Annotated in this window: 90 protein-coding genes, 3 tRNA genes, 1 pseudogene and 1 riboswitch (2 of these 95 running past the window's edge); of the genes and pseudogenes, 43 read left to right on the top strand and 51 right to left on the bottom strand. The window is 71.5% G+C overall.

Annotated elements, in window-relative coordinates; genetic code table 11:
* Positions 1-1751: the 3' portion of a cation-translocating P-type ATPase gene (locus ASG53_RS03640; protein WP_056128619.1), read on the top strand. Its footprint begins 1015 nt before the window's first position; the window shows 1751 of its 2766 coding nt (coding positions 1016-2766); its start codon lies beyond the left edge, outside the window; the stop codon is at positions 1749-1751.
* Between the two features lie 3 nt (positions 1752-1754).
* Here ASG53_RS03640 and ASG53_RS03635 read toward each other — a convergent pair whose 3' ends face one another.
* The gene (locus ASG53_RS03635; protein WP_156382651.1) at positions 1755-2813 is read right to left on the bottom strand and encodes a threonine aldolase family protein; all 1059 of its coding nucleotides are present in this window, start codon (positions 2811-2813) and stop codon (positions 1755-1757) included.
* 90 nt (positions 2814-2903) lie between these two features.
* Here ASG53_RS03635 and ASG53_RS03630 point away from each other — a divergent pair, with 90 nt between their 5' ends.
* Both ASG53_RS03630 and ASG53_RS03625 read left to right on the top strand, forming a co-directional pair.
* On the top strand, positions 2904-3140 hold the full coding sequence (locus ASG53_RS03630) for a hypothetical protein (RefSeq protein ID WP_056128616.1): 237 nt from the start codon (positions 2904-2906) through the stop codon (positions 3138-3140).
* A gap of 49 nt (positions 3141-3189) precedes the next feature.
* On the top strand, positions 3190-4110 hold the full coding sequence (locus ASG53_RS03625; RefSeq protein ID WP_056128613.1) for an AEC family transporter: 921 nt from the start codon (positions 3190-3192) through the stop codon (positions 4108-4110).
* A gap of 142 nt (positions 4111-4252) precedes the next feature.
* Here the strand turns inward: ASG53_RS03625 and mgtE are convergent, their stop codons facing one another.
* The 6 genes from mgtE to recQ form a co-directional block, all read right to left on the bottom strand.
* Positions 4253-5626 carry a magnesium transporter gene (gene mgtE / locus ASG53_RS03620; protein ID WP_056128610.1) on the bottom strand — a complete coding sequence of 458 codons (1374 nt, stop codon included), beginning with the start codon at positions 5624-5626 and terminating at the stop codon, positions 4253-4255.
* 502 nt (positions 5627-6128) lie between these two features.
* Positions 6129-7955, bottom strand: a complete 1827-nt coding sequence (locus ASG53_RS03615; RefSeq protein ID WP_056130596.1) for a carbohydrate-binding domain-containing protein — start codon at positions 7953-7955, stop codon at positions 6129-6131.
* 97 nt (positions 7956-8052) lie between these two features.
* Complete coding sequence (locus tag ASG53_RS03610; protein WP_056130592.1) at positions 8053-9462, bottom strand: amino acid permease; 1410 nt, start codon at positions 9460-9462, stop codon at positions 8053-8055.
* A 196-nt stretch (positions 9463-9658) separates the two neighbouring features.
* Positions 9659-13498 carry a DEAD/DEAH box helicase gene (locus tag ASG53_RS03605; RefSeq protein ID WP_156382650.1) on the bottom strand — a complete coding sequence of 1280 codons (3840 nt, stop codon included), beginning with the start codon at positions 13496-13498 and terminating at the stop codon, positions 9659-9661.
* 101 nt (positions 13499-13599) lie between these two features.
* Positions 13600-14337 carry a sensor domain-containing protein gene (locus ASG53_RS03600; protein ID WP_056128604.1) on the bottom strand — a complete coding sequence of 246 codons (738 nt, stop codon included), beginning with the start codon at positions 14335-14337 and terminating at the stop codon, positions 13600-13602.
* Between the two features lie 97 nt (positions 14338-14434).
* Positions 14435-16390, bottom strand: a complete 1956-nt coding sequence (gene recQ / locus ASG53_RS03595; protein ID WP_442983364.1) for a DNA helicase RecQ — start codon at positions 16388-16390, stop codon at positions 14435-14437.
* Positions 16391-16559: 169 nt separating this feature from the next.
* Between recQ and ASG53_RS03590 the strand changes: the two genes are divergently transcribed.
* Both ASG53_RS03590 and ASG53_RS03585 read left to right on the top strand, forming a co-directional pair.
* Positions 16560-17264 (top strand): GntR family transcriptional regulator, encoded by a 705-nt coding sequence (locus ASG53_RS03590; protein ID WP_082543754.1) that lies wholly within the window; start codon positions 16560-16562, stop codon positions 17262-17264.
* Positions 17265-17443: 179 nt separating this feature from the next.
* Positions 17444-18820 (top strand): MFS transporter, encoded by a 1377-nt coding sequence (locus tag ASG53_RS03585; protein ID WP_082543869.1) that lies wholly within the window; start codon positions 17444-17446, stop codon positions 18818-18820.
* On the opposite strand, the gene ASG53_RS03580 is transcribed toward ASG53_RS03585, so the two are convergent.
* The 4 genes from ASG53_RS03580 to ASG53_RS03565 form a co-directional block, all read right to left on the bottom strand.
* The gene (locus ASG53_RS03580) at positions 18794-19765 is read right to left on the bottom strand and encodes a glycoside hydrolase family 43 protein (protein ID WP_162246130.1); all 972 of its coding nucleotides are present in this window, start codon (positions 19763-19765) and stop codon (positions 18794-18796) included. The genes ASG53_RS03585 and ASG53_RS03580 overlap by 27 nt on opposite strands.
* Positions 19766-19854: 89 nt before the next feature.
* Positions 19855-20703 (bottom strand): carbohydrate ABC transporter permease, encoded by an 849-nt coding sequence (locus ASG53_RS03575; RefSeq protein ID WP_056128599.1) that lies wholly within the window; start codon positions 20701-20703, stop codon positions 19855-19857.
* Positions 20700-21662, bottom strand: a complete 963-nt coding sequence (locus tag ASG53_RS03570) for a carbohydrate ABC transporter permease (RefSeq protein ID WP_056128595.1) — start codon at positions 21660-21662, stop codon at positions 20700-20702. The genes ASG53_RS03575 and ASG53_RS03570 overlap by 4 nt, the downstream gene beginning before the upstream one ends.
* 3 nt (positions 21663-21665) lie before the next feature.
* Positions 21666-22979 (bottom strand): ABC transporter substrate-binding protein, encoded by a 1314-nt coding sequence (locus tag ASG53_RS03565; protein WP_056128593.1) that lies wholly within the window; start codon positions 22977-22979, stop codon positions 21666-21668.
* Between the two features lie 371 nt (positions 22980-23350).
* Between ASG53_RS03565 and ASG53_RS03560 the strand changes: the two genes are divergently transcribed.
* Positions 23351-24361: a LacI family DNA-binding transcriptional regulator gene (locus ASG53_RS03560; protein ID WP_082543753.1), complete on the top strand. Its 1011-nt coding sequence runs from the start codon at positions 23351-23353 to the stop codon at positions 24359-24361.
* Positions 24362-24526: 165 nt separating this feature from the next.
* Positions 24527-26356 (top strand): glycoside hydrolase family 2 protein, encoded by a 1830-nt coding sequence (locus tag ASG53_RS03555; protein WP_056128588.1) that lies wholly within the window; start codon positions 24527-24529, stop codon positions 26354-26356.
* Positions 26357-26492: 136 nt separating this feature from the next.
* On the opposite strand, the gene ASG53_RS03550 is transcribed toward ASG53_RS03555, so the two are convergent.
* The 4 genes from ASG53_RS03550 to ASG53_RS03535 are packed head-to-tail and all read right to left on the bottom strand — an operon-like array spanning position 26493 to position 33529.
* Complete coding sequence (locus ASG53_RS03550; protein ID WP_056128585.1) at positions 26493-29390, bottom strand: FAD-binding and (Fe-S)-binding domain-containing protein; 2898 nt, start codon at positions 29388-29390, stop codon at positions 26493-26495.
* Between the two features lie 32 nt (positions 29391-29422).
* Positions 29423-30343: a MurR/RpiR family transcriptional regulator gene (locus ASG53_RS03545; protein ID WP_056128583.1), complete on the bottom strand. Its 921-nt coding sequence runs from the start codon at positions 30341-30343 to the stop codon at positions 29423-29425.
* 19 nt (positions 30344-30362) lie between these two features.
* Entirely contained in the window at positions 30363-31631 is a 1269-nt protein-coding gene (locus tag ASG53_RS03540) for an exo-beta-N-acetylmuramidase NamZ family protein (RefSeq protein ID WP_056128580.1), read from the bottom strand.
* A complete protein-coding gene (locus tag ASG53_RS03535) occupies positions 31628-33529 on the bottom strand; it encodes a glycoside hydrolase family 3 protein (protein WP_156382649.1) in 1902 nt (633 codons plus the stop codon). Before ASG53_RS03535 ends, ASG53_RS03540 begins: the two co-directional genes overlap by 4 nt.
* A gap of 182 nt (positions 33530-33711) precedes the next feature.
* On the opposite strand from ASG53_RS03535, the gene murQ reads away from it, so the two are divergent.
* The 3 genes from murQ to cycA are packed head-to-tail and all read left to right on the top strand — an operon-like array spanning position 33712 to position 37199.
* Positions 33712-34644, top strand: coding sequence for an N-acetylmuramic acid 6-phosphate etherase (gene murQ, locus ASG53_RS03530; RefSeq protein ID WP_056128575.1), 933 nt, complete (start codon positions 33712-33714; stop codon positions 34642-34644).
* Between the two features lie 4 nt (positions 34645-34648).
* On the top strand, positions 34649-35683 hold the full coding sequence (locus ASG53_RS03525; RefSeq protein WP_056128572.1) for an N-acetylglucosamine kinase: 1035 nt from the start codon (positions 34649-34651) through the stop codon (positions 35681-35683).
* A gap of 58 nt (positions 35684-35741) precedes the next feature.
* Positions 35742-37199, top strand: a complete 1458-nt coding sequence (cycA, locus tag ASG53_RS03520; RefSeq protein ID WP_056128569.1) for a D-serine/D-alanine/glycine transporter — start codon at positions 35742-35744, stop codon at positions 37197-37199.
* Positions 37200-37360: 161 nt separating this feature from the next.
* On the opposite strand, the gene pth is transcribed toward cycA, so the two are convergent.
* The 6 genes from pth to ASG53_RS03490 form a co-directional block, all read right to left on the bottom strand.
* On the bottom strand, positions 37361-37960 hold the full coding sequence (gene pth, locus ASG53_RS03515) for an aminoacyl-tRNA hydrolase (protein WP_056130583.1): 600 nt from the start codon (positions 37958-37960) through the stop codon (positions 37361-37363).
* 310 nt (positions 37961-38270) lie between these two features.
* Positions 38271-38891 (bottom strand): 50S ribosomal protein L25/general stress protein Ctc, encoded by a 621-nt coding sequence (locus ASG53_RS03510; RefSeq protein ID WP_056128566.1) that lies wholly within the window; start codon positions 38889-38891, stop codon positions 38271-38273.
* Positions 38892-39116: 225 nt separating this feature from the next.
* Positions 39117-39767, bottom strand: coding sequence for an SIMPL domain-containing protein (locus tag ASG53_RS03505; RefSeq protein WP_056128563.1), 651 nt, complete (start codon positions 39765-39767; stop codon positions 39117-39119).
* A 117-nt stretch (positions 39768-39884) separates the two neighbouring features.
* The gene (locus ASG53_RS03500; RefSeq protein WP_056128560.1) at positions 39885-40868 is read right to left on the bottom strand and encodes a ribose-phosphate diphosphokinase; all 984 of its coding nucleotides are present in this window, start codon (positions 40866-40868) and stop codon (positions 39885-39887) included.
* The gene (gene glmU / locus ASG53_RS03495; protein WP_056128557.1) at positions 40868-42520 is read right to left on the bottom strand and encodes a bifunctional UDP-N-acetylglucosamine diphosphorylase/glucosamine-1-phosphate N-acetyltransferase GlmU; all 1653 of its coding nucleotides are present in this window, start codon (positions 42518-42520) and stop codon (positions 40868-40870) included. Before glmU ends, ASG53_RS03500 begins: the two co-directional genes overlap by 1 nt.
* A 59-nt stretch (positions 42521-42579) precedes the next feature.
* A tRNA-Gln gene (locus ASG53_RS03490) sits at positions 42580-42651 on the bottom strand.
* Positions 42652-42812: 161 nt separating this feature from the next.
* On the opposite strand from ASG53_RS03490, the gene ASG53_RS03485 reads away from it, so the two are divergent.
* The 8 genes from ASG53_RS03485 (at position 42813) to ASG53_RS03450 (ending at position 51379) form a co-directional block, all read left to right on the top strand.
* Entirely contained in the window at positions 42813-43526 is a 714-nt protein-coding gene (locus tag ASG53_RS03485) for a TetR/AcrR family transcriptional regulator (protein WP_442983371.1), read from the top strand.
* A gap of 331 nt (positions 43527-43857) precedes the next feature.
* Complete coding sequence (locus ASG53_RS03480) at positions 43858-44835, top strand: ABC transporter ATP-binding protein (RefSeq protein ID WP_056128554.1); 978 nt, start codon at positions 43858-43860, stop codon at positions 44833-44835.
* Positions 44832-46040: an ABC transporter permease gene (locus tag ASG53_RS03475; RefSeq protein WP_056128551.1), complete on the top strand. Its 1209-nt coding sequence runs from the start codon at positions 44832-44834 to the stop codon at positions 46038-46040. The genes ASG53_RS03480 and ASG53_RS03475 overlap by 4 nt, the downstream gene beginning before the upstream one ends.
* Positions 46041-46087: 47 nt before the next feature.
* A complete protein-coding gene (locus tag ASG53_RS03470) occupies positions 46088-46600 on the top strand; it encodes a MarR family winged helix-turn-helix transcriptional regulator (RefSeq protein ID WP_056128548.1) in 513 nt (170 codons plus the stop codon).
* A 25-nt stretch (positions 46601-46625) separates the two neighbouring features.
* The gene (locus tag ASG53_RS03465) at positions 46626-47312 is read left to right on the top strand and encodes a DedA family protein (protein ID WP_056128544.1); all 687 of its coding nucleotides are present in this window, start codon (positions 46626-46628) and stop codon (positions 47310-47312) included.
* 37 nt (positions 47313-47349) lie between these two features.
* Positions 47350-49134: an ABC-F family ATP-binding cassette domain-containing protein gene (locus ASG53_RS03460; protein ID WP_056128542.1), complete on the top strand. Its 1785-nt coding sequence runs from the start codon at positions 47350-47352 to the stop codon at positions 49132-49134.
* A 115-nt stretch (positions 49135-49249) separates the two neighbouring features.
* Entirely contained in the window at positions 49250-49726 is a 477-nt protein-coding gene (locus ASG53_RS03455; protein WP_056128539.1) for a type II toxin-antitoxin system RatA family toxin, read from the top strand.
* Positions 49727-49975: 249 nt separating this feature from the next.
* A complete protein-coding gene (locus ASG53_RS03450) occupies positions 49976-51379 on the top strand; it encodes an MATE family efflux transporter (protein ID WP_056128537.1) in 1404 nt (467 codons plus the stop codon).
* On the opposite strand, the gene ASG53_RS03445 is transcribed toward ASG53_RS03450, so the two are convergent.
* The 9 genes from ASG53_RS03445 to ASG53_RS03405 form a co-directional block, all read right to left on the bottom strand.
* The gene (locus ASG53_RS03445; RefSeq protein WP_235533814.1) at positions 51332-52279 is read right to left on the bottom strand and encodes a 4-(cytidine 5'-diphospho)-2-C-methyl-D-erythritol kinase; all 948 of its coding nucleotides are present in this window, start codon (positions 52277-52279) and stop codon (positions 51332-51334) included. The genes ASG53_RS03450 and ASG53_RS03445 overlap by 48 nt on opposite strands.
* Positions 52276-53304, bottom strand: a complete 1029-nt coding sequence (gene rsmA, locus ASG53_RS03440; RefSeq protein ID WP_235533813.1) for a 16S rRNA (adenine(1518)-N(6)/adenine(1519)-N(6))-dimethyltransferase RsmA — start codon at positions 53302-53304, stop codon at positions 52276-52278. The genes ASG53_RS03445 and rsmA overlap by 4 nt, the downstream gene beginning before the upstream one ends.
* 47 nt (positions 53305-53351) lie before the next feature.
* Positions 53352-54863, bottom strand: coding sequence for a resuscitation-promoting factor (locus ASG53_RS03435; protein ID WP_162246129.1), 1512 nt, complete (start codon positions 54861-54863; stop codon positions 53352-53354).
* A 505-nt stretch (positions 54864-55368) separates the two neighbouring features.
* Positions 55369-56622, bottom strand: coding sequence for a G5 domain-containing protein (locus ASG53_RS03430; RefSeq protein WP_056128533.1), 1254 nt, complete (start codon positions 56620-56622; stop codon positions 55369-55371).
* Between the two features lie 171 nt (positions 56623-56793).
* Complete coding sequence (locus tag ASG53_RS03425; RefSeq protein WP_056128522.1) at positions 56794-57705, bottom strand: TatD family hydrolase; 912 nt, start codon at positions 57703-57705, stop codon at positions 56794-56796.
* Positions 57706-57709: 4 nt separating this feature from the next.
* On the bottom strand, positions 57710-59350 hold the full coding sequence (metG, locus tag ASG53_RS03420) for a methionine--tRNA ligase (RefSeq protein WP_056128520.1): 1641 nt from the start codon (positions 59348-59350) through the stop codon (positions 57710-57712).
* A gap of 10 nt (positions 59351-59360) precedes the next feature.
* Entirely contained in the window at positions 59361-61850 is a 2490-nt protein-coding gene (locus ASG53_RS03415; RefSeq protein ID WP_056128517.1) for a DEAD/DEAH box helicase, read from the bottom strand.
* A gap of 1 nt (position 61851) precedes the next feature.
* Positions 61852-63081: a PQQ-dependent sugar dehydrogenase gene (locus ASG53_RS03410; RefSeq protein WP_056128514.1), complete on the bottom strand. Its 1230-nt coding sequence runs from the start codon at positions 63079-63081 to the stop codon at positions 61852-61854.
* Positions 63078-64271, bottom strand: coding sequence for an aminotransferase class I/II-fold pyridoxal phosphate-dependent enzyme (locus tag ASG53_RS03405; RefSeq protein ID WP_056128504.1), 1194 nt, complete (start codon positions 64269-64271; stop codon positions 63078-63080). Before ASG53_RS03405 ends, ASG53_RS03410 begins: the two co-directional genes overlap by 4 nt.
* 247 nt (positions 64272-64518) lie before the next feature.
* On the opposite strand from ASG53_RS03405, the gene ASG53_RS03400 reads away from it, so the two are divergent.
* Complete coding sequence (locus ASG53_RS03400) at positions 64519-65133, top strand: isochorismatase family protein (protein WP_056128502.1); 615 nt, start codon at positions 64519-64521, stop codon at positions 65131-65133.
* A gap of 12 nt (positions 65134-65145) precedes the next feature.
* On the opposite strand, the gene rsmI is transcribed toward ASG53_RS03400, so the two are convergent.
* Positions 65146-65979, bottom strand: coding sequence for a 16S rRNA (cytidine(1402)-2'-O)-methyltransferase (gene rsmI, locus ASG53_RS03395; protein ID WP_056128500.1), 834 nt, complete (start codon positions 65977-65979; stop codon positions 65146-65148).
* Between the two features lie 37 nt (positions 65980-66016).
* Here rsmI and ASG53_RS03390 point away from each other — a divergent pair, with 37 nt between their 5' ends.
* The 3 genes from ASG53_RS03390 to ASG53_RS03380 all read left to right on the top strand — a co-directional run bounded on the left by ASG53_RS03390 (position 66017) and on the right by ASG53_RS03380 (position 69768).
* Entirely contained in the window at positions 66017-67708 is a 1692-nt protein-coding gene (locus tag ASG53_RS03390) for a dolichyl-phosphate-mannose--protein mannosyltransferase (protein WP_235533812.1), read from the top strand.
* A 165-nt stretch (positions 67709-67873) separates the two neighbouring features.
* Positions 67874-68371, top strand: coding sequence for a MarR family winged helix-turn-helix transcriptional regulator (locus ASG53_RS03385; protein ID WP_056128495.1), 498 nt, complete (start codon positions 67874-67876; stop codon positions 68369-68371).
* Positions 68371-69768 carry an MFS transporter gene (locus ASG53_RS03380; protein WP_082543750.1) on the top strand — a complete coding sequence of 466 codons (1398 nt, stop codon included), beginning with the start codon at positions 68371-68373 and terminating at the stop codon, positions 69766-69768. Before ASG53_RS03385 ends, ASG53_RS03380 begins: the two co-directional genes overlap by 1 nt.
* 159 nt (positions 69769-69927) lie before the next feature.
* Here the strand turns inward: ASG53_RS03380 and ASG53_RS03375 are convergent, their stop codons facing one another.
* On the bottom strand, positions 69928-71001 hold the full coding sequence (locus tag ASG53_RS03375; RefSeq protein ID WP_056128492.1) for a fatty acid desaturase family protein: 1074 nt from the start codon (positions 70999-71001) through the stop codon (positions 69928-69930).
* Positions 71002-71342: 341 nt separating this feature from the next.
* Here ASG53_RS03375 and ASG53_RS03370 point away from each other — a divergent pair, with 341 nt between their 5' ends.
* Positions 71343-72407, top strand: coding sequence for a LacI family DNA-binding transcriptional regulator (locus ASG53_RS03370; protein ID WP_056128490.1), 1065 nt, complete (start codon positions 71343-71345; stop codon positions 72405-72407).
* 69 nt (positions 72408-72476) lie between these two features.
* Positions 72477-72893, top strand: a complete 417-nt coding sequence (locus tag ASG53_RS03365; protein WP_056128488.1) for an SMI1/KNR4 family protein — start codon at positions 72477-72479, stop codon at positions 72891-72893.
* A gap of 133 nt (positions 72894-73026) precedes the next feature.
* Here ASG53_RS03365 and ASG53_RS03360 read toward each other — a convergent pair whose 3' ends face one another.
* Entirely contained in the window at positions 73027-75276 is a 2250-nt protein-coding gene (locus ASG53_RS03360) for a glucoamylase family protein (protein ID WP_082543749.1), read from the bottom strand.
* Positions 75277-75482: 206 nt separating this feature from the next.
* On the opposite strand from ASG53_RS03360, the gene ASG53_RS03355 reads away from it, so the two are divergent.
* From ASG53_RS03355 to ASG53_RS03340, 4 genes are all read left to right on the top strand, one after another.
* Complete coding sequence (locus tag ASG53_RS03355) at positions 75483-76331, top strand: ABC transporter ATP-binding protein (protein WP_056128485.1); 849 nt, start codon at positions 75483-75485, stop codon at positions 76329-76331.
* A 106-nt stretch (positions 76332-76437) separates the two neighbouring features.
* Positions 76438-77439 carry an iron-siderophore ABC transporter substrate-binding protein gene (locus tag ASG53_RS03350; RefSeq protein ID WP_056128483.1) on the top strand — a complete coding sequence of 334 codons (1002 nt, stop codon included), beginning with the start codon at positions 76438-76440 and terminating at the stop codon, positions 77437-77439.
* Positions 77436-79562 carry an iron ABC transporter permease gene (locus tag ASG53_RS03345; protein ID WP_056128480.1) on the top strand — a complete coding sequence of 709 codons (2127 nt, stop codon included), beginning with the start codon at positions 77436-77438 and terminating at the stop codon, positions 79560-79562. The genes ASG53_RS03350 and ASG53_RS03345 overlap by 4 nt, the downstream gene beginning before the upstream one ends.
* Positions 79563-79681: 119 nt before the next feature.
* On the top strand, positions 79682-80653 hold the full coding sequence (locus ASG53_RS03340) for an ABC transporter substrate-binding protein (protein ID WP_056128476.1): 972 nt from the start codon (positions 79682-79684) through the stop codon (positions 80651-80653).
* A gap of 139 nt (positions 80654-80792) precedes the next feature.
* Here the strand turns inward: ASG53_RS03340 and ASG53_RS03335 are convergent.
* The 4 genes from ASG53_RS03335 to ASG53_RS03320 form a co-directional block, all read right to left on the bottom strand.
* Positions 80793-80868: transfer RNA gene (locus tag ASG53_RS03335), tRNA-Ala, on the bottom strand.
* Positions 80869-80949: 81 nt separating this feature from the next.
* On the bottom strand, positions 80950-82173 hold the full coding sequence (locus ASG53_RS03330; protein WP_056128474.1) for a hypothetical protein: 1224 nt from the start codon (positions 82171-82173) through the stop codon (positions 80950-80952).
* A 98-nt stretch (positions 82174-82271) separates the two neighbouring features.
* Positions 82272-82952: a GNAT family N-acetyltransferase gene (locus ASG53_RS03325; protein ID WP_082543748.1), complete on the bottom strand. Its 681-nt coding sequence runs from the start codon at positions 82950-82952 to the stop codon at positions 82272-82274.
* A gap of 2 nt (positions 82953-82954) precedes the next feature.
* On the bottom strand, positions 82955-84205 hold the full coding sequence (locus ASG53_RS03320; RefSeq protein WP_056130571.1) for a molybdopterin molybdotransferase MoeA: 1251 nt from the start codon (positions 84203-84205) through the stop codon (positions 82955-82957).
* Positions 84206-84356: 151 nt separating this feature from the next.
* On the opposite strand from ASG53_RS03320, the gene ASG53_RS03315 reads away from it, so the two are divergent.
* Positions 84357-84992, top strand: coding sequence for a 5-formyltetrahydrofolate cyclo-ligase (locus tag ASG53_RS03315; protein ID WP_056128472.1), 636 nt, complete (start codon positions 84357-84359; stop codon positions 84990-84992).
* On the opposite strand, the gene ASG53_RS03310 is transcribed toward ASG53_RS03315, so the two are convergent.
* The gene (locus ASG53_RS03310; RefSeq protein ID WP_056128469.1) at positions 84982-87582 is read right to left on the bottom strand and encodes a penicillin acylase family protein; all 2601 of its coding nucleotides are present in this window, start codon (positions 87580-87582) and stop codon (positions 84982-84984) included. The genes ASG53_RS03315 and ASG53_RS03310 overlap by 11 nt on opposite strands.
* Before the next feature lie 103 nt (positions 87583-87685).
* Here ASG53_RS03310 and ASG53_RS20550 point away from each other — a divergent pair.
* A pseudogene (locus ASG53_RS20550) lies at positions 87686-87982 on the top strand (FmdB family zinc ribbon protein); the annotation flags it as partial.
* 14 nt (positions 87983-87996) lie between these two features.
* On the opposite strand, the gene ASG53_RS20545 reads toward ASG53_RS20550, so the two are convergent.
* Positions 87997-88227, bottom strand: coding sequence for a hypothetical protein (locus ASG53_RS20545; protein WP_056128467.1), 231 nt, complete (start codon positions 88225-88227; stop codon positions 87997-87999).
* Positions 88228-88332: 105 nt separating this feature from the next.
* Here ASG53_RS20545 and ASG53_RS03300 point away from each other — a divergent pair, with 105 nt between their 5' ends.
* Together ASG53_RS03300 and mscL are read left to right on the top strand one after the other, a co-directional pair.
* Positions 88333-89196: an SAF domain-containing protein gene (locus tag ASG53_RS03300; RefSeq protein ID WP_082543746.1), complete on the top strand. Its 864-nt coding sequence runs from the start codon at positions 88333-88335 to the stop codon at positions 89194-89196.
* Between the two features lie 37 nt (positions 89197-89233).
* Positions 89234-89710, top strand: coding sequence for a large conductance mechanosensitive channel protein MscL (gene mscL, locus ASG53_RS03295; RefSeq protein WP_056128461.1), 477 nt, complete (start codon positions 89234-89236; stop codon positions 89708-89710).
* A 204-nt stretch (positions 89711-89914) separates the two neighbouring features.
* On the opposite strand, the gene ASG53_RS20065 is transcribed toward mscL, so the two are convergent.
* Both ASG53_RS20065 and ASG53_RS03290 read right to left on the bottom strand, forming a co-directional pair.
* A complete protein-coding gene (locus ASG53_RS20065; protein ID WP_179913558.1) occupies positions 89915-90064 on the bottom strand; it encodes a hypothetical protein in 150 nt (49 codons plus the stop codon).
* Between the two features lie 143 nt (positions 90065-90207).
* Positions 90208-94449, bottom strand: coding sequence for a hypothetical protein (locus ASG53_RS03290; RefSeq protein WP_056128458.1), 4242 nt, complete (start codon positions 94447-94449; stop codon positions 90208-90210).
* A gap of 823 nt (positions 94450-95272) precedes the next feature.
* On the opposite strand from ASG53_RS03290, the gene ASG53_RS03285 reads away from it, so the two are divergent.
* Positions 95273-95348: transfer RNA gene (locus tag ASG53_RS03285), tRNA-Arg, on the top strand.
* 53 nt (positions 95349-95401) lie between these two features.
* Here ASG53_RS03285 and ASG53_RS03280 read toward each other — a convergent pair.
* On the bottom strand, positions 95402-95758 hold the full coding sequence (locus ASG53_RS03280; protein WP_056128455.1) for a zinc ribbon domain-containing protein YjdM: 357 nt from the start codon (positions 95756-95758) through the stop codon (positions 95402-95404).
* A 222-nt stretch (positions 95759-95980) separates the two neighbouring features.
* The gene (locus ASG53_RS03275; RefSeq protein WP_056128451.1) at positions 95981-97390 is read right to left on the bottom strand and encodes an MFS transporter; all 1410 of its coding nucleotides are present in this window, start codon (positions 97388-97390) and stop codon (positions 95981-95983) included.
* Between the two features lie 296 nt (positions 97391-97686).
* Between ASG53_RS03275 and ASG53_RS03270 the strand changes: the two genes are divergently transcribed.
* From ASG53_RS03270 to ASG53_RS03240, 7 genes are all read left to right on the top strand, one after another.
* Entirely contained in the window at positions 97687-98166 is a 480-nt protein-coding gene (locus ASG53_RS03270) for an OsmC family protein (RefSeq protein WP_056128448.1), read from the top strand.
* A gap of 94 nt (positions 98167-98260) precedes the next feature.
* Positions 98261-99094 (top strand): hypothetical protein, encoded by an 834-nt coding sequence (locus tag ASG53_RS03265; protein WP_056128445.1) that lies wholly within the window; start codon positions 98261-98263, stop codon positions 99092-99094.
* 53 nt (positions 99095-99147) lie between these two features.
* The gene (locus tag ASG53_RS03260; RefSeq protein ID WP_162246128.1) at positions 99148-99624 is read left to right on the top strand and encodes an SRPBCC family protein; all 477 of its coding nucleotides are present in this window, start codon (positions 99148-99150) and stop codon (positions 99622-99624) included.
* Between the two features lie 330 nt (positions 99625-99954).
* Positions 99955-100785: a dimethylargininase gene (ddaH, locus tag ASG53_RS03255; protein ID WP_056128431.1), complete on the top strand. Its 831-nt coding sequence runs from the start codon at positions 99955-99957 to the stop codon at positions 100783-100785.
* Between the two features lie 12 nt (positions 100786-100797).
* On the top strand, positions 100798-102012 hold the full coding sequence (gene rocD / locus ASG53_RS03250) for an ornithine--oxo-acid transaminase (RefSeq protein WP_056128428.1): 1215 nt from the start codon (positions 100798-100800) through the stop codon (positions 102010-102012).
* Positions 102013-102080: 68 nt separating this feature from the next.
* Complete coding sequence (locus ASG53_RS03245; RefSeq protein ID WP_156382648.1) at positions 102081-103088, top strand: ATP-binding cassette domain-containing protein; 1008 nt, start codon at positions 102081-102083, stop codon at positions 103086-103088.
* Positions 103085-103918: an ABC transporter permease gene (locus ASG53_RS03240; RefSeq protein WP_056128423.1), complete on the top strand. Its 834-nt coding sequence runs from the start codon at positions 103085-103087 to the stop codon at positions 103916-103918. The genes ASG53_RS03245 and ASG53_RS03240 overlap by 4 nt, the downstream gene beginning before the upstream one ends.
* 76 nt (positions 103919-103994) lie before the next feature.
* Here the strand turns inward: ASG53_RS03240 and ASG53_RS03235 are convergent, their stop codons facing one another.
* The 3 genes from ASG53_RS03235 to ASG53_RS03225 form a co-directional block, all read right to left on the bottom strand.
* On the bottom strand, positions 103995-104912 hold the full coding sequence (locus ASG53_RS03235) for a universal stress protein (RefSeq protein WP_056128420.1): 918 nt from the start codon (positions 104910-104912) through the stop codon (positions 103995-103997).
* Positions 104913-105094: 182 nt separating this feature from the next.
* Positions 105095-105772 (bottom strand): C40 family peptidase, encoded by a 678-nt coding sequence (locus tag ASG53_RS03230; RefSeq protein ID WP_442983363.1) that lies wholly within the window; start codon positions 105770-105772, stop codon positions 105095-105097.
* 153 nt (positions 105773-105925) lie between these two features.
* A riboswitch (cyclic di-AMP (ydaO/yuaA leader) is annotated at positions 105926-106092 on the bottom strand.
* Positions 106093-106216: 124 nt separating this feature from the next.
* Positions 106217-106921, bottom strand: coding sequence for a metal-dependent transcriptional regulator (locus tag ASG53_RS03225; protein WP_056128415.1), 705 nt, complete (start codon positions 106919-106921; stop codon positions 106217-106219).
* Between the two features lie 200 nt (positions 106922-107121).
* Here ASG53_RS03225 and serC point away from each other — a divergent pair, with 200 nt between their 5' ends.
* Positions 107122-108237 (top strand): phosphoserine transaminase, encoded by a 1116-nt coding sequence (serC, locus tag ASG53_RS03220; protein ID WP_056130567.1) that lies wholly within the window; start codon positions 107122-107124, stop codon positions 108235-108237.
* A 25-nt stretch (positions 108238-108262) separates the two neighbouring features.
* Here the strand turns inward: serC and ASG53_RS03215 are convergent, their stop codons facing one another.
* The 4 genes from ASG53_RS03215 to ASG53_RS03200 all read right to left on the bottom strand — a co-directional run bounded on the left by ASG53_RS03215 (position 108263) and on the right by ASG53_RS03200 (position 113070).
* Positions 108263-109624: an MFS transporter gene (locus tag ASG53_RS03215; protein ID WP_056128412.1), complete on the bottom strand. Its 1362-nt coding sequence runs from the start codon at positions 109622-109624 to the stop codon at positions 108263-108265.
* Positions 109621-110058 carry a MarR family winged helix-turn-helix transcriptional regulator gene (locus ASG53_RS03210; protein WP_056128409.1) on the bottom strand — a complete coding sequence of 146 codons (438 nt, stop codon included), beginning with the start codon at positions 110056-110058 and terminating at the stop codon, positions 109621-109623. Before ASG53_RS03210 ends, ASG53_RS03215 begins: the two co-directional genes overlap by 4 nt.
* A 124-nt stretch (positions 110059-110182) precedes the next feature.
* Positions 110183-111412 (bottom strand): mannose-6-phosphate isomerase, class I, encoded by a 1230-nt coding sequence (gene manA / locus ASG53_RS03205; RefSeq protein ID WP_056128405.1) that lies wholly within the window; start codon positions 111410-111412, stop codon positions 110183-110185.
* 173 nt (positions 111413-111585) lie between these two features.
* Positions 111586-113070, bottom strand: a complete 1485-nt coding sequence (locus tag ASG53_RS03200; RefSeq protein ID WP_056128402.1) for an NCS2 family permease — start codon at positions 113068-113070, stop codon at positions 111586-111588.
* Between the two features lie 86 nt (positions 113071-113156).
* Between ASG53_RS03200 and ASG53_RS03195 the strand changes: the two genes are divergently transcribed.
* On the top strand, positions 113157-113468 hold the full coding sequence (locus tag ASG53_RS03195; protein WP_056128398.1) for a DUF2530 domain-containing protein: 312 nt from the start codon (positions 113157-113159) through the stop codon (positions 113466-113468).
* A gap of 45 nt (positions 113469-113513) precedes the next feature.
* Here ASG53_RS03195 and ASG53_RS03190 read toward each other — a convergent pair whose 3' ends face one another.
* Positions 113514-114194: a hypothetical protein gene (locus tag ASG53_RS03190; protein WP_156382647.1), complete on the bottom strand. Its 681-nt coding sequence runs from the start codon at positions 114192-114194 to the stop codon at positions 113514-113516.
* Positions 114195-114378: 184 nt separating this feature from the next.
* Between ASG53_RS03190 and wecB the strand changes: the two genes are divergently transcribed.
* A protein-coding gene (gene wecB, locus ASG53_RS03185) for a non-hydrolyzing UDP-N-acetylglucosamine 2-epimerase (RefSeq protein ID WP_056128394.1) crosses the window boundary here: on the top strand, positions 114379-115343 show its 5' portion. The gene runs 181 nt beyond the window's last position; 965 of the gene's 1146 nt are visible here — the first part of the coding sequence; the start codon lies at positions 114379-114381; its stop codon lies off the right edge, out of view.

The following is a 115343-nucleotide window of genomic DNA, read 5'->3' as shown; positions in this document are numbered from 1 at the left end:
CGATCTGCTCGGACAAGACCGGCACACTCACCAAGAACGAGATGACGGCCCGCACCGTCGTCACCGCCGAGGCCACCTACACCGTCGAGGGCCTCGGCTACGCCCCTGACGGCCGTGTCACGACAGCCGACGGCGGCGACGCGAGCCTCGCCGAGCACGCGGACCTGCGCGCCTTCGTCGAGGCCGCCGTCGCCTGCAACGACGCCAGGGTCGTCGAGGTCGACGGGCACTGGCAGGTCGTCGGCCAGCCGACCGAGGGGGCTGTCACGACCCTCGGCCGCAAGGCCGGCGTCGACCCGTCAGCGGTCGAACGTCTCGCCGTCCTGCCCTTCGAGTCGTCGACCAAGTACATGGCGACCCTCGACAGGGTCGCCGACGGCCGCACTCTCGTCCACGTGGTCGGCGCCCCCGACCGCCTCCTCGACCGCAGCACCCACGAGCGCGGCAGCGACGGGACCCCGGTGCCGATCGACAGGGCACGCTGGGAGGCGACCATCGACGAGCTCGGTGGTCAGGGGCTGCGCGTGCTCGCCGCCGCAGAGAGGGTCGCGGTCTCCGGTGCGACGACGCTGAGCGCAGACGACGCAGAGTCCGACCTCGTGCTGCTCGGTCTCGTCGGGATCGTCGACCCGCCGCGACCCGAGGCCATCCAGGCGATCGCCGACTGCCACCGCGCGGGGATCCGCGTGAAGATGATCACCGGCGACCACATCGGGACTGCCGTCGCGATCGCCCGTGAGCTGGGGATCGTCCAGGGACCGGACGCCGCCCGCGCCCTGACCGGCGCAGAGCTCGAGGCCATGACCCAGGAAGAGCTGCGCACCCGGGTCCGCGAGGTCGACGTGTTCGCCCGCACCAGCCCCGAGCACAAGATCAGGATCGTCAGGGCCCTCCAGTCCCACGGCGAGGTGGTCGCGATGACCGGTGACGGCGTCAACGACGCCCCGGCGCTCACCCGGGCGGACATCGGCATCGCGATGGGCATCAAGGGGACCGAGGCGACCAAGGAGGCTGCTGAGATCGTCCTGGCCGACGACAACTTCGCGACCATCGAGCGTGCCGTCGAAGAAGGTCGGCGGATCTACGACAACATCCGCAAGTCTGTCGTGTTCCTGCTCCCCACGAACGGCGCGCAGTCCCTCGTGATCCTCGTCGCGGTGCTGTTCGGCCTGACGCTGCCGCTCGCCCCCGTGCAGATCTTGTGGGTCAACCTCGTCACCGCCGTCACGCTCTCCCTCGCGCTCGCCTACGAGCCCGCCGAGGACGGCATCATGTCCAGGCCCCCGCGCGGGCCCGGCGGGTCCGTGATCTCGGCCTCGTCGCTGCGGTACGTCGTCGTGGTGTCTGTGCTCATCGGCGCGGCGACCCTCGCGGTGTTCTTCATCCAGCGGGAGTCCGGGGCGTCGACCGCCGTCGCCCAGACCACGGCAGTGACGATGCTCGCCCTCGGCCAGCTCGCCTACCTGTTCAGCTGCAGGTTCATCGGGCAGTCGAGCCTCACGCCCCGCGTGCTGCGCGGCAACCCTGTCGTGTGGATCGCCACCGGCGCCCTCATCGCCCTGCAGCTCGTGTTCACCTACGTGCCGTTCATGAACTCGTGGTTCGACTCCGCGCCGATCGGTCTGCGCGAGTGGGGCATGACGCTCGGCTTCGCGGTCGTCGTGTTCTTGCTCGTCGAGGCCCTCAAGGCCGTGACCCGGCGCGGCGAGCGCCGGACCGACGCAGCACGGCTGCGGGAGCGCGGGGTGTGAAGCTCAGGCGTCGCGCTCGGCCCTGAGCTCGCGGCCGATCGTCTCGGCGAAGGTGTCGACGTCCTCCTCCGTGGTGTCGAAGGCGCACATCCAGCGGACCTCGCCGCGGGCGGCATCCCAGTCGTAGAAGGCGAACTGCTCGCGGACCCTGTCTGCCGCGGCCCGCGGGAGGACGGCAAAGAGCCCGTTCGACTCGGTCGGCTGCGAGAAGGACAGCCCCGGCGCCTGCCCCTCCTCGATCATGAGGTCGAGCCTGGACCGCAGCCGGCGTGCCATCGCGTTGGCGCGGGCCGCAGACCGGAGCCAGAGGTCACCGTCGAGGATCGCGAGCAGCTGGGCGGAGACGAAGCGCATCTTCGAGGACAGCTGCATGGTCATCTTGCGGATGTAGTCGACCCCGTCGACAGCGTCAGGGTCGAGCACCACGACGGCCTCGCCGAGCACGAGGCCGTTCTTGGTGCCGCCGAAGGAGAGCACGTCGACGCCGACGTCTGTGGTGATCCCACGCAGGCTGGTGCCGAGGGCCGCCGCCGCGTTCGCGATGCGTGCGCCGTCCATGTGCACCCGCATCCCGCGCTCGTGGCAGTGCGTGGTGATCGCCCGGATCTCGTCGGGGGTGTAGACGGTGCCCAGCTCGGTCGACTGGGTCAGCGACACGGCGAGCGGCTGGGCGCGGTGCTGGTCGCCCCAGCCCCACGCCTGCTCGTCGATCCGCTCCGGCGTGAGCTTGCCGTCGGGGGTGTCGACGGTGAGCAGCTTGAGCCCGCCGACGCGCTCCGGCGCCGCGTTCTCGTCGTTCTCGATGTGCGCGTAGCGCGAGGTGATGACAGCGCCCCACCGCGGGAGCATCGACATGAGGCTCACGACGTTGGCACCTGTCCCGTTGAAGACGGGGTAGGCGAGCGCCTGCTGGCCGAAGTGACGCTGGACGACCTCTCCCAGGCGCGTGGTCCACGGGTCGGCGCCGTAGGCCCGGGCGTGACCCGCCCCGACGTCGGCGAGGGCCGCGAGGACCTCGGGGTGGGCACCGGCGTAGTTGTCAGAGGCGAAGGTTGGCTGCACGTCGACCACCTTACGTCGCAGGTCCGACGCGTCGCGGGGACCCTGTGGACAGCCGCGGAGGGTGTCGGAGGGCTGGGGTTGAATGGCCTCATGGCCACGTATCTCGCCCGCATCACGGTCCACGACGAGCTCGACCTGGAGTCGATCCTCGGCATGGCCGACGCCCTCGGTGCCGTCGGCACACCTGGCGTCACCGAGACCGCGACGGTCTTCGAGGTCCCCGGGGAGGCGCCCGACGCTGGCGTCGCGACGGTGGCGGCCGCCCAGCACGCCGCCGACGTGCTCGACGGCTTCGAGTACGAGGTGCTAGTCCTCGAGATCTACTGACGGCCGGACCGGCGCACGGGGAGGCGTCTGGAGCAGGCAGGATAGACGGGTGCTCGGAGTCCTCACAGGTTTTGCCATCATCGCCGCGATCATCGCCGTGGGGTACGTCGTGGGACGGATCGGGCTGCTCGGCCCTGACGCCCGGCCCATCCTCGCGCGGCTCGTCTTCTTCGTGCTGGCGCCGAGCCTGCTGTTCACGATCTTGGCCGACGCCGAGGTGGGTCAGCTCTTCTCGCCCCTCCTGGTCGTCTCGCTGCTGGCGGCCGCGACGAGCTTCGCCGTCTACGGGCTGGTGGCCCGGCTGCTCTGGCACCGTGGTGTGGCGGAGACCGTCATCGGCGCCCTCTCGGCCGGGTACGTCAACGGCAACAACATCGGGATCCCCGTCGCGGTCTACGTGCTCGGAGACCCCGCCTACGTGGCCCCGGTGATCCTGGTCCAGCTGCTCCTCTTCGCACCCCTCGGCCTCGCCGTGCTCGACGCCGCCCAGCAGGGGCGGGTGAGCGTCGGACGGCTCGCGACGGGTCCGCTGCGCAACCCGATCATCATCGGCTCGGCCCTCGGGCTGCTCGTCGCCCTGCTCGACGTGACGCCGCCCGAGGCCTTCATGGAGCCGTTCCGGATCATCGGGGGCGCCGCTGTGCCGCTCATGCTGCTGTCCTACGGGATCTCGCTGCACGGCCAGAAGGTCCTCGAGCAGGGGTCGGACCGCCGGGACGCCGTGCTCGCCTCGGCGATCAAGCTCCTCCTCATGCCTGCCGTCGCCTGGACCGCCGGGGTGCTGCTCTTCGACCTCGACCACCAGGAGCTCTTCGTGGTCGTGGCCCTCGCCGCGCTCCCCACAGCGCAGAACGTGTTCAACTACGCCCAGCGGTACAGGCGCGGCGAGACCCTCGCACGCGACGCGATCTTCGTGACGACCATCGGCTCCCTGCCGGTCCTGCTCGGGGTCGCGGCCGTCCTGCGCTGAGCAGGCGCCCTGGGCTGACCGTGCGGTCCGCTCTGACCAGGGGGGCCGCACCGACCAGAAGGATCAGTCCAGCTGGCTCGGACCAGACGGCCCAGCCAGCTGGTCTGAGCAGACAGCTCAGCCAACCGGCTCAGCCGACGGCTCAGCCCAGCTGGTCGATGACCACGCGGGCGATCGAGAAGTAGATGATGAGCCCCGTGCCGTCGATCACCGTGGTGATGAGCGGCCCGGACACGACCGCGGGGTCGATCCCGACCTTCTTGATGACCAGCGGCAGGACCGACGCGACGAGCGAGGTCCACAGGACGATCGCGACCACGGAGAGCGAGACCGTCAGCGCGACGTCGGTCCCCACGCCCTGCACGAGCGCCCGGACCCACGCGACCGAGGCGACAGTCGCCGCGATGAGGACCCCCGTCGCCATCTCCTTGCGGACCACCCGGAACATGTCGCGCATGCGGACCTGCCCCATGGCCATCGCGCGGATCAGCGTCGTGGTGATCTGCGTGCCGGTGTTGCCCCCGGTGCCGATGAGCAGCGGCACGAAGAACATCAGTGCGACGACGCCCTCGAGCTCGCTCTCGAAGTGCTCCATGACCGTGCCGGTGTACATGGCGGCGAGGAAGAGCATGAGCAGCCAGGTGATGCGCTTGCGGAACAGCCGCAGCGGCGAGGCCCGCAGGTACGGCACCGCGAGGGGGGACGAGCCTCCCTGACGCTCGGCGTCCTCGGTCATCTCCTGGTCGAGGATGTCGACGACGTCCTCGACGGAGATCACCCCGACGAGCTCGCCCTCGTGGACGACGGGGATGCCCGAGAGGTCGTGCTCGGTGAGCAGCCGCGCCGCGACCTCCTGGTCGGCGAGCGCACCGACGGACACGACATCGGTGTCCATGAGGTCGCCGATGACCACCCCCGGCTCGGCGAGCACGAGGTCGAGGTAGGAGACGACCCCGACGAGCCTGTGGTCGGGCAGGGCGGTGACGAGCACCTCGTCGTTGTCCAGGGTCGCGGTCCGGGCCTGGTCACGGATGGTCTCGACGGCCTCGGCAACGGTCATCGTCTGGGTGACCGAGACGACCGTGGGGTCCATCCGCGAGCCTGCGCTGTCGTCGGGCCAGGCCAGCAGCCCGCGCAGCGTCGCCGACCGGACGGCTCCGGTGCGGTCGAGGACGTCGCGGCGCTCGTCGGCAGGGAGCCTGCGCAGGATCTCGGCCGACCTGTCGTGGTCGAGGGAGTCGAGGAGCCCGGCGCCGACGGCCGGGGACAAGACGCTCAGGACTGTGACGACTGAGCTGGTGTCGATCGAGTCGAAGAGCTCTCGGGACGTCTCCGGGGTGAGGAGGGCCACGAGGCGGCGGACCTCGGCGTCGGTGAGGTCGTCGACCTGCTCGGTCCGGTCCCACGACCCGGCGACGTCACGCAGCCACACGTGGACGGCGGCGTCGGTCGAGGCGACGAGGACGTCGCGCAGGTCGGTCGTGGTGCGGGGGGTGGGGGTGGTGTTCTGGCGCACTGGGGCACTCCACTTCGGGTGGGGCCACCGGCGGGTCGTCTGGGCACGTCAGCCGCTGTGCCGCCAGCGCCCGGGGAGGGCGTAGACGTCAGGGCAGCTCACGCGCGGCAGAGGAAGGTCGCTCGGCGGCGCGGGTGGTGTGGACGACGGGCTCCGCGACGAAGACTCAGGAGACTCGGTGGTCTCAGAGGTCTCTCGCGCGGTGCTCACGTGTCAGGCGCCAGTGCTGGGCTGCCCGCGCCTCGCGGCGGGGAGGTCAGAAGCTGTCAGGGCCGCAGAGTGCCTGGGAGCACCGACGCCATGGATAGGTCGCTCGGACTGCAACTCGCTGGCTCCATGGTCGTCACCTCCTCAGGTCGGTCCCCGGGTGCGGTGGTGCGTGCACGTGCTGGCAGGCACCTGTCGGCGCGGTTGTGCGCGCTGCGGGGATGCCTCCACCCTATGCCAGGTCCGTCGGGGCCGGGGGTGACGGTCCTCACCGCCGGCCCCGGCACCGCGGGCCTCAGGCGGTGACGCTCCCCGCGTCGGTGCTGCCCGAGAGGGTCCCGCCCAGCACCAGCCCGTCGACCTCGTCGCCCGAGACCGTCCCTCCGGAGGTGATCGTGTACGTGGCTCCGGCGACCAGGTCGGGTGTCGAGAAGACGACGGTCTGGAAGCTCTTCGTCGGGGTGTAGGAGGCGACGACGGTCCCGTCCTCGGCGACGAGGCTCACCGTCGTCCCGGCGGGCTGGGCTGCGTCGAAGACCACCATGGTCGACGCCTGCGGTGACGACGCCGCCGGGGACACCGCCATGCCGGCGCTGCCCGCCGCGACGAGGACTCCCCCGCTCACCTCGACGCCGCTGTTCGCGTCGATCGCCCCGTTGCCGCCGTCCGTGGGACCGTCGACCGTCGTGGTGCCCCCGGTGATGCTGATCGACCCGTTCGAGTCCAGACCGTCACCGCCCGCGTCGACCGTCAGGGTGCCGCCCGAGACGAGCAAGAAGGTCTCTGCGTCGGCTGTGAAGGTCTCCTCGCCGCCCATCCCTCCTCCGCCGCCCATCCCTCCGGGGCCGCCGGTGCCCGACGAGTCCGTCCCGCCGGAGACGTTGATGCCGTCGTCGGTGGCGGTGACGTCGAGGTCTCCGCCGCTCAGCGTGATGCTCGCGGCCTCGAGACCCTCGTAGGAGGCACGGACCACGACGGTCCCCGCGGAGACTGTCAGCGCGCCGTCGGCGTGGACGCCGTCGTCACCGCTCGCGAGGGTGAGCGCCCCGCCCGAGACGGTGACCTGACCGTCGGAGTGCAGGGCGTCGTCGGCGGAGTCGACGTCCACGGTCCCGCCCGAGACGCGGACGCTCGCCGTGCCCTTGATCCCCTTGGACGACACGTCGGCGAGAACGGTCCCGGTGCTCCCTCCGGCAGCGACGATGCTGAGGGTCCCGCCGGAGACGATCGCGTGGGTCTCGGCCTGGATGCCGTCACCGTCGGTCGTGAGGTCGAGGGTGCCGCCGCTGACCGACACGTAGCCGAGCGTCGTGTCGTCGACGTTCGTGGACTTCAGCCCGTCGCCGCCCGCCGTGGCGGTGATCGTGGGGCTCGAGAGCTCGCTGTCCTTGACCACGACGTAGTCCTTGCCGCGGACGGCGTCGTCGGTCGCGGTGACGGTGAGGTCGCCGCCGGAGATCACGAGACCGTCTTTGCTGACGATGCCGTCGCCGGCGTTCGCGTCGACCGTCAACGCACCGGTCCCGGTGATCGTCAGGTCGGCGGTCGAGAAGATCGCACCGTCGGGCTCGTCGGTCGCGCTGTCGGGGTACACGTAGGTGTCGGCGTCGGAGACGCTGTTGGTCGAGCCCTCCGCGAGGACGATCATCGCCTTGCCCGCGTCGGTGATCACGACAGGTGCGGACGTCGAGCTCGCGATGTCGACGCCGTCGAAGACCAGCCGGACCACGCCGTCGTCCGCGGAGTCCACGACCACCTGCCCGTCGGTGAGCTCGCCCGAGAGCCTGTAGGCGCCCGAGGCCGTGATCGTCACGGTGCTGCCGTCGACCACGACGGCGGCGCTGTCAGAGCTCGCGGTGTCACCGTCGAGCGAGACGGCGACCTCGGCGCTGGTGTCCCACTCGTAGTCCGAGGCCTCGTCGTGGTCGGCGGCGACGTCACCCGTCGCGTCGGCGACGGTCGTCGCGACGGTCTCCGTCTCGGCGCTGCTGGTGCTGCTGGTGCTGCTGGTCGGGCCTGGCGACTCTGTCGACGTCCCGGCTGTGCTCGTGGGTGAGCACCCGGCGACCAGGGCGAGGGCGAGCAGGGGGGCGAGGGCGGTGAGGCGGGCGGGACGTCGCACGGTGGGCTCCAGGTGTCTGTCGGTCGGTGTCGACACCTGTTCTACGGAGCGGGTCTATGGCACCTGTGGGCCGTGGCTGTGCGGCGGCTGTGGAGCGTCAGGCGGAGACGCGTGCGCGTGCCGTCCGGCGTCGGGCGACCGCGTAGGCGACACCCAGCAGCGCGATCCACCCGACACCCACGACGAGCGAGACCCGCGTCGCCTCGGTCACGCCGAGCATGACGACGACCCCGACCATGAAGACGATCGCGAGGACCGGGGCGACGGGCCAGAACGGCACGGGGAACTCCGACGGTCCCAGCTCGCCGCGGGCGATCTTGCGGCGCATCGAGACGTGGGACGCGAGGATCATGAGCCACACCCAGACCGTCGCGAAGGTGGCGAGGGAGGCGATGACGAGGAACACGTCGTCGGGCACGAGGGCGTTGAGGACCACCCCGACGGTGAGCGTCGCGGCCATGAGCACCACGGTCATCCACGGGACGCCGTTCTTGGAGACCTTGCCGAAGGACGCTGGCGCGTTGCCCGTCCTGGACAGCCCGAAGAGCATCCTGCCGGCGCTGTAGACGTCGCTGTTGATCGCGGACAGCGCGGCGGTGATGACCACGGCGTTGAGGATGTGCGCGGCCGCGGGGATGCCGAGCCCGTCGAAGATCTGCACGAAGGGGCTGCCGTCGTCGCCGATCTTGTCCCACGGGGAGAGCATCATGAGGATCGCGAGCGTGAAGACGTAGAACACGAGGATGCGCACGGGCACGGTGTTGATCGCCCGGGGCACCACCTGCGCCGGGCGGTCGGCCTCGCCGGCCGAGATGCCGATCGTCTCGATGCCGCCGAAGGCGAACATCACCACCGTGAAACAGGCGAGGAACCCGCCGAGGCCGTTCGGGAAGAACCCGCCGTGGTCGACGAGGTTCGAGGCGCCGACCTGCGCGTCGTCGGCGAGCGAGAAGCCGAAGACGACGATCAGCGCACCACCGACGATCATCGCGACGATCGCCACCACCTTGACGAGGGACAACCAGAACTCGACCTCGCCGAAGACCGAGACCTTGAGCAGGTTGATCGCGGCGATGACGCAGATGATCGCCGCGACCCACGTCCACCGCGGCACGTCGGGGAACCAGAAGCCCATGTAGATGCCGAAGGCCGTCACGTCGGCGATCGCGACGATCGCCATCTCGAAGGCGAAGGTCCACCCCGTGACGTAGCCGGCGAAGCGCCCGAGATAGGTGTGCGCATACTCGCCGAAGGAGCCGGAGACGGGGTTGCGGACGGTCATCTCGCCGAGGGCGCGCATGACGACGAAGACCGCCATACCTCCGAGGAGGTATGCCAGCAGCACGCTCGGTCCGGCCTGCTGGACAGCGCTCGCGGAACCGTAGAAGAGCCCGGTGCCGATGGCCGAGCCCAGCGCGATGAACCGGATGTGCCGGGCCTTGAGCCCGCGCCGCAGGGTGGGGGCTGCTGCTCGCTCCGCCGACGGGTCGACGGGGTCCGGGTCCACCGCGTGGTCGAGAGCGTCTGCCGGACGAGCAGCACCCGCGGCGTGCGACGGGCCAGGCTCGGGTGCGAAGGGGGTGGACGGAGCATCGGGGAGGTCGTTCGGCACGTCGAGAAGGCCTTGTCTGCGCAGGGGGGGGCGGCCGTCCGATCGGGTGGCGCCGGCCGATTCTACGTCCGTACCGGGCAGAGGTGACAGATCAGCCCAAGAGCTCGCGGACGTCCGTCGCGGTCAGACCCGCCCCACCTGCGGCTCCACCGTCGAGCACGCTCGCGAAGAGCTTCGACTTCGAGGCCTTGAGCGCCATGACCTTCTCCTCGATCGTGTCGGTCGAGACCATGCGGTACACGTTGACGTTGCGCGTCTGACCGATGCGGTGCGCCCTGTCGACGGCCTGGGCCTCGGCCGCAGGGTTCCACCACGGGTCGAGCAGGATGCAGTAGTCCGCGGCGGTGAGGTTGAGGCCAAAACCACCGGCCTTGAGCGAGATGAGGAACACGGAGGTCTCCCCCGAGGTGAAGCGCTCGATGGTCTCGGTCCGCCGGCGGGTGCGGCCGTCGAGGTAGGAGTAGTCGACGTCCTTGCGGTCGAGGTGGTCCCGCACCCGGCCGAGGAACTGCGTGAACTGGCTGAAGATCAGCACGCTGTGGCCCTCGGCGAGGATGTCGTCGAGCATCTCGTAGAGCACCTCGAGCTTGGACGAGGGCACCTTCTCGTGCTCGCTGTCGACCAGGCTCACGTCGAGGCTCGCCTGGCGCAGCACCGTGAGGGACCTGAACACCTCGAAGCGGTGCTCGCCGAACTCGTCGACGAGCCCGAGCACCTTGGTGCGCTCGCGCTGCAGGTACGCGTCGTAGAGCGCACGGTGGCGGGAGTTGAGCACGACGTCGACCACCTGCTCCTGCTTCTCGGGGAGGTCTTTGGCGACGTCTTCCTTGGTGCGGCGCAGCATGAAGGGCGCGATGCGTCGGCGCAGCTGGTCCAGGCGCGAGACGTAGCCCTCCTTCTCGATCGGCTTGGCGTAGTAGTCCTGGAACTTGCCGGGCGTGGGGAACAGCCCCGGGCTGACGACCGACACGATCGACCACAGCTCCATGAGGTTGTTCTCGAGAGGCGTCCCGGTCAGCGCGAGCTTGAAGGGCGCGTCGAGCCGCCGCGCGCACTGGTAGGCCACCGATTGGTGGTTCTTGACGAACTGCGCCTCGTCGAGGATCAGCCCGGCCCAGGCCTGTGTGCGGTACTCCTCGAAACCGAGACGGAACAGCGCGTACGAGGTGACCACCACGTCAGCCCCGGCGACGACCTCGGACAACGAGGTGCGACGACGCGCCAGGGTCTCGGTGACAGTCACGGCCTTCAGACCGGGGGTGAACCTGCGGACCTCGGCAGCCCAGTTCCCCACGACGCTCGTCGGGGCGACCACGAGGAACGGAGCCGAGCTCCGCGACCGGTCTGCGCTCCCTGTCCCCGTGGCGTCGTCGGCACCGACGACCTCCGGGCGGTCGGGGGCGTCTGGTCCCGGCGAGGTCGCCACGGTCTCCGATGTCGTCGCGGTCTCGCGGACGTGCTGGACGAGGGCGAGCGCCTGGAGCGTCTTGCCCAGCCCCATGTCGTCGGCGAGGACCCCGCCGAGCCCGTGCTCGTGCAGGAAGGCGAGCCACTCGAACCCCTCCTGCTGGTACTCGCGCATGGTCGCGTCGAGACCCGCCGGCGCGGGGACGGGCCCGGGCCGCGCTCCCCCGGCGAGCGCACCGACGGCCTCGCGCCACGCCTGCGCCTGACCGCCGACGACCCCGAGCCTCTCGAGCTCGTCGAAGAGCCCCGCCTGGAACCTGTTGACGCGCAGCGTGCCGCCCATCGTGTCCTGCATGGCGCGGGCTTCTTCGATGAGCTCGCGCAGCGCGTGGAAGCGCTCGTCGTCGAGGGAGAAGTGCAGACCGTCGACGAGCAGCAGGTACGACTTGCCCTTGGCCAAGGCTGTGAAGACGTCCGCGAAGGGGATGAACTGCTGACCCGCGGTGACGATCACCGCGAGGTCGAACCAGTCGCGGGTCTCCGGCAGCGTCGAGGTCGACACCGAGATCTCGACGTCGTCGGCCCGCCTGTAGTCCACAGCCTCGCCGCGGACCTCGACCACGAGGTCGGTCTCCTCCTGCGCGAGGTCCAGCAAGAGCGGGAGCTCGTCGGTGACGAAGAGCGCCGTGGCGACGTCGGCGAGCTCGGTCCGTCCCACGCGGGCGACGGCGGCTGCGGCCACGTCGGCCAGCCGTGCGGTGTCGTCGGCAGCGCGCCGTGGCTCGGCGGCCGCGCCGGGCAGGCGTGGGGCACGCCCGGCGAGCCTGTCGAGCAGCTGCGTCTCGGCCCGCGGGTCGCGGACGCCCGCGTCGGTCTGCCGGGTGCTCGGCCCGAGGTCGAACCGCAGGGTGTGGGTGGTGCCGTCGTCGTCCTCGACCGCGTAGCGCCACTGCCAGGTCAGACGCAGACCGTGCTCGGGCAGGTGCAGCACGTCGAGGTGCAGCGTGGGCCGTGGGCGCTCGGGCAGCGTGATCGACGGGTCGAGGTCGACAGCGTCGAAGCGGTCTTCGAGGGCGGGCAGGACGCGGAGCAAGAAGCGCCGCTGGTCGGTCTCGGGGACCGTGAGCGGCTCGGGGCGCTCGAGCAGCGCGAGGACCGGGGGGTCGACGGGCGAGGCGAGCGGGGCGAGCACCACCCTGGTCTCCTTGGTGGGAGCCCGGCGGCCCCGCCACGTCACGAGCCCCGTCGGGGGCTCGCCGAGCAACGACGTCGTCGCACGGTCGAGGGGGGTCAGGCCGTGGGGCATGCCTGCAGCCTCGGCCGCCGACGAGGCTGTGCCGGCGGTCTGCTGGGTCGCGTCTGCGAGGTCGAGAGTGTCCTGCCCGGCGGCGTCGGTCTGCCCGAGCTCGCCCGCGCCCGCCAGGTCCACCGACGCACCCGCCGGGCCGTCAGCCCTGCTGGCGGGGTCGAGCGACGTGGTGTCGGCTTCGATCGCCGCGCCGAGGACCAGTCCCGCCGTCCCGCGGGAGACGGTGAGCCGGGTGCGGGCGGGACCTGCGAGGACGACGGGGCTCTGCGCCTTGTCCGAGTGGACCATCGGCAGGCCAGAGCGTCGGGCCTCGGTGAGCAGCGCCCACAGCGCGGCGCTCGGCAGCTCGTCCGCGTAGACCCACGTCGGCGCCGAGAAGTAGGCAGAGTCGGAGACGCTGATCGCGAGACCGAAGAGGGAGCGCAAGATGTCGACGTGGCCGTCCGGGTAGGCCCCGTGACGGTAGTTGAGGAACCTCAGCTCGCTCCACGAGATGCCTGTCCGCACCCAGCGCCCCGTCGCGCTCCGGGTCACCGGACGCATCCCCAGGCGCGGCGAGTCGACCGAGGCAAGCGCTCGCCGTGAAGAACGACCTGTCGGCTCGGTGAGGAGCTCGACCTGGAGGCCGACGTCGTGGGAGCTGCGCACGTCCCACGGCTTGGGCTTGCGGCCGGGGCGGCCGGGGACGGGCGGGGTGTCGTCGGGCTCGGTGAGGAGGGTCGCGAAGGTCCGCTCCCACTCGGCGCTGCGGCGCGGGGTGGTGCGACCCGTGGCAGGGGCCGCGGTGAGCGCGGCCTGACCCGGTGAGCCGGCAGCCCCGCGGGCACCGTCCGTCCCGGGGAGGTCTCCGGCGTCCGCGCCGCTGTCGGCGCGCTCCCCCGCCGTGTCGGTTGCGACCCCGGCCGCGGCGTCGGCCAGGATCGCCTGCGCGGTGAGTCGGTCGAGGTACGCGAGGAGCGTGGCAGCCGTGTGCTTGCAGTTGAGGCGCACCGGGCAGGAGCACCGCCCGTAGCGCGGAGTCGCATGCTCTCCGGCGCTCGACATCTCGACGACAGTCACATACTGCTTGCGGGCCGATCCGCGGACCTGCCCGACGATCGTCGTGCCGTCACCGTTCCGCGCGACCGAGACGACCTGCCCAGCACTGACGTACTCCTCGCCGCGGGCGAAGGTCTCCGAGCCCACGAGCTGGGATACGTCGGCTGCTGAGAACACCCCCGAAGTCTCTCACCGACCGGTGACAGCCGGAGCATCCCCAGAGCCGAGGCACCACGCAGCCGACAGCCACCGCGCCGGGCTGGCCTCCTCAGGACGAGTCAGCAACCAGCGGAGTCGTACGAGCAGAGCTTGTCGAAGGCCGTCGTCAGACCCGAGGTGACTGCGTCGCGAGCGTTGCCCACCGACTCCTCGCCGCTGAGCATCGCCACGATGGTCACGGCGTTGCCCCGGCGGGTCACCGCCGCGTAGCTGCCAGCCCCCTGGTCGCCGAGCTCGGCGTAGTTGTTGGCCAGACCACGACCCTGGGTCCCGACCGCGACGTCTTCCACGCTGTACGACCCGCTGTCGCCCGGAGGCGTCTCGACGCACGCGTCCATCGCGGCGCGGACCCGGTCCGCGACGGCCGAGGCTGTCTCGGCGTCCGGGAAGACGGCGACGGTCTGGAGACCGACCGGGTCCGTGCTCTCGTAGAGCCCCTGGGACACGGTCTGCACGGCGACAGCCTCCGGTGCTGCGGGGACCGAGCAGGCTGACGACAAGAACCAGGTCTCGGCCTGGTCCGTCGACCCGCGGCTCTCGCCGACGGGCTCGAGCTCGTCGGGGCCGAGCATCACGTCGTCGGTGAGATCGAGACGGACGGACGCCGGGGGCTCGGTCGGAGCAGGTTCCTCGGTCGCCGTGGTCTCCTCCGACGACGGGGCCGGCTCGCCGGTGGCCGTCGACTCCGCCGCTGTCGTCGACGCCGTGGCCGATGGCGAATCTTCGACCGAGCCGTCACCGCCCGAGCACCCTGCGACGAGGAAGACGGACAGGACGACGGCGACGTGGGCTCTCATCCGTCGATGATCCCCGCTGGTCGCCGCTAGCGCTACCGCAGGTCAGCGCACCAGAGACCAGGGACCCGGTACAGGGCCAGAAGCCTGGGCCAAGGGATCAGCCGACGGGCGTGACTGCCTCGAGCACGCCGTCGCCGAACTTCTCGAGCTTCGCGGCGCCGACCCCGCTGACTGTGCCGAGCTCGTCGGTCGTCGTCGGACGGAGCACAGCGATGTCGCGGAGCGTCGCGTCGTGGAACACGACGTAGGCCGGCACGCCGGCCTCTTTGGCCGTCGCAGCGCGCCACGCGCGGAGCCGTTCGAAGACGGCTGCCGCGGTGTCGTCGAGGTCGACGGCAGCCTTCGCCTGTCCCTTGCCGGCCGATCGTGTCCGGGTCCGGGCAGCCTTCGGCGCCTCCCGCCGGAACCGGACCTCCCGTGCGCCGGAGAGCACCTCGGCCGAGTCGGCCGTCAGCTGGAGCGTGCCGTAGCCCTCGCCGTCGACCCCGAGCAGGCCACGGGCGAGCAGCTGGCGGACGACCCCGCGCCACTCCCCGTCGGAGAGGTCGCTGCCGATGCCGAAGGTCGACAGGCTGGTGTGACCGAGCTGGGTGACGCGCGGCGTCTCCTTGCCGAGCAAGATGTCCACGAGGTGGCCCGCGCCGTAGCGCTGCCCGCGGTCGCGCTCGAGACGGACGACCGTGGAGAGCAGCTTCTGCGCGGCGACGGTGCCGTCCCACGTCTCCGGGGGCGCGAGGCAGGTGTCGCAGTTGCCGCAGGCCGAGCTCTGCTCACCGAAGTACGAGAGAAGCTGGACGCGTCGGCACTCGACGGTCTCGCACAGGGCGAGCATCGCGTCGAGGTGCGCCGACAGTGCGCGCTTGTGCGTGGCGTCGCCCTCGGACTGGTCGATCATGCGGCGCTGCTGGACCACGTCCTGGAGGCCGTAGGCCAGCCAGGCCGTCGACGGCTGGCCGTCTCGGCCCGCTCGCCCGGTCTCCTGGTAGTAGCCCTCGACGGACTTGGGCAGGTCGAGGTGGGCGACGAACCGTACGTCGGGCTTGTCGATCCCCATGCCGAAGGCGATGGTCGCGACCATGACGATCCCGTCCTCACGCAAGAACTTCGACTGGTTGGCCGCGCGCACGTGGGCGGGCAGCCCTGCGTGGTACGGCAGGGCCGGGATCCCCTGGGCGACGAGGTGCTCGGCGGTCTGCTCGACCGAGTTCCGCGACAGGCAGTAGACGATGCCGGCATCACCGGGGTGCTCGGTCCGCAGGAGCTCGAGCAGCTGGGCGCGCGGGTTGTTCTTCGACGCGATCCTGTACTGGATGTTGGGACGGTCGAAGCTCGCGACGAAGTGCCGTGCGTCCTCGAGCTGGAGCCGGCTCGCGATCTCGCGGTGGGTCGTCTCGGTCGCTGTCGCGGTGAGGGCGATGCGCGGGACCGTGGGCCACCGCTCGTGCAGGATCGACAGGCCTAGGTAGTCGGGGCGGAAGTCGTGGCCCCACTGCGACACGCAGTGCGCCTCGTCGATCGCGAAGAGCGCGACGTCTCCGCGGTCGAGCAGCGCGAGGGTCTCGGGGACCCGCAACCGCTCGGGGGCGAGGTAGAGCAGGTCGAGCGTGCCGTCGACGAAGGCCGCCTCGACCTCTCTGCGCTGCTCCCAGCTCTGCGTGGAGTTGAGGAACCCGGCCTTGACCCCGAGGGCTGACAGGGCGTCGACCTGGTCCTGCATGAGGGCGATGAGCGGTGACACGACCACGCCGACACCCTCGCGGACGAGCGAGGGCACCTGGTAGCAGAGGGACTTGCCGCCACCTGTCGGCATGAGGACGAGGGCGTCCCCTCCCCCGACGACGGTCGAGACGATCTCCGCCTGGTCGCCGCGGAAGGCCGGGTACCCGAAGACCGTGTGCAGCACGTCGAGGGCGCGCGGGTCCGCCGGGGCTGACGACGCGGGGAGGACGGCGGACGGTGTCGGGGCGACCGCCGTCGCGGTCCCGGCGCCTGGGGCGTCGCTGCCCGGGGCGTCGGTGCGAGCGTCGGGTCCGGTCTGCTCAGGCGTGGTCACCGGACCACTCTAGGTCCGGACCGCAGGTCCCCGGGCACTGTCCACAAGGGCCGCTCGGGCGGGGGACGCGCGAGGCACGGGGCGTCGAGCACGAAGCGTAGGATGCAACTTGTATCTATGACGCGCCGCAGTCCTCCGTGCGGCGTCGCAGCCAGCCCGAGAAGGTCTCATGCCCCCCGCATCCCCCGCGCCCGCGAGCGCGCCCGGCTCCCCGCAGCCAGCTCCCCGACCCGCTGCTTCTGCTTCTGCTTCTGAGCGGGCCTACGCGGCGCTCCGCGCCAGGGTCGTCTCCGGCGCGGTCCCCGGCGGCACGATGCTCAGCGAGGGCGAGGTCGCCGACGAGCTCGGCATGAGCCGGACCCCTGTCCGCGAGGCATTCCTGCGGCTGCAGGCCGAAGGGTGGATGCAGCTGTTCCCCAAGAGGGGCGCGCTGGTCCGGCCGATCGAGCCCGACGAGCTGGCCGAGGTCGTCGAGGCCAGGCACCTGGTCGAGTCCGCCGCGGTCCGCACGATCACGGCCGACGACGGCGCCACCACGGCCCTGGTCAACAGTCTGCGAGCGCTCGTCGCCGCGCAGCGCGCGGCGGCCGAGAACGCAGACCTCGACACCTTCGCCCTCCTCGACGTGACCTTCCACCAGACGATCGCCGACGCCGGAGGCAACAGCATCCTCACGGCCTTCTACTCCTCGCTGCGCGACAGGCAGCACCGCATCACCGCGCGCACCGTGCGCGCGGGGCAGGACCGCGTCGAGGCGATCCTCGCGCAGCACACCGAGCTCGTCGACCTCGTGGGAGCAGGTGACGCCGCAGGTTTCGAGGCGGCGCTCGCTGCTCACCTCGGCGAGATCCACCGCGGGATCTTCGGCCGATGAGGGGCGCAGGCAGCACGACAGACTCCACAGGAACCACGGGCACCACACCCTCGCCCACCCAGGCCTCCTGGGCGCACAGGTCTTCGACGACCCACGCGAGCCACGAGACTTACGCCGTCCAAGATCCCGGAGCCCCTCAGACCGCACCGTCCGTGCCCGACGCCCAGCCGGACCCCCAGATGACAGCAGCGAACGCTCGCGGCACCCACCCTCGAGCCTGGCTCGCTGCGTGCGGGGTCCTCTTCGCCGTCGCGTGGGGCGGGAACGAGTTCACACCGCTCCTCGTCCTCTACCGCCTCGAAGGACTCTCCGCGCAGTCGGTCAACGTCCTCCTCGGCGCCTACGTGCTCGGGATCGTCCCGGCCCTGCTCGTCGGTGGGCCGATGTCGGACCGCTACGGGCGCCGTCCGCTGCTGCTGCCCGCGCCGCTGCTCGGCGTGCTGGGCAGCGCGCTGATCGCGTGGGGCGCGCACCTGCACGCCCTGCTGTTCGCGGGTCGGGTCTTCTCCGGGCTCGCGCTCGGGCTCGTCATGGCCGTCGGGACCAGCTGGGTCAAAGAGCTCTCGCAGCCGCCCGTCGCCGACCCGGGCGAGCCTGGCGCCGGGGCACGACGTGCTGCCCTCGCCCTGACCGCAGGCTTCGGCCTCGGCGCCGTCGTGGCTGCTGTCCTCGCCCAGTACGGGCCGCTGCCGACGCTGCTGCCCTACGCCGTGAACATCGTGGTGACCGTGGTGCTCATCGTCCCGGCGCTCTCCGCACCCGAGACCACGGTCCGTCAGACCACACCGGGGCGGCTCCGTGACGACCTGCGCATCCCCGCAGCCCGGCACCGACGGTTCCTCAGGGTCGTGCTGCCGATGGCGCCGTGGGTCTTCGCCGTCGCTGCCTGCGCGTACGCGATCTTGCCGGCCCTCGTCGCCCACGAGGTGCCGGGGAACGAGATCGGGTTCTCCGGGCTGCTGTGCTTCGTGGCGCTCTCCTGCGGGTTCGTCGTCCAGCAGCTCGCGCGAGCCGTCGACACACCGCGGTCGTCCAGAGCCGTCGCTGTCGCGCTGGCCGTGACCGTCGTGGGGATGGCGACGGCGTCGTGGGCGGCGGCCACCCTCGACCTGCGGGTCACGGTGCTCGCCGCCGGCGTGCTGGGCTGCGCCTACGGTCTGCTGATGCTCTCGGGGTTGCAGGAGGCGCAACGGATCGCCGGGCCGGACGACCTCGCCGGGATCATCGCCGTCTTCTACTCGATCAGCTATCTCGGGTTCTTCGTGCCGACGGTCTTCGGGGCGCTCTCGGGCAGCCTGAGCTATCCGATCATGCTCGGGGGCGGGGCCGTCGTCGCGCTCGGCTGCCTGCTCGTGGTCGTGGCCAGCTGGCGGGCGCACCTGCCAGCCGACGCCGCGGCGCGGACGCCCTCGGACGCTGAAGTGCGGCCGCCGTCAGCCGCTGACGTGCGTCCGCAGCCTGACGCTGACGTGCATCCGCAGCCCGACGCTGCGGCGCGACGCTCGTCAGAGGCCGCACCGCAGCGGGGGTCAACGGCCGGCAGCGACCTGCCCTGACGGGACCGCCTGCTCGACGTCGGCCGGGACCGGCACCCCGAGGTCGGGGGTGCCGTCCTCGCCCCAGGTGAAGCGCTGGGCGAAGATCATCCTGTCCCACCCGTCCGTCCTGGTGGCGTGGTAGACCATCCAGCCTTCCTGGCCGTCCGGTGAGAGGACGAAGGATCCGTGCCCAGGCCCCAGGACGTCTGCGGTCTTCGAGAACGCCGGCTCGGTGGACTTGGTCCACGACGCCGGGTCGAGCACGTCGTCGCCCGTGAGGGTGAGCAGGCCGTAGGCGTAGTCGTCGGTCCAGCTCGCGCTCGTCGAGTACACGAGGTGCAGTGCACCGTCACGCTCGAGCACCTGCGGCCCCTCCTGGACAGGCATCCCCTGCCGCTCCCACTCTTCGGTCGGCTCCGAGAGGAGCACGCGGGGTCCGGAGATCGACGTCGGGCCGTCCATCTGGGCGATGTAGAGGTTCTGCTGCCCGTCGACCTCTCCCTCCCAGCCCGACCAGACGAAGAACTGCTGCCCCTCGTGGTCCAGCACGGTGCCGTCGATCGCCCAGCGGTCGGTCTCGTCGGTGATCTGGCCGTGGTCGACGTACGGGCCGAAGGGATCGTCTCCCTCGCTCTCGAGCACGTACATGCGGTGGTTCGCGTTGTCCCCGTCGCAGCTCGTCGCTGCCAGGTAGACGAACCACGTGCCGTCGCCGTGGTGGATCTCGGGAGCCCAGACGTCCCGGCACGCCGGCCCGAGGGCCGCCGGCTCCCAGATCTTCTGGCGCGTCCCAGACCAGAGATCGGTGAGGTTGTCGGGCTCGGAGGCCGTGAGCCAGAGCTCGCCGTTCGACCGCGCCTCGAGCATGAGGTAGCGGTCGCCGTCCTCGACCACGTAGGGGTCGTTGCCGAGGTCCGCGACAGGGTTGGCGAAGGTGGGCGCTCCGGTGGTGTCGTCTGCCACCGGGTCTTCTGGTCCGCCCGAGCCGCACCCCGCCAGGAGAAGCACGGCTGCGACGACCACCGCGGCCGCAGGACCGCTGCGCAGCCGCCTCATCCCTTGAGCCCAGCAGTCGCGACAGACTCGATGATCTTTCGCTGGAAGAACACGAAGACGAGCAGCGCCGGGACGCTCGCGATGACCGCACCGGCCATGATGAGCGGCTGGTTGGCGATGTACGCGCTCTGCAGGAGCGGCAGACCGGCCGGCAGCGTCAGGGTGGACGTCGTCGAGAGCGCGTAGACCGGCCAGAGGAAGTCGTTCCAGCTCGCGAGGAAGGTGATCACCGCGATGGTCGACAGGGCCGGCTGCGCGAGCGGCAGCATGACCGACGCGAAGATCCGCACGTCCGACGCCCCGTCGATCCGGGCCGCCTCCTCGAGCTCTCGCGGGAGCCCGAGGAAGAACTGCCGGAGGAAGAACACACCGAAGGCCCCACCGACCGGGGGGAGCATCAGGGCGAGGAGCGAGTCGAGGATCCCGAGGCTGTCCGAGATCAGGTAGGTCGGGATGAGGAACACGAATCCCGGCAGGAACAGGGTCGCGATGACGAGCGAGAACACGATCCCTCGTCCTCGGAAGGTGAACCTGGCGAGCGCGTAGGCGGCGAGCGCCGCCGTGCTGACCACGAGGGCCGTCGTGACCGTCGCTGTGACGACGGAGTTGAAGAACCACCGGACCACCGGCGACTTCCCACCCCAGGCCGTCAGGGGCCTGTAGCTGTCGAGGGTCACCGGGTCGGGCACCAGCGACGTGCTGGTCGCCGCGTCGAGCTGGGTCTTGAACGACGTCGAGATCATCCACAGGATCGGGACGAGCACGAGGAGGGCGAGGGCGACGAGCACCATGGTGCGGACCACGGTCCTGGTCTGACGCCTGACCACGGTGTCGGTGACCGTCATGACTGGTCCTCCTTGCCGACGAGGAACCTGAAGTTCAGGATGCTGACGACGACCAGCAGGAGTGCGAGGACGTAGGACATCGCTGTCGCGGAACCCATCCGGGACTCTCCGAGCCCGACGTCGGACATGTACATGATGGCCGAGCGGGTCGCGCCGTTCGGGTCGCCGTCGGTCATGACGTAGGGCTGCCCGAAGACGTTCGCCGAGGCCAGGACGGTGATCATCACGACGAAGACCACGACGGGCCGCAGACCCGGCAGGGTGATGCTGCGGAAGGTCCGCCACCGGCCGGCACCGTCGAGGGCCGCAGCCTCGTACTGGTCGCGAGGGATGCTCTGCAGGCCCGCGAGGTAGATGATCGCGTTGAAGCCGAGCGTCCACCAGAGGGTCGCGCCCACGAGCGACACCCACACCCACGGCTCCTGCTGCAGCCACGGGATGTCGTCACGCAGACCGAGCCCGCCGAGGATCCTGTTGAGGATCCCGTGCTGGGTGTCGAGGACGAACTTCCACAAGACCCCGACCACGGCGACCCCGAGGACGTAGGGCGCGAAGAACGCTGCACGCAGCACGGTCCTGCCGCGGAACGGCTTGTCGACGAGCAGCGCGACGGCGAGCGGCACGGTGACCATGAGCGGGACCGTGAAGAGCGTGAACAGGCCCGTCGCGCGCATGCTCCGCCAGAACGAGGCGTAGTCGAGCGTGCCCGGCGTGAAGAGGTCGACATAGTTGCCGAGCCCGACGAAGGGCCTGTACGAGGGAAAGCTGAAGTCCCAGTCGAAGAGGCTCACGTAGATGCCGTAGACCGCAGGGGCCAGGACGAAGAGCCCGAAGAAGCAGAGATAGGGCGCGAGGAAGAGCCAGGGGACGGCCGCGCGGCCTCGACGACCGCGCGGCGCCCCCTTCTCAGACCCCGCCGCGCCCCGGGTCTGCCCGACCCGGGTCGTGGGGGCTGTCATGGTCTAGTACCCGAACTTCTTCTGGTTGCGGTCGACGATGAGCTGCGCCTCGGCGGCCGAGGCCTCGAGGGCGGCCTGCGGCTCGGTCGTCAGCAGGAGCGCTGCGTTGATCCCCTCTTCGAGCTTGCCGAGGGCGTCCGGCAGACCCGGGAAGTTCTGCGGCAGGACCGTCGTGTCGATCATCGGCCCGAAGACGTCCATCCCCGGGATCGCCGCGAACTCGGCGGACTCGCGGACCGAAGCACGTGCGGGGACCTGGTTGGCCTGGGCCCAGACGATCGAGTCCTTGCTCATCGAGTTGATGAAGTACGCCGCGGCCGCGAGCTTGTTGGCGTCGTCCGCGACCTGCTTGGTCGCCGTGAGCTGGTGCGAGCTGCCCCACGTGGCGGCGGTGTCACCGATCACCGGGAGCGGCGCGACCCCCCAGTCGATCGCCTCGAAGGTCGGGTTGGACTGCTCCCAGATTCCACCGATCACGTAGGCGTTCTGGCCGTCGGCGAAGGCCTTCCAGTAGCCGTCCTGCCCCACGTTCTCCGGGCTGTACCCCTTGCGCACGAGGTCGGTGAGCCAGGTGAGCGCCTTGACCCCGGACTCGTCGTCCCACGTCACCGTGCGCCCGTCGTCGCTGACGGCCTGGCCGCCCCACTGCGCCTGGAGGGCCGTGAACCACGTGCGCATCCACCCTGTCGAGTCGATCCACATGCCCTGCACGCCCTGCGCCTTGAGGACCTCGAGATGCTGGAGGAGCTCCTCACCCGTGGTCGCCGGGGCCTCCGGGTCGAGCCCCGCCGCCCGCAGCACGTCCTTGTTGTAGTACAGCCCGTGCATGTGGACGTCGAGCGGGATGCCGTACCGGGCGCCGTCGTAGACACCGCCGGCCCAGACAGCCTCGGCGAAGTCGTCCTCCTCGAGACCGAGGTCCGACGCGACGGCGTCGAGACCGATGAGGGCCCCCTGCGCGGCCTGGGTGGACACCTGGTCCATGTGCATCACGGCGACGTCGGGACCGTTCCCGGACTCCACGGCGACGGGGAGCTTCTGGTAGAAGTCGCCCCACTCCGACGTCGTGACCTTGACGGTGACGTTCGGGTTGGCAGCGTTGAAGGAGTCGACCATCGCGTCGAAGTAGGCGCCGTCGGCCCCTGTGAAGCCGTTCCAGAAGGACAGCTCGACCGGGGGTCCGTCGTACGAGTCGCCGCTGACCTGGCTGACGACGGGTGCGTCCTGCGCACCCCCGTCCGAGCCGCAGGCGGCGAGGGTCAGTGCGAGTGTCGCCGCGGCCCCAGCGGCGACGGTTCTGGCGAAGACAAGGTTCATCTCGGTGCTCTCCTTCGAGTTCCGGGCTGCCGCGGCGAGCGCGGCACACCTGCTGACCAAGCGGTCGATCCGGACATTACAGCGCTGTAATGCGCACGTCAACGAGGCGGTTGACCCCTGTGGACGAGCCCGGTCTGACGGACGCGCCAGCGGTCAGCCGTCCTCTGAGCCGCACGTGGCACACGTCCCCGTCGGTCCCGTCGCTCCCGTCGCTCCTGGGAACCCGGGCACCCGCCGACCTGCCGCGACCTCGACGTCTGCGCACACAGGTCTCGGCCGCCCGGCTGTAGATTGACCAGCGGCGCGCCGGGACCGGCCGCCCTGCCCGACGGTCGCGCGACCAGCGGCACCGAGGTCCGACGAGGAGGACGATGGCCAGGGTCCGGCTCCAGGACGTCGCAGAGCACGCAGGCGTCTCCATGAAGACTGTGTCCAACGTCGTCAACGACTACCCGCACGTCTCCCCCGCCACGCGCAGCCAGGTGCTCGCCTCGATCGAGGCGCTCGGCTACAGGCCGAACGCGACAGCCCGCCGCCTCGCGACAGGCCGGACCGGGACGCTCGCGCTCGCCGTGAGCGACGTGAGCCTGCCGTACTTCGCCGAGCTGGCGAGCACGATCTCCCGACTGGCGACGAGCCGGGGCTACAGGCTGCTGCTCGAGCAGACCGGCGAGTCTGTCGAGGCTGAGCGCGCGGTCCTCCTCGGCGGCGAGAGCGGGCTGGTCGACGGGATCATCTTCCAGCCGTCGCACATCGCGCTCGACGACCTCGCCCGCTACACGACCGCGACCCCCGTGGTGCTCCTCGGCGAGGGCGACGCCCCCGAGGGCGTGGACACCGTGATGATCGACAACACCGCAGCAGCCCGAGAGGTCACCGAGCACCTGCTGCGCCTCGGCCGGCGCCGGGTGGCCTTCGTCGGGCACGAGGCCCACGGGCTCTCTGCGACCTCCCGTCAGCGGCTCACCGGCTTCGAGACAGCGCTGCGCGAGACGGGCGCACAGGTCGACCCCGCGCTGCTCCTCGCGACCGACGCGATCAGCGCTGAGGCCGCCGAGCGCGCCGTCGGCGACGCGCTCGACGGCGGGCTGCGGTTCGACGCCGCCTTCTGCCGCGACGACCTCGCTGCCCTCGGGGCCCTCAGCGCGCTCCGCAGGCGCGGCGTGCGCGTCCCCGACGACGTCGCCGTGACGGGGTGGGACGACGTCACCCTCACGCGGTTCTCGAACCCGACGCTGACGACGGTCCACCCCGACCTCGACCACCTGGCGCGCAGCGCGATGGATCTCCTCGAAGAACGCGTCGGCGGGTACCGCGGGGCCGGACGGCACGTGGTCGCACCGCACTCGATCAGCGTCCGCGAGAGCGCCCCGTCGGCCTGAGACGACCTCTCGCCGCACCGCTCGACCGTCGGACCGACGCCCGGCTCAGCCAGCCGGCGGGCAGGCGACCGCGCCCCGCAGGCGTCGTCCCCGCCCGCTCAGACGCCGGCACAGCCCTCCCCTCCACCCCTTTACAGCGCTGTAAAGAATGCGCATACTGTCGTCATGAGCACATCTGCTGCCCCGTCACTCGTCCGCGCCTCCATCCAGGACGGCACCTACCCCCGACCCCAGCTCGTCCGTGCCGACTGGGTCGACCTCTGCGGGACCTGGCAGCTCGCGACCGACGACGCCGACGAGGGTCTGGCCGCGGGCTGGTCCGACGCGGGGTCCTTCGACCGGACCGTCGTCGTGCCCTTCCCGCCGGAGTCCCCGGCCTCGGGCGTCGCAGACACCGGTTTCCACCCCGTCCTCTGGTACCGCCGCGACCTCTCCGCCGACGACCTCGACAGCACCGGGCGGTCCGCCGACAGGCCGACGGTCTTGCTGCACCTGGGAGCCGTGGACCACCGTGCCGACGTCTGGCTCAACGGCACCTATCTGGGCGGGCACGTCGGCGGCTCGACCCCGTTCACGCTCGACGTCACCCGCGCGATCGACCCCGACCGCGCCGCGCAGAACCTCGTGGTCCGCGCCTTCGACGACCCCGCCGACGTGGAGCAGCACCGCGGGAAGCAGGACTGGCAGCGTGACGCCCACAGCATCTGGTACGACCGCACGTCCGGGATCTGGCAGCCCGTGTGGCTCGAGGCCGTCCCCGAGCTGCACGTCACGCACCTCACGTGGACGACAGACCTGCACGCCGGGAGCGTGACCCTCGACGTCGAGCTCAACCGCCGCCCGGCAGCCCCCGTCGACCTCCGTGTCGAGATCGACCACGAGACGTCCCAGCTCGCCTCGGTCACGGTCCAGACCTCGGAGCCGCGCAGCACCGTGCAGATGTCGGTCCCACGCCAGCGCAACGGGCAGGACTACGAGACCCTCCTGTGGAGCCCTGAGCATCCGACGCTGCTCGACGCGCGCGTCCACCTGGTCCCGGCCGCAGGACAGGCGCCGGCCGCGGCTGACGGCGTGAGCTCGTACCTGGGTCTGCGGTCGGCGTCGACAGGTGGCGGGCACTTCCTGCTCAACGACCGTCCGTACTACGTGAGGTCTGTGCTCAACCAGGGCTTCTGGCCTCAGTCGCACCTCGCTGCGCCGAGCGCCGACGCGCTGCGCGCCGAGGTCCAGCTCATCAAGGACCTCGGCTTCAACGCCAACCGGGTGCACCAGAAGATCGAAGACCCGCGCTTCCTGTTCTGGGCGGACCGGCTCGGGCTGCTCGTGTGGGAAGAGGCGCCGAGCGCCTACCAGTTCTCGGGCACGGCGGTCCGCCGGATGCTCACGGAGTGGAGCGAGGCGATCCACCGGGACGCCTCGCACCCGTGCATCGTCACGTGGGTGCCGATCAACGAGAGCTGGGGCGTCCAGCACGTCGCGCACGACGAGCAGATGCGGCACTACACGCAGGCGCTGTGGCACCTCACCCATGCGCTCGACGGCACGCGTCCCGTGGTGTCCAACGACGGGTGGGAGCTCACAGACTCTGACGTGTGGTCGGTCCACGACTACGACGCCTCGCCCGAGGCGCTCGCCGAGCGGTACCGCGACCCTGCGGCCCTCACCACGCTCCTCGAGGGCGTCGGTCCTGCCGGGCGGCGCATGCGCCTCACCGGCGAGGCCGACCGTGGTCAGCCGGTCATGCTCACGGAGTTCGGCGGGATCACCTTCGCCGCCGGCGCCGAGGACAGCACCTGGGGCTACAGCCGCGTCGGCACGGCCGAGGACCTCGACGCACACCTCTCAGCCGTCGTGGGAGCGGTCCGCGGAGCCCACCTGGCCGGGTTCTGCTACACCCAGCTCGCCGACACCCTGCAAGAGGCGAACGGTCTGGTCGACGAGCACCGCCGACCGAAGATCCCCGCCGAGCGCATCCGGCAGATCATCAGCGGCTGACGCTCCTCCGCGTACCAGCGGTGCGTGCCCCGGACAGGACGTCCAGGGCACGCGCCGCGTCACGACAGCCGACCAGGCGCGGCGTCACGGCAGAAGCCGCTCGCCATGACACGGCGTCAGGTCATGCGCAGCCTCGTCACGGCCGGGTCGCGCGCTCCAGCAGCTGCAGCACGTGGACGTAGGGGCGGCCCGTCGCGCGCGACATGCCCATCTCGCACGTCCGGTTCGCCGAGGCGTAGGCGTCCAGACGGCCGTCCCGGGCGACCTCGTAGGCTGCGACCTCGGCAGCCTCGCGCGCCGTCGCGCTCGCCGTGAGCTCGGGGTGCAGCATGCCGCGGTCCCCTGCGAAGCCGCAGCACCCCCACGAGGGCGGGACGAGCACCTCGCTCGCGACGACCCCGGCAAGTGCGACGAGGTCCTCGACGATCCCCAGGTGGACCGTCGAGCAGGTGGGGTGCACGGCTGCTGTGCGCAGGCGCTGGGTCACGGTCAGCCGGGCGAGCAGGGACTCGCGGACGAAGGTCACGGCATCGACGATGCGCAGCCTGTCGAAGCGCTCTGCCCAGGCGCCGTCGAGCTGGGTGGCGAGATCGCGCACGCCGTGGGTGCACGAGCTCGCGTCGGTGACGACGGGGAGCCTGCCGCCGTCGCTGGTCTCCCACAGCGCGGCGACCGTGGAGTACGCCATCGTGCGGTGCCCGTCGGTGAGGCCCTTGGACTGCCAGACCGTGCCGCAGCACAGGCCGTCGACCGCGTCCGGTACGACGACAGCAGCGCCCGCTCGGTCGCAGAGTGACACGAAGGCTCCTTCGGCGCTCTCGAGCAGCCCGTCGGCGCCGCGCTCGGCGGCGAAGATGCCGCCGACGCAGCTGGGGAAGAGCACGACCTCAGGGACTCCTGATCCCCGCTGTCCTCCCCTGCGGCGGCGGCCCGGGCCTGGGAGGTCACCCGAGGCGCTCGGGACGAGCTCGTGCGGGAGCACCGAGCGGGCAGCTGCCGTGACGGCGCCGAGCACGCCTCCGGGCAGGGGTGCTGCCACAGCGAGCCCGGCGCGGGCGGCTGCACCGACAGCGCCCCAGTGCCGGGCAGCGAGGTCTCCGGCGCGCTGGGCAGGGCTGCCGCTGCCGCCTGCCCGCTCGGCGCGGAAGGACTTCATGACTTTCCCGGTGTCGATGCCGACAGGGCAGGCCGTGACGCACAGGGAGTCGGCGGCGCAGAGGTCGACGGCGTCGTAGCCGAAGTCCTCCTCGATCGCGGCGCGCTGGTCGGGCTCGGCTGCGGCCATCGTCCGGAGCAGGACGATGCGCTGGCGGGGTGTGACGGTGATGTCCTTCGAGGGGCAGACGGGCTCGCAGTACCCGCACTCGACGCAGGCGTCGACCCTCGGGTCGACCTGCGGGACGAGCTTGAGGTGCTCGAGGTGCGCGCGGGGGCTGTCCGGGAGGACCACGCCGGGGTTGAGCAGGCGCTCCGGGTCGAAGAGCTCCTTCACCCCGGTCATCACCGCGAACAGCTCGGGACCGTACTGGCGCTCGACGAAGGGCGCCATGACCCGCCCGGTCCCGTGCTCGGCCTTGAGGGACCCGCCCTGGCGGAGCACGAGCTCGACAAGGTCCTCGGTGAAGGCCTCGAAGGCTCTCAGCTCTGCGGGGTCGTCGAGCCGCGGGCTGATCATGAAGTGCAGGTTGCCGTCCTTGGCGTGGCCGAAGACGACGGCGTCGTCGTAGCCGTGGCGGTCGAAGAGGGTGGCGAGCTCGGTCATGGTCGCGCTCAGCGCGGGCACCGGGACGACCACGTCTTCGAGGAGGGCCGTGGTGCCGACAGGACGGGCTCCCGCGACGGCTGTGTAGAGCCCCTTGCGCAGCGTCCACAGCGCGGCACGCTCGGCCGGGTCGACGGTGAGCGAGACCGGCAGGACGAGCGGGAGCTGCGCTGCGACCTCGTCGACGTGGGCTGTCGCGTCCGCGAGCGCCTCGGCGTCCTCGGCCTGGAGCTCGAGCAGGAGCGCCGTGTGGCCGTCGAGGACGAGGGAGCGCAACGGGTCTGTCGGGGCGAGGGACGGCTGGACGACGCGCAGCGACGCGGCGTCCATGAGCTCGAGCGTGCGCGCACCGGCGCGGGTGAGCGCCCCGAGGGCGTCGGTCGCGTCGGTGAGGGTGGCGAAGACGAGCAGCCCCGTGGCAGCGAGCGGGAGGACCGGGACCGTGCGGAAGGTCGCCTGCGCGACGAAGCCGAGGGTGCCCTCGGACCCCACGAGCAGGTGCTCGAGGATCGCGACGGGGGTGTCGTGGTCGAGGAAGGCGTTGACGGAGTACCCCATGGTGTTCTTCATGGAGAACAGGTGCCTGATGCGCTCGACCGAGACCGCGTCGCGCCGGACCCGGTCTCGCAGGTGCAGGAGCCCTGCGTGCAGGGCGGGCTCGGCGCTCTGCAGGCGGGCGTCGGCGTCCGGGTGGCCGGTGTCGAGCACGGTGCCCGAGGGCAGCACGACGACGAGGGAGTCGAGGGTCGCGTAGGTGCTGGCCTCGGTGCCGCAGGCCATCCCCGAGGAGTTGTTGGCGACCACCCCGCCGACTGTGCAGGCGACCTCGCTCGCCGGGTCAGGGCCGAGGCGGCGGCGGTACGGGGCGAGGCGCGCGTTGACCGACCGGATCGTCGCGCCTGGGCCGCAGCGGACCAGGCGGCCGCCGTCGAGCACCTCGACGTCGCGGAACCCGGCCCGGGTGTCGACCTGGAGGCCTGTCCCGCTCGCCTGCCCGGAGAGGCTCGTGCCGCCCGAGCGGAAGGTCACCGGCCGCCCGGCCGTCGACGCCAGCCGGAGGGCCGCGACCACGTCGTCGACCGACTGCGCGGTGACGACGGCGTCGGGGACCAGCAGCACGTGCGAGGCGTCGTGGGCCCTGGCCGCGAGGTCGATCGGCCGCAGGTGCAGCTGATCGGCGGCGAACTGCGCCCGCAGCGCGTCTCGCAGCTCCGCGGCGACCACCTCGGGGGCGTCGTCGGGGGTCGTGCGGGCTGGCGCCTGGGCGGTCATGGGTCCTCCGGTGGTGCGGGTCTAGGACGTCGTCAGGTCCGTTGCGGCCTGCGCGTGGGCTGTCGGCGGTCGCGGACCGCGTCGTAGGTGACCTGGAGCGCGTCGAGGCTGCGCTCGTAGGTCTGCTGGGCGACCCCGACGAACAGGCAGTCGACGACGGTGAGCTGGGCGAGCCGGCTGCCTGTCGCGCCCGAGCGGAACGTGGTCTCGCGCGCCGCCGTGGTGAGGACGTGGTCGGCCTCGCGGGCCAGCGGCGACCTGGGGGCGTTGGTGATCGCCACGGTCACCGCCCCGTTGGCACGGGCCAGGGCGAGGGAGTCGATGGTGTCGGCCGTCAGGCCCGAGTGCGAGATGGCGATCGCGATACCCCGCTCGTCGAGGAGCGCGGCGGAGACGAGCGCCTGGTGGGGGTCGGGGAAGGAGAACGCGACCTGCCCGATCCTGTGCAGCTTCTGCTGGAGGTCCGCGGCGACGATGCTCGACGCCCCGACGCCGTAGATGTCGCAGCGGTCGGCGGCGATGAGCGCGTGCACGACGGCCTCGAGCTCGGTGATCGACAGGGCCTTGGCGGTGTCCTCGACCGAGCGGGCGTCCGCGTACGAGATCTTCTCGACGACCGAGGCGAGGTCGTCGCCGGGGGCGATGTCTCCGGAGAGCTCGAAGGCGGCGTCGGTCCGCGAGCGCCCGCCCATCTCGGAGGCGAGGGCGAGGCGCAGCTGCGGGTAGCCCCGCACGCCGAGCTCTCGGCAGAACCTCACGACGGTCGTCTCGGAGGTGTCGCAGGCGTCGGCGAGGTCGGAGATGGTCATCGCGGCGACCTCGGCGGGGCGGGCGAGGATCTGCTCGGCGACGCGTCGGATCGCGGGCTGGAGGTCGGGCAGCAGACCCCGGATGCGCACAGTCAGCGGGACGGCGGGGTCCGTGGTCCCGGGCGCGGCGTGCTCTGTCGTCATGAAGGAAACTTACCTTCGATCAGTAGAGCAGGACAGCGTCGGGCCGGTGGCTCCGCGGGGCCAGCAGCGTCGACACGGGGACCCCGGCGTCGACAGTCGTGCGCAGCGCGTCCGAGCCCCACAGCAGGTCGACGAAGGGACGGCGACCGGGCAGGACCTCGGACGGGCCCGCGGCCCCGGTGCCCGACGGCCCTTCACGTCCCGGACCCGCAGAACCGTCCTGGGCCGAACCGTCCTGGACAGCGGGCTCTGCGGGCTCGGGCAGCCGCCAGCCGAAGTCCTCGGGGTACAGCCTCGCGACGGTCTCGACAAGCAGCACCCCGGTCCTGACGGGCTCGAAGGCGACGGCGTCGCTCACGTGGAGCTGGACCCCGCGCACGAGCTCCCCCGCGAAGGCGTGGAAGGTGGGCGTGAAGGTCGTGGGGCGGAACAGCACACCGGGCAGACCGAGCGCCGTGAGGGCTGGTGCCAGCCGTGCGTCGACCCACGGCGCCCCGACGATCTCGAAGGGCCGGGTGGTGCCGCGACCCTCCGAGAGCGTGGTCCCCTCGACGATCCCGGTCCCCGCGTAGACGAGGGCCGTCTCGGGGGTCGGCATGTTGGGCGAGGGCATCACCCACGGCAGTCCTGTCGCCGCCCAGAGCATGTCGCGGGTCCAGCCCTCGAGCTCGACGACGCGCACGGGCCCTGTGCGCAGCCCGGCTGCGGCGTCGTCAGCGCGGACGGCGAGCGCGAGCTCACCGGCGGTGAGCCCGTGGCGCTGCGGGACGGGCACCCGTCCGACAAAGCTGGCGAAGGCCGGGTCGAGGTCGGGCCCCTCGACCGCGAGACCGCCGAGCGGGTTGGGCCTGTCGAGGACGACCAGGTCGATGCCCACGCGGGCCGCCGAACGGAGGCAGTCGACGAGCGTCCACACGTAGGTGTAGTAGCGCACCCCGATGTCAGGGAGGTCGACCAGGAGCGTGTCGATCCCCGAGGCCAGCAGCATCGCGTCGAGTGCGTCGTCCGCGGCCAGGTAGGTGTCGTAGACCGGGAGACCCGTGGCCTCGTCGAGCCCGAGGTCGTCGCTCGCCCCGGCCTGCGCGGCGCCGCGCAGACCGTGCTCGGGGCCGAAGAGCGCGACGAGCGGGGCCCCGGCGTCCTGGAGCGCTGTCGAGGTGAGCCGCAGGTCGGCCGTCACCGCGGTGTCGTTGGTGACCAGGCCCCAGCGCGTCCCGCCGACGAGCGTGGGGTCGGCGACGAGCCTGTCGGCGCCGGTCCTGACGACGGGGTGCGGGCGGGAGGTCATGAGCGGGTCTCCTCAGACGGGCGGGGCGGGGTCACTGGGCTCGTGTGCCGGGGAACCACGTGCCCGTCGGCACCGACCAGGTCGACAGGCAGCACGCCCGTCACGGCTGCGGCCCCGGCGAGAGCGTCACCGGCTGCCCGTGCGCTCGGCGCGACGTCGCCGAAGGTCAGCAGCAGCGGGACGTCGTCCGGGACGAGAGCAGAGTCGGACGGGCTGCGGGTCGCCACGACGCAGGCCTGCGTCCCGGTCTCGGTCGCGAGCGTGAGCAGCCGGGCGAGGTGGCGGGACTGCTCGGGGTCGCGCCAGGCGTCGCGCGTCGCGACGACGACGACGTCCGGCGTCGACCCGCAGAGACCCCGGGTCGCGGCAGCCAGGATCGTGTCAGGGTCGTCGTCGAGAGGTTCGGTCCAGACCTGCGCCCCGGCAGCGCCGAGCCTGTCGGCGAGGACGGCGCTCACGTCGACACCCCGCAGCTGCGGGTCGGTCCGCAGACCGACGACGAGGACTCGCGTCCCCGGGGCCCCAGGGTCTAGCACCCAGGTGGTCGACGGGTCTCGCCACACGAGGGAGGCGCGGGCGGCCCGCTCCGCAGTGCTCGCGTGCTGCGATGTCGCAAGAAGTGCCTCGACGTCGATCCCGTCGCCGGTCAGCCCCAGCCGCTCCTTGAGCCTGAGGATGCGCCGGGCGGAGTCTCGCAGCGCGTCACGGGAGAGCACACCGTCCGCGAGCGCCGCGAGCACGGCGTCGGTCGCCGCCTCGGGGTCACCGGGCATGAGCAGCTGGTCGACCCCTGCGGCGAGCGCGGCGACAGCCCCTGCACCCGGTCCGTCGGCCAGCTGCGCGCCGGCCATGTCGAGGGCGTCGGTGACGATCACGCCGTCGAAGCCGAGCGCCTCGCGCAGCTCTCCGGTGACCACGGCGCGTGAGTAGGTGGCGGGGGTCCCGGCGTCGACGGCGGGGAACACGAGGTGCCCGATCATCACGGCGTCGGCTCCCGCGGCGATCCCGGCGGCGAAGACGGCCCGCTCCTGGCGTTCCCACGCGTCCCGGGTGAGCTCGAGGACCGGCAGACCGAGATGGGAGTCGACCGTGGTGCTGCCGTGCCCCGGGAAGTGCTTGAGGGTCGAGGCGACACCGGCCGCAGCCAGCCCGCGCACCGTCGCGGACACCTGGCGCGCTGCGGCCTGGGGGTCGGCGCCCGGCGAGCGCACCCCGATGACGGGGTTGCGCGGCTCGACGGCGAGGTCGGCGACCGGGGCGAAGGCGTGCCGGATCCCTGTCGCGCGCAGCTCGGTCCCGCTCGTCCGGGCGACCTCCTCCGTGAGCGCGACGTCGTCGGCGGCGGCCAGCGCCTGCGCGGAGGGCAGTCTGGTGCTGCCCTGGCGCAGGCGGCTGACCGTGCCGTTCTCCTGGTCGGCGCTCACCAGGAGAGGCACGCTCGCGACCTGCTGCAGGCGACGGACGAGGTGACGGATCGCGTCAGGCGAGTCGCCCTCGGCCGTCTCGGGAAAATAGCAGACGCCGCCGATGTGGCGGGCGGCGACGAGGTCGGCGAGGGCGTCGACGGGGGTGCGCCACACACCGTCGGTCGCGGCGGGGTGGCCGCCGTCGGCAGTGGTGACCGAGTCGTCAGGACTGTCGGGCTCGTCGACGGTGATGCCCCGCGCGGAGTGGGTCCCGACCGCGAGGCTGAACAGCTGGCCCACGAGCTGCGCGTCGTCCCAGTCGTCGACGGCGTCCGAGGCATCGACGGCGTCGTCGCTGCCGAGGACGTCACCGGGCCCGGCCGGACCGGCCTCGGCTGGTCCCGGGGCGGCCGGTCCTGGGGCGGCTGCCCCGAGGGCGATGGCCCGGGTCGACGACGGTCCGGTCTGAGCCGTTCCGGGGTGCTGAGTCACGAGCGCAGTCTCCGTCGGTGCGAGGTGAGATGTCCATGGGTCGAGGCGAGGCAGGTCCTGCGCGTCCGACAGGGCGGTCTGCGCGTGGGTGGACCCCCCCTCCACGACATCCCGACGGTAACATATTTACCAGGATTGCTATAGGCTCGGCAATCACATACATAGACCGACGAGGAGCAGCTGTGGACACGACGGGCGCGACCGGCGCGGGCGCGGAGATCGACCTGAGCACACTCACCACCGAGTCCGTCGACCCCCGCTACAGCGACCTCGACACCCTGGACGTCGCGGCGCTCACCGCCGCGATGAACGAGGCCGAGGCAGAGGTCCCCGTCGCCGTCCGTGCCGCGCTCCCCCAGATCACCGAGGCCATCGAGCAGATCGTCGACAGGGTGCGCGCCGGCGGGCGCATCCTCTACGTCGGCGCCGGGACACCCGGCCGGCTCGGCGTCCTGGACGCCTCGGAGTGCCCGCCGACCTTCTCGACCGACCCGGAGACAGTCCAGGGGATCATCGCCGGCGGACCTGCAGCCCTCCGGGACGCCGTCGAGGGCGCGGAGGACGACACCGCAGCCGGGGCCGCGCTCGTCGACGAGCACCTCGTCACGGCGGTCGACGCGGTGGTCGGGCTGACGGCATCGGGCCGGACCCCCTATGTCCTCGCGGCCATCGAGGCCGCCCGCTCCGTCGGTGCGCTCACCGTCGGGGTCTCCTGCAACGCCGGGGCCGAGCTGAGCACCGTCGCCGAGCTCGCGATCGAGGTCGTCGTCGGCCCGGAGATCGTCTCGGGCTCGACCCGACTCAAGGCGGGGTCGGCGCAGAAGCAGGTCCTCAACATGATCTCGACGGTGAGCATGGTGCGGCTCGGCAAGACCTATGGCAACCTCATGGTCGACGTCGCCGCGACCAACGCCAAGCTGCGGGTCAGGGCCCGGAGGCTGGTCGAGCAGATCGCCGCGGTCGACCCGCAGACCGCAGACTCCGCCCTCGCCGCCTCGGGCGGGCACGTCAAGGTCGCCGCGGCGATGCTCGTGCACGGCGTCGACAGGCCGACGGCCGAGCGGTGGCTGGCGGACGCCGACGGACGTCTGCGGACTGTGATCGAAGGGCGGTAGGCAGGTGGACCTCGTCATCGGGGCCGACGTCGGCGGCACGTCGACCAAGGTCGCGCTCGCGACCACCGCGGGCCAGCTCATGGCCTACGAGACCGGGCCGGGCGGCAACATCCGCTCCTCCCCCGCAGACCTCGGCTCGACGCTCCGCCAGACCCTCGGGCGGGTACTCACCGGCCACGACCCCTCCCACGTGCGCGCCAGCCACCTCGGCGTCTCGGGGGCAGGACCCGCGGCCGTCGGCACGGTGACGGCACTCTGCACGACAGCCCTCCAGGCTGTCGGCGTGAGCGGCCCCGTCGAGGTCCGCACCGACCTCGATATCGCCTTCGCCTCGGCGGCGACGGGGACCACCGGCCTGCTCCTGCTCGCCGGGACCGGGGCGGTCGCCTGCTCGGTCGAGGACCTCGTGACGGTCGGCCGCTGCGACGGGACGGGTTGGTTGCTCGGCGACGTCGGGTCGGCCGTGTGGTTCGGACGTCGCGCCCTCGAAGCCGCAGCCGCCGACCTCGACGGCCGCGGTCCCGCGACAGCGCTCACCTCTCTCGTCCTCGCGCACCACGGGGTCGACCCGCTCGACGACCCGCGCCAGGGGCTCGTCGCAGCGGTCTACCCCCTCGCCGTCTCGGAGCACGGCGGGCTCGCGCCGCTCGTCCTCGCTGCAGCGGCTGCCGACGACCTCGTGGCCCAGCAGGTGGTCGACGAAGGTGTCGACGCCCTCGTCCGCACGGCCCACGCAGCGCTGACCGACACACTCGGCCCGGTACGCCTGGGCACGCCTCGCCGACCGGCCGAGCTGGTGCTCGCCGGAGGGCTGCTCACAGCCCCCGGCCCCATCAGGTCCGAGGTCGGCCGCAGGCTCGCCCACGACCTCGACCTCCCTCCAGGCGCTGTCCACGACGCGCTCGCGCCCGTGGTCGGCGCGCTGCGGCTGGCCGTCCGGGCTGCAGGCGGCCCGGACCTGGCTCCCGAGACGCTCGCCACGCTCCGCACAAGGGTCACATCCTGGACAGGAGCGGGTGAGGCGAGCCCGCAGACCTAGGCTGCCACGACCCCAAGGCGCGTCAGCGCACCCGCTGGCGCCGACGAGCGGAGACCGCATGACCCGCGAGGCAGACCCCACGTCACGCCAGCACAGCGCCCCGACGAGCCCTGCCGGAGAGCCGCAGCTCGAGCGCGCACTCTCCAACCGGCACCTGCAGCTCATCGCCATCGGCGGGGCGATCGGCACGGGCCTGTTCATGGGCTCGGGCAAGACCATCTCGCTCGCCGGCCCGTCGGTGCTGCTCGTCTACGCGGTCATCGGCTTCATGCTGTTCTTCGTCATGCGGGCCCTCGGCGAGCTGCTGCTGTCCAACCTGGGCTACAAGTCCTTCCGCGACATCACCTCGGACATCCTCGGTCCGTGGGCCGGGTTCTTCACGGGGTGGACGTACTGGTTCTGCTGGATCGTCACCGGGATCGCCGACATCGTCGCCATCTCCGGGTACATGGCCTTCTGGGCGCCCGACCTGGCCCGCTGGATCCCGGCCCTCGCGACCATCCTGCTGCTGCTCGGGCTCAACCTCGTGGCCGTACGGCTCTTCGGCGAGCTCGAGTTCTGGTTCGCCATCATCAAGATCGTCGCGATCGTCGCCCTGGTGGTCACTGGGATCGTGCTCGTCGCGATCGCCTTCCAGTCTCCCGACGGCTCGGAGGCCACCCTGACGAACCTGTACTCGGACGGCGGGCTCTTCCCGCACGGGGTCAGCGGCTTCCTCGCCGGCTTCCAGATCGCCCTCTTCGCCTTCGTCGGCATCGAGCTCGTCGGCACGGCGGCGGCCGAGACCAAAGACCCGGAGAAGAACCTGCCGCGGGCCATCAACTCGATCCCCATCCGGATCGTGCTGTTCTACCTCGGTGCGCTGCTCGTCATCATGGCAGTCACGCCGTGGCGCAGCATCTCGCCCGACGAGAGCCCCTTCGTCGCCATGTTCGCCCTCGCCGGGCTGCCCGCCGCGGCGGCCGTGGTGAACTTCGTGGTGCTCACCTCAGCCGCGTCGTCGGCGAACAGCGGGATCTTCTCGACCTCGCGGATGATGTACGGCCTCGCGCAGGAGGACGAGGCGCCCCGCAGCTTCGCCAGGCTCTCGAAGAGCCGCGTCCCGTCGCGCGGGCTGATCTTCTCGTGCGCGTGCCTCGTCCCCGGCGTCGCGCTGCTCTACACGGGCAAGAGCGTCGTCGACGCCTTCACGCTCGTCACGACGGTCTCGTCGGTCCTCTTCATGTTCGTGTGGACCATGATCATCGTCAGCTATCTGCGCTACCGCCGCGACCGCCCAGAGCTCCACGAGTCCTCGGCCTTCCGGATGCCCGGCGGTGTGGTCATGTGCTGGGTGGTCCTGGCCTTCTTCGCCGCGATGATCGTCGTGCTGCTGCTCGAGAAGGACACGCGAGACGCGCTGCTCGTCACGCCCGTGTGGTTCGTGGTCCTCGGTGTCGCGTGGGCCGTCATGCGCCGCCGTGGGCACGGCGGACGTGCGCCGGTCGCAAAGGCCGACGGGACGACGGGCGTCTGACCTCAGGCGCACGTGCCCCCACTCCGGCCGGGGCTCGCCGGCAGGAGCACCCGCACCCGCACCCGCACCCGCACCCGCACCCGCACCCGCACGACGATGCCCGGACCCCGTACGGGGTCCGGGCATCGTCGTCTGGCAGATGTCGTGGCGTCAGTCCAGGGCTACTTCTTGGTGTGGAAGGCCATCTGGGCCTTCTCGAGACCTTCGGTGACGACCATCTCGACGGCGTCGGCGCTCGTGTCGATCAAGAACGGGAGCTCCTTGCGCTCGACCGTCCCGAAGTCCTTGAGCACGAAGTCCGCGGTGTCCATCCGGCCCGGAGGCCGGCCGATGCCCGTGCGGACCCGGAGGTAGTCCTTGGTCCCGAGAGCCTTGCTGATGTCGCGCAGACCGTTGTGCCCGCCCTCGCCGCCGCCGATCTTGCAGCGGACGTCGCCGAAGGGGATGTCGAGCTCGTCGTGGACGACCAGCACGTGGTCAGGCTCGACCTGGAAGTACTGGGTGAGACCGGCGACAGGACCGCCCGAGGTGTTCATGTACGTCGAGGGCTTCGCGAGGACCACGCGCGGGCCGGGGACGCCGCCGGGCAGGACGCCCAGGCGCACCTCCGCGACGCTCGCGCGGGACCTGTGCGCGGAGAACGAGCCGCCGTGCCGCGCGGCCAGCTCGTCGAGCACCATCTGACCGACGTTGTGGCGGTTCCCCGCGTACTGCGCCCCGGGGTTGCCAAGCCCCACGACAAGCCACAGCCCGTCTGTCATCGTGTCCACATCTCTCTGCTCGTCGTCACGCTGCTCGTCATCACGCTGCTCATCGCCACTCTGCTCGCCGCCACTCTGCTCGCCGTCACTCTGCCCACCACGGCTCTGCGTGTCGTCAGTCTGCTCGGCGCCACCCTGCTCGTCTGCCCGGCGCTGTCGTGCAGCGGCGGTGCCGTGCTCGTCGGGCCTCTCGTGAGACCGCGGCGCGCGTCACCGCGAGGTGCGTACGCAGACGCCAGAGCGCCCGGCACCAGAAGGGTACCGGGCGCTCCGTCGACAGATCAGGCCGGAGCCTGAAGGGTCAGGTCGTTCACTCGCTCTCGGCGGCCGATGCCGACGCTGCGGCCTGCTGTGCGGAGACCTCAGCAGCGGCCTCGTCGTCAGCGGAGTTGTCCTGCGGGACCGAGATGAGCACGACGTCGGCGTCGGCCTCGGTGATGAGGGCCGAGCCCTCGGGGAGGACGAGGTCGCCCGCGGTGATGACCGTGCCGGCCTCGCGGCCGGTGACGTCAGCCTCGATCCACTCGGGGAGGTTCGTGGCGAGGGCCTCGAGGACGACAGTCTGCGACTGCACGATGTGGATGGTGCCGGGGACGGGCTCGCCGGTGACGTGCACGTTGACCTCGACCTCGACCTTCTCGCCCTTCTTGACGATGAGGAGGTCGACGTGCTCGATGACGTTCTTGACCGGGTCGCGCTGGACGTCCTTCGCGAGGGCGAACTGCGTGGTGCCGTCGAGCTCGATCTCGAAGAGAGCGTTCGACTGCTTCAGCGCGAGCATCGTCTGGTGGCCGGGGAGGGCGACGTGGACGGGGGCCGTGCCGTGGCCGTAGAGGACGGCGGGGATCTGGTTGTTGCGGCGGGTGCGGCGTGCGGCGCCCTTGCCGAACTCGGTGCGGGCCTCGGCGACGAGCTTGTTGTTGTCAGACACGTGGAACTCCTGGGACAGATGATGGGCCGACGGCCAGTGGGATACCTTCGGCTGTGACCTGGAGCGGCACGTGGTGCGAGAGAAGCTGCCTCACCAGGAAACGGGCGGTGCTCTACGGCGCAGACGACAGACGGACGCGCGGGAGCGGACCGCCCAGTCGATCACGGAGTCTCGACGTTCCGGAGCATTCCGGCCCGTCAGACGTCCCTCGCCGAGGCAACCTGGTCACTGTACAGGCTGGGAGGCTCCAGAGTCGAACTCCCAGCGGACGGTGACGCTCGCCGAGACCTCCTGGGCCCCCGGGTCAACCCCGATCTTCGCGGCCATCGCGTCCGCACGCATCGCCATCGGCCGTGGACCGCCACCTGCGGGAGCACCGTCGAGGACCTCGACCACCCGGCCCAGCGTCCGCCCGGCCAGGGTCGCCAGCTGCTCGGCGACGGCGTGGGCGTCGCGGAAGGCCGCCTCGCGCGCCGCCCGGACGAGCACCTCGGTGTCACCGACGGCGACGTGCATCGACTCGAGCCTCGCGACGGGCCCGGCTGCTGCCAGGGCTGCGCGCACGCACTCCCCCGCCGCGTCGACATCGCGCACCCGAGCACGCAGCGTGAGCCGGGCGGTCGTCACCTGCTCGCCGCCCTCGCGGTTCTCGGTCCAGGTGGAGGTCTGCGCCGTCTGCAGGTCTGCGGCGGCCACCCCGTGGTCGGCGAGGGCCGACCGCGCGGCGTCGAGCCCTGCAGCGGCAGCGTCGAGCGCCTCCTGCACGTCGCGAGCCGTGGCCTCCGCCCCGAGCTCGACGTCGACCAAGTCAGGCACCGCCGCAGCGCTGCCCGTCCCGGTCACGGTGATCCCCTCAGACCTGCGCGTCTTCCCCATCCGCCCATCCTCCCCCTCACGCCCACCGACCGCGAGAGCAGCCCCGCAGCACGCGCGACGCCCGGCGCCCCTCGGAGGAGGGAGGCCGGGCGTCGGTCGTGCGTCGAGGAGGGCCTGTCAGGCGTTGCCCTCGAAGAGGGACGTGACCGATCCGTCGTCGAAGACCTCGCGGATGGCGCGGGCCAGCAGCGGGGCGATCGACAGGACGGTGAGCTTGTCGAAGGTGCGGTCTGCGCTGATCGGCAGGGTGTCGGTGATGACGACCTCGCGGGCGCCGCACTCGCTCAGACGCTGCGCCGCAGGGTCGGAGAGCACGCCGTGGGTGGCCGCGATGATGACGTCCTTCGCGCCGGCGGCGAGGATCACCTTGACCGCCGAGGCGATCGTGCCACCGGTGTCGATGAGGTCGTCGACAAGGACGCAGGTGCGACCCTCGACGTCGCCGACCACGCGGTTCGCGACCGACTGGTTCGGCTTGGTGATGTCACGCGTCTTGTGCACGAAGGCCAGCGGGGCGTCGCCCAGCTTGGCAGCCCACTGCTCGGCCACGCGGATGCGCCCGGCGTCGGGCGAGACGACAGCGACGTTCGCGAGGTCGACGCGGGTGCGCACGTAGTCGGTCAGCAGCGGCATCGCCCAGAGGTGGTCGACGGGTCCGTTGAAGAAGCCCTGCAGCTGGGAGCTGTGGAGGTCGACGCTCATGATGCGGTCCGCACCGGCCGTCTTGAACAGGTCCGCCATGAGGCGGGCCGAGATCGGCTCGCGACCGCGGTGCTTCTTGTCCTGGCGGGCGTAGCCGTAGAAGGGCTGCACCACGGTGATCGTCTTGGCGGACGCCCGCTTGAGGGCGTCGACCATGATGAGCTGCTCCATGATCCACTGGTTGATCGGGGCCGTGTGCGACTGCAGGACGAAGACGTCCGCACCGCGCACGCTCTCGCCGAAGCGGACGTAGATCTCACCGTTCGCGAAGTCGTAGGCCGTGGTCGGGACCAGACCGGTCCCGAGCTCACGGGCGACGTCCTTGGCGAGCTCGGGGTGAGCCCGACCAGAGACGAAGACGAGTCGCTTCTCGCCGTCGGGGGAGACGATGCCAGTCATCAGTTGCGGTGTCCTTCAGTGGAGACGTCGGCTCCAGGCTGCGGCGCGGCCTGGTTCGTGGAGGCTGTCGGAGGGCTCGGGACGGGCAGCGTCGCCTGGTGGTCGGCGAGCTCGGCGCGCGCCTGCGCTCCGAGGCCCTGCGAGGCTGTGTCGTCAGCACGACGGAGCCGCTCGGCGGCGCGGGCCGCGTCGCTGCCCGGGCGGCGGCGCTCGACCCAGCCCTCGATGTTGCGCTGCGGGCCTGCGGACACAGCCAGGGCCCCCGAGGGGACGTCGCTGCGGACGACGGTGCCAGCCGCGGTGTAGGTGCCGTCGCCGATGTGGACGGGGGCCACGAGGAGGTTGTCGGCACCGACCCTCGAGAAGGACCCGACGGTCGAGCGGTGCTTGGTGACCCCGTCGTAGTTGACGAAGATCGTCGCCGCACCGATGTTCGTGTGCTCGCCGATGGTCGCGTCACCCACGTAGGACAGGTGCGGGACCTTGGAGCCGTCGCCGATCGTCGCGTTCTTCGTCTCGACGAAGCCACCGATCTTGCCGCCGGAGCCCAGGACGGTCCCCGGACGCAGATAGCTGAAGGGGCCGACGCTCGCGTTGTCGCCGATGACCGCGAGCTCAGCCTGCGTGCGCGACACCGTCGCGTGCTGGCCGACCTCGGTGCTCGTGAGCGTCGTGTCGGGGCCGACCGTCGCGCCCTCGCGGACCACGGTCGCCCCGTAGAGCTGGGTGCCGGGGAGGATCGTCACGTCGCGCTCGAGCTCGACGTCGACGTCGACCCAGGTGGTCGCCGGGTCGACGACCGTGACACCCGAGGCCATCCAGTCGGCGAGGATGCGGCGGTTCATCTCGGCACCCAGGACCGCGAGCTGGACGCGGTCGTTGACACCCTCGACGAGGAAGGGGTCGTCGGTGCGCAGGGCCCGGACCGAGCCACCCTGCGAGCGGGCGATCGCGAGCACGTCGGTGAGGTAGACCTCGCCCTGCGAGTTGTCGCGGTCGAGGTTGCCGAGGCCGTGGCGGAGCACGGCGGCGTCGAAGACGTAGATCGAGGAGTTGATCTCGCGGATCTCGCGCTGCTCGGGTGTGGCGTCGCGGTGCTCGACGATCGAGAGGACCTCACCGGTCGACGCGTCGCGGACGATGCGGCCGTAGCCTGTCGCGTCCTCGACCTCGGTCGTCAGGACGGTGACGGCGTTGCCGTCGGCGTGGTGCGCGGCGAGCAGCTCGCCGAGAGTCCCGGCGTCGAGCATCGGGACGTCGCCCGCGATGACCACGACGGCCCCGGTGACACCGTCGCCGACGCCCCGGCCCTCGCTGCCCTCGGGGACACCGTCGTGCGCCGCCGCGGCGTGCGCGGCGGCATCGAGGACGCCCATGGCGCACTGGACGGCCCGGCCGGTGCCGGGGACGTCGTCCTGGTCGACGACGAGGACGGAGGGGTCGATCTCGAGGGCGTGGCCTGCGACGGCCTCGCGCTCGTGCCTGACGACGACGGCGACCCGCCGCGGGTCGAGGCCACGGGCGGCTGCGAGCGCGTGCCCGAGCATGCTCCGGCCGGCGAGGGTGTGCAGGACCTTGGGGGTGGCAGATCTCATGCGCGTCCCCTCGCCTGCTGCGAGGACGACGACGGCCGCGGGTTGAGCGGTGGTCACGAAGGGACTCCCAGGTGCTCGGGTGGGTCTGCTGACGACGCCACCGATCGTGACGTCCGCTCCGCCCCCAGGACTCGAACCTGGACTAAAGGCACCAAAAACCCTTGTGCTGCCGATTACACCAAGGCGGAAGGAGCTCAGGCCACCCGGGACGCACGTGCACGCAGGCGCTGCCCGGGCGCTCGGACCTCATTCTGCCAGGATTTTCGTGCGCACCAAACGCCGGCCGCAGGGGCAGGTCCGGCATGATGGTGACGTGGCCTCCGACAACAAACGTGCTCCCCGCCCGCGCATGACGGCGAAGGAACGCCGAGAACAGCTCATCGACGTCAGCCGAGCCCTGTTCGCGCAGAAGGGCTTCGAGGGGACGAGCGTCGAGGAGATCGCCGCGAGGGCGCAGGTGTCCAAGCCCGTGGTCTACGAGCACTTCGGGGGCAAGGAGGGCATCTACGCCGTCGTCGTCGACCGGGAGATCCAGGGGCTCACGGGTGCGCTGACCGGCGCCCTGACGGCCGGCGGCCACCCCAAGGTGGTCCTCGAGCGCACGGCGCTCGCCCTGCTCACCTACATCGAGTCCTCCGAGGACGGGTTCCGCGTGCTGGTCCGGGACTCCCCCGTCGCGCAGGCGACGGGGACCTTCTCGAGCCTCATCGGTGACGTCGCGACCCAGGTGGAGCACCTGCTCGCCGAGCAGTTCCGGCGGCGTGACCTCGACCCTGCCGTCGCGCCGATCTACGCCCAGATGCTCGTGGGCATGGTCGCCCTGACGGGCCAGCACTGGCTCGACGCCCGGAACCCGAGCAAGCACGAGGTCGCCGCGCACCTGGTGAACCTCGCCTGGAACGGGCTCAGCGGGCTGGAGCGCCGCCCGTCGATGACCGACACGTCGAGCATCGCGCAGACGCCGGGGATCGGGGGCGCGCCGCACACCTCGTCGACCGTGAGCCTGCCGGGGGCCGTGCGCCCAGCCGCAGCCCAGACCACCCCGAGACCGACGAGCGCCTGAGCCGAGGCGCTCATCGCCCCCACGCTCCCGGCTCCTCGGCTGCACGCTCCACCTGCGCAGGGCGCGGGCACCAGGGCTACGGGGCGCAGGTGCCGGATCCCTGGGATCGAGCCGGGAGCCGGGAGCCGGGAGCCCGAGGGCGCACGCCCCTCGTCCCTTCGGACGACAGACGTCCAGCCCTCGGTCGTCCGATCGGCTACTTCTGCGCCCGATACGCTCCCAAAAGCCGCGAAGCGCCTGACTAGGCAGAATTGCAGTGGTGCCGGGCACCCTCTGCTCCCCTAACCTGGGAGACGTCTGTGCAACCCGACACACCTGCGAGGGAACGACCATGCCCATGCTGGAGATCGACAACCTCTCCAAGTCCTACGGCCCGCTGCGTGCGCTCGACTCCATGTCCTTCTCGGTCGCCTCCGGCGAGATCTTCGGCTTCGTCGGCTCGAACGGCGCCGGGAAGTCGACGACCATGCGGATCGCCCTCGGGGTGCTCGCCGCCGACTCCGGCGAGGTGCGCTGGGACGGCGCTCCCCTCGACGTGGCCGCACGCCGGACCGTGGGCTACATGCCCGAGGAGCGTGGCCTCTACCCCAAGATGAAGGTCGCCGACCAGCTCGTCTACCTGGCGCGCCTGCACGGCATGAGCGCCTCGGACGCCCGCGCGGCGATGGAGCACTGGACCGAGAAGCTCGGTGTCGCCGCACGGCGCGACTCCGACGTCCAGACCCTCTCCCTCGGCAACCAGCAGCGCGTCCAGCTGGCCGCCGCGCTCGTCCACGACCCGGAGATCCTCGTCCTCGACGAGCCGTTCTCCGGTCTGGACCCCGTCGCTGTCGACGTGATGAGCGGTGTCCTGCGCGAGAAGGCCGACCAGGGCGCGCCCGTCGTCTTCTCCTCCCACCAGCTCGAGCTGGTCGAGCACCTCTGCGACAGGGTCGGCATCATCCGGGCAGGGCGCATGGTCGCGTGCGGGACCGTCGACGAGCTCCGCTCGCACGCCGCACCCCGCTGGCTGGTCGACGCACCCGGTGCGGCACCAGGCTGGGCTGACACCCTGCCGGGTGCGCGGGTGGTCAGCACGACAGGCTCCCGGACCGTCGTCGAGGTGGGCCGCGAGCCCGACGCCGAGCAGGCGGTCCTGCAGGCGGCTCTCGCGACGGGCACGGTCCGCGAGTTCGCGCCGCAGCGCGCGAGCCTCACCGACCTCTTCCGCGACGTCGTGAGCGCCGAGGCACCCTCGGAGGACACCCCCAGCACCGACACCCCCACGAAGACCAAGCGGTCCTTCCTGAGCAAGGGACGAGCAGCATGAGCACCACGACCGCACCCCTGAGCCCCTGGTCGGCCGTCAGGCTCGTCGCGAGCCGTGAGATCAAGCAGCGCGCCGGCTCGAAGGCCTTCCTGTGGACCACCGTCGTCCTCGTCGTGCTGATCGTCGGCGGGGCCTTCCTCGCCCAGACGCTGCGCGGCGGAGAGAGCACCCTCGCCGTGGGCGTCACCCAGGAGACCGCCGCGCTGGCGGAGTCGGTCACCGAGACGGCCTCGGGATTCGGCACCACGGCCGAGGTCACCACCGTGACCGAGGAGGAGGGCCGCACCCAGGTGCTCGACGGCGACCTCGACGCCGTCGTGCTCTCGGCCGAGGGCGGCACCGTGAAGGTCATCACGAAGTCGACCCTCGACACCGACCTCAGCTCGGTGCTCACGGTGATCGCCCAGCAGACCGTGCTGGCCGAGCAGGTGACCTCCCTCGGGGGCGACCCCTCCGACGTGAGCCGCGCGGTCGCGCAGGCGAGCGTCGACGTCGAGGCGATCGAGCCCCCGCGCGAGATCGACCCGTCCCAGATCATCTCGGCCTACCTCGTGGGCATCCTCATGTTCATCAGCCTCCAGCTCTGCGGGGCGATGATCGCGCAGGGTGTCGTCGAGGAGAAGTCCAGCCGCGTCGTCGAGCTGCTGCTCGCCACGGTCCGCCCCTGGCAGCTCATGGCCGGCAAGGTGCTCGGCATCGGCGTCATCGGTCTGGGTCAGGTGGTCGTGCTGGTCGCGGCGGCCGCCGGGAGCGCTGCGGGCTTCGGCCTGCTCGACGGCATGGACCTGAACCTCGGCGCCACCGTGCTGTGGACGATCGCGTGGTTCCTCATCGGCTTCACCATGTATGCGCTGCTCTTCGCGGCGGCCGCAGCGCTGGTCTCGCGCCAGGAGGACGTCGGCACGGTCACCACGCCGATCCTCATGCTCATGATGATCCCGTACATCGTCAGCGTCTCGGTGGCACCCTTCGCCCCCGACAGCCCGGTCGTCGTGTGGCTCTCGTACCTGCCGTTCACGTCGCCGCTCATCATGCCCACCCGGGTCGCCGTCGGCGGTGTCGAGATGTGGCAGGTCGCCGTGGTCATGGCGGTCAACATCGCCCTGGTCCCGCTGCTCGTCTGGCTCGCCGGTCGCATCTACTCCAACGCCGTGCTGCGCTCCGGCGCACGCATCAAGCTCAAGGACGCGCTGCGTGCAGCGTGACGCACGAGACAGCCGTCAAGACTCTTGACGTCAAGTAATGTCAGAGGATGAGCTCAGACGAGGTCCGCGAGGACGAGGTGGACCGCATCATCGCGGCCTGGGGCCGCGTGCGACCCGACCTCGACGTGTCCCCGCTCGCGGTCCTGTCGCGCGTCTCGCGGCTCGACAGGCACCTCGACCTGGCTCGCCGCGGGGCCTTCGCCCGCAACGAGCTCGAGCCGTGGGAGTTCGACGTGCTGGCCGCCCTGCGCCGGACCGGTGAGCCTCACGTCCTCTCCCCCGGGGCCCTGGTCACGCAGACGATGGTCACCAGCGGCACCATGACCAACCGCATCGACAGGCTCGCCTCGCGCGGGCTGGTCGAGCGGGAGCCCTCACCCGACGACAGGCGCGGGGTGCTCGTCCGCCTCACGGCGGACGGGCTCGCCCGGGTCGACGCGGCGTTCAGCGACCTGCTGGCCGTCGAGCACGAGGTCCTCACGGTCCTCGATCCGGCGGACGAACCCGCCATCACCGATCTGCTGCGACGGCTCGTCGCCCAGTTCGACACCCTCGGCTGAACCACCGCGAGAGACCAGGACCACCATGCACGCCGCCCTCATCCCCTGGCTCGACCCCGCCACGATCATCCCGAGCATGGGGCCCTGGGCCCTCGTCGGGGTCTGCCTCATCATCTTCGCCGAGACCGGCCTGCTCGTCGGGTTCCTGCTCCCCGGGGACACCCTGCTGTTCTTCGCAGGGCTGCTGACGCACACCGGGGTCATCCCCGTGAACATCTGGTGGGTGTGCCTGGCCATCGGTCTCGCGGCCTTCCTCGGCGGGGAGGTGGGGTACCTCATCGGCCACAGGCTCGGCCCACGGGTGTTCGAGCGCAAGGACTCCGGGCTGTTCAGCACCGAGAACGTCGCCCGGACCAACGCGTTCTTCGAGCGCTTCGGCGCCCTGGCCGTGATCCTCGCCCGCTTCATCCCGGTGGTGCGGACCTTCGCCCCTGTCGCCGCGGGCGTCGCGCACATGAGCTACCGCCGCTACTCGCTGTACAACCTCGTCGGGGCCGTCGTCTGGGGCATCGGGCTGACCATGCTCGGCTTCCTGCTCGGAGGCATCCCGTGGGTGGCCGAGTTCGCCGAGAAGTACATCGACCTCGTGATCCTCGGGGCCGTCGCGCTCACCCTGGTCCCCACGGTCATCCACTACGTGCGGTCGACCCGGAAGGCACGCCGGGCACCCGTGGCGCCTGCACCGCAGGACCCCGAGGTCACCGCCGTCTGAGTCCGGCTGGCTCTTCCCGCCCGCGTACCCTTGCCGGGTGGCTCATCTACTCGGGGGCGAATCCCTCCACCTCTCCTTCCCCACCAAGACCGTCTTCGGCTCCGTGACAGTCGGCGTGAACGAGGGCGACCGCGTCGGGATCGTCGGACGCAACGGTGACGGCAAGTCGTCCCTGCTCGCGATGCTCTCCGGGCGCCTCGAGCCCTCCGGTGGACGTGTCACCGTGCGGAACGGCACCCGCGTCGGGGTCCTCGACCAGGGCGACACCCTCGACCCCACCAAGACCGTCGCCGACTCGATCGTCGGCTCGACGCCCGAGCACGAGTGGGCCGGGGACCCGAAGGTCCGCGACGTCATCGCCGGGCTGGTCACCGACCTGCCCTGGGACGGCCTCGTGGGCGAGCTCAGCGGAGGCCAGCGCCGCCGTGTCGCCCTGGCAGCGCTGCTCGTCGGTGACGACGACCTGCTGTTCCTCGACGAGCCCACCAACCACCTCGACGTCGAGGCGATCACCTGGCTCGCCGGGCACCTGCGCACCCGCTGGTCAGCCTCCGCGGGCGGTCTGCTGGTCGTGACCCACGACCGCTGGTTCCTCGACGAGGTCTGCACGGCCACCTGGGAGGTGCACGACGGGATCGTCGAGCCCTTCGAGGGCGGCTACGCGGCGTACATCCTGCAGCGCGTCGAGCGCGACAGGATGTCGGCCGCGACCGAGGCCAAGCGCCAGAACCTCATGCGCAAAGAGCTCGCGTGGCTGCGCCGCGGCGCCCCGGCCCGCACCTCGAAGCCGAAGTTCCGCATCGAGGCCGCCAACGAGCTCATCGCGAACGAGCCGCCCGTGCGCAACTCGGTCGAGCTCGCGCAGATGGCCACGTCCCGCCTCGGCAAGGACGTCGTCGACCTCATCGACGTCTCGGTGAGCTACGGCGACAAGCAGGTGCTCAAGGACATCACCTGGCTCATCGGGCCCGGCGAGCGCACCGGGATCCTCGGCATGAACGGCGCGGGCAAGTCGACGCTGCTCTCCCTGGTCACCGGGGACCTCCAGCCGTCCTCAGGTCGCGTCAAGCGTGGCAAGACCGTCAAGGTCGCCACCCTGACGCAGCAGCTCGCCGAGCTCGAGGACATCGCAGACAATCGGGTGAGCGACGTGATCGCCCGGTACCGCACCTCCTACGTCGCGGGCGGCAAGGAGATGACCCCGGGCCAGCTGCTCGAGCGGCTCGGCTTCACGGCTGTGCAGCTCGCCACCCCTGTCAAGGACCTCTCGGGTGGTCAGCGTCGCCGTCTCCAGCTGCTGCTGATCCTGCTCGACGAGCCCAACGTCCTGATCCTCGACGAGCCGTCGAACGACCTCGACACGGACATGCTGGCCGCGATGGAAGACCTCCTCGACTCCTGGCCCGGCACGCTGCTCGTCGTCTCGCACGACCGCTACCTGCTCGAGCGCGTGACCGACCAGCAGTACGCGATCCTCGACGGCGGGCTCCAGCACGTGCCCGGCGGCGTGGACCAGTACCTGCAGATCATGGCCGGCCGTGCTTCGACCAGTCGGCCCTCGACCCCGACCAGCTCGCAGGGCGGCGGGCAGAGCGCACCGTCGAGCGCCGAGGCGCGCGCCGCGAAGAAGGAGCTCGGTGCTGTCGAGCGCAAGCTCACCAAGCTGACCGACCAGATCGCCGCGGTCCACGCGTCGATGGCCACCCACGACTCGAGCGACTTCACGGGGCTCGGGGAGCTCAACGAGAAGCTCCGCGCCTTCCAGAGCGAGGTCACCGAGCTGGAGATGCGCTGGATGGAGCTCGCCGAGCAGGCTGGCTGAGCCGGCTCTCACGAAGCAGGGCTCCCGGGAGCGACCTCCGTCGTCGGGTGGGGACCTCTCCCCCGCGGACGCACGGCAGCGAGCCGTGCGCCCGCGGGCGTGCCAGGCTGGGCCGGTGCCCACAGTCGAGTCCTCGATCATCGTGCCCGTCCCGCCCGCGACGGCCTTCGCCGTGTCGCAGACCACCGGGGAGACCCGGTTGCGCTGGGACCCTTTCATCCGCCGCCAGCAGCTCCTCGACGGCGCCCAGGTCCCGGCGAAGGGCGTCCGGACGCTCACGGTCCACAGGCTCGGTCTGCGGATGGTGAGCGAGTACGTCTCGTACTCGCCGCCGACGAACGTGGGCATGAAGATGATCCGAGGCTCGTGGTTCTTCGAGCGCCTGGCCGGCGGCTGGAGGTTCTCCCCGGTCGACGGCGACCCCACCAGCACCCGGGCCGTCTGGCGCTACAGCTTCGTGTGCCGCCCCCGATGGCTCGCGCCGCTCGCCGAGCGGGTGGGCAAGATCCTGCTCCAGCGCGACATCGACGCCAGGATCGCCGGCTTCGCCTGCGGCTGCGCCGACCCTGTGGTGGTGGCTGCGGTCTCCTGAGGCCGGCGTGGTCGACCGGTAGGAAGACTCGAGCCAGCCTCCCCGTCGAATCGATCCGAGATTTTTCTCGAATCGATTCGACATCGGGCCGCGCATCCCCCTAGGCTCGTAGACCGAGGCACAACCGACGTGCCCCACCCCTGACCAGCCCGGCTCCGTCCGTGTCCCTCAGCTGCCCCCGCTGCTGCGCACGCGACCCAGCCTCGCGACGACGTCAGGCCCTCGTCCGCCCACTGCTGAAGCCGTCACATGACAAAGAACCTCACGACAGGTCCCCCTGCCAAGATCATCCTGCTCTTCACCCTCCCCCTGCTCATCGGCAACGTGTTCCAGCAGATGTACGGCTTCGCCGACGCCTTCGTCGTCGGCCGGATCCTCGGGATCGACGCCCTCGCCGCGGTCGGCTCGACAGGCGGGATCGCCTTCCTGCTGCTCGGCTTCGCCTGGGGTCTGACCGCCGGCTTCGCGATCCCGACGGCCCAGGCCTTCGGTGCGGGCGACCCCGCAGCGGTCCGCCGGGCCGTCGCGGCCGGCACGCTGCTCACCGGTGGCTTCGCCGTCCTGCTCACGGCTGTCGCCGTGCCCGTCGCCCGCCCGCTGCTCGAGCTCATGCGGACACCGCCCGAGATCATCGACGACGCCTACCTGTTCATCGTCGTCTCGTTCTGGGGCATCGCCGCGACCATGTTCTTCAACTTCCTCTCGAGCACCATCCGGGCGCTCGGGGACAGCCGGACGCCGCTCGTCTTCCTCGCGATCTCCTGCGTGCTCAACGTGGTGCTCGTCATCGCCTTCATCGCCGGGCTCGGCATGGGGGTCGACGGCGCCGCCCTGGCGACCATCACCTCTCAGCTCGTCTCGGTCCTGCTGTGCCTGTGGCTCGTGCAGAAGAAGATGCCGACCCTCCACCTCAGCCGGGAGGACTGGAGGGTGACCCGGGCAGAGCTGGCGACCCAGCTGCGCATCGGGCTGCCGATGGCCTTCCAGTCGTCGATCATCGCGATCGGGACCATCGTGCTCCAGTACGCCCTCAACGGGCTCGGCGCCGAGTCTGTGGGCGCCTACACGGCCGCGCAGAAGGTCGACGGTCTGGCGATGGCGCCGCTCGCCTCCTTCGGCCTCGCGATGGCCACCTTCACGGCGCAGAACTACGGCGCCCGGGCCTACGGCCGCATCCGGACCGGGGTCTTCCAGACCTGCCTCATGTCTGTCGGCTTCGCCCTGGCGATCGGGCTGGTCAACGTCCTCTTCGGGCGGCACCTCATCCGGCTGTTCGTCGGCCCCGGCGAAGAGCACGTCGTCGAGCTCGCGCAGACCTTCCTCGTCGTCAACGGGTCGCTCTACGTCGCGCTCGGGCTGCTCTTCGTGCTCCGCAACACCCTGCAGGGCATGGGCCGCTCGCTCGTGCCGACCGTGGCGGGCGTGATGGAGCTCGTCACCCGAGTCGTCGCAGCCCTCGTCCTCGCCTCGCACGTGGGCTTCGTGGGGGTCTGCCTCGCGGCGCCGCTCGCGTGGGTCGCCGCGCTCGTGCCCGTGTGGGTCTCGTACCACCGGCGACGTCGCTGGCTGGCCGAGGAGGAGACACTCCTCGCCCAGGAGCGAGACTCAGCCCAGGCTCTCCTGGACGACGCGGGCTCCGGGCACAGGCCCTGAGGCGCAGACCGAGGAGGCGCACGCCCCCGAGGCGACGAAGGCGTCCGCCAGGGCCTCGGCGTGAGCCGAGGACCGCGCGAGCGCGGCGATCGTGGGCCCCGACCCCGACACGACGACGCCGAGGGCTCCGGCGGCACGCGCCACGTCCATCGTCCCCACGAGGTCCGGGGCGAGCATGAGCGCGGCGGGCTGGAGGTCGTTCGAGAGCGCCGCACCGAGACGCTCGGCGTCCCCGGCCCGCAGCGCGGCCATGAGCGCAGTGTCGGCGTCCTCGGGGAGGTCGGCGGTCCGCGCGTCGTCGTCGAAGCGCCGGAACACCTCAGGCGTCGAGAGCCCGTCGGCGCGCAGCGCGAAGGCCCAGTGGAACTCCCCCTGGGCCATGGCTGGGGTCAGGACGTCCCCGCGCCCCGTCCCGACGGCGGTGTGCCCCTGGAGGCAGAACGGGACGTCGGCGCCGAGCCCGGCAGCCAGGCTCAGGAGCTCGGGACGGGTCAGCGCCGTGCCCCACAGGGCGTCGAGGGCCACGAGCGTCGCCGCGGCGTCCGCCGACCCGCCCGCCATGCCGCCGGCCACCGGGATGCCCTTGGTGATCGCCAGGCGCGCGCCGAGCTTCACGCCTGTGTGCTCGGCGAGGGCACGAGCCGCCCGCAGCGCGAGGTTGGAGCCGTCGAGCGGCACGTGCTCGGCCCCCGGACCCGAGACCTCGAGCGAGAAGCCCGCAGCCGTCGTCGCGGTGACCTCCTCGACGAGGGAGACAGCCTGGAAGACCGTGACGAGAGGGTGGTAGCCGTCGGCCTCACGGGGCCCCACGTGGAGCGACAGGTTGACCTTGCCCGGTGCACGCGCAGTGACAGAACGCTCGTGCACCCGCACGCTGCTCAGCCTGGTCGTCCGTGTCACGGTCGTGCTGTGCCAGGTCGGACGAGGGGCGTCGTCCCGGCCGGTGACGTCGAGCCTCGCTCAGCCGTGACGGTCCCGTCCTGCTCGGTCGCGTCGGGCTCGTCCTGCGCGGTCCCGGCGGTCTCGTCCGGCGCGGTCCCGGTGGTCTCGTCCGGCGCAGTCCCAGCCTGGTCGTCGAGGGCCTCGGCGATCCGTGCGAAGTCGTCGACGGTCAGCTGCTCGCCGCGCGTGGTCGGGTCGACCCCGGCAGCCTCGAGGGCCTGCGCCGCGGCCGCGGCGGAGCCTGCGAGCTCGGCGAGCGCACCACGGAGCATCTTGCGGCGCTGGGCGAAGGCCGCGTCGACCACCTCGAAGACGCGCTCGCGGGTCGCCCGGGTCTCCGGGTGTGCCCTGCGCTCGAGGAGGACGAGGGCGGAGTCGACGTTCGGGACGGGCCAGAACACGTTGCGGCCGATCGTCGAGGTGCGCCGCGCCGTCGCGTACCACGCGGCCTTGACCGACGGGATCCCGTAGGTCCGGTTGCCCGGAGGTGCGGCGAGCCTGTCGGCGACCTCCGCCTGGACCATCACGAGCACGCGGTCGAGGGAGTCGAAGCGCTCCAGGAAGGTCAGGAGGACCGGTACGGCGACGTTGTAGGGCAGGTTGGCCACCAGGGCCGTGGGAGCCGGTCCGGGGAGCTCTGTGACCGTCAGGGCGTCCTGGAGCACCACGGTCAGCCTGTCGGACCACTCGGGTGCCCTGTCGGCGAGGGTCTGGGGCAGCTGCTCGGCGAGGACCGGGTCGATCTCGACCGCGACGACCGTCATGCCGGCCTCGAGCAGGCCGAAGGTCAACGACCCCAGACCCGGCCCGACCTCGACGACGTGCTGACCGGGCTCGAGGCCTGCGGACCTGACGATCTTGCGGACGGTGCCGGCGTCGTGCACGAAGTTCTGACCGAGGGTCTTCGTGGGCCGGACGCCGAGACGCCCTGCCAGGTCGCGGATCTGTACCGGACCGAGCAGGGCGTTCGACGGAGCGTTCATGAGCAAGAGCCTAGAGGGTCTTGCCCACCTGGTGCGTCATCCGAGGCTCAGCGGAGGCCGAGCTTGGACGAGCAGTGCGGCCACTGGCCCCAGCCGGAGCGTGCCTGGAGGGCCTGCGCGAGACGCGTCTGCTCCGCGGGGCTCGCCTGCGACGGGAGGCCGGTGCCGCCGAGCGACTGCCAGGTCCCGACCGAGAACTGGTAGAGCCCGTGGTACAGCCCGTTGCTCGAGACGACGGACGGGTTGCCGCCAGACTCGCACTGCGCGAGCTGGCCCCACACGTCACCTGTCACGACAGGGGCTGCCGGGGCCGGAGCAGCCTCGGGAGTGCTGCCGCCGTCGGTCGACGGGGCCGGGGTCGAGCGCACCGTCGGCTTCGGGGCGACGACCTTCGGACGCTCCTTGGTCCCCTGGACGAGGACCTTGGTGACTGGAGCCGTCGTCAGCTCGTCCGAGACGAGCTCGCGGGACTCCTCGACACCGTCGACCGTGGTGACCGAGGAGACCGCGGTCCACAGACCCTCGACACCCTCGACCTTGGTCACGACGTCGAGGTCGGCGTAACGCGTCGGGTCTTCTTCGGTGACGGTCTCGAAGGGGACAGGAGCCGTCGCCGTCTCCTCGGTCACCGCGACGCGCTGGACCACGATGGTCACCTGCGTGTCGTCGGCCCGGGGGTCGGTGATGACGTCCGGGTTCGCCGGGGCCGTGGTGGCGGCATCCTCGGGCTCCGTCGTCGCTGTGCCCTCGGCCGGTGCAGCCTCAGACGCCGTGGCGTCGACAGCAGCGGCTGCGGCGGGCTCGGCTGTCGCCGCCCGTGCCGCAGCCTGTTCCTGGGCCTCAAGGGCCTCCGGGGTCGGACGCTGCTCGACGCTCAGACGGTCGAGCTCGCCGAGCTCGACACCCTGCTCCTCGAGGATCGTGTCGACACCCGCGGTGCCGTCCTCGACCTGCGTCGTGGTGCCGTCGACCTGGACCTGGACGGGTCCTTCGAGCGAGAGGCGCAGACCGAGGTCGGTGCGTCCGTCGCCCTGCGAGCGGGAGGCGACGAGGCTGACGTCCGCGCCGCGGTCGGCGTAGGCCGAGAGCAGCTCGTCGGCGTCGACAGCCGTTGTCTTGATGGTGGTGGCGTTGCCGTTCGTCTGCAGCGTGATCTCGCGCGAGTAGCGCACGACGACGTCGGCGCCGTCGGTCAGCGAGGAGGCAGCAGCCGGGGCGACGAGGTCGTCGGGGCCGACGGTGACGTCGTTCTCGGCGAGGACGCCCTCGACGGAGCCGGAGAAGGTCGAGACCTCCTGGACCTGGCCGTCGATGTCGAGCATCACGGTCTTGTGGGCGTTGGCGTAGACGGCCGTGCCTGTCGCGAGGACCGCGACGGCGACGCCTCCGACGACGAGCGGGAGCGTGCGGCGTGAGCGGCGCGCGGTCGAGGGTGCAGCACCCTCGGAGAGCGGGGTGGTGTCGGAGAGACCGGCGCCGGCGAGATCGGTGGACTCGCCGGGCTTCGCGGGTCCGCGCTGGTGAGCGCGGCCGGAGAAGACGTGGAGAAGATTTTTCACGGAGATCCAGACGTGGAGCGGTCCGGGCACAAGAGTCGGCTGCGGAGTTGCACCGCCGCCCTCGCGGGCTGTCCGACTGTCCTGATCCGGCGATCGATCCTGTCCGGTCGCCGAGCGCCCCCTGGCGCGGTCCGGACAGCTGTCGCACGGCCGACCTGACCCAGACCGACCCCGCTGCACCGTTCCCTGTGGGGCTCGGTGGTGAGGCGTCGACCGGGTGGCGCGCACCGTGGCAACGATCGACCGTAACCGATCCGTGATCATCCGCCAAGAGGTACGGGTCACGGTGCCGGCTCAGGAAAACGCTCAGAACGGGACGACCCGGGTGCCCAGCGGGTGAAAGATGACGAGCCTCACGGGGTGTCGCACGACGAGGCGCGACGCCTCGTGCAGACGCCCAGGAGCCCCCTGACGCGCCCTGACCAGCCACGACCCCGGGAGCGACGAAGCCCCCGCCTGCCGCGAACGGCGAGCGAGGGCTGTCCGCTCAGAGCGGAGCGTGGGATCAGTAGAAGTTCTTGGCCTTCGAGTGCGACCAGGCGGCGCACGGCGTGCCGTACCTGTCGCTGATGTACCCCAGGCCCCAGGTGATCTGGGTCGCGGCGTTGGTCTGCCAGTCTGCGCCGGCGCTCGACATCTTCGAACCCGGGAGCGCCTGCGGGATGCCGTACGCGCTGCTGGACGGGTTGTCGGAGGTGACCTTCCAGCCGCTCTCCTTCTGCCACAGCGAGTCGAGGCACGCGAACTGCTCGGAGCCCCACCCGCGCTCGGCAACCATGGTCTGCGCGATCGCCCGCGCGGAGTCCGGGTCGACGACCACGAGCGACGGGTCGGGCAGCTCGAGCGTGCCGACGGCGACGATCTCGTCCTGCGGCTCGACCGTGACCCTGCGGGCGACGACCTCACGGCCGGTCTCGACCCCGTCGACCACGGTCACCGCGTAGGTGGTCAGCGCCTGCCCGAGGACCCCCTTCTGGGTGACCTTCGTCTTCCCGACGGGGAGCGTCGCGTCCTCGACCTCCTGGGTCGCGTACGGCAGCACCTCCTGGGTGGACGAGGTGTCCGTCGCGGCGCGGCCGATCGTCACGACCATGCCGTCGACCGTGGCCGCGTCGAGAGCGGCAGCCGTGGCCTCGGCCGTCGAGGCGGCCGCTGCGACAGAGACGGGCGGCGGGTCGAGCGTGACGGTGTCGTCGCTGTCGAGGACGACCCCGGCCGTGAGAAGGAGCTCGCGGACAGTGCCCTCGGTCGAGGAGATCGGCAGCTGCTGGCCGTCGACCGCGAGGGTCACGGTCTTGGGGGTGGTGATGACGAGGGGCTCGCGCCCGACCTCCGCGCTGCGAGAGGCCGAGACGTCAGCTCCCGCGGCACGGTCTCCGAGCTCGTCGAGGACCTCGCCGACGGTGCGCGCCGACGACTGGATCGTCTGGACCGTGCCGTCGATCTCGACCTGCACGTCCCGGACGGTCCGCACGACGATGAGGTCGCCGTCGTTCACGGTGCTCTCCGGGGAGGGGAAGACCTGGTCCTGGGGGTCGACGTCGAGCGAGTCGCTCGCGAGGACGTCGTCCACGGTCCGGGAGAAGCCCGCCACCTCGTGCGCGACCCCGTCGACCTCGACAGTCACCGTCTTGTGGAGCGTGGTGAACGCCGTGGTGCCTCCGACGACAGTCGCCAAGATCAGCGCCTGCGCGAGGAGCCGGGCTGGGCGGCGGCTGCGACGGGCTGTGCTGGAGGTCGACTGGTGGGTCGAGGTCACGGGGCGGGGTGTCCTTCGGTCGGGCGGGTGCGGCCGCAGAGCAGCAGCACGGTCTGGAGGGGATCGACCCCACGGTAGTCCACGCCGGGCGGGCGCACACGGGTGGAATCTCGCGTTCGCCCCTCCTCTACAGGCCCTGCACGACTGCGGCGCGGCGGTCGACGGCCACGCTCACCACGTCCCGTAGACGTCCTCCGAGGTCGCAGCCACGCCGCGGCACGCGTCCTCGAGCGAGACGTCCTTGACGGCTGCGATGGTCGCCATCGTCACAGGGACGAGGTACGGGGCGTTCGGACGCCCCCGGAACGGGTGCGGTGTGAGGTAGGGCGCATCGGTCTCGACGAGCACCTGGGAGAGCGGGACCTCGCGGAGGGCGTCACGCAGACCGTCGTTGGGCCGGAAGGTCACCGGCCCCGCGAAGGACAGGTACCAGCCCTGCTCGACGCAGGTGCGGGCCATCTCGGCGTCGCCCGAATAGCAGTGGAACACCGTGCGCTCCGGCGCACCGTCGGCCAGCAGGACCTCGAGCACCTCGGCATGAGCGTCACGGTCGTGGATCTGCAGGGCGAGCCCGAGCTCTTTGGCCAGGGCCACGTGCGCCCTGAAGGAGTCCCGCTGCGCAGCGCGGCCGGCGTCCCCGGTGCGGAAGAGGTCGAGGCCTGTCTCGCCGATCGCCCGGATGCGGTCGTTGCCACGCGCGAGGTCGGCGACGAGGGAGATCGCGTCGTCGAGGGGCATCGCGTGGTGGTCGCGGACCGTGGCCTCGAGACCGTCGGGACCACGCTCACGCACCCCTGCGTGGAGCGGGGCCTCGTTGGGGTGGATCGCGATCGCCCCGAGCAGCTCGGGGCGATCGCGGACCAGGGCGTCGGTCCACCGGACCGCCGGGACGTCGCAACCGACCTGGACCATCCGGGTGACACCGACCGCGGCAGCCTCGGCGATCAGCCTGTCGACGCTCGGCACCTCGTCGTCGGGCCCGAGGACGTGACCGATCGAGTCGAGGTGCGTGTGGTTGTCGACCACCGGGTACGGCAACGCATCCGGGGCCGGGGGCCAGCCCCGCTCACGGGTGCGTGCCAAGGCCTCAGACCTCGTCGAGACGGGGGAACAACGAGGCACCCTTCGTCACGCGCGTCCCGGCAGGCAGGGTGCCGAAGTCAGCAGCGGTCTGGACCGGCTGGTCGTCGAGGGGCCCGAGGGGCTCTTCGGCGCCGAGCGCGGTCCACAGACCCTGCGCGGCCTTCGGCACGACAGGGTTGAGCAGGACCGCGAGGGTCCGCAGCGCCTCGGCCGCTGTCACCAGGATCGTGGCCAGACGGCCACCCTCGACGCCCGCTCCGCTCTCGGTCGTCTCGCCCGGGAGCTTCGCGACCTTCCAGGGCTCCTGCTCCGTGAGATACAGGTTGGTGGCGTCGACGAGAGTCCACACGGCGTTGATCGCCTCGTTCGGGGAGATCCTGTCGATCGCTGCCTCGGCCTGCGCGACGGCTGCTGCGGCGACCTCCTGGAGCGCGGTCTCGGCGTCGCTCGACGAGCCGGGCCTGGGCAGCGAGCCGCCGAAGTTCTTGGAGATCATCGCGGCCACGCGGGAGGCGAGGTTGCCGAAGCCGTTGGCGAGCTCGGCGTTGTAGCGCGCGGAGAGGTCCTCCCACGAGAAGGACCCGTCCTGGCCGAAGGGGATCGCGCGCATGAAGTAGTAGCGGAAGGCGTCCGAGCCGAACACGTCGGTGATCTGCGTCGGGGCGATGCCCGTGAGCTTGGACTTGCTCATCTTCTCGCCGCCGACCAGCAGCCAGCCGTGCGCGAAGATCGTCTTGGGCAGCGGGAGCCCTGCGGCCATGAGCATCGCGGGCCAGATCACCGCGTGGAAGCGCAAGATGTCCTTGCCGACGAGGTGCACGTCGGCCGGCCACGTCGCGGCGAAGCGCTCGCGCTCGGCCTCGTCGTCGCTCTCCAGGCCGATCGCCGTCGCGTAGTTGAGCAGCGCGTCGAACCACACGTAGAGCACGTGCGAGGTGTCCCACGGGATCGGGATGCCCCAGTCGAAGGTGTTGCGCGAGATCGAGAGGTCCTGCAGGCCGCTCTTGACGAAGGCGAGGACCTCGTTGCGTGCGCTGGCCGGCTGGACGAACTCGGGGTGCTCCTCGTAGAGAGCCAGGAGGCGGTCGGCGTAGGCGCTCATCTTGAAGAAGTAGTTCTGCTCGGAGAGCATCTCGACAGGGCGGCTGTGGATCGGGCAGAGCTTGAGGCCCTCGTACTCCCCCGTGCCGTCGACCAGCTCGCCCGGGAGCTTGTACTCCTCGCAGCCCACGCAGTACGGGCCCTCGTAGGAGCCCGCGTAGATCTCGCCCTTGGCGTGCAGCTGGCTGATGAACTTCTGCACGCGCTCGGTGTGGCGCGGCTGCGTGGTCCGGATGAAGTCGTCGTTGCGCGCGTCGAGGGTCTCCAGGACGGGCTTCCAGGACGACTCGACGAGGCGGTCGGCCCACTCCTGCGGTGTGACGCCGTTGGCCTCGGCCGTGCGCATGACCTTCTGCCCGTGCTCGTCGGTCCCGGTGAGGAACCAGACGCGCTCCTGGCGCTGGCGGTGCCAGCGGGTCAGGACGTCGCCCGCGACCGTCGTGTACGCGTGCCCGATGTGCGGGGCGTCGTTCACGTAGTAGATCGGGGTGGTGAGGTAGAAGGACTGCGTCCCGGCGGGCGCTGCGGTCTCGTCGTGGGCCATGAGCACAATGCTAGGGCGTCCCGGGGCCCTGGAGGTCGCCCGACCTCCAGCCGAGACGGTCGACGGGCTGGTCGGCCGCCGCGTCGTCGCCGAGCGGGGCCGCTGCGCCTGCCTGGAGGTCGTCTGCGAGCAGGTCGTCCCACACCGGGCCGTAGCCGAGCCGAGCCTGCTCGGCCGCGACCACCTCGCGGGCGAGCACGGCCTCGCTCACGTCGACAGCGCGCGTGGTCCCGGCGGCGAGGCTCGACTCGCGGACGTACTCGTCGAAGAGCTGCTGCTTGGTCGCGAGGATCTCGCGGATGCGCTCGTCGACGGTGTCCTCGACGAGCAGCCTGTGCACGCGGACCGGGCGGACCTGCCCCATCCTGCGCACACGCGCCACGGCCTGCGCCTCGGTCGTCGGCTTGACCTGGGGCTCGCAGAGCACCACGACGTTGGCCGCCTGGATGTTCAGGCCCACTCCCCCGGCGTCCACCTGCGCGACGAGCACAGCGCCCGGCGGGGCCGCGGTGAACCTGTCGACCTCGAGCTGGCGCTCGTCGGCGCTGACACCACCCCAGAGCGGCCCGAAGACCGCGGGGAGTCCTCCGGCGGCGGGGTCGAGGTCAGCACGGTCGAGGTCAGCCGAGTCGAGGTCGGCGGCTGCGACGGCGTCGACCTGTGAGCCCGCGCTGCCCAGGCCGCCGGGCCTGGTGAGCGTGCGGCAGACGAGGTCGACGACCGAGCGGAAGTACGAGAACACCACGACCTTCTCGCCGTTCGCCGCGGCGTCCTCGAGGATCTCCAGCAGCCGGCCGAGCTTGCTCGACCCGGAGGGGTCAGGGGTCGCGAAGTCAGCGCGGCGCATGTCCATGAACCGCCCCTGCGCGACAGCCGCCTCGTAGACCCGGCGGCCGTCCGGGGTGAGCTCTTCCCACTCGTCGAGCTCGACGAGGTCGGGCAGCTCCACGAGGACGTCCGCGGCGTTGCGGCGCAGGTAGACCGGCGCCATCGTGTGCCGCAGCGTGTCCGCACCGACCAGACGCAGGTGCGGCGGGAGGCTGTCGACGAGCGCCGGCTGGAGCATCCGCACCAGGCCCAAGAACTCGTCGAGACGGTTCTCGAGCGGGGTGCCGGTCATGAGGAGCACGCGCCAGCAGCGGTCCGCCCATGCGGCCACGTCCTGCGAGCGACGGGCACGCGGGTTCTTGACGAGGTGCGCCTCGTCGACGACCAGCAGGTCGAGGATCTCCGCCGCGGCCTCGGGCACGTGCCGCAGCCCCTCGAAGGTGGTCACCGCGACACCACCCTGCGCGAGCCACGCGGCTGCGGCAGCCTCACGGTCTGGTCCGTGGACGCGCCAGACCTGGAGAGACGACCTGAGCTCGATCTCGCGGAGCCACCCGACGAGGACGCTCGCCGGGCAGACCACGAGGACGTGCGTCGCACCGGCGGCCACGAGGTGGGCCATCACGGCGACAGCCTGCACGGTCTTGCCGAGCCCCATCTCGTCGCCGAGCAGCACACGCCCCTGGTTGAGCACGAACTTCGCACCGAAGGCCTGGTAGCCGCGCAGGCTCACGTCGAGCAGCGAGGTGTCGAGCGTGAGCGCGTCGACCCTGTCGGCCAGCTCGGAGGGGAGCATGCCTGTCGCGGCGAGCACGTCCCGCACGAGGGGGACGATCGCGGCGAGGACCGTGTAGTAGACGGCCGACCGGCGCTCGAAGTCGTCCCAGAGCGCGAGCGGACCGGGCCCAGGCTCGCCGCAGGCCGACGTGAGCCTGGCGACGACATGCTCCAGACCCGTCGAGGCCAGCCACGGGGCCCAGCCCTCGAGGGCTGCGAGCGCGTCGAGCGCACGTCGACGCGTCGCACGGCGCCTGAAGGCGAAGGTGAGGGCGTTCGTCGCCTGGGACGCGTCGTCGGCCAGCTGCTCGACAGACCGCGCGTAGTCGTCGAGGTCGCGGCGGTGCGGCTCGACGAGCGGCCCCAGCCGCACGAGCATCTCGAGGTCGCCGAGCAGCCGGGTGCCGGTGGCGTCGTCGCGGTCGAGCGTGATGCGCATCGACTGGCCCTGGGCCGTCGCGTCGGCGAGCTGCTCGACGGCCGCGACGGTACTCCGGGCTGTGTGGGAGCCGACGCCGTCGAGCATCTCGAGCTGCTCGGCGCTCACGCCGAGCAGCGAGCCGACTGTCGTGTAGCCGGCGTCGAGCAGGGCGCGGATGCGCAGGTTCTTGTCCGTGATCTCGGTGAGGCGGTCGACGGTCAGCCCGTCGAGCTCTGCGCGGGTCCGGGCGGCACGGTCGCTGTGGACCTGCTCGGCGATGCGGGTGGTCGCACCGTCCAGGTGGTCGAGGACGGCCCGCGCTGATGCCGCGAGCGTGACGTGCGCGTCGACGAGCCGGCGGGCCTGGGCTCCTGGTCTGGTCGACGGGCCCGGGGCGGCGGGCGAGGCCTGCGGTGCCAGCCCCTCGGACCCGGGCGGGACCGGTCCGCCCTGGCCGGGCTCGGGCACGGCCACGTCAGTCCTCGGTGACGACCACAGGCACGAGGCGGTCGTCACCCTCGCGGGGCTCGCCCCGTCCGTCGGTGTTGCCGGTCAGGACGTAGAGGTCTCCGTCCGCCCCGACAGCCACGGCACGCAGCCGGCCGAGCTCACCCGCGAGCAGCGTCTGCGGGTCTCCGACGCCGTCCGGCGCGAGGGGGACGCGCAGCAGGGCCTCGCCCTGGAGCGCCGCCACGTAGACGCCCTCGTCGGTGACGGCCAGGCCGCTCGGCGAGGCCGCGTCGGTCGACCAGCTGACGAGGGGGTCGACAAACCCCTGGGAGGTGCCTCCGGGCCCCTCGACCGCGGGCCACCCGTAGTTGCCGCCCGAGACCACGAGGTTGAGCTCGTCGAGAGTGTCCTGGCCGAGCTCGGAGGCGAGCATCCGCCCGTCCTGCGCCCACCCGAGCCCCTGGACGTTGCGGTGCCCCAGGCTCCACACCGGGGACCCGGGGACGGGGTTGTCGCGAGGCACCGAGCCGTCGGGGGCGATCCGCAGGATCTTGCCGCCGAGGGAGTCGGGGTGCTGCGCGAGGATCGTCGAGCCCGAGTCGCCCGTCGCGACGTAGAGCATGCCGTCAGGACCGAAGGCGATGCGCCCGCCGTCGTGGGTGGCCGCGGCCGGGATCCCTGACAGGACCGCCGTGAGCTCGCCCAGGGTGGTGCCGTCGAGGGTGCCGCTGAGGACCTCGTTGCCCTCCTCTGCCGTGCGGTAGAAGAACACGAGGTTGTCGTCGGCGAAGGTCGGCGACAGCGCGACGCCGAGCAGCCCGCCCTCCCCCGTGCCTGTCGTGCCCTCGACCAGGTCGTCCGCCCCTGGGCCGGTGAGGGTCGTCGGGGCCGAGGCGTCGGCCGGGACGACCTTGACGGCGCGGGTGTCACGCTCGGTCACGAGCCAGTCGCCGTCGGGCAGCTGGGCCAGACCCCAGGGGGCTTGGAGGCCCGTCGCGAGCGGGGTGCCGAGCGTCGCGGAGACGGTCTCGACCACCGGGTCCCGCGGGTCGAGCGCCCCTTCTGAAGGAGCGTCCGTCGCCTCGTCGGTCGGGTCTGCGGGGTCGGCTCCGTCCTGGGAGCCGTCGGTCGCCGTCGCTGTCCCCGTGGGCGTCGAGGGGGTCTCGTCGTCCGAGCACGCGGCGACAGCAAGTGTCAGCGCTGCCGCGAGCACGAGGGCCGCGGGCCGTCGGGCCGGGTGGGTACGGGGCGTCACAGCAGCGTCAGACCCTTCTTGAGGCCACGGACGGCCTGGCCGATCCTGTGCTCGTTCTCGATGAGGGCGAAGCGGACGTGGTCGTCGCCGCCGGCGCCAAAACCGACGCCCGGGGAGACTGCGACGTCGCACTGCTCGATCACGTGGGTCGCGAACTCGATCGACCCCATGTGCCTGTAGGGCTCGGGGATCCGCGCCCAGACGAACATGGTGCCGCCGGGCTTCTCGATCTCCCAGCCGATGCGGTTGAGACCGTCGACGAGGGCGTTGCGGCGCGACTCGTAGACCTGCGAGACCTCGGCGGGGAAGTCTGTGGCCTCGTTGAGGGTGACCGTCGCGGCGATCTGGATCGGCTGGAAGGTGCCGTAGTCGAGATAGCTCTTGAGCTTGGCGAGCGCACCGACCACGTCTTCTCGCCCGACGAGGAAGGCCACCCGCCAGCCGGCCATCGAGAAGGACTTGGTCATGGAGTACAGCTCGACGGCGACCTCGGTCGCCCCCTCGCACTGCATGATCGACGGCGGCGTGAATCCGTCGAAGGTCATGTCGGCGTAGGCGAGGTCGTGGACGAGCACGACGTCGCGGTCCTTGGCCCAGTCGACCAGGCGCTGCAGGTCGCTCAGCTGCGCGACGGTGGTGGTCGGGTTGTGCGGGAAGGACAGCACGACGACCCGGGGCTTGGGCCAGCCGAGCTCCCACGCCTCCATCACGCGGTCGATGAACCCTGCGGCGTCGGTCCCGTCGCCGATGGGCACCTGCCGGGCGTCCGCCCCGGCGAAGTACGGGCCCCAGATGTGGATGGGGTAGCTGGGCGTGGGGACGATCGCCGCGTCGCCGGGCTGCAGCAGCACCCACATGAGGTGGCTGAAGCCCTCCTTGGCGCCGATGGTCGAGATGACCTGCGTCTCGGGGTCGAGCGTCACGTCGAAGCGTCGCTTGTAGTGGTCGGCGACGGCCTCGCGGAGCTTCGGGATCCCGCGGGAGGAGGAGTACCGGTGGTTGCGCTGGTTGTGCGCGGCCTCGGTGAGCTTGTCCACGGCGATCTGCGGGCTGGGCAGGTCGGGGTTGCCGAAGCCGAGGTCGACGATGTCGCGTCCCTCGCGGCGCGCGGCCAGCTTGAGGGAGTCGATGATCGTGAAGACGTACGGCGGCAGGCCAGGGATGCGGCGGAACTCGATCTCACGGGGCATGCCTGAACCCTACGGCGGGTGCCCCCGGTGGTGCAGCCCGTTCTCACCCTTCGCACAGGTGCCGCCTGTGGCGGCAGCAGCGAGATCGTGAGTTCGGAGCGAGATCGATCATCCTGGCTCACGATCTCGCTCCGAAGTCACGATCTCGACAGGGCTCCGGATGGCTGCGGCCGGCTCAGGTCAGGTCGGCTCAGCCCAGGTCAGGGCAGGGACGGCCGGACCTGGGGTCGCTGGCTAGAGTGGGTGGATGACCTCCGACGCTGTGCAGAGCCTTCCGGACCAGAGCAGCCCCGAGCCCCGCCGGGCCCTGCTCGTGGTCGACGTCCAGCCGACCTTCTGCGAGGGCGGCGCCCTCGGCGTCGAGGGCGGCGACGCCGTCGCGCACGCCGTCGCCGGCTTCGCCGCGGCGCACCGCGACGACTACGTGCTGGTCGTGACGACCCAGGACTGGCACGTCGACCCGGGCGAGCACTTCAGCGACACCCCCGACTACGTCGACACCTGGCCGCCGCACGGTGTCGCCGGGACCGCCGAGGCCGAGCTGCACCCGGCCCTCGCGGACCTCGCGCCCGACGTCTCGGTCAAGAAGGGCGAGTACCAGGCCGCCTACTCCGGCTTCGAGGGAGTCGACGGCCAGGGTCGTCTGCTCGCAGACGTCCTGCGCGAGGCCCAGATCGAGGCCGTCGACGTCGTCGGCATCGCCGAGTCGCACTGCGTCAAGGCGACGGCCCTCGACGCCCTCCAGCTCGGTCTGGCGACCCGGGTCTTCACGGACCTCACAGTCCCCGTCTCCCCCGACCAGGGCACCCAGGCCCGCGTCGAGATGACCGCAGCAGGAGTCGAGCTCCGCCCCTCCGCCTGACGGCTGCGCGTCCTACTTCGCGGCGAGGGCTGCGGCGTAGAGCTCGCGCTTGTGGACGCCGGCGGCGTCGGCGACGCCCGCGACGGCCTCTTTGAGGCGTTCTCCCCCGGCGACGCGCGACAGCACCTCCGCGACGAGCTCGGCGGTCGTCGCGGTCTCGCGCTGGGGTGCGCCCGAGACGACGATCGAGATCTCGCCGCGGAGCTGCTCCTGGGCGGCTGTCTCGGCGAGCTCGCCGAGCCCGCCGCGCAGCACCTCTTCGTAGGTCTTGGTGAGCTCGCGGCACACCGCTGCCGGGCGGTCCGCCCCGAAGGCCTCAGCCATCGCGGCGAGGGTCTGGTCCACGCGGTGCGGGGACTCGAAGAACACCATGGTGCGCCGCTCGTCGGCCAGCAGCTCGAAGGCCCGCGCGCGCTCGCCGGGCTTGCGGGGCGGGAAGCCCTCGAAGCAGAACCTGTCGGTCGGCAGGCCGGAGACCGCGAGCGCTGTCAGCACGGCGCTCGGTCCGGGGGCCGAGGTGACGGGGAGCCCACGCTCGATCGCGCGGGTCACGACCCTGTACCCGGGGTCGGAGACGGACGGCATCCCGGCGTCGGTGACGATCAGCACGGTGCCGCCGTTCTCGACGACGTCGAGGAGCTCGTCGGCACGGGCCGACTCGTTGTGCTCGTGGTAGCTGAGGATCCGTCCGGCCATCTTCAGCTCGAGGCGCCCGGCGAGGGCGTGCAGCCTCCGGGTGTCCTCTGCGGCGACGACGTCAGCCTCGACGAGGAGGCGGCGCAGTCGCGGCGAGGCGTCCTCGACGTCTCCGATGGGTGTCCCGGCGAGGATGAGGCGGCCTGTCATGGGGCCAAGCCTGCCATGTCCACCTACGATGACTGGCGTGACAGGGACGAACGGGGCGGACGACGCCGGCACACAGGACGCGTCGACGGTCACCACCCCACCGCGCGTCGACCTCGTCAAGCACGACCGCCCGGCGGGCGAGACCGAGCAGGCGCTGCTGCGCCGCCTCTTCTCCGACAGGTTCCTCGCGCTCGGCGTGACAGCCCAGGACCGCCTCTGGGGCTGGCTCGGCCCGCTGCTCGTCGCCGTGGTCGCGGGGATCGCGCGCTTCGTCAACCTCGGCAACCCGAGCACGCTGGTCTTCGACGAGACGTACTACGTCAAGGGCGCGTACACGCTCCTCCACCTCGGCTACGAGGCCGACTGGCCGGACGAGCCGAACCCCGCCTTCGAGGCCGGGAACCAGGACGGCTACCTCCCTGCCGCCGACTACGTGGTCCACCCGCCCGTCGGCAAGTGGATGATCGCGCTCGGGCTGCGCCTGGGCGGGTCCGAGAACCCGTGGGCATGGCGCCTGGCGCCGGCTGTCGTCGGCGTGATCGCGGTGTTCCTGCTCGCGCGGACCGCGCGCAGGCTGTTCGGCTCAACGACCTTCGGCATCGTGGCCGGCGGCATCATGGCCGTCGACGGTGTGGCGATCGTGCACTCGCGCACAGGGCTGCTCGACGTGTTCCTCATGTTCTGGGTCCTCGTCGCCTTCGCCCTGCTCGTCAAGGACCGGGAGTGGTTCAGGCGGCGGCTGGCCGAGAGGTCGGCCGCGCTCATCGACTCCGGACGCGGGGTGGGCCGAGACGGGCCCGTGGTCGGCATCCGCTGGTGGCGCCTAGCAGCAGCGGTCGCGCTCGGCCTCGCCTGCGGCACCAAGTGGTCGGGCCTGTACTTCGTCGCGGTGTTCTGCCTGCTCTCGGTCGCGTGGGACGCGACAGCCCGGCGGTCGGTCGGTGCGCGGCAGTGGCACATCGGCTCGGTCCTGCTCGACGGCGTCCCGGCGGCGGCCTCCATGCTGCCCACGGTCCTCGTGACCTACCTGCTGTCCTGGTCGGCCTGGTTCGCCAACCCCAAGTCCTACGACCGCCAGTGGTTCGTCAGCCACCCCGGCAGCTACCCCGACTGGGTCCCGGACGTCATGGTCGGCTGGGGCGAGGCCCTGCGGTCGTTCTGGCAGTACCACGAGAAGATGCTGGCCTTCCACACAGGCCTGGACAACCCGCACACGTACATGGCGAACCCGTGGGGCTGGTTGCTGCAGCTGCGCCCGACGTCGTTCTACTGGCGCAAGACGGAGAACTTCGACGGCGGCTGCGGGGCCGAGGCCTGCGCGCGGGCGATCACCTCGGTCGGCAACCCGCTCGTGTGGTGGCTCGCCACGGCCGCGATCCTCGTGGCGCTGTACGCCGTCGTGCTGCGCAGGGACTGGCGCGCCGTCGCGGTCCTGTCCGGGATCGTGGCCGGGTGGGTGCCGTGGCTGTTCTTCCCCGAGCGCACCATCTTCACCTTCTACACGATCGCCTTCGCCCCGTGGATGTACCTCACGCTCACCTACGCCCTCGTGCTCGTGTGGGAGCAGGTCGCCGACGACCCGCGCCTGCGTCGCCGGGCGCTGCGGGTCATGGGGGCGCTGCTCGGCCTGATCCTCGTGGTGAGCATCTTCTTCTACCCGGTGTGGACCGCGATGGACATCCCCTACGACTTCTGGCGTGCGCACATGTGGTTGCGCAGCTGGATCTGAGCTCCCGGCGCGAGCGCCCGGACCCCCGGGATCGGGGCTCGGGACACCGGGCCCCGGTTCCGAGCTTCGGAGTCGGCACCCCCGGCCCCGGCCCCGGCCCCGGCCTTGGGAGCACGCTCGCCCTCGCCCGTTGCGTTACATAGCCTGGCTATGTAAACTCGTCGGGTGACCACGTCGACGCCCTCCGCCCCCCAGCCTGACGCTCCCCGCGACGCCAGCACGCTCGGCGGGGACCTCGTCGTCGCCTGCTCCAGGTTCGCCCGGACCGCGGCCCAGGCGATCGACGTCGACGTCTCGGTGACGATGTGGCGCATGCTCTCCAACCTCGCGCACACCGGCGACCTCAGCGTCACCGAGCTCGCGGCGATCGAGCGCACCTCGCAGCCGACTGTCTCCAAGATGGTCAAGCGGCTCGAGGCCCAGGGCCTCGTCTCACGACGGCCCGACCCCACCGACCGACGGTCCAGCGCCGTCTCCGTCACCGACGCCGGGCGAGCCTCCCTCGCCCGCTACCGTGCGTCCCTCACGACGGCCCTCGCCCCCCACCTCGCCCAGCTCGACGAGGACGACCTGCGTACGCTCGACCGCGCGCTCGACCTCCTCGCCCACCTGACCACCGAGGTGGCCGACGCAGGACCCATCACCAGCGAAAGCGTGACCTGATGACGTCCAGCACCACCCAGCACAGCACCTCTCAGCACAGCACCAGCCCGCAGAAGTCCGCCCGGCACAGCACGTCAGGGCACGGCTCGTCCGGGCACAGCACCGCAGCCCCCGGCTCCCAGCACGCCGGTCCGCCCGGCACGGCTCCCAGCCCGGCAGGGTCCATGCTCCGCCAGCCCCGCGTCGTGTGGGCCATCGCCTTCGCCTGCGTGATCTCCTTCATGGGGATCGGCCTGGTGGACCCGATCCTCACGTCCATCGCCGCCGAGCTCGACGCCTCGTCCAGCCAGGTGATGCTGCTCTTCACCAGCTATCTGTTCATCACCGGTCTCGCGATGCTCTTCACCAGCTGGGTGTCCTCGCGCATCGGCGCCAAGAAGACGCTGCTCGCAGGTCTCGCCCTCATCGTGGTCTTCGCGGCCCTCGCCGGGGCCTCGGGCTCGATCGGGCAGATCATCGGCTTCCGCGCGGGCTGGGGTCTGGGTAACGCCCTCTTCATCTCGACGGCTCTGGCGACCATCGTCGCGTCGGCGAGCGGCAGCACCGCGAGCGCGATCATCCTCTACGAGGCCGCCCTCGGGATCGGCATCGCCGTCGGGCCGCTCGTCGGCGGAGCGCTCGGCGAGGTCAGCTGGCGCGCACCGTTCTTTGGCACAGCAGCCCTCATGGCTGTCGGCTTCCTCGCGATCGTCGTGTTCTTCGGGAAGTCCGCACCGAGCACGGGTCCGAAGATCTCCGCGACGGCGTCGTTCTCGGCTCTCAAGAAGCCCGGCCTGCGGACCCTCGCCCTCGCGGCGCTGTTCTACAACTTCGGCTTCTTCGTGCTGCTCGCCTATTCGCCCTTCCCCATCGAGGCGGCCGCCGAGACCGTCGGCATCCACGTGGGTGCGCACGAGCTCGGGCTGGTGTTCTTCGGCTGGGGCATCTGCCTGGCGATCACCTCCGTGGTGGCCGCACCGCGCCTCACCCGCCGGTTCGGGCTGCACGCCGTGCTCTACGCGATGCTCGGGCTGCTCGCCCTCGACTTCGTGGTCCTGGCGACCTTCACCGACCGCTTCGCCGTGATCGTCACCGCGATCATCGTCGCCGGTCTGTTCCTCGGGGTGCTCAACACGGCGCTCACCGAGGCCGTCATGGAGTCGACCGACCTGCCACGCTCGGTCGCCTCGTCGACGTACAGCGGCGTGAGGTTCATGGGCGGCGCCGTCGCACCGGCCGTCGCCGGACCGATCCGCGACCACCTGGGGCTGCCCGCCCCGTACTGGACGGCGGCCGTCGCCGTGCTCGTCGCGATCGGTGTGCTGGTGCTCGGACGCCGGACCTTCGCCCAGGACCACGACATCCCGTCGGAGAGCGCCGAGGACGAGGCCCTCGCCATCTCGGCGGGCGACGCCTGACCTGGACGAGACGGGTCCCAGCCGTCCCCAGGGTCCGACCCTCCGGACCTGAGAAGACCACCGAAAACGCCTGCGGGCCCCGACCGTCATGGTCGGGGCCCGCAGGCTCGTGCTGGGTGAGGCCGCACCGGGCGGGGCGCCGGGCCTCGGGCCAGGGTGTCAGCGCGCGGAGCGGAACTGCGCGGTGAGCGGGCACTGGAAGGGGTCGCGGGCCGAGAGGCCGACACGGTTGAGGTACTCGATGACGATCTTGTAGGACTCGATCAGCGAGGTCTCGGTGTACTTGATGCCCTTGTCGGCACAGAACTGCTTGACCATCGGACGGACCTCGCGCAGCGCGGGGCTCGGCATCGACGGGAACAGGTGGTGCTCGACCTGGAAGTTGAGACCGCCCATGAAGACCGCGACCCAGCGTCCGCCGTGGATGTTGCGGCTCATGAGCACCTGGCGGCGCAGGAAGTCGATCTTGACGTCGGGGCCGACAGTCGGCATGCCCTTGTGGTTCGGGGCGAAGGACGCACCCATGAAGAACCCGAAGGAGCCGAGCTGCACGGCGAGGAAGGCGAAGCCGAGACCGACAGGCATGAGCAGGAAGACCGCGGCGACGTAGCCGACGAGGCGGATGCTCACGAGGGTGAGCTCGGTGCCGCGGCGCTTGACCGGGCCCTTGCCGAGGATGGTCCGCAGACCGGCCACGTGCAGGTTGACACCCTCGAGCAGGAGGAGCGGGAAGAACCAGTTGCCCTGGCGGGCGACGAGCCACGCCTTGATGCCGGTCTTCGGCTTCTCGAGCGTGTTGGTCTCCCAGGTGAGCACACCGTTGAGCATGTCGGGGTCGACACCCTCGACGTTGGGCTTCTGGTGGTGCTTGGAGTGCTTGTGCAGCCACCAACCGTAGCTGAGGCCACCGAAGAGGTTGGCGACGATCAGGCTCGCCCAGTCGTTCCACTTGCCCGAGTCGAAGATCTGGCGGTGCGCGGCGTCGTGGCCGAGGAAGGCGAACTGCGTCAGCAGGAGACCGAGGCCACCGGCGACGGCAAGCTGCCACCACGAGTCACCGAGGGTGATCATGAGCGCCACGGCTCCGGCGAGCAGCCCGCACAGCAGTGCGAAGCGTCCCCAGTAGTGCGCGTAGCGACGGCGCATGAGGCCGGTCTCCTGGACCGCGCGGGTGAGCTCGGAGAAGTCGCTGACCTGACGCTTGCGTGGCGAGACCGCCTCGCTGGGGTTCATCACCGCACTGGTTGCCGTCATCGTCGTCCGTTCGTCGTCCTGGTGCACCGGGGGTCCCCGACGCTCTGACGGCAACGCTACGGAACCGTAGGTTAGGTCGACAGGGGGTTAACCCCCCTCTTCTAGGACTGAGGTCCCTGGTGACTCTCAGGGACCGGGTCCCGCGCGTCTGGGCAGGTCGCAGCCAGACGGCTGCCAGGTCCGGGGCCAGGACGGGAGTCAGGCCGCAGGCCGTCGTCGAGCAGCTCGGGGCGCGCGAGGCACAGCCGGGCTCGGGCGGCGATCCCCTAGGCTCGTCTGGACCGCCTGCCACAGGCGGCCGCCCGCCCACGGAGAACCCCATGACTGCGCACGACCACGACAGCCTGGCTGCCGTCCCCGAGGGGCCGGCGCCGCTGGCGACCGTCGCCGCAGCCGCCGGTGTCTCGGTCCCTACGGTGTCGAAGGTGCTCAACTCGCGCCCTGACGTCTCGGCCGCCACCCGGGCGAAGGTCCAGGCCGCGCTCGAGGCGCACGGCCACACCGTGCGCCGCCCCGTCAGCAAGCCGACGGGTCTGGTCGACATCCGGGTCGTCAGCCTGGAGAGCACCTGGTCCGAGGCCGTCGTCCGAGGGGCTGCCGAGAGCGCCCGTCGCCACGGCGTCGACCTCGTCATCACCGTCGACCCCGACCCTGACGACTGCGGGGCGTGGGTGCGGCACGCCCTGGCGCGCGGGACCGACGGGGCCGTGAGCGTCGTGACGGTGCCCGACGCCGCCGAGCGCCAGGCCTTCGCCGACGCCCTCGTACCCGTGGTCGTCGTCGACCCGCGGGTGCGCCCGCCCGAGGGCCTGCTGAGCGTCGGCGCGACCAACTGGCAGGGCGGTCTCGACGCGACGGCGCACCTGGTGGCGCTCGGTCACCGCAGGATCGGCACCATCACCGGGGACGACGCGCAGGCGAACGCGCTCGCGCGGCTCGCCGGGTACCGCACGGCACTCATCCAGGCGGGGATCGCCCCCGACGACTCCCTCGTCCGACGCGGCGACTTCACGGTCGACGCCGGCTACGAGGAGGCGTGGCACCTGCTGTCCCTCGACGACAGACCCACGGCGATCGTCGCGAGCAGCGACGACACGGCCCTCGGTGCGCTCCGGGCCGTCCGGGAGGCAGGGCTGCGGGTCCCCGACGACGTCTCCCTCGTCGGCTTCGACGACCTGCCGATCGCCGCGTGGCTCGACCCGGCGCTGACGACGGTCCACCAGCCGCTCGTCGAGATGGGGGCTGCGGCCGTCGACCTCCTGCACCGTGCACGGTCGGGGACCGGTCACACGGTGCGGGCCGAGCTCGCGACGACCCTCGTCGAGCGGGCGTCGACAGCGCCGCCACCGGAGGTGGTCCGCGGCCCGGTAAGCGCACGCACCTGACCTCTCGGGTCCGAGGACGCGGACCGTCCGCCCGAGCCCACGAGACCACGTCGCCGTTAGTCTCTGGGCATGACTCTCGGTGATGACCTGGTGGCACGGCTCGAGCGGGCGGTCGCGCGCTACGGGGCCGGCACGCCGACCCCGGCCCACGAGGTAGAGGCCCGCCTCGCCCCGCTCGGTGTCGTCGTACCCGACGACCTCGTCGAGCTCGTCGGCCGCTGGGGCGGCTGCTACGTCGGCGTCTCCGTGCACGCCTGGGACAACGCGTCGATCCTCGGCCGTGAGACCTGCGTCGACCTGACGCTCGCAGCACGTGCCCAGCTCGGCGACGTGGTCACCGGGCTGGTCATCGCCGACGACGGAGCGGGCAACCCGATCTGGGTCGCCGCTGACGGCCGTGTGCTCCGGACGGACGCTGACTCGGGCGAGTCCGAGGAGCTCGCACCGAGCTTCCGCGCGTTCCTGGTGGACAACGTCCACGACTGACCCTGTGCACGCGGCACGAGGCCGCCGCCGGACACCGGCGACGGCCTCGTGCTCGTTCTCGTTCTTGTCATGCACTGGCGTCGTCCTGCACCGGTGCCGCAGCACCGCTGAGGACCCAGGCGTAGGTCCTCCCTCAGCCCAGCCGACGCCTGCGGACGAGGACGACCGTGGCGGCCCCGAGGAGGACCGTCAGGAGCGCAGCCCCGGCCAGGACCGGTGCGCCGTCTGTGCCGGTCTCGGCGAGGTCGCCGCCCTGGGCCGACCTGTCGGCCCCGTCACCGCCGGTGCTGCCGCCGCCACCAGCGCCTGGCGCCATCGGTGCGGTGGTCTCGGGGGCCAGCGTCGGGTCTGTGGGAGTCGGGTCCGTGGGCGCCGGAGGTGTCGGTTCCTCGGTCGGTGCTGCGGCGACCTCGACCGTCACGTCCACCTCGCCCGGGGTGGTGATCCCGGCCGTGCTGGTCGTCGAGATCGCGAGGGCGTACGTGCCCGGCGCCAGAGTCGTCTGGCCGTCGCAGGACCACGCGCCGTCGGCATCGACGGGTGCCGTGCAGAGGGTCTGGACCGCGAGCGCGGCCACGTCGCCTGTCGGCGTCGCGGTGACCGTGAGCTCAGCCCCGGGCTCACCCGTCCCGGAGAACGTGGTGCGAGGGTCGGTCAGCACTGTGCCCGCAGCAGGGGTGGTCAGGACCGGGACCACGGCCTCGGCCGAGGCGGAGAAGACCTCGGCCTCCATGAGCGGGCGCAGCGAGGCCTCGAGCTGGTCGTCGACGAAGTAGTCCTGGAGCGAGCCGTCGGTGAGGTAGTTGCCGATCGCCGCCATGATCATCGACTGGTCGAGGGACAGGTACGTCTGGGCGACGGTGCCTGAGCGGACCGCGATCGCGTCGTAGAAGCCGCCGGGTCCGTAGGAGTCGAAGTCGGACTCGAGCCCGTCGAGGTTGGCGAGCACGCCCTCGGGGTCGTAGGACAGACCGAGGAAGGAGGCGTGCGGGGTGACGACACCGTCCTGATACTCGGGGTCGGGGTTGGTGCCCTCGGCGCAGCCGAAGCTGTCGACGTCGACGTTGGTGACGCCGTCGGAGAGGTAGCCGTCGTCACGCATGCCCAGCTGGTCGACGCCGTACTCGGCGTAGCCGCCGAAGGGGTTGGACGCGGGCGAGAAGCCCCAGTACCCGTAGCCGGCCTCGTCCAGGCCGTGCTGCTTCTGCGCCTCGACGACCAGCGGGTGGTTGACGCCCCACGACGTCGGGCCCCACTCGGACTCGGGGACGAGCATGTCGGGCATGAGGGCCTCGAACATGGACCCGCCCCAGCCGGGGACGATCGACATGCCGCGGTAGCTGTACGCACCCTCGAAGACGTCGACGCCGAGGTAGGTGCGGGTCACGCCGCTCGGGCGCGACTCCTGCCAGGCCCAGTCGCAGGTCGAGGGGAAGGTACGCCACGTCGCGTAGTACGTCTCGGGCGGGACGTCGCCCTCGGCGATCCCGAGGTAGGTCGCGATCCGGGTCTCGGAGACCGCCGTGTCGTAGTGGTGGCCCGTGTAGTAGACGTCCTGGCCGGTGCCGAGGTAGTCCCCCGGGACCGACCCCTCGGTCTGCTTCTCGTCCCAGAACCCTCCGCGCAGCAGGCCGAGGCCGCGGTCGGGCAGGGCGTCCGCGTTGTAGTAGACGCCGAAGTTCATGTCGTCGTAGATCGCCGTCGCCTCGTCGGCCAGGCGGGGCTCGGCCTCGGCGACGACGCGCAGCGCGGCGGCGAGCCAGCCGTTGTCGACCGAGCTGAGGAACTGCTCGACCACGGCGCCGTCACCGGGCCAGCTCCGCACCCTGTCGCCGGTGGCCGGGTCGTACCAGTTGTAGAACATGCCGCTCGGCTCGTGGCGGTCGAGGCCGTCGACGGTCGCGAGCGTCGTGCTCATGAGGTCGTAGGCCTCGTCGGCCGTGACGATGCCGAGGTCGCGCGCCATGACCGTCGACCACAGGTAGCCGCCGATGTTCGTCGGCGAGGTGTAGGCGCTGCGGGTTGCGGGGTCGAGCGTGCCGCCGATGTTGTCGGCGGGCAGACCCGTCGCCGGGTCGGTCATCGCGGCGAGGGAGTCGTAGGTGTCGGCGGCGTAGCGCTCGAGTGTCGCCTCCTGCTCGGGGGTGACGACGCTCGGCACCGCAGCGGCTGCGACAGCCCCTGCGGGGGACGTGGTCGCGACGGGCGCGGGTGCTGCGGCGACCAGCGAGGTCGCGACGAGCGAGGCGCCGACGGTCACGGCGCAGGCTGTCACAGCCCGCCGCAGGCCGCTCCGGGGTGCTGCGGAGACGGGGACGCCTACCGCTGAGCCGTTCGGGGTGGCTGACGTGCGGCTGGGTGTGCCGCGGTTCGGGGATCCCATGGGTGCACTTCCTCGTGTGTCAGGGACGACGTGCCCATTTTCGTCATCGAAATTTCGGAGATACATTCCGAAAAGGCACGAAGAGACTAGTGACCGGCGTCTCACCCGTCAAGGCGACCGAGATCGCCTCGAACCGGACACGAAGTAGCGCCGATCGGACGGACGGAGGCTCGGATTTCTCAGCAACTAAGGTTATCCTCACCTACGTGAAGCAGACTTCCCCCGGTCCCGAGACCTCCTCCGAGCACCCGTCGCTCGCGGGGACGGACCTGTTCCTCGCCTACGACCGGTCGACCGTCGTGCACGGCGCGTCGCTGCGTCTCGTCGCAGGTCAGGTGACAGCTCTCATCGGGCCCAACGGTTCCGGCAAGTCGACCCTGCTGCGCTCGCTCGCCCGGTTGCACAAGCCCACCTCCGGCACCGTGAGCCTGCCCGACGCACCCGACGCCCTCGCGCTCAAGCCCAAGGACTTCGCACGCCAGGTGACGCTCCTGTCGCAGAGCCGGCCCACGCCCAACGGCGTGACGGTCCGCGACATCGTCGGCTACGGCCGTCACCCCTACCAGGCGCGGTACCGCCGCACCGACACCGACGGGCCCCGCGCCGTCGCCCACGCCATGGAGGTCACCGGGGTGACCGGCATGGCGGACCGCGGAGTCGACGAGCTCTCGGGCGGCGAGCTCCAGCGCGTCTGGCTCGCGACCTGCCTCGCGCAGGACACCGGCGTGCTGCTGCTCGACGAGCCCACCACCTATCTCGACCTGCGCTACCAGGTGGAGATCCTCGACCTGGTGCGCGACCTCGCCGACGACCACGGCGTGGCTGTCGGTGTCGTCCTGCACGACCTCAACCAGGCCGCCGCCGTCGCCGACCACGTCGTCCTGCTCCGCCAGGGTGTCGTCCAGGCCTCCGGGTCGGCCGTCGACGTGCTGAGGGCCGACCTGCTCAGCGAGACCTACGGGCTGCGCATCGACGTGAGCGTCGACCCGCTCACCGGGCTCGTCCGGACCGAGCCTGTCGGACGCCACACCGCCCGACGCGCTCAGCCCGCCTAGCCGGACCCGCTCACCCAGAGCACCCAGACCTCCGCTCCGAGCCCGGCCACCCGCGCCGGGACACCAGCCGCCCCGCACCCGTGGGGCCCAGCACCGAAGGACACCCATGCGCACGACCCACCTGCTGGCCCTGCCCGCAGCCCTGCTGGCCGCGGCCCTCACGCTCAGCGCGTGCGGCACCACCGAGACCCCCGACGCCGACGCCTCCGGCGACGCGACGACCGCCGCGTCGACGGGCCCGGTCACCTACACCGACGAGCGCGGCGAGCACACGCTCGACGCACCGGCCACAGCCGTCGTCTCCCTCGAGTGGGGCCTGACCGAGAACCTGCTCGCGCTCGGCGCACCGATCGTCGGCCAGGCCGACGTCGAGGGCTACAACACCTGGGACACCTCGATCGCCCTCGACCCGTCCACCCCGGACGTCGGCACGCGCGGCGAGGCGAGCCTCGAGGCGATCTCCGCCCTCGAGCCCGACCTCATCGCCGTCACGACGGACACGACCGACGCCGTGGTCGACCAGCTCGAGGACATCGCGCCCGTCGTGGTGCTCCGTGGCTCGGACGGCTCCGACCCGATCGGCTACATGCGCAGCACGGTCGAGACCCTCGCCGCCGCGACGGGCACCGACGCGAAGGGCGAGGAGCTCCTCCAGTCCTTCGACGACAAGGTCGCCGAGGGCAAGGCAGCGCTCGACGAGGCCGGGGTCGCTGGTGCGGCCTTCACCATGGCCGACGGCTGGATCACCAACGGGACCGTCTCGGTCCGCATGTACACCTCGGGCTCGTTCTTCGGCGCGATCGGCGACGAGCTCGGCCTCGAGAACGCCTGGACCGGCGAGGGCGACCCCGACTACGGCCTCGCCCAGACCGACGTCGAGGGTCTCACGGCACTCAGCGACACGAAGGACCTCACCTTCCTCTACACGGCGAGCGCGAGCGAGGCGAACCCCTTCGACGAGGGCCTCGCCGGCAACGCGATCTGGGAGCAGCTGCCCTTCGTCGCCGCAGGTGACGTGCAGCGTCTGCCCGACGGCATCTGGATGTTCGGCGGCCCGGCCTCGGCCGAGGCCTACGTCGACGCCGTCGTCGCCGCGCTGACAGCATGAGCACCGCGCAGGGGCGGGTCGACCAGCGAGCGACCCCGCTCGTCCCCGACGGTCGCGGCGAGCAGCCGCAGCTCACCGGACGTCACCCGCTCCTGCGCACAGGCGGGGTCTTCCTCGCCACCGGCCTGGTGGTCCTCGTCCTCGCGGCCGTCCACCTCACCCAGGGCACAGCGGGCCTCGGGCTCGGCGACGTCGTCAGGTCGTTGCTCGGTCTCGACGAGGGGTCGACGGCCTCGGCCGTGCTCGTGGCGTCCAGGCTGCCCAGGCTCGTCGCCGGGCTGCTGGTGGGCGCGGCCCTGGGCGCAGCCGGCGCGGCGCTGCAGTCTGTCGCCCGCAACCCGCTCGCCTCCCCCGACACCCTCGCGGTCAACGCCGGCGGGTATCTCGCGGTCGTCACTGTCGCCGTCGTCGGCATCTCCCTGCCCTTCTACCTCTCGGGGGTGCTGGCCTTCCTCGGTGGGCTGGCCGCCGCAGGGCTCGTGCTCGCCCTCTCCCAGGGAGGCAGCGCGGGGCCGACCCGCCTGATCCTCGCCGGCGCGGCCACGACCCTCGCCCTCAGCGCGGTCACGAGCGTGCTGCTCGTCCTCTTCCAGCAGCAGACCACGGGCCTCTTCGCGTGGGGCAGCGGGTCTGTCGTGCAGTCAGGCACCCGGGTCGTGACCCTCGCAGCACCTGTGGTGCTCGTCGGTCTGCTCGGTCTCGCGCTGCTGGCACGCCGTCTCGACCTGCTCGCGCTCGGCGACGACGCAGCCCGCGTGCTCGGCGTCGACGTGCGCGGCACCCGGGTCCTCACCGTCGGGGTCGCCGTGCTGCTCTCGGCCGCAGCCGTGACCGTCGCCGGTCCGATCGGCTTCGTCGGCCTCTGCGCCCCGGTGCTCGCGCGCCTCGTCGCGCGCACCGTGCCGGGCCTGAGCCGGCACACCACGCTGCTGCCGCTCTCCGCGCTCTTCGGCATCGTCGTCGTGCTCGGCGCCGACGTGCTGCTGCGCCTCGTGCTGCCCGGCCAGTACGGCGCGGCCGTGCCCACAGGCATCGTCACCACGGTCTTCGGAGCGCTCACCCTCGTGCTCCTCGCCCGCAGGCTCCGCGACTCGGGACCGGCCGCCAAGGGCGCTGCCGCGCACGTGCGCCCCCGGACCGCGCGCCGCACCGTCGTGGTGGTCACGGTCCTCGAGGTGCTGCTGGTCGTCGCCGCCGTGCTCGCAGTCCTGCTCGGCGACAGGATGCTGCTTCTCGGCGACGTCTCGAACTGGTTCGCCGACCAGGCCGGGCGTCAGGTCTCCTTCGTCCTCGACCAGCGGATGCCGCGGGTCCTGGCCGCCCTGCTCGCCGGAGCCGCCCTCGGGCTCGCCGGGACGCTCGTGCAGGCGGTGTGCCGCAACCCGCTCGCCGAGCCCAGCCTGCTGGGCGTCACCGCCGGAGCCGGCCTCGGAGCCGTCACCGTGATCCTCCTCGTGCCCGGAGCGCCCATCTGGGCCATGTCGCTCGCCGCGACGGCCGGGGCCTTCGTCACCTTCGGGCTCGTCTACCTGCTCGCGTACCGCGGCGGGCTGAGCTCGGACAGGCTCGTGCTCATCGGTGTGGGGATGAGCGCAGGCACCACGGCCTTCACCACCCTCGTGATCCTCGTGGTCGAGCCGTGGAACACGAACCTCGCGCTCACCTGGTTGTCAGGCTCGACCTACGGCCGGACCATGGCGCAGATCGTGCCCGTCGCCGTCGTCCTGCTCGTCGCGACGCCTCTCGCGATCTCGCGACGCCGCGAGATGGACGTGCTCTCCCTCGACGAGGACACCCCGCGAACGCTCGGCGTCTCGGTCGACCGGACCCGGCTGCTGCTGCTCTCCGCGACGGTCCTCATCACCGCGGCCGCCGTGTGCGCCGTGGGGGTCGTGGGCTTCGTCGGGCTCGTCGCGCCGCACGCGGCACGGGCGCTCGTCGGGTCGCGCAACGGACGGGTGATCCCCGTCGCGATGCTGCTCGGTGCACTGCTCGTCTCGGTCGCGGACACCGTAGGGCGGACGGTCATCGCCCCCGCGCAGATCCCCGCGGGCCTGACGACGGCGCTCATCGGCGCGCCGTACTTCGTCTGGCTGCTGTGGCGCCAGCGCACGACGCGCTGACGCACCCCTGATCTTCTCTGGCGCCGACCGGGCCACCCGGTCTGCCAGATCCCCCTGGCCGGAGCCGTCCACGGACCCCGCCAGCACCGCCCACCTGATCCCTCCTGGAAGGACCTCCGATGAGCACCCCGACCCGCCCGCGCGCTCCCCGCCGCACGCACCTCCTGATCGCCGTCCCCCTGCTCGCCGCCACCCTGCTCGCCGGGTGCTCGACCGTCACCGACGGCGCCGACGCGACCGGCAGCACAGCCTCCGGCGAGGCGACCTCGGCCGCGCCGACGACGCAGACCGTCGAGCACGCCCGCGGCACGACCGAGGTCCCCGCCGAGCCGCTCCGGGTGGTCGTCCTCGAACCCGTGCAGCTCGACACCGCCGTCGCCCTGGGTGTCATCCCGGTCGGTGCCGCCGTGCTCAGCGACGAGGCCGGTATCCCCGCGTACCTCGGCGAGGAGGCCGCGGGCATCGAGTCCGTCGGCACGGTCACCGAGCCGAGCATCGAGAAGATCGCCGCCCTCGAGCCCGACCTCATCCTCGGGACGGAGTCACGCCACTCGGCGCTCTACGACCGCCTCGACGAGATCGCGCCCACGGTGTTCATGGCGACGCAGACCGACCCGTGGACCGAGAACGTCGCGCTCGTCGCCCGCGCCCTCGGCGACGAGGCCGGGGCGCAGACCCTGCTCGACGACTTCGACGCGCGCTGCACCGAGGTCGCGGACGAGCACGACACGGCCGGCAAGACCGCCCAGCTCATCCGTCCGCGCGACGGACAGCTGAGCCTCTACGGGCCGACCTCCTTCGCCGGGAGCGCCCTGGAGTGCGCTGGCTTCACCACCCCCGAGCGCGACTGGGAAGACTCGATCTCCGTCGACCTGTCCTACGAGCGGGTCTTCGAGGCGCAGGCCGACCTCGTGCTCGTCACCACCTCGGACACCAGCGACCCGGCGACCATGCCCGAGGTCATCACCACGAACGCCGACGCCTTCCCGGACGCCCACCTGGTCGACCAGTCCTTCTGGATCACCGGTGTCGGCCCGCTCGGCGGCATGACCGTGCTGGACGACCTGGACCGGATCCTGTCGGAGCAGTAGCCCACCGGCACGGGACGGGGGCCTCGCCCTCGTCCCGCCCCTCGGGTGCCTCCGGTGCCTGCGGTGCCCGCCCCGCCGCGCCCGGCCCCAGACGCAGAAGAACCCGGCTCCTGAGGAGCCGGGTTCTTCTGTCGTGCTGTGGTGGAGCTAAGGAGATTCGAACTCCTGACCTCTTCGATGCGAACGAAGCGCGCTACCAACTGCGCCATAGCCCCAGGTCTGACGACCGGACGAACCGGTGTGCCGAACCGCTGTCTAGCCTAGCACCCAGGTGGAGGTGCTCCGCACAGGAGCGGTCACTCCCCCGCGGCCCGGCGGCGGGCCAGGACGGAGTTGAGGTTCACGCCGAGGCTGTCCTCGGACGGCTCCTCAGCGGCCACCGTGACCGGTGCGGGCTGCGCGGGGCTGGCCCCGGCGAGCTCGGCGCGACGCTCTTCGGTGAGCTTGCGGAGCTCGGCCGTGAGGGGCGCGGGCTCCCAGCGGGGCGCGGTCGACTTGAGGGTGTAGACCGGGCGCGGGACGGCGACGGGCTCCCAGTCGGTGCTCTCGCCCTCCTGGGCTGGAGCGGGCTGGCGGGCAGCAGGGGCGGCCGAGGACGCACGGTCAGCCCCGCCGGTCGGACGAGAGGCCGAGGACGCCTCCGGCTCGGCAGTCTTAGCCGTTCGGGCGGCAGCCGTCGGAGTGACGGTCCGCTCTACCTCGGCGCCGCTCTTCGCGGCGGTCGTCTTGGCGGCGGTGGTCGTGGCAGCGGTCGTGCCGGTCGTCGTACCGGCCGACGTGCCCTCAGCGCCCTGGCCAGCGGCACCCGCAGCCCGCACGCGGGAGATCATCTCGGTCTGGGTCTGCGAGGAGTGCACGGCACGACCGGTCACGGTGGTTCGCACAGCAGGTGCGGGGCGTCCGGCACGGCGCAGCGCTGCGGGGCGGGCGGCCTCGCGGGCCGCCTCACGCTCCCTGGCAGCAGCGTCGGCGCGGGCGTTCGCGAGGACGGCGCGACGTCCGAGGACGAGCACCGAGACGAGGAGGACTGCGGGGACAGCCACGGTCCAGACGGGCAGGGACGTCACGGCGACGATCACGCCGACGAGGGCGGTGAGCACCACGAGGCCGAGCGTGAGGGTCGCGCGGCGGCGCGCAGCAGCGGCGCGGCGCGCGAGCAGCGCGTCGCGCGAGGCCGACCCGTACGAGTCGTTCCGCTCCATGTCCTGCACTCCATCCGTGATCTGACGCCGAGCCCGCACCGTCGTGCCGATCGGCGGTGTCAGCAACGACACGTCCACACTGCTCGACGTCGTGCAGTCACCATGCTTCTGAGAGACGGCCTGCGCGGACCGTCCCGTGGTGCTCTTGCTGGGTGACGAGTCACCGCTCGCGACCGCGAGGACGCGCAGACGACCGGAGAACCTGTCGTCCACCCGCGACTCGAGCAGCTGCTGACGGTGACGCAACCTCTGAGGGACCAGGTAGGCCAACCACAGCACGACCACAGCCACGACGACGATACCGGCTGGTGATCCCACACGCTGACGTTAGGCGAGGTGGCAGCACCGACCGTGGACGCACCCCGGCGTGTCGGCCCCGGGCCGCTGTCGCGGTCGATGCAGGGCCCCCGTCGCGGTCAGGCGCCCTGCGTGGACCGCCACCGCGCGAGCAGCCCGTCCGGCACCTCAGGGGCTGTCAGAGCGAAGGTCCTGTGGTCGCACCACCGACCCTGGATGTGCAGGTACGCCTCGCGTAGCCCTTCGTCACGCAGCCCGAGCTTCTCGACCACCCGCAGGCTCGGCGCGTTCTCGGGCCTGATGTTGATCTCGACCCTGTGCAGCCCGAGCTCGAAGAAGCAGTGGTCGGCGGCCATCGCGACGGCCGTCGGGATCACGCCCCGTCCTGCGACGTGCTGGCCGACCCAGTAGCCGATGCTCGCAGAGCAGAGTGAGCCGTAGGTGATCGAGGAGACCGTCAGCTGGCCGACGAGCTCGCCGTCCAGCTCGACCGCGAAGGGCAGCGTCGAGCCGTCGCGGGCAGCCTTGTCGAGGGCCCTGACGTAGCCCGTGAAGGACGGCGGGCGCGTGGGCTGCGTCCGTCCCGGCCACCCGCGGTGACGGCCCTGGCGGTCGAGGCCAGTCGGTGCCGGGGTGGTGGCCTCCCACCGTTCGAGCCAGTCCTGGTTGTCCGCCCGCAGGTCCATCCACGCGTCGCGGTCCGCCCGGCGCAGGCGCCGGAGCAGCAGCGTCCCGCCGGGGGCGCGCAGCGAGTCGTCCCGAAGGATCACCGGCCAGCGCGGCGCCCAGACCACACCCACCGCTAGCCCTCGAGGACCAGGCAGTGCACGCGGTCGCCGAAGCGCACCTCGGACTCGCCCTCGGGCACGACAGCCAGCGCGTTGGCCTCGGCGAGCCCGGCGACCGAGAGGTCTTCGAGACGGGTCGGGTCGCCGACGGGCGTCACGTGGTACCCACCGTCGGGGGACCCGACGAGGACCGCGGGGACGAACTGGCGCACACCCGCGGGGCTGCGCCAGCCGACAGCCGCGTGGGCCGCGACGGACGGCCTGTAGATGTCTGTGTAGCCGGCCATCGCGCGCAGCGCCGGCCGCACGAAGACCTCGTAGGAGATCTGCGCGGCGACGGGGTGCCCGGGCAGGGAGAAGACCGGGATCGTGTCTCCAGGGTTGTCGGTGCTGTCGCCGATGCCGGCGTGGAGCGTCCCGAGGCCCTGGTTGCGCCCGGGGACCATCGCGACGTGGTCGAAGCGGACCGTGCCGAGCGGGGCCAGCACGTCCTTGAGGGTGTCGTGCGACCCCTCCGACAACCCGCCGGTGGTGATGAGCAGGTCGGCGCGGACCAGCTGGTCTTCGATCATCTCGCGCAGGCGGGTCTGGTCGTCGCTCACCGGCGCCACCTGGATCGCGATGGCTCCGGCGTCCTGGACGGCGGTCCGCAGGGAGGGACCGTTCGCGTCGAACACCCCGGGACGGGTCGAGCCCGGCTGGACCAGCTCGTCGCCGACGGGGAGGATCACGACGCGCGGCGCGGGGTGCACCCGGATCCGGGCGTAGCCGAGGCTCGCCGCGAAGGCCAGCTGCCGGGCGTCGAGGCGGGTGCCGTGGCGCAGCGCGACGGTCCCGGCACGCACATCGGAGCCGACGGCGCGGACGTTGGCGCCGGGGGCGAGCTCGGTCATGACGCGGACCTTGGCGGCCCCGCGGTCGGTCGCCCAGACGGGGACGAGCGCGTCGGCCCCCACGGGCATGGGGACCCCCGAGCTCACCAGGACGCTCTGACGCGGCGCGAGCCTGAAGGGCTCGTCGGCAGCAGACCAGACGTCGTGGGTGACGGGCAGGACCACGGGCGACTCGTGGCTCGCTCCGGCGAGGTCCTGGGAGCGCACCGCGTAGCCGTCGCAGGTCGCCAGCGGGCGCGAGGGGATGTCCTCGGTGACGACGATGTCGGCCGCGAGGATGCAGCCCGCGGCGTCGGTCAGGACGACGTCGAGCGCGGGGACGGGCAGGGCGACGGCGAGGACTGCCGCGAGCTGGTCCTGGACGCTCTTCACCGCTGAGCCACCGCCGTCGTCAAGACGCTCGAGCAGCACGGGGCGGTGGGGGTGGTCGCGCTCATCCGGCCAGGGTAGTGCAGATACGACTCTGCGCAGGTCCTGACCGGGTCACACCCCGGACGGGGCGTTTCTTTGAGATACTTTGACCATGAGTGGTCCAGCACAGCCGTACCCTGTCCACGCGGCGCTCGAGGCGGAGGACGCCAAGAGCGCCCTGCGCACAGCGATCCGCTCGGCCCGCGACGCACGCACGGAGCGCCGACGCGACGAGGCCGCGCACGCGCTGGCCGAGGTCGTGCTGACCATCCCCGAGGTGCGCGACGCCCGACGCGTGGGCCTCTACGCCGCCCGACCGGCCGAGCCCGGGACGGCTCCGCTGCTCGACGCCCTCGACGAGCTCGGCAAGACCATCTTGCTGCCGGTGCTCGGCGCAGGTCTCCAGCGCGACTGGGCCCCCTACGCCGGGGCCCACGACCTCTTGCAGCGCGCCCCGGGGCGCCCGCCGGAGCCCTCCGGCGCCCCTGTCGGTCCGTCGGCCCTCGAAGACGTCGACGTGGTGATCGCCCCCGCTCTCGCGGTGGACACCTCCGGCACGCGGCTGGGCCAGGGCGGCGGCTGGTACGACCGCGCCCTCACCTTCGTGAGGCCCGACGTGAAGATCGTCGCCGTGGTGTTCCCCGAGGAGATCTACGACGCGCAGGAGCGCCCGCTCCCCCGCGAGGAGCATGACCGCCCCGTGCACGGGTACGCGACCCCGCACGGCTGGGATTGGATCACGGCGTGAGCGTGAGCTCGTCCTTCGACTCGGCCTCGACGGCCTCGCGGCTCGACCGCCACGTGTAGGAGTCGCCGGCCGCCCAGGTCGACAGCTGGTCTTCGTAGTGGCTGCTGGCCGGGTGGCCCGACGTGCCGGTCACCACGACCCAGGTCGAGGCGTCGAGGTCGGCCAGGTCGACGACCGCCCGCATCGACGGACCCGCGGTCACCTCGAAGGAGCCTGTCGAGGCGTCCCACGACGTCGCGTCGACGATCGCCGCGCCACCGCTCATCTCGAGGGTCGGCGGGTTGACGAAGCCACGGACGATGCCCGGGACCGACTCCCCGCCGAGCACGGGGTGCTCGAGGTCGAGCGTGTGCAGGGAGCCCCAGCGCCAGTCCGACGGGTCGCTGCCGAGACGGACCGTGAGCTCGGACCGGGCGTTGACCAGAGCCTGCTGGAGGATCGAGTCGCGCGTCTCGACGACGTTCGCCGTGCGCCTGTCGTCCCACCACGAGCTCATCGGGTCGTCGAGCCGGGTGCGGACCACCTCGAGCCACCGGTCGCTGCCGTCGGCCGCAGCCTCCTCGGAGAGCTCGTCGTCGAAGGTCAGCGCGAGCATCTCGGCCCAGACCGCAGAGAAGTAGGCGGCCGCCGGTGAGTCGGCGTCCTGGCTGTAGTCCCAGTCGCGCAGCAGGTCCTGCCCGCCGCGCTCGAAGCCTGTCGTGAGCCGCTGCTCGAGGAGGACAGGGACGAGCAGCCGCGCGAAGGGGTTGTCGGTGTCGCCCTGGATCCGCTCCATGTCGTCGACGGTGAAGGGCGTGCCGGCCGCGATCTGCTCTTCGAGCAGCGTGCGGATGCGCTGCGACCTGAAGCCGTAGTCCCAGTCCGAGGTGAGGTACGGGCCGGCGCCGGCCGGCGCGACGGCCTGGTTCGCCGCGACGATGAACCCCTCGGCAGGGTCGAGGACCGAGGGCATCGTGGCGGGGTCGACGGTCCCCTGCCAGTCGTAGGCGCTGTCCCAGCCGGGCCGCGGCCACGTGCCGTCGGAGGGCATGGGGCCCTCGACCACGCCGCGGACCGGGATCGTGCCTGGAGCCTGGTAGCCGATATGACCGTCGGTCGTCGCGAAGACGATGTTCTGCGACGGGACCTCGAACAGCCGGGCAGCCGCGGCGATGTCCTCGGCGTCGGCCGCGGTGTTCATGGCGAAGATCGCGTCGGCGGTCCGCCCGGGTGTCAGCGCGGTCCAGCCGAGGGCCACCTCGTAGCCGCCTCCCCCGGCACGGAGCACGCCGTCGACGACCTCGGTCGGCGTCCCGGTGACGGGGGCGACGTCGAGCACGTCGGAGATGATCGGGCCGTGGCCGGTCGACCGCACCTCGAGGGTGACGTCGTCCGCCCCGGCGACCTTGATGACCTCGGTCCGCGTGGTCATCTCGTTCCAGGTCCCGTCGACCTGGTAGGTGTCGTCCTGCGTGCGCTCGACGAAGAAGTCTGTGACGTCGGCCCCGAGGTTCGTGATCCCCCAGGCGAGCCCGGGGTTGTGGCCGATGATCACGCCGGGGAAGCCCGCGAAGGAGAAGCCGGTGACGTCGAAGGGGCAGGCGTCGCCCACGGCGTCGCAGTGCAGACCGACCTGCGCCCAGATGCTCGGGGCGGCGAGGCCGAGGTGCGGGTCGTTGGCCAGCATCGGGCTGCCCGTGGCCGTGTGCTCGCCCGAGACCACCCACGAGTTCGAGCCGATCCCTGCTCCGCGTCCGACGAGGACCGGCACCGCAGAGACAGCCTGCGCCGCAGAGTCGACAGCTCCGGCGACCGCGGGGGACGTCAGGTCGAGAGGGTCTGAGGACGCCCCGGCTCCGGCCCCGCTCGGTGCAGGCACGCTGTTCGCAGCGGCGGCCTCGGCGGACAGGATCGGCGTGTTGACGGTGTCCGGGTAGTCGGGGAAGAGCTCGTCGACACGTCCCACGTCGCGGACCGTGGCGAGTGACTGCGCCCGGGCCAGCTCGTCGTCGTAGTTGCCGCGCAGGTCCCAGGCCATCGCCTTGAGCCAGGCGAGGGAGTCGACGGGGTCCCAGCGCTCCGGGTCCTCGACGGAGACCTGGAGACCGAGCACGGAGTACTCGACGGCGATCTGCGAGGTCGAGCGCTCGGCGAGATACGCGTTGACGCCGTCGGCGTAGGCCTGGAGGTAGTTCTTGGTGTCGGAGTCGAGGATCTCCCACTCCTGCTCGGCGACCTCGCGCCACCCGAAGGTGCGGATCACCTTGTCCGCCTCGAGGGCGTCGGCGTTCTCGCCCACCAGCTCCGACAGCCGGCCCGCGGTGACGTGACGTCGGTAGTCCATCTCGAAGAACCTGTCCTGCGCCTGCACGTAGCCCTGGGCCATGAAGAGGTCCGCTGCCGTCGAGGCGTAGATGTCCGGGACACCCTGCGCGTCGCGGTGCACGGTGACGGGCGCGGAGAGACCGGCGACGCTCAGCTCGCCCGAGGTGGTCGGCAGGGGGCGCCGGACCAGCACAGCGGTCGTGACGACAGTCGCCACGAGGGCGACGACGAGCAGGAGGGCGAGGGCGACGAGGGAACGGCGGAGAGCGACATGACGAGAGGGCACGGTGCGAGGTTACGTGCTCGGCCCGACACCCGCCCCCGGCGGGCGAGATCGTTACCTGGCGGGGTGTGCCGGAGCCCACTTCCCGGTGCGGCGGCGGAGACGTATGATTAGCACTCGGTCGACCCGAGTGCTAGAACAGGCAACGCGTCGCAGCCTGCACGTCGGGTCGCGTCCCTCCTGCCCGGCCCGCACGGGAGACCGATCCCTACCCGGGTGCGCCGGTGCGCCCGACCCCCTACAGGTTCTCGAGGAGATCTCCGTGCCCCTCTACGCGTACACGTGCACCGCGTGCGGCCACAGCTTCGACATCCACCAGTCCTTCGCCGAGGACGCGCTGACAGTCTGCCCCGAGTGCGAGGGCCGTCTGCGCAAGGTGTTCTCCCCCGTCGGCGTGGTCTTCAAGGGCTCCGGCTTCTACCGCACGGACAACAGCTCGAAGAAGTCCTCGGGCTCGTCCTCGGGATCGTCGAAGCCCGCCTCGGCCTCGAGCAGCACGAGCTCGTCGAGCGACAGCTCGAGCACGTCAGGCTCGTCCTCGAGCACCTCTGGCTCGTCCAGCTCGTCTGGCTCGTCCAGCGCCTCGGGGTCGTCCAGCTCGTCGAAGGCCTCGACGTCGTCAGGCTCCTCCGGCTCCTGACTCAGCACAGTCTCCGCGCACGGCCGTCGTCCCCAGGGGCGGCGGCCGTCGTCGTGTCCACAGACGGCTCGAACTTGGCACCGGCACGGTCTGACGATCCCTAGCGTGCAGGCATGCGCACACAGTCCCGCACGCCCGACCGGGTCAGTCCTCGGGGCAGGCCGGTACCTGACCTGCCCGACCGTGCCACCGCGCGCTCTCGCCGCCTGACCCATCGCACAGACCGCTCCGGCCGCTCCGATCCCGGCGGACGACGCACCGAACGCGCCGGGGCCAGCTCGTCGCTCGTGGCCCGTCCCGGGGCGCTGGTCCCTCCGCGGGTGCGGCGTCGAGCGCGGGCCCTGCTGTGGCGGCACAGGTTCGTCGTCGCCGCGCTGCTCGTCGGGCTCGCCGCAGCCGTGGTCGTCCACAGGCTCGCTCCTCCCCCGGAGCCGCGGCAGGCCGTGGTCGTCGCTGCCTCCACGCTGCCCGCCGGTACGACGCTCGGCACCGCGGACCTGCGGACGGTCGACCTCCCCCTCGACGTGGTCGCCGAGGGATGGCACTCGGACGGCTCCGCCGTCGTGGGTCGCACCCTCGCGCTCGACGTCCCCGAGGGCACGATCCTCGGGGCTCCGTTGCTGGTCGACGAGGCTGCGACGGGACCACCGGGCACCGTCGTGGCAGGGGTGCGCCTGGCCGAGCCGGCACTGGTCGCGGTGCTGTCGCCAGGGATGCACGTCGACCTGCTCGCGGCAGCCCCGACACTGGACGGTGCCGAGGGCGCGTCCGCCGCCCCGGCGACGACCCTCGCCGTGAGGGCGCTCGTCCTGCCTCAGCCAGCCAGCGCTGCAGACGACGGAGACGGGATCCTCGGTTCGGCAGGGAGCGCCGGTGACGCGGCCGAGCTGGTGCTCGTCGCGGTCACACCCGACGAGGCCTCGCTGCTCGCGAACGTCGCCGGACGCCAGGCCGTGTCCGCAGTGGTCGTGCGATGATCTTGTCGTTAATCGTCACCTCTGGAAGTGGGGATCCATGAAGAACGTCGCGAACGGCTTCAAAGAATTCATCATGCGCGGCAACGCCATCGACCTGGCCGTCGGTGTCATCATCGGTGCGGCATTCGGAGCCGTGGTCAACGCGATCGTCGACAACCTGCTCACACCGCTGATCGCCGCGATCTTCAGCGAGCCGAACCTCGACTCGGTCATGACCTTCGAGATCAACGACGCCGTGTTCAGCATCGGTACCGTGCTCACAGCGCTGATCAACCTGTTCTTCATCGCGCTCGCGCTGTACTTCTGCGTGGTCCTGCCGCTCAACCACCTGCAGAAGCTCCGCAAGAAGGGCGTCATCGAGGAGCCCGAGGGCCCGTCGGAAGACGTCCTCATCCTCACGCAGATCCGCGACCTGCTCCTCGCCCAGAACGGTGGCCCGGCGCTCGGCACCTCGTCAGCGCCGTCCACCCCGGACGTACCGACCACGAAGCCGCCGGTCCCGCCCGTCGCCTGACGCAGGCCCGCCAGAGCGACACCCGGTCCCCGCAACGCCAGAGGCCGCAGCACCCCACGGTGCTGCGGCCTCTCGCGTACGGAATCCTCCACGTGCGTCGTGCTTCGCGTGCCGGGCCTGCTCGCGCGCCCGACCTCGTCGCTGCTGCGACCTCGCGCAGTCTCGGCCCCTGGCGTGCTGCAGCACCGCGGGCGCGACCTGAGATCACCAGTGCGGCGGCACGTCCCGACGCAGCCGGTCGTCGTTGGCGTCGTCAGCCGACCCGTTGCCGGTGACCTCGTCGGCCCAGCCAGACGAGGTCTCGTCCGCGCTCAGCCCTGCGACAGCCTCACGCTCGGGCCCCTTCCGGACCACCCGGCGGTGCCCACGTCGACGCGGTGTCTCGGGAGCGCCAGCAGGATCAGCCCCCTCGCGCTGCACCACCGAGGCCGGTCGCTCCGGAGCAGAATGCCCCGGGCCAGGGCGGCCGCCGTCCGGCGCGCCGCCCTCTCCCGAGGTCACAGGCCCAGTGTCCGGCGCACCGCGCTCGACACGGCGATGTCCACGCGGTTGCTCCTGCGGACGATCCCCAGCTCGGAGCGCACCTGCGCTGCGAGCTCGTCGGCGTCCCGCGGGAGGCCGTCGGTCATGATCCACCGGGCCAGCTCGTCGAGGTCGTCGTCGCCGTAGGCGGCGATGGGCAGCCCGGGCTCGACGTCGGGCCGGCTCGCGCGGCGGACCGCCTCGCGCGGCTGCGGGACGTCCCCCTCGGTGAGCAGAGGCGCGGTGACCACGGGGACAGGCGCCGACGGGTCGACGACCTCTCCGGCAAGACCGTCAGCATCGGCGAGCCCCGCGATGTCTCCGGCGTCGTCGAGACCGACCAGCGGGATCGCCCCGGTCACCGGCATGCGGGCCGCGCGGCGGCGCGCCTCGATGTCCAGGACGGTCTCGCGGATCCGCATGGCCTGACCCTCGGGGTCGAGGAACAGCGAGACAGACCACACCTGGACCACAGACCAGCCCAGACGTTCCAGCCGCTCGGCGCGCTGGCGGTCCCGGACGCGGATGCTCGTCTCGGCCGTGTAGTCGGCGTCGTCGGTGAGGACGGCGACGAGCAGCTCGTCGGGCAGGTCGGGGTGGCCCACCACGAGCGGGATGTGCTCGCCGTCGGCAGCGCCGTGGTGCGTCTCGACGGTGAGCCCCGCGCGGAACAGTCGCTCGGCGAGGTCGAGGACCAGGCGGTCCGGGTCGGGCTGACCCTCGGTGAACCGACCGACGTCGTGGACGGGGCTGGCCGACCGCTGCTCTGCGAAGTCGAGGAGCGAGCCGAGCAGCTGGGCTCCCGCGCCGCGCAGGCGCTCGGGGTCCAGGTCCTCGGCCCCGAAGCACGAGACGACCGTGAGGCGGCGTCGTGTCGAGCCGATCGCGTTGAGGAGCAGGGAGTCTCCGGTCGGCCCGGACACGTCGCCGAAGTTGTGCAGCACCCGGCCGTGCGGCGTCCGGCCGAAGCCGACCGAGAAGATCACGGCCTCGCGGCTCAGCCCGGCGACAGACTGCAGGTCGGAGACGACCACGGGCTCGCGGCGCGAGGGGTCGAAGAACGGACCGAGGGCCGCGTTCTGGCGCACCTGCCCGAGGATCGCCTCGCGGATGCGGTCGGCGTGCGCGCGCGACCCGGTGATGATCCCGAGGGACTCGTCGGGACGGTCGAGGGCGTGCATGATCGCGAGCTCGACCACCCGGTCGACCTCGGTCTGCGTGGACTCGACAGCACCCGAGACGGGGTCGGGCATGCCGACGCCGTCGACGGTCTCGAAGAAGACCAGACGCTCCTGGGAGGGCAGCGGCATCGGGTGCAGGACACCCGCGTAGCCGTGCTGCGACAAGAACTGCGTGAGCTCGGGGTCGCGCCGCGAGGCGTCACCGGCGAGGCCGACCGTCGGCAGCAGCTCCGCGAGGCTGCGGACAGCCTGGCCCGGAGCGCAGCGGGCGTCGCCCACCACGACGATCTGGCGGCCGCGGGCGATCGCCGACAGGACGGACTCGACGGGCAGGTGCTGCGCGGCGTCGAGGATCACGAGGTCCACGGTGCGGTGGGCGGGGAGCACGTGCGGCACGAGGGTCGGTGTCGCGATCATGCAGGGGCGGAGCTTGCGCAGCACGTCACCGTACTCGTCGGCCACGGTCCGCAGGCTCGTCAGCGACTCTTCGACGAGGAGCGCGAAGAGACCTTCGGCCTGCTCCCTGTTGTCGCGGAGCGCTCCGTGGATCTGCGCGACGGCGGCCGCGCGGATCGGGGTGGCGAGGGAGTCGACGTGCTCGCGGTCGAGGGTGCGGAAGGTCTCGGCGAGCGCCTCGATGCCCCGGCCGCCGACCTCGGCGACGTAGGGGTCCGCGGCGAGGATCTGCTCGAAGACCGAGCTCCACCAGGCGAGGTCGAGCTCGGCCTCGACGAGACCGCGCTCGACGCGGCGGGCGGTGAGGTCGGTGAGCAGCGTGCCGAGCCCGTGAGCCGTGAGGCTGCGGACCAGCCGGGTGCGCTCGGGCAGCGAGGTGAGCGCCCCACGGTCGTCGAGCAGACGCTGCAGGCGCTCGGTGAGGTCGCCGAGGGTCATCCCGGCGAGGCCGGCACCTGCCGAGGTCGTCGCGAGGACGGCGTCGAGGGCTGTGAGGTCCTCGACCACGTCGCGGTAGGTCTGCTCGATGGCCGCGAGGCCCTCGGGCAGGCGCGGCCATCCACCGGACGGGCAGTGCTCGGCCCAGGTCTGGCGCTGCGCCTGGACCTCGAGCAGCGCAGAGTGCAGGTCGGCCACGCGTGAGCCGGGACGGATCATGTCCTTCGCACGCTTGACGAGCCGGCGGCGGTGCAGCCCGCTCATCTCGACGTCGTGCTCGTTGCGCCACTGACGGCTCGCCGTCGCGGCGACCAGGTCGTCGGCGGTCCGCTCGAAGACCATCGGCTGGAAGACCTCGAGGGTCGTGCGCATGCCGGCGAGCATCTCGATCTGCTCGCCCCAGGCAGAGACCGTGCGGGCGGCCTGCAGCCCGGTGTCCTCGACCACGGCGTCCATCTGCCTGCGGAGGTCGGCGAGCGAGACGTCGAGCAGCCGGGTGATCCGGGCGACGGCGTCCTCGGCCGTGGCGTCGGTGTCGATGTCAGCCCCGTACCAGGGCGAGGTGCCCGGCTGGGCCGAGAACGCATCGAGGGACGCGGCCCGGACCAGGTCGGCGCCGACCTCCTGGCGCACCGAGGCGATGCGCGCGAGCGTCGCGGCGTCGAGCCTGACCGTCGTGGCGGGGGTCGGGCGTTCGGAGGTGAGCCGGGCCAGTGCCTGGAGCGCGTCGTAGGCGGAGATGTCCCACGGAGCACGCAGCTGGTGCAGGCCGTCGATCATCCGGGTGAGCCTGGACCGGGTCTCCACGAGGGCGAGGCGGGTGTCGGCGATGCGCGCGGCGTCGACAGTCGGCGCCTCGAGGGTCATGGCACCGAGCAGGCGGCGCGACACCGAGGTGCGCCAGCTGGGGCTCGGGGTGACGTCGAGGACCAGGTCCCCGAGACCGAGGTCCTCCAGGCGCGCGGTGAGCGCGTCGGCGGCGCGACGGTGGCCGGGGACGTACAGGACGCTGCGGCCGATGGCTGCAGCCTCCGCGACCACCGCTGCGACGGCGCCTGTGGCGTCGGCGCCCACGGGGGCGTCGACGAAGAGGTGGCTGCCCGTGGCGAGCGCGTCGAGGACGTTGCGGCCCGAGGGGTCGAGGTCGCCGACACCACGCTCCATGTTGGGCTCGGCGTCGCCCGTGCGCAGCGCGGGCATCGAGGCTGCGAGGGAGTCGATGGCTCCCTGGTCCCCGGCGAGGGCGGCGATGACCTCGTGACGGTCCAGCCCGATGTTGAGGTCGTCGAGGTCGTCGACGAGCATCTGCCCCGGGTGCGCGAAGGTCCCCACGAGCAGCTTGTCGGTCATGGTGAAGTCGGCGAGCACCGCCGAGCCGAGGGCGTTGATGCGGTCGAGGGCGACAGCAGGGTCGAAGCCCGAGCCCGTGAAGGCACCGCGGGCGAGGGCGGCTGCGTCGAGCAGGGCCCCGCGTGAACGCAGCGCCCGGGCCAGCACGGGGTTGATCTCGGCCGTGGGCTCGAGGGCGAGCTCGTAGTCGGTCTCGCCTCCCCCGCGGGCCTCGATCTCGATCGGGCGCAGCAGGACAGGGGCGCGGACCGTGCGGCCGGCGGCGCGGGAGGCCTCGGCTGCGGCGTCGTCGTAGACCCCACGGTCGGAGCCGCCGGAGAAGGCGACGCGGGCGAGCGCTGCGACGTCGTCGGAGGTCTCGTCGACCTCGTGCTCGGTCCAGGTCGCGAGGCCGATCGCCAGATACGTCGGGGCGATGCCGTAGCGCTCGGCCTGCTCCTGGGAGCGCTGGGCGACGGCGCGCGCACGGCGGCGGGCGACGGGCAGCGAGCTGCCCTCGCGGAAGATGTTCGCCAGGCGGGTGCTGCGGCCTGCGAAGAGCTGGGCGATGCCCGACGGGTGCGCGGCGGTGAGGTCGAGGACAGCGTCGCCGAGCAGACCGACGTCGGCGAGCGTCGAGCCGCCGGCCAGCGAGACCAGGGTCGAGCGCCAGCGGTCGATCGCGGCGGCGACGGTCTCGGCCGTGGTGGCAGGCTTGACGAGGGTGGGGACCGTGCGCATGGCACGCGTCTCGGCGTTCGCGTCGGCGTCGCCGTGGACCGCGCCGGAGGCGGACTGGTCCGTGCTGGTCATGTCAGGGGTTCTCTCGCTGGACGGGTCGTGAGGCGCAGCCGGGCTCGGGTCGTGGTCGGAGCGGGCCCTGTCGGTCCCCGCCGTCCTGTCGCGATCGGGAGCTGTCACCCCAGCACGGTATCTGGCCGGGACGGCGTTCGTGGCCTGACGCGCCGACGACGAGGGCCACGACGGGCCTGGGCACTGCTGGAGGGGGTTGTCCGGCACCTCGACGGAGCGGTGACCTGGCCGTCCGTGACCGGGCTGAGCGCGGTGGGAAGGGCTGGGTGCGTCCGGAGAAAAAGGAACAGTGCGTGCCGCGCAGGGGGCAGGCGGCACGCACTGTCAGGGACAACTATGCACTCGCCCAGATCGAGTGTCAACAGGGAAGTTGAATCTTCTTCCAGATCGGTTCGACCGGCTGGTCGCCGCGGTGCATGGGCGACGGTCTCACCTGCGGTTCTGCGCTCCGGGGATCCACCGGCTCCACGTGCGAGAGCGCCTGTCGTGACCCTGGTCACCCACGAGCCCACTCACGCCAGCCGCTCCTCACCGCAGCCCCCCGCCACGACCCCCCACCCGCACGCCCACAGGTCCCACCCTGAGGTCACACGGTCCGCACCCAGGTCGTACGTCAGGCACCGAAGTCGTACGGACACGCCGTCCTGACGCCCCTAGCCCGGAGATCTGGCGTGTCCGTGCGACCTCGCGAGAGCTGCGACGACCTCGTCGGTGTCCTGGCGACCTCGTGGAGAGACGGACGTCTGGGGAGGGGCGCCGCAGATCTGGTTGCCGGCCGTGGCAGGGATCACGGGCGACTGTCAGGTAGCCTTGTCTCGCTCTCGCGCCCGTAGCTCAGGGGATAGAGCACCGCTCTCCTAAAGCGGGTGTCGGCAGTTCGAATCTGCCCGGGCGCACCAGTTCTCCCCTGTCTCGGCGTGCACCAGCGCGAGACCAGCGGCGCCCCAGGGCGTCAGACCTTCTTCACCACGCTCGACTTGAGCTGCATCGGACCGAAGCCGTCGACCTTGCAGTCGATGTCGTGGTCGCCCACCCCGTCGACGAGCCTGATGCCGCGCACCTTGGTGCCGACCTTGATGGCGGTCGCGCTGCCCTTGACCTTGAGGTCTTTGACCACGGTGACGGTGTCGCCGTCCTGCAGCACGTTGCCGACGGCGTCGCGGATCTCGCGCGGGCCGTCAGACGCCTCGGCCGAGCCTCCCGCAGCAGGCTCCCACTCGTGGGCGCACTCGGGGCAGACGAGCAGCGCACCCATCTCGTAGGTGTAGACGGAGGAGCACTCGGGGCACGGGGGCAGGATGTCGGTCACGGCCGCAACCCTACCGATCTCCGGGAGGCGCCCGTACCCCCGGGCGGCCCCGACCAGGCGGGCTGCTAGATCGCCCGATCCCCAGGCCCAGCACGATGGCGGAAGGCAGTCGACTGCGGGCGATGGCGCACGACGAGCGAGGAGCCTCCCGCCCGGGCCCGCCCCCCACGCACAGAGGGGCCGGGCCCGCCGGACCCGACCCCTCTCGACTGCGGCGTGCCGCTAGCGCTTGCCCACGGTCGCAGGCTCGGCTGCGACGTCCTCGTGCGAGGCGAGGCCGTAGTCGACGTCCTTGGTCTCCTTGGACAGGATCACCGCGACGAGGGTGAGGACAGCAGCTCCCGACAGGTAGAGCCCCACGAGCCAGGTGTCGCCGTCTGCCTGGGCCCAGAGCGCGACCGCGACGATCGGCGCGAGCGCAGCGCCCAGGATCGAGCTCACGTTGTAGGCGATGGCGGACCCTGTGTACCGGACGTTGGTCGGGAACAGCTCGGGGAGCAGCGCACCCATCGGCCCGAAGGTCACGCCCATGAGCGTGAAGCCGAGGATGAGGAAGGCCTGGACGAGACCACCCGTGAAGGCCGCGTCGGCGCGGGGCACCAGGAATAGGTGGAAGGTCAGCCCGAAGACCACGATGAGGCTCGACACCCCGATGAGCAGCCGGCGACGTCCGATGAGGTCGGCGACAGGCCCGGAGATCAGCGTGAACAGCCCGAAGAAGATCACGCCGATGATCTGCATGATGACGAAGTGCACGTACGGGATGCCCAGGCCCGCGGGGTCGGCGTCAGCAGCCTTGGTCCCGTAGGTGAGCGTGAAGCTGGTCATGAGGTAGAAGAGCACGTAGGTCGCGAGCATGATGAACGTGCCGAGGACCAGCTGGCGCCAGTGGAACTTGAACACCGTCGCGAGGGGTGTCTTGGTGATCGCACCCTTCTTCTCGGCCGTGACGAAGGCCTCGGACTCGACGAGCTTGAGCCGCACCCACAGACCGATGATCACCATGACGGCCGAGAACAGGAACGGGATGCGCCAGCCCCACGAGAGGAAGGCCTCGGACTGCAGGAGCGAGTCCTCGGGGTGCGGGAGCACGGCGTTGATGGTGAGGAACAGCCCGTTGGCGATGATGAAGCCGATCGGCGCGCCGAGCTGCGGGAAGGTCCCGTACCAGGCGCGCTTGTTCGCGGGGGCGTTCTCGGTCGCGACGAGCGCGGCGCCGGACCACTCGCCACCGAGCGCGAAGCCCTGCGCGAGGCGCAGGACGAGCAGCAGGACGGGCGCCGCGACACCGATCGAGTCGAAGGTGGGCAGCGTGCCGATGAGGAAGGTCGCGATCCCCATGGTGAGCAGCGAGATGACCAGGGTCGTCTTGCGGCCCTTCTTGTCACCGAGGTGGCCGAAGACGATCGCGCCGACGGGCCGCGCGACCATCGCCGCGCCGAAGACGGCGAAGGAGGCGAGGAGCGCCGTGGTGTCGTTGCCCGTGGGGAAGAACAACGTCGGGAAGACGAGGACTGCCGCGGTCGCGTAGACGTAGAAGTCGTAGAACTCGATCGTCGTGCCGACGAGGCTCGCGGTGATGACCCTCCCGCGGGAGTTCAGCGGTCGGGCGGGTGCTGCTGTGGTGGACATGTGGTGCTCCGGTCGGTGGGCGCTCACGTGCGAGGCGTCGTTCGCGGACGGGCGTCCGGGCGGCGGCGCGCTGGCACTGGAGGCTGCAGCGCGGGGCCGGGGGAACAAGAGGCCGTGCTCGACACGTCGGTGACGGTACCGAAGAACCGTAGTCCTGTCTCACCATGAGGCCAGAGCGCCTCCAGCATCTGGACAAACGGCCCGGGTCAGGCCGCGCGACGGCCGAACGCCTCGTCGCGCTCCGCCCTGGGCGGACACCCCGGGCGCGACGGCCGAGCCGGTGGAAGAATCACCAGATGACCCAGGACACCAACCCCGCACCCGGCACAGTCTCCCCCGCACCCCAGCCCGGCACGCAGCCGGCGCTCTGGGTCGAGCGGACCGGCGGTCGCCGGTACGTCGGCCGCAGCGCCCGCGGAGGCGAGGTGCAGCTCGGCGGTCTCGACGTCGAGGGCACCTTCACCCCCGGCGAGCTCCTCAAGATCGCCCTCGCCGCCTGCACAGGCTTCGCCTCGGACGTCACCCTCGCGCGTCGCCTCGGCGACGACTACGCGGCCACCGTGCACGTCGCAGGTGTCTCGGATCCCGAGGAAGACCGCTACCCGGTGCTCACCGAACGTCTCGAGCTCGACCTCTCCGGCCTCGACGACGAGGCCCGCGAGCGCCTGCTGACCGTCGTCAACCGCGCGGTCGACGCGTCCTGCACCGTCGGTCGCACGCTCAAGGCCGGCGCGACCGTCGAGCTGACCATCGCCTCGGTGTCGACGACCGAATGATCTCGGGTGGCGCGGCCCTGGGCAGGGTCGCGCCAGCTCCACCCGGCCGCGCCACCCCTGCCGGCCGACCCACGACGAACCGCAAGGAGCCACTGTGACCCAGAAGCTGTCCTTCGCCCGGACCCCGCTGATCGACGCAGCCCTCGACCAGGCGATCACCCTGCCGTCCTCGACCGTGCGGGCGCACGTCGACAGCCTGCGCCGACGCAACCCCGAGGCGTCGCCCCAGCAGATCGTCACGCTGCTGACCAAGGAGTACTCGCTCGTGCTCCAGGGCGCCGGCGGCGCCGTGGGTGCTGCGGCGGCGTTCCCCGGGGTGGGCACGGGGGTGTCGATGATCCTCAGCGGTGGTGACGTCGCGACCTTCTTCAGCGCCTCGGCCGCCTACGCGCTGTGCGTGGCAGAGGTCCACGGGGTGGAGGCCGACGACCTCGACCGTCGCCGCGCGCTGCTGCTCGCCACGGTCCTCGGCGAGTCCGGCGCGAGGTCGGTCGAAGAGGTGTCGGGCAAGTCGGCGGCAGCCTGGGGCACCGCCCTGATGACGACCATGCCGAAGAGCACGATCCGGCAGGTCAACAAGGTGCTGACGCGGCGGTTCGTCAAGCGGCAGATCGCCAAGCAGACCTCGCTCATGATGGGCCGCGTCATCCCCTTCGGCATCGGTGCCGTCGTCGGCGTCGCAGGTGGTCGGGCGCTCGCCCGCACGGTCGCGCACCAGGCGACCAAGGCCTTCGGCGAGCCGCCCGCGCACTTCGCGCGCGAGGTGGGCCCAGCCCGCTCGAAGGCCTCCAGCAAGGTCTACGAGTCCGTCGAGCCCGGTCGTGCCTCGAAGATCCCGCTGGTCGACCGCGCCCGACGGGCACGGATCGGCCGCGGGAGGTCGAGCGAGGTCGGCTCCGGCCGCACCTCCGGCACGGACGAGTCGTGACGGGGCGTCCGGCAGCGCACGACGCTGCAGCCGAGGGCCGAGGTCTCCGACGGGTGAGCGTCTCCCGGGAGCTGCCCGGGCAGCCCGCTGACGTCTTCGACCTGGTGGCCGACGTCCGCCACCACTCGCGGTGGATCCCGCTGACCTGGGGTTCGTTCCCCGTGGAACCATCGGGCCGCCCGCTCCCCGACGGCCCCCTGCCGTCGGGCGCTCGGTTCACCATGTACAGCCACCCGGGGATCGTCGACCGCATGGAGGTCGTCGGTCTCGAACGTCCCGCCGGCGACGCGCTGAGCGGCACCGAGCGCCACAGGCTCGTGCTGCGCAAGGCCGGACCGCTGCTCGAGGGGACGGCGGGCATCGACGTCGAGCCCGTCGACCACGCGACGAGCCTGGTCACCTGGTGGGAAGAGGTCTACCTCGCCGGACCGCTCCCGGCCCGCCTGACGTCCCCGCTCCTCGGGGTACCCCTCGGGCTCATGCTCCGCCTGGCGCTGCACAGGGTGTCCCGCGAGCTCGACGCCGCCTGACCCCGGGCCTGCCCCGGGCCCCACAGGCGCCTCCCGTGACCGGAGAGGTCGCCCTCCCTACGGCGAGGTCGCCCTCCTGACCTCGAGGTCGTACAGACACGCCAGAACAGCCCCGGATCGCCCGGTATTCGGCGTGTCCGTACGACCTCGCGCGCGAGCTCGGTCCTCGGGTGAGGGGTGGACCCGCGGAGCGCGAGGTGTTCCCGCGCGCTCTCGCAGGTCGGGGCGTAGTGTCGGCCATCACACAGACAGTGCGACGGCCGGCCGGGAGACCCTCCGGACGGCTCAGCGTCACCCCTCGCCACGAGCGACAGCCTGAGGAGCCCGCCGATGACCGCAGCCCACGCCCGCCGTTATCTCATGTGCCGTCCGGAGTACTTCACGGTGAGCTACGAGATCAACCCGTGGATGGACGTGAGCCGCCCGACGGACACGGCGCGCGCCGTCGAGCAGTGGGAGCGTCTGCGCGACGTGTACCTCGACCTCGGGCACACCGTCGACCTCGTGGAGCCCGTGCCGGGGCTCCCTGACATGGTCTACGCGGCGAACGGTGCGACTGTCGTCGACGGCGTCGTCTACAGCGCCCTGTTCACCCACCCCGAGCGTGCCCCCGAGGCCGCCGTCTACCTGCAGTGGTTCGCCGAGAACGGCTTCGAGGTGCACGACGCCCTCGAGCGCAACGAGGGCGAGGGCGACATCCTCACGGTCGGCCCCCTCTCCCTCGCCGGGACGGGCTTCCGCACCGACACGGCCGCGCACGCCGAGGCCGCGAGGCTCTGGGGCCGCGAGGTCGTGACCCTCGAGCTCGTCGACCCGCGGTTCTACCACCTCGACACCGCGCTCACAGTCCTCGAGGGCTCCGAGGGCGGCACCGCCCCCGGCAAGGTCGCGTACTACCCGGACGCCTTCTCGGCTGAGAGCCGTGCGGTCCTGGCGGACCTCTTCCCCGACGCCGTCCACGCTGCCGAGTCCGACGCGACGGTCCTCGGGCTCAACGCCGTCTCCGACGGCCACCACGTGATCCTCAACCCCGCCGCGACGCGCCTCCAGGCGCAGCTGAGAGAGCGCGGCTACGAACCGATCGGCGTCGACACGTCCGAGCTGCTGCTCGGCGGAGGCGGCGCGAAGTGCTGCACGCTCGAGATCCGGGCGGCGGGCTGAGAGGAGCCGACCATGGACGGGACGCACGTCGAGACCAGAGACCACCTGGTGCACAACTACGCGCCGCTCCCGGTCACCGTCGCGCACGGCGAGGGATCCTGGGTCACGGACACCGACGGTCGCCGGTACCTGGACCTGCTCTCCGGATACTCGGCGCTCAACTTCGGGCACAGGCACCCGACCCTCGTGGCGGCTGCGGTCGAACAGCTCGGACGCGTGACGCTGACGTCGCGCGCCTTCGACAACGACCAGCTCGGCCCCTTCGCGGACGAGCTCTGCGCCCTCGTCGGTGACTCGCTCGCCCTCGAGGGCACCCACGCCGCGATGCTGCCGATGAACACCGGCGCAGAGGCCGTCGAGACCGCGGTCAAGGCGGTCCGCAAGTGGGGCCACAGGCGCGGGATCGCCGAGCCGACGATCATCGTCGCGCGCGACAACTTCCACGGGCGCACCACGACGGTCGTGTCCTTCTCGACCGACGACGAGGCCCGCGAGGGCTACGGCCCCTTCACCCCGGGCTTCCGCGTCGTCCCCTACGGAGACGCCGAGGCCGTCGCGGCGGCCGTCGACGAGACCACAGTCGCGGTGCTCATGGAGCCGATCCAGGGCGAGGCCGGTGTGGTCGTGCCCCCGCCAGGCTTCTGGGCCTCGCTGCGGACGGTCTGCGACGACGCCGGGATCCTGCTCGTCGCCGACGAGATCCAGTCCGGGCTCGGTCGCACAGGGACGACTCTCGCGTGCGAGCTCTGGAACGTCCGCCCCGACCTCGTGACCCTCGGCAAGGCGCTCGGTGGCGGGATCTTGCCGGTGAGCGCTGTCGTCGGGCGGTCTGACGTCCTCGACGTCTTCACCCCGGGCACCCACGGCTCGACCTTCGGGGGCAACCCGCTCGCCTGCGCCGTGGGTCGCGCCGTCGTCAGGCTCCTCGACACCGGCGAGGTGCAGGAGCGCGCCGCGGAGCTCGGCGACCACCTCCAGCTGCGTCTCGACGAGATGGTCGAGTCCGAGCTGCTCACCGAGGTCCGGGGCGCGGGCCTGTGGGCCGGAGTCGACCTGCCGCCGACGTGGGAGTCAGGCCGAGAGCTCTGCCTCGCCCTGCGGGACGCGGGCGTGCTCGCCAAGGACACGCACGGCACGACGATCCGGCTCGCTCCCCCGCTGACCATCACCCTGGACGACCTCGACCTCGGTCTCGACAGGCTGCGGGACGTCCTCGCGACCCGCTGACCTGGACCCGCACAACTGCGCAAGAAAGAAGTAGCCGCCCCTCACAGCCGAGGCACAGGATGGTCGCCATGACCTCCTACGCGATCGAGGCTCACGGGCTCGTCAAGCACTTCGGCACGACGCGTGCGGTCGACGGCATCGACCTTGCCGTCCCCGCCGGCACGGTGTACGGCGTGCTCGGACCCAACGGAGCCGGCAAGACGACAGCCGTCCGCATGCTCGCCACCCTCCTGCGCCCCGACGCGGGCAGCGCGAGCATCTTGGGGCACGACATCCTCCGCGAGGCCGACACGGTCCGCAGCCTCGTCGGGCTCACGGGGCAGTACGCCTCCGTCGACGAAGACCTCACGGGCGCCGAGAACCTCATGGTGCTCGCGCGCCTCTACGGCTTCACGCGGGCTGCCGCTCGACGACGGGGTGCCGACCTGCTCGAGGCCTTCGACCTCACGGAGGCGGCCGGCAAGCAGGTCAAGACGTACTCGGGCGGCATGCGACGCCGGATCGACCTCGCGGCGAGCCTGGTCATGAGCCCGTCCGTGCTGTTCCTCGACGAACCCACCACGGGGCTCGACCCGCGCAGCCGCAACGACGTGTGGGACATCGTCCGGGTGCTCGTCGCCGACGGTGCCACCGTCCTGCTGACCACCCAGTACCTCGAAGAGGCCGACCAGCTCGCGAACCGCATCGCCGTGGTCGACCACGGGAAGGTGATCGCCGAGGGAACCGCCCCCGAGCTCAAGAGCTCTGTCGGCTCAGGCTCGGTCCAGCTGCGCCTCGCCGACCAGAGCCGACGGGACGAGGCGGCGCGGATCGTCGCCGCACTCCTCGGCGACCCCGACGCCGTGTCGTTGTCCCCCGACCCGTCGGCGCTCTCGGCCCGCATCGACAGCAGCGCCGACGGCTCCGCGCAGGCCTACCAGATCCTCCCCCGCCTCCACGAGGCGGGGATCCACGTGCCCGAGTTCTCGCTCGGCCAGCCGAGCCTCGACGAGGTGTTCCTCGCCCTCACAGGTCAGCCGACCGACCCCACGAGCCCGGCAGACGCCGAGCAGCCCTCCGAGGAGGCCACCTCATGAGCACCACCGACAGCCCGACGACGTCGGCCACCACGCTGCGGTCCGCGGTATCCCTCGACAGCCGTCCGACGCGCCCCTCGGCGATCGAGAACACCCTGACCTTCGCCTGGCGGGCCCTGCTGAAGATCAAGCACGTGCCCGAGCAGCTGTTCGACGTCACGCTCACTCCGATCATCTTCACGCTGATGTTCACGTATCTCTTCGGCGGGGCGATCGCCGGCGACACCGCGACCTACCTGCGGTTCTTGCTGCCCGGCATCCTCGTCCAGACCGTCCTCATCATCACCGTGTACACGGGGTTCACGCTCAACACGGACATCACCAAGGGCGTCTTCGACAGGTTCAGGTCGCTGCCCATCTGGCGCCCGGCCCCGATCGTCGGCGCGCTGCTCGGCGACACCGTGCGCTACACGATCGCCTCGGTCATCACGATCGGCCTCGGGCTCGTCCTGGGCTACAGGCCCGACGGCGGGCTGCCCGGGACGCTCGCAGCCGTGGCGCTGCTGCTCGTCTTCGCCTTCTCGCTCAGCTGGATCTTCACCATCTTCGGCCTGCTGATGCGCACGCCCAACGCCGTTATGGGTGTCTCGATGCTCATCCTCATGCCGCTCACCTTCGCGTCGAACATCTTCGTCGACCCGGCGACCATGCCGTCGGCGCTGCGAGCTGTCGTGGACGTCAACCCGGTGACCCACCTCGTCACGGCGATCCGCGGGCTGATGGGCGGCACCGCGCAGTTCGGCGACGTCGTCTGGGTGCTCGTCGCCGCTGCGGCGCTCACCCTCGTGTTCGCGCCGATCACCATGCGGCTGTACCGCACCAAGAACTGAGCACCAGCCCAGCGCGAGGTCCGGTCGAGACGCCGTGCGCGGGCGACCCGGCCGGACCTCTCGTCCGGCCCGCGGGTCAGTCTGCGGGGATCTCGCAGTGCTTGTTGACGACCATCACGGGGCAGGTGGAGTGGTGCAGCACGGCCTGGCTCGTCGAGCCGAGGAGGAGACCTGCGAAGCCTCCCCGCCCTCGGGAGCCGACCACCAGGAGGTCGCTCGCCTCGGAGAACTCGGTGAGCAGCTCGGCTCCGCTGCCGTCGAGCACGATGCGGCGCACGACGGTGCCGGGGTGCGCCGCCTCGGCCTTGTCGACGATCGAGTTGAGCGCGTCGGTGACGTCGGCGAGCACCTGCTCGTGGTCGATGGCTGCCGGCAGCCAGGCGAGCATGCCCGCGCCCGATCCGACCGGGACTCCCGCCACGGCGACGATCTCGGCACCCCAGAGGTTCGCCTGGTGGATCGCGGCGTGCAGGGCGCCGTAGGCCGACGGTGAGCCGTCGACCCCCACCACGACGCGCTTCATCGGGTGGGTCGGGACGCTCGCGTCGGGGTCGCCGCTGCCGCGGTAGGGCACCACGACGGTCGGGCAGTGCCCGTGCGCCGGGAGCGCCGAGGAGACCGTGCCGAGCAGGCGCTCTGCGAAGCCACCGCGCCCACGGGTGCCCACGACGGCGAGGGAGAAGTCCTTGGAGCGCTCGACGAGCACCCCGGCCGCGTCGCCGGCGGCGAGCTCGGTCGTCAGCGTGACGCCGGAGCGGGCTGCACGCTCCCGGGCGTCGTCGAGCACCGAACGAGCGCCGTCCTGGATCGCGTTGTCGTCGAGCGCTGCGTACCCGCCGTCGAGGGAGGCCGCCGCGAAGGACGGGAGGGAGTACGAGCAGACCGCGGTGATCGGCTGACCTGATCTCGACGCGTGGGCGATGGCCCAGTCGAGCGCGTGGAGGCTCGAGACCGAGCCGTCGACACCGACGAGGATGGCATCTGAGTGCGACATGGCGTTCTCCTCCTGCATCACGGACAAGCGGCGGTGCTTGTCCCGTACATTACCCGCTCATGACGCTGAGAACACGTTCGGCGGCCCCGCGAGATTCACGAGCGTCGCGGACGCACGAGAGCCCGGACCGCAGTGCGGTCCGGGCTCTCGTGGCGAGGCGTCTGCCGAGGCAGGACGACGTGTCAGCCGATGCGGATGAACGTCGGGTTGGACTGCCAGATCTCACGGAACTGGATCGTCTTGCCGGGGCGCGGTGCGTCGATCTGCGAGTTGCCACCCGCGTAGATCGCGATGTGCCCGGGCGAGTAGATCAGGTCGCCAGGCTGGGCGTCGGCGCGGGACACGACGGTGCCGGCCGAGGCCTGGGCACCAGAGGTGCGCGGCAGGTTGATGCCGAGCTGGGCGAAGACGTACGAGGTGAAGCCCGAGCAGTCGAAGCCGTCGGGGGTGGTGCCACCCGAGACGTACGGCACGCCGACGTAGCGACCAGCGACGTCGAGGATGGCCGAGCCGCTCGCGGAGGCGGGGACCGGCGCTGCAGCCTCGACAGGAGCCTCGGCGGCGACCTCAGAGGTCGACTCCGTGGACTCGGTCTGCGTGTCAGCAGAGATCGAGGTGCGCTCGGCGGTACGCGAGGCGGCTGCAGGAGCGCGGACGGGCTCCGGCTCCGGCTCGGGCTCGGGCGCCGGGGTGACGACCATGTCGGTCTGCTCGACGGTCCAGGAGGCGTCGGCGGCGACAGTCACGGCCGGAGCCGTGCTGAGCGCGGCGCGAGCCTCGGCCTTGAGCGACGCGACGTCGACGGTCGCGACCGAGGCGTCAGAGGGGAGGGGGGCTGCCGAGGCAGAGGTGGCACCCATCAGGGAGACGATGAGGCCAGAGGACGCAGCCACGAGGGCCGTCCGGCGTCCGACGGTTGCTGCGTTCTCGCTGGCCACGGAGGCGATCGAGGTCAGCGGCGCCAAGGGACGCCGTGCCGCGCGGTGGCGGGCACGAGCAGTGCTAGTAGTCACAAGTTCTCTCCAGTACGCCTGCGAGGTCAGCTGTCGGGTTCGAGTAGGAGAACACTCGGCCTCACGACCGTCAGACGGTCGTAGGGCTTCACCCCAAGGACGCTGCGAGCAGCGCCCAGATTTGGGTCCCCCGTCCCTGCCATGCGGGTTGTCGGCGGCTCATGCAGTGGCAGGGTTAGGCGATCTGCACGAGCGCGTCTTCGGCATGACTGCCTATGACGCTCCACGAAGGTACAACAGGTTTTCAGCAAATGTCACGCTCAGGTCACGAGAAATAATGTGACCCAGGTCTCACTCTGAGACGAAGATGTGGCGCGAGACCTCTTCGGGGAGGTCGAGCACCAGGTCAGCGCCTTCTGAGGTCACCGAGATGCCGATGCCGGACTCCGTCCGCCCGACTGTGATCTGCCCCCCAGGGACGACCCCGCTGCCCGCCAGACGCTCCAGGAGCTCGATGTCGGTCTGCAGAGGCTCGCCCAGCCGGGCCACGGTCGCCTCGAAGGACTCGTCGGGGTGAGCCGTGACAGCCGCCTTGAGCGAGACCACGCCGTCGAGGAACCCGACCGCAGCGGCACCCTCGCCGAGCTCGACCAGGCCCGGGATCGGGTTCCCGTACGGCGAGAAGTGCGGGTGGTCGAGGAGGTCGACGAGGCGCTTCTCTACGCGGTCGCTCATCACGTGCTCCCAGCGGCAGGCCTCTTCGTGGACGAAGGCCCAGTCGAGACCGATGACGTCGGTGAGCAGCCGCTCGGCCAGCCTGTGCTTGCGCATGACGCGCATGGCCTTGGTCTGGCCGACCTCGGTGAGCTCGAGGTGACGGTCGCCGCTGACGACGACGAGACCGTCGCGCTCCATGCGGGCGACGGTCTGCGAGACCGTCGGCCCCGAGTGCCCCAGACGCTCCGCGATGCGCGCCCGCAGCGGGACGATGCCCTCTTCGGCCAGCTCGTAGATGGTCCGCAGGTACATCTCGGTGGTGTCGATCAGGTCGCTCACGCGTTCCTCCAGTGCGTCAGGTGGCGCCGGACGACCCCGGCGGGCTCCGAGGAGCCCGTCGAGAGGCACAGGGGTGCCGGCCGGAGCCGCTCAGGGCCCCGTCGCATCGTCCACACGTCTTCTCCGGACAGCCTATCTCGCCCTGCGCAGACGCGGGGCGAGGCCCCTGACCGGGGGCTAAGGTGGGCCTCGTGACCGCCATGCCCAGCATCCCCGCCGCCCTCCTGCCCGCCGACGGCCGCTTCGGGAGCGGCCCGGGGAAGGTCCGCGACGCGCAGCTCGACGCGCTCGCCTCGACCGGCCGGACGCTGCTCGGCACGTCCCACAGGCAGCCCCCTGTCAAAGACCTCGTGGGCCGGGTGCGGTCCGGCCTCGCCGAGCTCTTCGACGTGCCCGAGGGCTATGAGGTCGTCCTCGGCAACGGCGGGTCGACAGCCTTCTGGGACGCCGCGACCTTCTCGCTCGTGCGCGACCGCGCGGCGCACGGCGTGTTCGGCGAGTTCGGCGGCAAGTTCGCCGCCGCCACGACAGCAGCACCCTTCCTCGAGAGGTCGGCCGTGACGACCGGGGCACCGGGCACCGTGGCGCTGCCCGTCGCGGTCGACGACGCCGACGTCTACGCCTGGGCTCACAACGAGACGTCCACCGGTGCGATGGCACCTGTCCGGCGCATCGCCGGGGCGGCGGCCGACGCGCTCACGGTCATCGACGCGACCTCCGGCGCGGGAGGCCTGCCCGTCGACATCGCCGAGACCGACGTCTACTACTTCGCCCCGCAGAAGTCCTTCGCCTCCGACGGCGGGCTCTGGCTCGCGGTGGTCTCCCCCGCAGCCGTGGAGCGCATCGGTCAGATCGCGACGCGCGGCCGGTGGATCCCGGAGTTCTTGTCCCTGCAGACGGCACTGACGAACTCTCGGGCCAACCAGACGCTGAACACCCCGGCGATCGCGACGCTGTTCCTGCTCGGTGAGCAGGTTCGGTGGATGCTCGACCAGGGGGGTCTCGACTGGGCTGCGGCGCGGACGGCCGAGTCAGCGGCACACCTCTACTCGTGGGCAGAGAGCCGCGAGTGGGCGACCCCCTTCGTGGCCGACCCTGCCGACCGCTCGACTGTCGTCGGCACGATCGACCTCGACGAGAGCATCGACGCCGCAGCGATCGCACGGACGCTCCGCGAGCACGGGGTCGTCGACGTCGACCCGTACCGCAAGCTCGGCCGCAACCAGCTGCGCGTCGCGATGTTCCCCTCCGTCGACCCCTCCGACGTCCAGGCCCTCACAGCCTGCGTCGACCACCTGGTCGAGCACAGCGCCTGAGCCCCGCCTGCCGGGGCGTCGACCGTCAGGTCGCGGTCGTGCGGTCTTTCGCCTCTTGGACGCCGAGGTCGTCGGCGACGTCGCGGCGGGCATGGGCCTCGTCTGCGGGTCTGTGGACGGCGTCGGCCGAGGGTGCGTAGGTGACCTCGACGTGGGGGCGGTGGAACACCTGGTAGGTGACGGTGTAGTCCCAGTTCTTCTTGGTCCACAGCGCGGCACCTGCGGCCACGAGCAGCGCGGTGATCGAGCCGATGCCGATCGCCCAGCGGGCACCGTAGGTCTCCGCGATCCACCCGACCACGGGCGAGCCGATCGGCGTGGCCCCGAGGAAGACCATCATGTAGAGCGCCATGACCCGGCCGCGCATCTGCGGCTCGGTCGACATCTGGATGGTCGAGTTCGCGGCCGTGAGCATGGTCAGGCTCGAGAACCCGACGGGGATGCTCATCAGCGCGTAGGTCCAGTAGGTCGGCATGATCGCCATCAGACCTGTCGAGACACCGAAGGCGAAGGCCGACCCGATGACGAGCCTCACCCGGGGACGCTCGCGGCGGGCAGCGAGGAGCGCACCGGCCAGGGACCCGATCGCGAGGATGGACCCGAGGATCCCGTACTCCCCCGCACCCTTGCCGAACTCTGCCGTCGCCATGACGGCCGAGGTCAGCTGGAAGTTCAGGCCGAAGGTCGACACGACGCAGACCACGCACATGATGACGACGATGTCGCTGCGGTTGCGCACGTACCTGACGCCCTCGCGGATCTGCCCCTTGGCCCGTGGGGCCACAGGCAGCCTGTTGAGCTCGCTCACGCGCATGCGGGTCATCGCGACGATCACCGCGGCGAAGGTCAGCCCGTTGATGATGAACATCCACCCCGGGCCGAAGGCTGCGATGAGCAGACCGGCCGCACCAGGACCGACGAGGCGCGCGGCGTTGAAGCCTGCGGAGTTGAGGCCCACGGCGTTGGAGAGCTTCTCCTTGGGCACCATCTCGGCGACGAAGGTCTGGCGCACGGGGTTGTCGATCGCCGTGACACAGCCGAGGAGCGCCGCGAAGACGTACACGTGCCAGAGCTCGGCGTGACCTGAGAGCACGAGCGCCCCGAGGGCGAGGGCGAGCACGCCGAGGGCGGTCTGGGTGATGATCAGCAGCTTGCGGCGGTCGACGCGGTCGGCAAGCACACCGGCCCACGCCGAGAGCGCGAGGACGGGCAAGAACTGCAGCGCGGTGACGATGCCGACGGCGGTCCCCGAGTTGTCGGTGAGGACCGTGAGCACGAGCCAGTCCTGGGCCACGCGCTGCATCCAGGTCCCGACGTTCGCCACGAGGGCGGCGCTGAACCAGAGTCTGTAGTTGTAGTACCTCAGGGAGGCGAAGGTAGGGCTCATCGACTGGCGATCCTCACGAGCAGCTCGCTCGCCGCTGCGAGCGTCTGCCGTTCTTCGGGGGTCAGCTGACCCAGGTTCTTGGTCAACCAGGCCTCGCGGCGTCGCCTGGTCTCTCTCACTTCGTCGCGGCCCGTCGTCGTCAGCTCGACGAGGACGAGCCTCTTGTCGGTCTCGTGCCCGACCTTGGTCACGAGTCCTAGCTCGGCGAGCGCGTTGACCGTGCGCGTCATCGACGGCGGGCGGATGTGCTCGTGGTCGGCGAGCGCGCCGGGCGTCATCGGGCCGTGCTTGTAGATCGTGGTGAGGACTGCGAACTGTCCCTCGGGGAGGTCGGCCTCACCGCGCTGGCTCCGGAGTCGTCGGGAGATCCGGGTCAGCGCCACGCGGAGCTGGCCTCCGAGGGTCCCGGGGGCGCAGGCGTCAGGTGTTGTCACTGTCCTTACCCTAACTCATTACCCTAGGTAATGAAAGGGTCTGCGGGTGCGACGACGCCCCCGGACGGCTGGCCTGATCGGCCGCCTGGCAGACCTGGTCGGGTGCGCCGCTCGGCGCAGCGCGTCAGGGCACGTAGGCGACGACGACCTGCCCGTCGCCCTCGAGCGTCATGTGACCCGCGTCGTGCGGGACGAAGACCGACTCGCCGCGGTCGAGCGTCGCGACAGGGCCGAGCGGCCCCGAGAGCGTGAGCCGCCCGTCGAGGCACAGGACGATGCGCGGGCCGTCGTGCGTGACGAGCGCACTCCCGCTCACCGCCCCGAACAGCAGGGAGAACTCCGGGACGGGCGCCCTGTACGCGGTCAGCCCGCCAGGCTCGGCGCGCAGGACCGGCCGCTGAGGCGGTCGCGGCGCGTAGCTCGCGCAGGACATCAGCTCCTCGACGTCCACGCGCTTGGTGGTCAGCCCGGCGCGCAGCACGTTGTCCGAGCTCGCCATCACCTCGACACCGACACCGGTCAGGTAGGCGTGGACCTCCCCCGCGGCGAGGAAGACGGCCTCACCCGGAGCCAGGGAGACCCTGTTGAGCATGATCGAGACGAGCGCGCCGGGGTCGCCGGGGAACCACCCGTCGAGGTCGAGCACGGTCTGGTCGGCCCGGGACGTCGAGAGCCCGGCGTCGATCCGGGCCCGCACGGAGGCCACGGTGCGGGCGAGGTCGTCGGTGCAGTCCACGTCGCGGGCCGAGAGCGCGACCGCGAAGGCTGCCCGGACGCCGTCAGCGTCAGGAGACGCCCGCAGGGCCTCGCGCATCCTGGCGACGAAGTCTCCGTCGAGGCCCTCGAGCAGGGCCAGGGTGCGCGCCGGCCGACGGAAGCCGCACAGCCCCTCGAAGGGTGTGAGCGCGAGGAGCATCTCGGGCTTGTGCTGGTCGTCCTTGTAGTTGCGCGAGGGCGCGTCGAGCGCGATGCCCGCAGCGGTCTCCCGGCGGAAGCCTGCCCGGGCCACGTGCGGGTGCGGGTGCACCTGGAGGGACAACGAGGACTCGGCAGCCAAGATCTTCAGCAAGAAGGGCAGCCGAGGACCGTAGGCCTCGACGACCGAGCGGCCGAGCATCGCGTCGGGCGACGACCTGACGAGGGCCGCGAGGTCGACGGTCTCAGCCTCGTCGCGCGCCGCCGCTCCGGCGACAGCCGTCGCGAGCGAGGGGGCGAGCGGGTGCGCACCGAGCCACATCTCGGCGACAGGCTGGCCGTCTGGCTCCGCACCCAGGATCTCCGGGATCGCCGTCGGAGACCCCCACGCGTACCGCTGGAGCGTGTTGGTGAGGCGGAAGACGCGGCGGGGTGTCACAGCAGTAGACCCTACGACAGCGCCCCGCCCGGGTCCGCTCCCAGGGGAGCGGACCCTGGCGGGGCGCTGGTCGAGCGAGTGCGAGAGCCCTGAAGGCACGTGCACGAGGTGCAGGCTGTGCGTGGTGCACGGCTCGGATCCGTGGGGCCGGCGGAGCCCGCCCGACCCTCCGGTCAGAAGACGCCGAGGGCGTCGCCGAGCGGGCCGCGGACGAAGTACAGGACGAAGAGCACCGCGGCGATCCACATGAGCGGGTGCACCTGGCGGACCTTGCCGACCGCGATGCGGATGACGACGAAGGTGATGAAGCCCGCGCCGATACCCGCCGTGATCGAGAAGGTGAAGGGCATGACGACGATCGTGAGGAACGCCGGGATGGCGAGCTCCATGTTCTTCCAGTCGATGCCGGTCACCTGCATGACCATGAGGAAGCCGACGACCACGAGGGCCGGTGTGGCAGCCTCGGAGGGCACCATCTCGACGAGCGGGGCGAAGAGGGTGGCGAGCAGGAACGCGACACCTGTGACGACGGAGGCGAGACCCGTGCGGGCACCGTCACCGACACCCGCGGCGGACTCGACGTACCCGGTGTTGGACGAGACACCACCGGCACCACCGGCGATCGCGGCGACCGAGTCGACGACGAGGATCTGGCGCGTCTTGGGGATGTTGCCGTCCTTGTCGACGAGGCCGGCCTCGGAGCCGACGGCGACCATCGTGCCCATGGTGTCGAAGAAGTCGGCGAGCAGGAGGGAGAAGACGAGCAGGATGACGGCGACAGCGCCGATCTTCTCGAAGGAGCCGAAGAGCGAGAACTGGCCGAGGAGCGAGAAGTCGGGCCAGTCGATCACGCTGTCCGGGAGCTGCGGGACGTTGAGCTTCCAGCCGTGGGAGTTCAGGACGCCGTCGGCGCCGACCATCCCGCCGACCTTGGCGACGGCCTCGATGATCACGGCGACGACCGTGGACGCGATGATCGAGATGAGGATGGCGCCCTTGACCTTGCGGACCATGAGCACGATCGCGGTGAGCACACCGAAGACGAAGACGAGCAGCGGCCACCCGGCGACAGAACCGGCGACACCGAGCTCGACGGGCGTGCCGGAGCCCGGGCGCACGAAGCCGGCGTCGACCATGCCGACGAAGGCGATGAACAGGCCGATGCCGACGCTGATCGCGACCTTGAGCTCGGGCGGGACCGCGCGGAACACGGCCTCACGGAAGCCCGTGAGGACGAGCAGCAGGATGATGATGCCCTCGAGCACCACGATGCCCATCGCGTCGGCCCAGGTCATCTCGGGCAGCGAGGCGATCGAGTACGCGACGACGGCGTTGAGGCCCATGCCGGCCGCGAGCGCGAGCGGGAAGTTCGCGACGAGGCCCATGATGATCGACAGGACGCCGGCGATGAGTGCAGTCGCCGCCGCGATCATCGTGATGTTCGGCTCGTCGGTGCCGCCACCGAGCAGCTGGCCGGTGCCGTCCTGGACGTTGCCGAGGATGATCGGGTTGAGGACGATGATGTAGCTCATCGCGAAGAAGGTGACGAGGCCACCTCGGATCTCGGAGGTGAGCGAGGAGCCCCGCTCGGAGATCTTGAAGAATCGGTCGAGCGCGCCTGCGGGCGCGGCTGTGTCACGGGTTGTGCTGTTCGCCATGGGGACTAGTGTGCCCGACCCTCCGCCGCAGCCTCACCACGATCTCATCACACCCGCGACACACCCGGACCACCTAGGCTGAGGGCGTGCGCACCTTCTTCGACCTCTTCCTCCACCCGGAACGGCGCCGACCAGGCCCGCAGCCTCGTCAGGTCGACCTGCGCCGCGCAATCCTGGCGGGCATCGCGCTCTGGGCCGTGGCAGCTGCTGTGCTCGCCGTGGTGGGGCTCACGACAGACCTCTCCGTGCGGTCGAACCTCGTGGTCTGCGCGACGGGCGGAGGTCTCGGTCTGCTCGCCCTCGCGTGGGAGCAGAACAACCGCCGCCGCTACAGGGCCGTGGCCGAGACTGTCGACGTGGTCGACGGCACCGCAGCCCAGGACCGCACCCAAGACTGACCCGGTCCGGACGCGACCGGGGCAGTCAGCTGAGCCACCCTGCCGTCAGACGCGCCGGGGACCGGCCTCGAGCAGCACACGCAGCTCGTCCGCGAGCGCCTCGTCGGTCGGCCCGCTCCGCGCGACCGAGGCGACCACCCCGAGGAGGTCACCCGGGGTGTCGAGCCAGGCCCGTGGTGCGCGCTCGGAGACGAGCAGCCGCAGGAGCGCCTCGACCGCCCGGGCGTGCGGCGCCCAGTAGCCGCGCCCGGCAAAGCCGTCGCAGGCGACGATCCCGACGCCTGAGGCCGTGGTGATCTCGACGTCGAAGGCCGCTCCCTCGGGGTACCACTCGATGCCGATGTTCCCGACGACGGCCGCGACGACGGTCGACAGCACCCCGGGATAGCGCCACCGGGTGGTCGGGGCGTCGATCTCGAGGGCCGCGAGGTCGCCCCACCGCACGAGGCCGCGCGGGACGCCGTCGTGGGCGTCGTCCTCGTCCGCTCTGGCATCACCGTCTGGGGCGTCGTCACGGTCGCCGAAGTCGCCGTCACCGAAGTGGTCGCCGTCGTCGAGGTCGTCGCCGTCGATGCCGTCGTCGTCGAGCTCGTCGTCAGAGTCGACGTCGTCGGCTGCAGCGCCCGCGCCGGGCGAGGCGTCGAGCCCGTCCACGCTCAGCCTGACGTGGCGACCACCGGGGTCTCCGAGGCAGAGCATGCCGCCCCGGACATTCGCGAACGCCACCCGCACAGACCTGCTCCTCATCTCCTCAGACGCTGACGTGCTCACACCTTCGACGTCGCCCCGCCATCTTGCCGTACGTGCAGGGCTCTCGCCCTGGACACGGGTTGTCGTCCGAGGTACGTCGAGCCACGCCCGGAGTCGGACGTTCTGTCTGCTCTGCGCACTTCATGAGACCCTGGGGGCCATGAGCCTGCGCATCATGACTGTCTACGGAACACGCCCCGAAGCGATCAAGGTCGCTCCTGTCATCGCCGCCATCGAGGCTGACGAGAGGTTCGAGAACATCGTCGTCGTCACCGGTCAGCACCGGGAGATGCTCGACCAGGTGAACGAGATCTTCGGGATCGTCCCCGACGCAGACCTCGACGTCTTCGGCCACGGGCAGAGCCTGTCTGGCATCGCGGCCAAGATCCTCGCCGGTCTGGCCCCCGTGCTCGAAGAGCACCGGCCGGACGCCGTCGTCGTCCAGGGAGACACGACCACGTCGACCGCTGCCGCTCTCGCCGCCTTCTACGCGGGCATCCCCGTGGTCCACCTCGAGGCGGGGCTGCGCTCGGGCGACATCACGTCGCCGTTCCCCGAGGAGGCCAACCGGAAGATCACCTCGCAGATCGCCGCCCTGCACCTCGCACCGACCTCGGAGAGCAGGGCGAACCTCGTCCGCGAGAGCATCGACGCCGCCGCGATCGCCGTCACGGGGAACACGGTGATCGACGCCCTGCTGGCGACGGCGCAGAGCGAGCACCCCTTCACCGACGCTGCCCTCGAGTCTGCGGCGGCGTCTGGCCGGCCCATCCTGCTCGTCACCACCCACCGTCGCGAGAGCTGGGGTCCCGCGATGGAGGGGGTCGGCCGGGCGCTGCGCCGCATCGCCGACGCGCACCCCGAGTACCTCGTGGTGCTCCCCCTGCACCGCAACCCTGTGGTGCGCGACGCGGTCCTGCCGCCGTTGACCGGAGCGGAGAACGTCGTCGTGACGGAGCCTCTGGCCTACGGGGAGTTCACACGGCTGCTCGGGGCGTGCCGGATCGTGCTGACAGACTCGGGAGGCGTGCAGGAGGAGGCCCCGAGCCTCGGCAAGCCCGTGCTCGTCATGCGCGAGAACACCGAGCGCCCAGAGGCCGTCGCCGCCGGGACCGTGCAGCTCAT

Source organism: Sanguibacter sp. Leaf3, assembly GCF_001425965.1.
In the GTDB taxonomy this organism is placed as follows: Bacteria; Actinomycetota; Actinomycetes; order Actinomycetales; family Cellulomonadaceae; genus Sanguibacter; species Sanguibacter inulinus.
The sequence above is the reverse complement of the archived record's forward strand: the minus strand, read 5'-3'. Positions and strand labels throughout refer to the sequence as shown.

Coding starts and splice junctions, on each gene's coding strand:
- metG (WP_056128520.1), bottom strand. CDS start 59,350: ATGGCCCACGACGAGACCGCAGCGCCCGCCGGGACGCAGTCCTTCTAC.
- ASG53_RS03560 (WP_082543753.1), top strand. CDS start 23,351: ATGGCCAGGGTCCGGCTCCAGGACGTCGCAGAGCACGCAGGCGTCTCC.
- cycA (WP_056128569.1), top strand. CDS start 35,742: ATGACCCGCGAGGCAGACCCCACGTCACGCCAGCACAGCGCCCCGACG.
- ASG53_RS03245 (WP_156382648.1), top strand. CDS start 102,081: ATGACCTCCTACGCGATCGAGGCTCACGGGCTCGTCAAGCACTTCGGC.
- ddaH (WP_056128431.1), top strand. CDS start 99,955: ATGACCGCAGCCCACGCCCGCCGTTATCTCATGTGCCGTCCGGAGTAC.
- serC (WP_056130567.1), top strand. CDS start 107,122: ATGCCCAGCATCCCCGCCGCCCTCCTGCCCGCCGACGGCCGCTTCGGG.
- mscL (WP_056128461.1), top strand. CDS start 89,234: ATGAAGAACGTCGCGAACGGCTTCAAAGAATTCATCATGCGCGGCAAC.
- rsmI (WP_056128500.1), bottom strand. CDS start 65,979: ATGACAGGCCGCCTCATCCTCGCCGGGACACCCATCGGAGACGTCGAG.
- rsmA (WP_235533813.1), bottom strand. CDS start 53,304: ATGAACGCTCCGTCGAACGCCCTGCTCGGTCCGGTACAGATCCGCGAC.
- ASG53_RS03340 (WP_056128476.1), top strand. CDS start 79,682: ATGAGCACCCCGACCCGCCCGCGCGCTCCCCGCCGCACGCACCTCCTG.
- ASG53_RS03550 (WP_056128585.1), bottom strand. CDS start 29,390: ATGACCGCCCAGGCGCCAGCCCGCACGACCCCCGACGACGCCCCCGAG.
- ASG53_RS03230 (WP_442983363.1), bottom strand. CDS start 105,772: ATGGGTGCCACCTCTGCCTCGGCAGCCCCCCTCCCCTCTGACGCCTCG.
- ASG53_RS03315 (WP_056128472.1), top strand. CDS start 84,357: ATGAGTGGTCCAGCACAGCCGTACCCTGTCCACGCGGCGCTCGAGGCG.
- ASG53_RS03585 (WP_082543869.1), top strand. CDS start 17,444: ATGACAGCAGCGAACGCTCGCGGCACCCACCCTCGAGCCTGGCTCGCT.
- ASG53_RS03350 (WP_056128483.1), top strand. CDS start 76,438: ATGCGCACGACCCACCTGCTGGCCCTGCCCGCAGCCCTGCTGGCCGCG.
- ASG53_RS03370 (WP_056128490.1), top strand. CDS start 71,343: ATGACTGCGCACGACCACGACAGCCTGGCTGCCGTCCCCGAGGGGCCG.
- ASG53_RS03485 (WP_442983371.1), top strand. CDS start 42,813: ATGACGGCGAAGGAACGCCGAGAACAGCTCATCGACGTCAGCCGAGCC.
- ASG53_RS03300 (WP_082543746.1), top strand. CDS start 88,333: ATGCGCACACAGTCCCGCACGCCCGACCGGGTCAGTCCTCGGGGCAGG.
- ASG53_RS03290 (WP_056128458.1), bottom strand. CDS start 94,449: ATGACCAGCACGGACCAGTCCGCCTCCGGCGCGGTCCACGGCGACGCC.
- ASG53_RS03345 (WP_056128480.1), top strand. CDS start 77,436: ATGAGCACCGCGCAGGGGCGGGTCGACCAGCGAGCGACCCCGCTCGTC.
- ASG53_RS03475 (WP_056128551.1), top strand. CDS start 44,832: ATGAGCACCACGACCGCACCCCTGAGCCCCTGGTCGGCCGTCAGGCTC.
- ASG53_RS03365 (WP_056128488.1), top strand. CDS start 72,477: ATGACTCTCGGTGATGACCTGGTGGCACGGCTCGAGCGGGCGGTCGCG.
- ASG53_RS03545 (WP_056128583.1), bottom strand. CDS start 30,343: ATGACGACAGAGCACGCCGCGCCCGGGACCACGGACCCCGCCGTCCCG.
- ASG53_RS03590 (WP_082543754.1), top strand. CDS start 16,560: ATGCCCCCCGCATCCCCCGCGCCCGCGAGCGCGCCCGGCTCCCCGCAG.
- ASG53_RS03405 (WP_056128504.1), bottom strand. CDS start 64,271: ATGCCCCGTGAGATCGAGTTCCGCCGCATCCCTGGCCTGCCGCCGTAC.
- rocD (WP_056128428.1), top strand. CDS start 100,798: ATGGACGGGACGCACGTCGAGACCAGAGACCACCTGGTGCACAACTAC.
- ASG53_RS03600 (WP_056128604.1), bottom strand. CDS start 14,337: ATGAGAGCCCACGTCGCCGTCGTCCTGTCCGTCTTCCTCGTCGCAGGG.
- ASG53_RS03235 (WP_056128420.1), bottom strand. CDS start 104,912: ATGTCGCACTCAGATGCCATCCTCGTCGGTGTCGACGGCTCGGTCTCG.
- ASG53_RS03565 (WP_056128593.1), bottom strand. CDS start 22,979: ATGAACCTTGTCTTCGCCAGAACCGTCGCCGCTGGGGCCGCGGCGACA.
- ASG53_RS03540 (WP_056128580.1), bottom strand. CDS start 31,631: ATGACCTCCCGCCCGCACCCCGTCGTCAGGACCGGCGCCGACAGGCTC.
- ASG53_RS03450 (WP_056128537.1), top strand. CDS start 49,976: ATGACAAAGAACCTCACGACAGGTCCCCCTGCCAAGATCATCCTGCTC.
- ASG53_RS03500 (WP_056128560.1), bottom strand. CDS start 40,868: ATGACTGGCATCGTCTCCCCCGACGGCGAGAAGCGACTCGTCTTCGTC.
- ASG53_RS03630 (WP_056128616.1), top strand. CDS start 2,904: ATGGCCACGTATCTCGCCCGCATCACGGTCCACGACGAGCTCGACCTG.
- ASG53_RS03380 (WP_082543750.1), top strand. CDS start 68,371: ATGACGTCCAGCACCACCCAGCACAGCACCTCTCAGCACAGCACCAGC.
- ASG53_RS03240 (WP_056128423.1), top strand. CDS start 103,085: ATGAGCACCACCGACAGCCCGACGACGTCGGCCACCACGCTGCGGTCC.
- ASG53_RS03480 (WP_056128554.1), top strand. CDS start 43,858: ATGCCCATGCTGGAGATCGACAACCTCTCCAAGTCCTACGGCCCGCTG.
- ASG53_RS03270 (WP_056128448.1), top strand. CDS start 97,687: ATGACCCAGGACACCAACCCCGCACCCGGCACAGTCTCCCCCGCACCC.
- ASG53_RS03470 (WP_056128548.1), top strand. CDS start 46,088: ATGAGCTCAGACGAGGTCCGCGAGGACGAGGTGGACCGCATCATCGCG.
- ASG53_RS03400 (WP_056128502.1), top strand. CDS start 64,519: ATGACCTCCGACGCTGTGCAGAGCCTTCCGGACCAGAGCAGCCCCGAG.
- ASG53_RS03505 (WP_056128563.1), bottom strand. CDS start 39,767: ATGGGGAAGACGCGCAGGTCTGAGGGGATCACCGTGACCGGGACGGGC.
- ASG53_RS03200 (WP_056128402.1), bottom strand. CDS start 113,070: ATGGCGAACAGCACAACCCGTGACACAGCCGCGCCCGCAGGCGCGCTC.
- ASG53_RS03215 (WP_056128412.1), bottom strand. CDS start 109,624: ATGAGCCCTACCTTCGCCTCCCTGAGGTACTACAACTACAGACTCTGG.
- ASG53_RS03375 (WP_056128492.1), bottom strand. CDS start 71,001: ATGAACCCCAGCGAGGCGGTCTCGCCACGCAAGCGTCAGGTCAGCGAC.
- ASG53_RS03465 (WP_056128544.1), top strand. CDS start 46,626: ATGCACGCCGCCCTCATCCCCTGGCTCGACCCCGCCACGATCATCCCG.
- ASG53_RS03360 (WP_082543749.1), bottom strand. CDS start 75,276: ATGGGATCCCCGAACCGCGGCACACCCAGCCGCACGTCAGCCACCCCG.
- pth (WP_056130583.1), bottom strand. CDS start 37,960: ATGACAGACGGGCTGTGGCTTGTCGTGGGGCTTGGCAACCCCGGGGCG.
- ASG53_RS03275 (WP_056128451.1), bottom strand. CDS start 97,390: ATGTCCACCACAGCAGCACCCGCCCGACCGCTGAACTCCCGCGGGAGG.
- ASG53_RS03555 (WP_056128588.1), top strand. CDS start 24,527: ATGAGCACATCTGCTGCCCCGTCACTCGTCCGCGCCTCCATCCAGGAC.
- ASG53_RS03570 (WP_056128595.1), bottom strand. CDS start 21,662: ATGACAGCCCCCACGACCCGGGTCGGGCAGACCCGGGGCGCGGCGGGG.
- ASG53_RS03575 (WP_056128599.1), bottom strand. CDS start 20,703: ATGACGGTCACCGACACCGTGGTCAGGCGTCAGACCAGGACCGTGGTC.